Origin of the sequence: Mixta mediterraneensis, assembly GCF_014946725.1 — a bacterium.
Classification (GTDB): domain Bacteria; phylum Pseudomonadota; class Gammaproteobacteria; order Enterobacterales; family Enterobacteriaceae; genus Pantoea; species Pantoea mediterraneensis.
In genome coordinates, this window is sequence record NZ_JACFXY010000006.1 from 167086 (window position 1) to 274607 (window position 107522).

At 52.6% G+C, this 107522-nt stretch carries 106 protein-coding genes and 7 pseudogenes (1 of these 113 running past the window's edge); 41 read left to right on the top strand and 72 right to left on the bottom strand.

The annotated features are described in order from the left end of the window. The 5 genes from H2P46_RS12815 to H2P46_RS12835 form a co-directional block, all read left to right on the top strand. Positions 1 to 282, top strand: partial view of an HD family hydrolase gene (locus H2P46_RS12815; RefSeq protein ID WP_193405530.1) — the 3' portion only. 261 nt of this gene lie to the left of the window's left edge; 282 of the gene's 543 nt are visible here — the last part of the coding sequence; its start codon lies beyond the left edge, outside the window; its stop codon occupies positions 280 to 282. Then, on the top strand, positions 267 to 467 hold the full coding sequence (locus H2P46_RS12820; RefSeq protein WP_193405418.1) for a hypothetical protein: 201 nt from the start codon (positions 267 to 269) through the stop codon (positions 465 to 467). The genes H2P46_RS12815 and H2P46_RS12820 overlap by 16 nt, the downstream gene beginning before the upstream one ends. A gap of 190 nt (positions 468 to 657) precedes the next feature. Continuing rightward, positions 658 to 1227, top strand: a complete 570-nt coding sequence (locus tag H2P46_RS12825) for a 3'-5' exonuclease (protein ID WP_193405419.1) — start codon at positions 658 to 660, stop codon at positions 1225 to 1227. A gap of 43 nt (positions 1228 to 1270) precedes the next feature. Beyond that, positions 1271 to 1516, top strand: a complete 246-nt coding sequence (locus tag H2P46_RS12830; protein WP_193405420.1) for an excisionase — start codon at positions 1271 to 1273, stop codon at positions 1514 to 1516. Continuing rightward, positions 1497 to 2624: a site-specific integrase gene (locus H2P46_RS12835; RefSeq protein WP_193405421.1), complete on the top strand. Its 1128-nt coding sequence runs from the start codon at positions 1497 to 1499 to the stop codon at positions 2622 to 2624. Before H2P46_RS12830 ends, H2P46_RS12835 begins: the two co-directional genes overlap by 20 nt. A 112-nt stretch (positions 2625 to 2736) precedes the next feature. Here the strand turns inward: H2P46_RS12835 and icd are convergent, their stop codons facing one another. After that, positions 2737 to 3987 (bottom strand): NADP-dependent isocitrate dehydrogenase, encoded by a 1251-nt coding sequence (gene icd / locus H2P46_RS12840; protein WP_193405422.1) that lies wholly within the window; start codon positions 3985 to 3987, stop codon positions 2737 to 2739. A gap of 101 nt (positions 3988 to 4088) precedes the next feature. Here icd and rluE point away from each other — a divergent pair, with 101 nt between their 5' ends. The 8 genes and pseudogenes from rluE (at position 4089) to H2P46_RS12880 (ending at position 11960) form a co-directional block, all read left to right on the top strand. After that, entirely contained in the window at positions 4089 to 4757 is a 669-nt protein-coding gene (gene rluE, locus H2P46_RS12845; RefSeq protein WP_193405423.1) for a 23S rRNA pseudouridine(2457) synthase RluE, read from the top strand. A 47-nt stretch (positions 4758 to 4804) separates the two neighbouring features. Next, positions 4805 to 5278, top strand: coding sequence for an NUDIX domain-containing protein (locus tag H2P46_RS12850; protein ID WP_193405424.1), 474 nt, complete (start codon positions 4805 to 4807; stop codon positions 5276 to 5278). Between the two features lie 39 nt (positions 5279 to 5317). Beyond that, a complete protein-coding gene (gene mnmA / locus H2P46_RS12855; RefSeq protein WP_193405425.1) occupies positions 5318 to 6454 on the top strand; it encodes a tRNA 2-thiouridine(34) synthase MnmA in 1137 nt (378 codons plus the stop codon). Positions 6455 to 6487: 33 nt separating this feature from the next. After that, positions 6488 to 7129, top strand: a pseudogene (hflD, locus tag H2P46_RS12860) (high frequency lysogenization protein HflD). Between the two features lie 42 nt (positions 7130 to 7171). Further along, positions 7172 to 8542 carry an adenylosuccinate lyase gene (gene purB / locus H2P46_RS12865; RefSeq protein ID WP_193405426.1) on the top strand — a complete coding sequence of 457 codons (1371 nt, stop codon included), beginning with the start codon at positions 7172 to 7174 and terminating at the stop codon, positions 8540 to 8542. A 105-nt stretch (positions 8543 to 8647) separates the two neighbouring features. Next, positions 8648 to 9316 carry a two-component system response regulator PhoP gene (gene phoP, locus H2P46_RS12870; protein ID WP_193405427.1) on the top strand — a complete coding sequence of 223 codons (669 nt, stop codon included), beginning with the start codon at positions 8648 to 8650 and terminating at the stop codon, positions 9314 to 9316. Positions 9317 to 9318: 2 nt separating this feature from the next. Further along, positions 9319 to 10779: a two-component system sensor histidine kinase PhoQ gene (gene phoQ, locus H2P46_RS12875; RefSeq protein ID WP_193405428.1), complete on the top strand. Its 1461-nt coding sequence runs from the start codon at positions 9319 to 9321 to the stop codon at positions 10777 to 10779. A 56-nt stretch (positions 10780 to 10835) separates the two neighbouring features. After that, a complete protein-coding gene (locus H2P46_RS12880) occupies positions 10836 to 11960 on the top strand; it encodes a ribosomal protein uL16 3-hydroxylase (RefSeq protein ID WP_193405429.1) in 1125 nt (374 codons plus the stop codon). A 50-nt stretch (positions 11961 to 12010) separates the two neighbouring features. Here the strand turns inward: H2P46_RS12880 and pepT are convergent, their stop codons facing one another. Then, positions 12011 to 13240: a peptidase T gene (pepT, locus tag H2P46_RS12885; RefSeq protein WP_193405430.1), complete on the bottom strand. Its 1230-nt coding sequence runs from the start codon at positions 13238 to 13240 to the stop codon at positions 12011 to 12013. Between the two features lie 314 nt (positions 13241 to 13554). On the opposite strand from pepT, the gene potA reads away from it, so the two are divergent. The 4 genes from potA to potD are packed head-to-tail and all read left to right on the top strand — an operon-like array spanning position 13555 to position 17343. Continuing rightward, positions 13555 to 14670 (top strand): spermidine/putrescine ABC transporter ATP-binding protein PotA, encoded by a 1116-nt coding sequence (gene potA, locus H2P46_RS12890; RefSeq protein ID WP_193405431.1) that lies wholly within the window; start codon positions 13555 to 13557, stop codon positions 14668 to 14670. Further along, a complete protein-coding gene (gene potB / locus H2P46_RS12895; RefSeq protein ID WP_193405432.1) occupies positions 14654 to 15514 on the top strand; it encodes a spermidine/putrescine ABC transporter permease PotB in 861 nt (286 codons plus the stop codon). The genes potA and potB overlap by 17 nt, the downstream gene beginning before the upstream one ends. Then, positions 15511 to 16287, top strand: coding sequence for a spermidine/putrescine ABC transporter permease PotC (potC, locus tag H2P46_RS12900; RefSeq protein ID WP_193405433.1), 777 nt, complete (start codon positions 15511 to 15513; stop codon positions 16285 to 16287). Before potB ends, potC begins: the two co-directional genes overlap by 4 nt. Before the next feature lie 12 nt (positions 16288 to 16299). Continuing rightward, positions 16300 to 17343 (top strand): spermidine/putrescine ABC transporter substrate-binding protein PotD, encoded by a 1044-nt coding sequence (potD, locus tag H2P46_RS12905; protein WP_193405531.1) that lies wholly within the window; start codon positions 16300 to 16302, stop codon positions 17341 to 17343. A gap of 31 nt (positions 17344 to 17374) precedes the next feature. Here the strand turns inward: potD and cobB are convergent. From cobB to lolC, 4 genes and pseudogenes are all read right to left on the bottom strand, one after another. Next, positions 17375 to 18208: pseudogene (gene cobB / locus H2P46_RS12910) on the bottom strand (Sir2 family NAD+-dependent deacetylase). Between the two features lie 155 nt (positions 18209 to 18363). Beyond that, positions 18364 to 19608, bottom strand: a complete 1245-nt coding sequence (gene lolE, locus H2P46_RS12915) for a lipoprotein-releasing ABC transporter permease subunit LolE (protein WP_193405434.1) — start codon at positions 19606 to 19608, stop codon at positions 18364 to 18366. Next, positions 19608 to 20312 (bottom strand): lipoprotein-releasing ABC transporter ATP-binding protein LolD, encoded by a 705-nt coding sequence (lolD, locus tag H2P46_RS12920; protein WP_193405435.1) that lies wholly within the window; start codon positions 20310 to 20312, stop codon positions 19608 to 19610. Before lolD ends, lolE begins: the two co-directional genes overlap by 1 nt. Further along, entirely contained in the window at positions 20305 to 21504 is a 1200-nt protein-coding gene (gene lolC, locus H2P46_RS12925; protein WP_193405436.1) for a lipoprotein-releasing ABC transporter permease subunit LolC, read from the bottom strand. The genes lolD and lolC overlap by 8 nt, the downstream gene beginning before the upstream one ends. A 248-nt stretch (positions 21505 to 21752) precedes the next feature. Between lolC and H2P46_RS12930 the strand changes: the two genes are divergently transcribed. Beyond that, on the top strand, positions 21753 to 21962 hold the full coding sequence (locus H2P46_RS12930) for a hypothetical protein (protein ID WP_193405437.1): 210 nt from the start codon (positions 21753 to 21755) through the stop codon (positions 21960 to 21962). 109 nt (positions 21963 to 22071) lie between these two features. Continuing rightward, positions 22072 to 25515: a transcription-repair coupling factor gene (gene mfd / locus H2P46_RS12935; protein WP_193405532.1), complete on the top strand. Its 3444-nt coding sequence runs from the start codon at positions 22072 to 22074 to the stop codon at positions 25513 to 25515. A gap of 88 nt (positions 25516 to 25603) precedes the next feature. Here mfd and H2P46_RS12940 read toward each other — a convergent pair whose 3' ends face one another. The 22 genes and pseudogenes from H2P46_RS12940 to yceD all read right to left on the bottom strand — a co-directional run bounded on the left by H2P46_RS12940 (position 25604) and on the right by yceD (position 44248). Next, positions 25604 to 26146, bottom strand: coding sequence for a glycine zipper 2TM domain-containing protein (locus tag H2P46_RS12940; protein ID WP_193405438.1), 543 nt, complete (start codon positions 26144 to 26146; stop codon positions 25604 to 25606). Between the two features lie 294 nt (positions 26147 to 26440). Continuing rightward, on the bottom strand, positions 26441 to 27745 hold the full coding sequence (locus H2P46_RS12945) for an NAD(P)/FAD-dependent oxidoreductase (protein WP_193405439.1): 1305 nt from the start codon (positions 27743 to 27745) through the stop codon (positions 26441 to 26443). A 211-nt stretch (positions 27746 to 27956) separates the two neighbouring features. After that, positions 27957 to 28497: pseudogene (gene ycfP, locus H2P46_RS12950) on the bottom strand (alpha/beta hydrolase YcfP). Between the two features lie 40 nt (positions 28498 to 28537). After that, positions 28538 to 29581 (bottom strand): beta-N-acetylhexosaminidase, encoded by a 1044-nt coding sequence (nagZ, locus tag H2P46_RS12955; RefSeq protein WP_193405440.1) that lies wholly within the window; start codon positions 29579 to 29581, stop codon positions 28538 to 28540. Between the two features lie 40 nt (positions 29582 to 29621). Beyond that, a pseudogene (thiK, locus tag H2P46_RS12960) lies at positions 29622 to 30404 on the bottom strand (thiamine kinase). A 16-nt stretch (positions 30405 to 30420) separates the two neighbouring features. Continuing rightward, complete coding sequence (gene lpoB, locus H2P46_RS12965) at positions 30421 to 31020, bottom strand: penicillin-binding protein activator LpoB (RefSeq protein ID WP_193405441.1); 600 nt, start codon at positions 31018 to 31020, stop codon at positions 30421 to 30423. Between the two features lie 10 nt (positions 31021 to 31030). Continuing rightward, on the bottom strand, positions 31031 to 31399 hold the full coding sequence (locus H2P46_RS12970) for a YcfL family putative periplasmic lipoprotein (protein WP_193405442.1): 369 nt from the start codon (positions 31397 to 31399) through the stop codon (positions 31031 to 31033). A 21-nt stretch (positions 31400 to 31420) separates the two neighbouring features. Beyond that, positions 31421 to 31771: a purine nucleoside phosphoramidase gene (hinT, locus tag H2P46_RS12975; RefSeq protein ID WP_193405443.1), complete on the bottom strand. Its 351-nt coding sequence runs from the start codon at positions 31769 to 31771 to the stop codon at positions 31421 to 31423. A 288-nt stretch (positions 31772 to 32059) separates the two neighbouring features. Beyond that, entirely contained in the window at positions 32060 to 33463 is a 1404-nt protein-coding gene (gene ptsG, locus H2P46_RS12980) for a PTS glucose transporter subunit IIBC (protein WP_193405444.1), read from the bottom strand. Between the two features lie 283 nt (positions 33464 to 33746). Next, positions 33747 to 34538, bottom strand: coding sequence for a metal-dependent hydrolase (locus H2P46_RS12985; protein WP_193405445.1), 792 nt, complete (start codon positions 34536 to 34538; stop codon positions 33747 to 33749). Between the two features lie 17 nt (positions 34539 to 34555). Continuing rightward, positions 34556 to 35545, bottom strand: coding sequence for a DNA polymerase III subunit delta' (holB, locus tag H2P46_RS12990; protein WP_193405446.1), 990 nt, complete (start codon positions 35543 to 35545; stop codon positions 34556 to 34558). Beyond that, positions 35542 to 36177 carry a dTMP kinase gene (tmk, locus tag H2P46_RS12995; RefSeq protein WP_193405447.1) on the bottom strand — a complete coding sequence of 212 codons (636 nt, stop codon included), beginning with the start codon at positions 36175 to 36177 and terminating at the stop codon, positions 35542 to 35544. Before tmk ends, holB begins: the two co-directional genes overlap by 4 nt. Continuing rightward, positions 36167 to 37186, bottom strand: coding sequence for an endolytic transglycosylase MltG (gene mltG / locus H2P46_RS13000; RefSeq protein ID WP_193405448.1), 1020 nt, complete (start codon positions 37184 to 37186; stop codon positions 36167 to 36169). The genes tmk and mltG overlap by 11 nt, the downstream gene beginning before the upstream one ends. After that, entirely contained in the window at positions 37183 to 37995 is an 813-nt protein-coding gene (gene pabC, locus H2P46_RS13005) for an aminodeoxychorismate lyase (protein ID WP_193405449.1), read from the bottom strand. Before pabC ends, mltG begins: the two co-directional genes overlap by 4 nt. Positions 37996 to 38111: 116 nt before the next feature. Next, positions 38112 to 39353, bottom strand: a complete 1242-nt coding sequence (gene fabF / locus H2P46_RS13010) for a beta-ketoacyl-ACP synthase II (protein WP_193405450.1) — start codon at positions 39351 to 39353, stop codon at positions 38112 to 38114. An 84-nt stretch (positions 39354 to 39437) separates the two neighbouring features. Continuing rightward, complete coding sequence (acpP, locus tag H2P46_RS13015; RefSeq protein WP_193405451.1) at positions 39438 to 39674, bottom strand: acyl carrier protein; 237 nt, start codon at positions 39672 to 39674, stop codon at positions 39438 to 39440. A 153-nt stretch (positions 39675 to 39827) separates the two neighbouring features. Continuing rightward, positions 39828 to 40562: a 3-oxoacyl-ACP reductase FabG gene (gene fabG / locus H2P46_RS13020; RefSeq protein ID WP_193405452.1), complete on the bottom strand. Its 735-nt coding sequence runs from the start codon at positions 40560 to 40562 to the stop codon at positions 39828 to 39830. 10 nt (positions 40563 to 40572) lie between these two features. Then, complete coding sequence (gene fabD, locus H2P46_RS13025; protein WP_193405453.1) at positions 40573 to 41505, bottom strand: ACP S-malonyltransferase; 933 nt, start codon at positions 41503 to 41505, stop codon at positions 40573 to 40575. 17 nt (positions 41506 to 41522) lie between these two features. After that, the gene (locus tag H2P46_RS13030; protein WP_193405454.1) at positions 41523 to 42476 is read right to left on the bottom strand and encodes a beta-ketoacyl-ACP synthase III; all 954 of its coding nucleotides are present in this window, start codon (positions 42474 to 42476) and stop codon (positions 41523 to 41525) included. Continuing rightward, positions 42477 to 43517, bottom strand: coding sequence for a phosphate acyltransferase PlsX (gene plsX / locus H2P46_RS13035; RefSeq protein WP_193405455.1), 1041 nt, complete (start codon positions 43515 to 43517; stop codon positions 42477 to 42479). Between the two features lie 24 nt (positions 43518 to 43541). Next, positions 43542 to 43712, bottom strand: coding sequence for a 50S ribosomal protein L32 (rpmF, locus tag H2P46_RS13040; protein ID WP_193405456.1), 171 nt, complete (start codon positions 43710 to 43712; stop codon positions 43542 to 43544). Between the two features lie 14 nt (positions 43713 to 43726). Further along, complete coding sequence (gene yceD / locus H2P46_RS13045) at positions 43727 to 44248, bottom strand: 23S rRNA accumulation protein YceD (RefSeq protein ID WP_193405457.1); 522 nt, start codon at positions 44246 to 44248, stop codon at positions 43727 to 43729. 140 nt (positions 44249 to 44388) lie between these two features. On the opposite strand from yceD, the gene H2P46_RS13050 reads away from it, so the two are divergent. Then, complete coding sequence (locus tag H2P46_RS13050) at positions 44389 to 44976, top strand: Maf family protein (RefSeq protein ID WP_193405458.1); 588 nt, start codon at positions 44389 to 44391, stop codon at positions 44974 to 44976. 11 nt (positions 44977 to 44987) lie between these two features. On the opposite strand, the gene rluC is transcribed toward H2P46_RS13050, so the two are convergent. After that, positions 44988 to 45944 (bottom strand): 23S rRNA pseudouridine(955/2504/2580) synthase RluC, encoded by a 957-nt coding sequence (rluC, locus tag H2P46_RS13055; RefSeq protein ID WP_193405459.1) that lies wholly within the window; start codon positions 45942 to 45944, stop codon positions 44988 to 44990. Between the two features lie 572 nt (positions 45945 to 46516). Here rluC and rne point away from each other — a divergent pair. Next, positions 46517 to 49873: a ribonuclease E gene (gene rne / locus H2P46_RS13060; RefSeq protein WP_193405460.1), complete on the top strand. Its 3357-nt coding sequence runs from the start codon at positions 46517 to 46519 to the stop codon at positions 49871 to 49873. Between the two features lie 150 nt (positions 49874 to 50023). On the opposite strand, the gene flgL is transcribed toward rne, so the two are convergent. Beyond that, on the bottom strand, positions 50024 to 50989 hold the full coding sequence (gene flgL / locus H2P46_RS13065; protein WP_193405461.1) for a flagellar hook-associated protein FlgL: 966 nt from the start codon (positions 50987 to 50989) through the stop codon (positions 50024 to 50026). A gap of 14 nt (positions 50990 to 51003) precedes the next feature. Continuing rightward, positions 51004 to 52650, bottom strand: coding sequence for a flagellar hook-associated protein FlgK (flgK, locus tag H2P46_RS13070; RefSeq protein ID WP_193405462.1), 1647 nt, complete (start codon positions 52648 to 52650; stop codon positions 51004 to 51006). Here flgK and H2P46_RS22995 point away from each other — a divergent pair. After that, positions 52625 to 52762 (top strand): hypothetical protein, encoded by a 138-nt coding sequence (locus tag H2P46_RS22995; RefSeq protein WP_238939004.1) that lies wholly within the window; start codon positions 52625 to 52627, stop codon positions 52760 to 52762. The genes flgK and H2P46_RS22995 overlap by 26 nt on opposite strands. 15 nt (positions 52763 to 52777) lie before the next feature. On the opposite strand, the gene flgJ is transcribed toward H2P46_RS22995, so the two are convergent. From flgJ to flgB, 9 genes are all read right to left on the bottom strand, one after another. Then, entirely contained in the window at positions 52778 to 53722 is a 945-nt protein-coding gene (gene flgJ, locus H2P46_RS13075; RefSeq protein WP_193405463.1) for a flagellar assembly peptidoglycan hydrolase FlgJ, read from the bottom strand. Continuing rightward, a complete protein-coding gene (locus tag H2P46_RS13080) occupies positions 53722 to 54831 on the bottom strand; it encodes a flagellar basal body P-ring protein FlgI (RefSeq protein ID WP_193405464.1) in 1110 nt (369 codons plus the stop codon). Before H2P46_RS13080 ends, flgJ begins: the two co-directional genes overlap by 1 nt. Before the next feature lie 9 nt (positions 54832 to 54840). Next, complete coding sequence (locus H2P46_RS13085) at positions 54841 to 55551, bottom strand: flagellar basal body L-ring protein FlgH (protein ID WP_193405465.1); 711 nt, start codon at positions 55549 to 55551, stop codon at positions 54841 to 54843. A 64-nt stretch (positions 55552 to 55615) separates the two neighbouring features. Then, complete coding sequence (flgG, locus tag H2P46_RS13090; RefSeq protein ID WP_193405466.1) at positions 55616 to 56398, bottom strand: flagellar basal-body rod protein FlgG; 783 nt, start codon at positions 56396 to 56398, stop codon at positions 55616 to 55618. Positions 56399 to 56415: 17 nt separating this feature from the next. Continuing rightward, positions 56416 to 57174 (bottom strand): flagellar basal body rod protein FlgF, encoded by a 759-nt coding sequence (locus H2P46_RS13095; RefSeq protein WP_193405467.1) that lies wholly within the window; start codon positions 57172 to 57174, stop codon positions 56416 to 56418. Positions 57175 to 57194: 20 nt separating this feature from the next. Beyond that, the gene (gene flgE / locus H2P46_RS13100; RefSeq protein ID WP_193405468.1) at positions 57195 to 58451 is read right to left on the bottom strand and encodes a flagellar hook protein FlgE; all 1257 of its coding nucleotides are present in this window, start codon (positions 58449 to 58451) and stop codon (positions 57195 to 57197) included. A gap of 26 nt (positions 58452 to 58477) precedes the next feature. Next, positions 58478 to 59149: a flagellar hook assembly protein FlgD gene (gene flgD, locus H2P46_RS13105; RefSeq protein ID WP_193405469.1), complete on the bottom strand. Its 672-nt coding sequence runs from the start codon at positions 59147 to 59149 to the stop codon at positions 58478 to 58480. A 12-nt stretch (positions 59150 to 59161) separates the two neighbouring features. After that, entirely contained in the window at positions 59162 to 59566 is a 405-nt protein-coding gene (flgC, locus tag H2P46_RS13110) for a flagellar basal body rod protein FlgC (RefSeq protein WP_193405470.1), read from the bottom strand. Positions 59567 to 59568: 2 nt separating this feature from the next. After that, the gene (gene flgB / locus H2P46_RS13115) at positions 59569 to 59979 is read right to left on the bottom strand and encodes a flagellar basal body rod protein FlgB (protein WP_193405471.1); all 411 of its coding nucleotides are present in this window, start codon (positions 59977 to 59979) and stop codon (positions 59569 to 59571) included. A gap of 154 nt (positions 59980 to 60133) precedes the next feature. On the opposite strand from flgB, the gene flgA reads away from it, so the two are divergent. From flgA to H2P46_RS13130, 3 genes are all read left to right on the top strand, one after another. Then, the gene (flgA, locus tag H2P46_RS13120; protein WP_193405472.1) at positions 60134 to 60793 is read left to right on the top strand and encodes a flagellar basal body P-ring formation chaperone FlgA; all 660 of its coding nucleotides are present in this window, start codon (positions 60134 to 60136) and stop codon (positions 60791 to 60793) included. 102 nt (positions 60794 to 60895) lie between these two features. Then, positions 60896 to 61198: a flagellar biosynthesis anti-sigma factor FlgM gene (gene flgM / locus H2P46_RS13125; RefSeq protein WP_193405473.1), complete on the top strand. Its 303-nt coding sequence runs from the start codon at positions 60896 to 60898 to the stop codon at positions 61196 to 61198. Positions 61199 to 61203: 5 nt separating this feature from the next. Further along, on the top strand, positions 61204 to 61635 hold the full coding sequence (locus H2P46_RS13130) for a flagella synthesis protein FlgN (protein WP_193405474.1): 432 nt from the start codon (positions 61204 to 61206) through the stop codon (positions 61633 to 61635). A 63-nt stretch (positions 61636 to 61698) separates the two neighbouring features. Here H2P46_RS13130 and murJ read toward each other — a convergent pair whose 3' ends face one another. From murJ to rimJ, 3 genes are all read right to left on the bottom strand, one after another. Beyond that, positions 61699 to 63237 (bottom strand): murein biosynthesis integral membrane protein MurJ, encoded by a 1539-nt coding sequence (gene murJ, locus H2P46_RS13135; RefSeq protein WP_193405475.1) that lies wholly within the window; start codon positions 63235 to 63237, stop codon positions 61699 to 61701. Between the two features lie 417 nt (positions 63238 to 63654). Beyond that, the gene (locus H2P46_RS13140; RefSeq protein ID WP_193405476.1) at positions 63655 to 64287 is read right to left on the bottom strand and encodes a YceH family protein; all 633 of its coding nucleotides are present in this window, start codon (positions 64285 to 64287) and stop codon (positions 63655 to 63657) included. 16 nt (positions 64288 to 64303) lie between these two features. Next, positions 64304 to 64894: a ribosomal protein S5-alanine N-acetyltransferase gene (rimJ, locus tag H2P46_RS13145; protein ID WP_193405477.1), complete on the bottom strand. Its 591-nt coding sequence runs from the start codon at positions 64892 to 64894 to the stop codon at positions 64304 to 64306. Positions 64895 to 65170: 276 nt separating this feature from the next. Between rimJ and grxB the strand changes: the two genes are divergently transcribed. The 7 genes from grxB to solA all read left to right on the top strand — a co-directional run bounded on the left by grxB (position 65171) and on the right by solA (position 70132). Then, positions 65171 to 65818 carry a glutaredoxin 2 gene (gene grxB / locus H2P46_RS13150; RefSeq protein WP_193405478.1) on the top strand — a complete coding sequence of 216 codons (648 nt, stop codon included), beginning with the start codon at positions 65171 to 65173 and terminating at the stop codon, positions 65816 to 65818. Positions 65819 to 65934: 116 nt separating this feature from the next. Beyond that, on the top strand, positions 65935 to 66498 hold the full coding sequence (locus H2P46_RS13155; RefSeq protein ID WP_193405479.1) for a lipoprotein: 564 nt from the start codon (positions 65935 to 65937) through the stop codon (positions 66496 to 66498). A 134-nt stretch (positions 66499 to 66632) separates the two neighbouring features. Then, positions 66633 to 67679 (top strand): dihydroorotase, encoded by a 1047-nt coding sequence (gene pyrC / locus H2P46_RS13160; RefSeq protein ID WP_193405480.1) that lies wholly within the window; start codon positions 66633 to 66635, stop codon positions 67677 to 67679. Positions 67680 to 67741: 62 nt separating this feature from the next. Further along, entirely contained in the window at positions 67742 to 67987 is a 246-nt protein-coding gene (gene dinI / locus H2P46_RS13165; RefSeq protein ID WP_193405481.1) for a DNA damage-inducible protein I, read from the top strand. A gap of 146 nt (positions 67988 to 68133) precedes the next feature. Further along, entirely contained in the window at positions 68134 to 68403 is a 270-nt protein-coding gene (locus H2P46_RS13170) for a hypothetical protein (RefSeq protein WP_193405482.1), read from the top strand. A gap of 259 nt (positions 68404 to 68662) precedes the next feature. Beyond that, on the top strand, positions 68663 to 68917 hold the full coding sequence (gene bssS, locus H2P46_RS13175) for a biofilm formation regulator BssS (protein WP_193405483.1): 255 nt from the start codon (positions 68663 to 68665) through the stop codon (positions 68915 to 68917). Between the two features lie 96 nt (positions 68918 to 69013). Continuing rightward, the gene (gene solA, locus H2P46_RS13180) at positions 69014 to 70132 is read left to right on the top strand and encodes an N-methyl-L-tryptophan oxidase (RefSeq protein ID WP_193405484.1); all 1119 of its coding nucleotides are present in this window, start codon (positions 69014 to 69016) and stop codon (positions 70130 to 70132) included. Positions 70133 to 70552: 420 nt separating this feature from the next. Here solA and trhO read toward each other — a convergent pair whose 3' ends face one another. After that, positions 70553 to 71602, bottom strand: coding sequence for an oxygen-dependent tRNA uridine(34) hydroxylase TrhO (gene trhO, locus H2P46_RS13185; RefSeq protein WP_193405485.1), 1050 nt, complete (start codon positions 71600 to 71602; stop codon positions 70553 to 70555). Positions 71603 to 71846: 244 nt separating this feature from the next. On the opposite strand from trhO, the gene H2P46_RS13190 reads away from it, so the two are divergent. The 4 genes from H2P46_RS13190 (at position 71847) to H2P46_RS13205 (ending at position 75638) form a co-directional block, all read left to right on the top strand. Continuing rightward, a complete protein-coding gene (locus H2P46_RS13190; RefSeq protein ID WP_193405486.1) occupies positions 71847 to 72770 on the top strand; it encodes a Kdo(2)-lipid IV(A) acyltransferase in 924 nt (307 codons plus the stop codon). Between the two features lie 564 nt (positions 72771 to 73334). Next, positions 73335 to 73601, top strand: a complete 267-nt coding sequence (locus tag H2P46_RS13195) for a hypothetical protein (RefSeq protein ID WP_193405487.1) — start codon at positions 73335 to 73337, stop codon at positions 73599 to 73601. Between the two features lie 807 nt (positions 73602 to 74408). Next, positions 74409 to 75214, top strand: a protein-coding gene (locus H2P46_RS13200) for an IS5 family transposase (protein WP_193403474.1) whose coding sequence is annotated in 2 segments (ribosomal slippage) — positions 74409 to 74759 and positions 74762 to 75214 — 804 coding nt in all. Because the reading frame shifts where the segments join, the coding sequence is not laid out codon by codon here. A gap of 22 nt (positions 75215 to 75236) precedes the next feature. Next, complete coding sequence (locus tag H2P46_RS13205; RefSeq protein ID WP_193405488.1) at positions 75237 to 75638, top strand: MysB family protein; 402 nt, start codon at positions 75237 to 75239, stop codon at positions 75636 to 75638. On the opposite strand, the gene H2P46_RS13210 is transcribed toward H2P46_RS13205, so the two are convergent. The 3 genes from H2P46_RS13210 to H2P46_RS13220 all read right to left on the bottom strand — a co-directional run bounded on the left by H2P46_RS13210 (position 75629) and on the right by H2P46_RS13220 (position 80100). Then, positions 75629 to 75868 carry a YceK/YidQ family lipoprotein gene (locus H2P46_RS13210; protein WP_193405489.1) on the bottom strand — a complete coding sequence of 80 codons (240 nt, stop codon included), beginning with the start codon at positions 75866 to 75868 and terminating at the stop codon, positions 75629 to 75631. The genes H2P46_RS13205 and H2P46_RS13210 overlap by 10 nt on opposite strands. A gap of 151 nt (positions 75869 to 76019) precedes the next feature. Further along, on the bottom strand, positions 76020 to 78572 hold the full coding sequence (mdoH, locus tag H2P46_RS13215; protein WP_193405490.1) for a glucans biosynthesis glucosyltransferase MdoH: 2553 nt from the start codon (positions 78570 to 78572) through the stop codon (positions 76020 to 76022). Next, entirely contained in the window at positions 78565 to 80100 is a 1536-nt protein-coding gene (locus tag H2P46_RS13220; protein ID WP_193405533.1) for a glucan biosynthesis protein G, read from the bottom strand. The genes mdoH and H2P46_RS13220 overlap by 8 nt, the downstream gene beginning before the upstream one ends. Positions 80101 to 80369: 269 nt before the next feature. Here H2P46_RS13220 and mdoC point away from each other — a divergent pair, with 269 nt between their 5' ends. Then, positions 80370 to 81494 (top strand): glucans biosynthesis protein MdoC, encoded by a 1125-nt coding sequence (gene mdoC / locus H2P46_RS13225; protein WP_193405491.1) that lies wholly within the window; start codon positions 80370 to 80372, stop codon positions 81492 to 81494. Between the two features lie 33 nt (positions 81495 to 81527). Here the strand turns inward: mdoC and H2P46_RS13230 are convergent, their stop codons facing one another. After that, positions 81528 to 82988, bottom strand: a complete 1461-nt coding sequence (locus H2P46_RS13230) for a phospholipase D family protein (protein WP_193405492.1) — start codon at positions 82986 to 82988, stop codon at positions 81528 to 81530. A gap of 156 nt (positions 82989 to 83144) precedes the next feature. On the opposite strand from H2P46_RS13230, the gene H2P46_RS13235 reads away from it, so the two are divergent. Next, positions 83145 to 84308, top strand: coding sequence for a beta-glucosidase (locus H2P46_RS13235; RefSeq protein ID WP_193405493.1), 1164 nt, complete (start codon positions 83145 to 83147; stop codon positions 84306 to 84308). Here H2P46_RS13235 and H2P46_RS13240 read toward each other — a convergent pair. From H2P46_RS13240 to H2P46_RS13355, 24 genes and pseudogenes are all read right to left on the bottom strand, one after another. Further along, positions 84296 to 84475, bottom strand: a complete 180-nt coding sequence (locus H2P46_RS13240) for a hypothetical protein (protein WP_193405494.1) — start codon at positions 84473 to 84475, stop codon at positions 84296 to 84298. The genes H2P46_RS13235 and H2P46_RS13240 overlap by 13 nt on opposite strands. Positions 84476 to 84514: 39 nt before the next feature. After that, on the bottom strand, positions 84515 to 84658 hold the full coding sequence (locus H2P46_RS13245) for a hypothetical protein (RefSeq protein ID WP_193405495.1): 144 nt from the start codon (positions 84656 to 84658) through the stop codon (positions 84515 to 84517). A 126-nt stretch (positions 84659 to 84784) separates the two neighbouring features. Continuing rightward, positions 84785 to 87013, bottom strand: a complete 2229-nt coding sequence (locus H2P46_RS13250) for a TonB-dependent receptor (protein WP_193405496.1) — start codon at positions 87011 to 87013, stop codon at positions 84785 to 84787. A 176-nt stretch (positions 87014 to 87189) separates the two neighbouring features. Then, complete coding sequence (locus H2P46_RS13255) at positions 87190 to 88425, bottom strand: beta-ketoacyl-ACP synthase (protein WP_193405497.1); 1236 nt, start codon at positions 88423 to 88425, stop codon at positions 87190 to 87192. Beyond that, the gene (locus H2P46_RS13260) at positions 88422 to 89153 is read right to left on the bottom strand and encodes a 3-ketoacyl-ACP reductase FabG2 (RefSeq protein ID WP_193405498.1); all 732 of its coding nucleotides are present in this window, start codon (positions 89151 to 89153) and stop codon (positions 88422 to 88424) included. The genes H2P46_RS13255 and H2P46_RS13260 overlap by 4 nt, the downstream gene beginning before the upstream one ends. Further along, positions 89150 to 89626, bottom strand: coding sequence for a hotdog family protein (locus tag H2P46_RS13265; RefSeq protein WP_193405499.1), 477 nt, complete (start codon positions 89624 to 89626; stop codon positions 89150 to 89152). Before H2P46_RS13265 ends, H2P46_RS13260 begins: the two co-directional genes overlap by 4 nt. Continuing rightward, positions 89616 to 90776 (bottom strand): annotated as a pseudogene (locus H2P46_RS13270) (beta-ketoacyl-[acyl-carrier-protein] synthase family protein). Before H2P46_RS13270 ends, H2P46_RS13265 begins: the two are co-directional and overlap by 11 nt. Further along, positions 90773 to 91345 (bottom strand): DUF3261 domain-containing protein, encoded by a 573-nt coding sequence (locus H2P46_RS13275; RefSeq protein ID WP_193405500.1) that lies wholly within the window; start codon positions 91343 to 91345, stop codon positions 90773 to 90775. The pseudogene H2P46_RS13270 and the gene H2P46_RS13275 overlap by 4 nt, the downstream one beginning before the upstream one ends. Beyond that, the gene (locus H2P46_RS13280; RefSeq protein ID WP_193405501.1) at positions 91342 to 93648 is read right to left on the bottom strand and encodes an MMPL family transporter; all 2307 of its coding nucleotides are present in this window, start codon (positions 93646 to 93648) and stop codon (positions 91342 to 91344) included. Before H2P46_RS13280 ends, H2P46_RS13275 begins: the two co-directional genes overlap by 4 nt. Next, positions 93635 to 94243 (bottom strand): outer membrane lipoprotein carrier protein LolA, encoded by a 609-nt coding sequence (locus H2P46_RS13285; protein WP_193405502.1) that lies wholly within the window; start codon positions 94241 to 94243, stop codon positions 93635 to 93637. Before H2P46_RS13285 ends, H2P46_RS13280 begins: the two co-directional genes overlap by 14 nt. Further along, positions 94237 to 94656 carry an acyl-CoA thioesterase gene (locus H2P46_RS13290; RefSeq protein ID WP_193405503.1) on the bottom strand — a complete coding sequence of 140 codons (420 nt, stop codon included), beginning with the start codon at positions 94654 to 94656 and terminating at the stop codon, positions 94237 to 94239. The genes H2P46_RS13285 and H2P46_RS13290 overlap by 7 nt, the downstream gene beginning before the upstream one ends. Continuing rightward, on the bottom strand, positions 94649 to 96358 hold the full coding sequence (locus H2P46_RS13295) for a glycosyltransferase (RefSeq protein ID WP_193405504.1): 1710 nt from the start codon (positions 96356 to 96358) through the stop codon (positions 94649 to 94651). The genes H2P46_RS13290 and H2P46_RS13295 overlap by 8 nt, the downstream gene beginning before the upstream one ends. Beyond that, positions 96352 to 96699 (bottom strand): ApeI family dehydratase, encoded by a 348-nt coding sequence (locus H2P46_RS13300; protein WP_193405505.1) that lies wholly within the window; start codon positions 96697 to 96699, stop codon positions 96352 to 96354. Before H2P46_RS13300 ends, H2P46_RS13295 begins: the two co-directional genes overlap by 7 nt. Continuing rightward, on the bottom strand, positions 96686 to 98008 hold the full coding sequence (locus H2P46_RS13305) for an AMP-binding protein (RefSeq protein ID WP_193405506.1): 1323 nt from the start codon (positions 98006 to 98008) through the stop codon (positions 96686 to 96688). Before H2P46_RS13305 ends, H2P46_RS13300 begins: the two co-directional genes overlap by 14 nt. After that, positions 98005 to 98565: pseudogene (locus H2P46_RS13310) on the bottom strand (COG4648 family protein). The gene H2P46_RS13305 and the pseudogene H2P46_RS13310 overlap by 4 nt, the downstream one beginning before the upstream one ends. Positions 98566 to 98572: 7 nt before the next feature. Further along, the gene (locus H2P46_RS13315; protein WP_193405507.1) at positions 98573 to 98827 is read right to left on the bottom strand and encodes an acyl carrier protein; all 255 of its coding nucleotides are present in this window, start codon (positions 98825 to 98827) and stop codon (positions 98573 to 98575) included. A gap of 17 nt (positions 98828 to 98844) precedes the next feature. After that, positions 98845 to 99114, bottom strand: coding sequence for a phosphopantetheine-binding protein (locus H2P46_RS13320; RefSeq protein ID WP_289776804.1), 270 nt, complete (start codon positions 99112 to 99114; stop codon positions 98845 to 98847). Position 99115: 1 nt separating this feature from the next. Beyond that, the gene (locus tag H2P46_RS13325; RefSeq protein ID WP_193405509.1) at positions 99116 to 99919 is read right to left on the bottom strand and encodes a lysophospholipid acyltransferase family protein; all 804 of its coding nucleotides are present in this window, start codon (positions 99917 to 99919) and stop codon (positions 99116 to 99118) included. Next, positions 99912 to 100643, bottom strand: coding sequence for a beta-ketoacyl synthase chain length factor (locus H2P46_RS13330; protein ID WP_193405510.1), 732 nt, complete (start codon positions 100641 to 100643; stop codon positions 99912 to 99914). The genes H2P46_RS13325 and H2P46_RS13330 overlap by 8 nt, the downstream gene beginning before the upstream one ends. 226 nt (positions 100644 to 100869) lie before the next feature. Further along, positions 100870 to 101256: a hypothetical protein gene (locus H2P46_RS13335; protein ID WP_193405511.1), complete on the bottom strand. Its 387-nt coding sequence runs from the start codon at positions 101254 to 101256 to the stop codon at positions 100870 to 100872. Positions 101257 to 101638: 382 nt separating this feature from the next. Next, a complete protein-coding gene (locus tag H2P46_RS13340; protein ID WP_193405534.1) occupies positions 101639 to 103024 on the bottom strand; it encodes an efflux transporter outer membrane subunit in 1386 nt (461 codons plus the stop codon). After that, positions 103024 to 104118 carry an HlyD family secretion protein gene (locus H2P46_RS13345; protein WP_193405512.1) on the bottom strand — a complete coding sequence of 365 codons (1095 nt, stop codon included), beginning with the start codon at positions 104116 to 104118 and terminating at the stop codon, positions 103024 to 103026. The genes H2P46_RS13340 and H2P46_RS13345 overlap by 1 nt, the downstream gene beginning before the upstream one ends. Beyond that, a complete protein-coding gene (locus H2P46_RS13350) occupies positions 104115 to 105797 on the bottom strand; it encodes an MFS transporter (protein ID WP_193405513.1) in 1683 nt (560 codons plus the stop codon). Before H2P46_RS13350 ends, H2P46_RS13345 begins: the two co-directional genes overlap by 4 nt. A gap of 2 nt (positions 105798 to 105799) precedes the next feature. Beyond that, positions 105800 to 106171 carry a MarR family winged helix-turn-helix transcriptional regulator gene (locus H2P46_RS13355; protein WP_338103644.1) on the bottom strand — a complete coding sequence of 124 codons (372 nt, stop codon included), beginning with the start codon at positions 106169 to 106171 and terminating at the stop codon, positions 105800 to 105802. A gap of 205 nt (positions 106172 to 106376) precedes the next feature. Between H2P46_RS13355 and H2P46_RS13360 the strand changes: the two genes are divergently transcribed. The 3 genes and pseudogenes from H2P46_RS13360 to H2P46_RS23000 all read left to right on the top strand — a co-directional run. Then, positions 106377 to 107225: an AraC family transcriptional regulator gene (locus tag H2P46_RS13360; RefSeq protein ID WP_193405515.1), complete on the top strand. Its 849-nt coding sequence runs from the start codon at positions 106377 to 106379 to the stop codon at positions 107223 to 107225. A gap of 61 nt (positions 107226 to 107286) precedes the next feature. Next, positions 107287 to 107394 (top strand): annotated as a pseudogene (locus H2P46_RS13365) (DUF2000 family protein); the annotation flags it as partial. A 33-nt stretch (positions 107395 to 107427) separates the two neighbouring features. After that, positions 107428 to 107522, top strand: a 95-nt coding sequence (locus H2P46_RS23000; protein WP_238939003.1) for a hypothetical protein, incomplete at its 3' end; no start/stop codon positions are given.

Consider the following 107522-nt stretch of genomic DNA (forward strand, 5'->3'; position numbering starts at 1 on the left):
CCGGACTACCGCCGAATTGAGGCGTTTGTCGAAGAACTGATCCGCTTTAAGTTCAGTCTGCCGCTCACACAATCTGCTGTAGTGAAATATGCCGATCTGACAATGCTGGCTACCGAACGCCGGGATCTGGACATTGACGACGGCACACCATGGCCCATCCTCGAAGGCATCCCCACCAGCGACATTATCCAGATCGTTCCTCTCCGCCCGGGCCAGGCTTACGGACTGTTCATGACCCGATTCAACGAACTGATGGAGCTGCGCACATGCAACAACATATGAAAGTAAAAGAACTGGTCGCCGCGGCACGCATGGCAGCGTCTGACCTTCCACCAGCAGCGGCACAGCTAATGCGTGAAGTCGCCACCAGACTGGATGTGACCTTTGTTGCCCTGAGTGAAGCTCTGGATCAGCGCGTCACTCTTATGGCTGAGAACGAAATTTTACGCGGGGAGAAAACACCGTGATCCGCTGTTTTTTCAAACTTCATAAATGAGTTTTGTTCAAGAAAGAGCTTCACCCATATCAGTCCCTTAACGGGCTGCAGCCAACTATTATTTTCCACTATGGGTGTAATGGCTGCGGCAAGACCAGAACAGAGACCCGTGAAGAGGGGTACTGGCATTCTTTTAAACCATCAGATTTGGAGCACATGTAATGAACCACCTTATGATAGACCTCGAAACCATGGGCAATAAGCCTGCTGCGCCAATTGTCGCAATCGGCGCTGTGTTTTTCGACCCAAAAAGCGGTGAGCTGGGTGCCGAGTTCAATGTGGCCGTCAACCTTGCCAGCGCCATGGATCAGGGGGCTACTCCTGATGGTGACACCATTCTGTGGTGGCTGAAGCAATCAGCGGAGGCTCGCGCCGCTATTTGTACCGACGATACGAGAAGCATTACATTTGCTCTCTCCGAGTTGAGCTCGTTTATCAGCCGTAACTCTGACAACCCGCGTTACCTGAAAGTCTGGGGAAATGGCGCCAACTTCGACAACGTTATTTTACGTTCAGCCTATGAACGCGCCGGCCAAACCTGCCCGTGGCAATTCTGGAACGACAGCGACGTGCGCACCATGGTGCTGCTCGGCAAACAGCTTGGTTTCGATCCCAAGCGCGATATGCCATTTGATGGTGTGGCCCACAACGCACTGGCCGATGCCCGCCACCAGGTGAAATATGTATCGGCAATCTGGCAGCGACTGCTGCCCACTAACACTAAAGAATAAACCTGACAGCCCGGGTGCAGCCGGGCTATATGGAGAAATCACCATGCTTCAGATGATGACTTTAGAAGAATGGGCCGCAGAAAAATACCGGAGTAATCCACCAAGTCTTAATACATTACGACGGTATGCCAAGCAAAGCATGTTCAACCCACCAGCCCGGAAAGAGGGGAAATTCTGGAGGGTAAGAGAAGATGCAGAAATAACCGGAAATATAACTCACCCAGTGATTAAAAAATCAGATCCGCCACTGCTTCAGAGGATATTATCCGATGGCTGCCAGACCACGTAAAAATAATGTAAAGGTACCCAATCTTTACCCATTATACAGCCGTAAAGCGAATAAAATTTACTGGCGATATAAACACCCTATTACGGGAAAATTTCACAGCCTCGGAACAAATGAGGAAGAAGCTATTGCGATAGCGAGTGAAGCAAATACCCGGCTGGCTGAACAGCATACGCGGCAGATATTAGCAATCAGCGACAAGATTGCAGCCAGTAAAGGAAAAGCCATTACCACATCGACATGGCTTGATCGATACTGGAAAATTCAGGATGAAAGACTGGAAAGCGGAGATATAAGACCTAATACCCATAAACAAAAAGCTAAGCCTGTTGCTCTGCTTCGGGAGCGGGTTGGTATGAAGATTATTTCATCAGTGGATGTTCGTGATATTGCGGAGATTCTTGAAGAGTATATTTCAGATGGACAGCCACGAATGGCGCAAGTGGTACGCTCTGTGCTAATCGACGTCTTTAAAGAGGCTCAGCATTTCGGTGAGGTTCCGCCGGGTTATAACCCGGCCCTGGCAACAAAGCAGCCACGGCGCCGTATCACCCGGCAGCGTCTTAATCTGGAAGAATGGCGGAAGATTTTCGATATTGCCGATGCAAACCATCAGTACATGGGGAATGCTATGCTGCTCGCACTCGTCACCGGCCAGCGCCTGGGTGATATATCGAATATGAAATTTAGCGATGTTTGGGATGATCATTTGCACGTGGTTCAGGAAAAAACAGGGAGCAAGATAGCGATCCCCCTTTCCCTGCGCCTGAATGCGATTAACTGGAGCTTACGGGATGTGGTGTCTCGCTGCCGTGATTATGCAGTAAGCCCGTATCTGGTTCACTTCTTCAGGGCTACGTCTCAGGCAGAACGTGGGGCGCAGGTGAAGTCCAACACCATTACGATGAATTTCAGCAAAGCACGCGATAAGGCGGATATTGACTGGGGATCTGGCACGCCGGCCACCTTCCATGAACAACGTTCTCTTGCTGAACGTCTTTACGAGGTGCAGGGGATCGATACTCAAAAGCTGCTCGGGCATAAATCACCAAATCAGACGGCTCGTTACCACGACGATCGGGGTAAAGACTGGACCACTATTGCGCTCTGAATTGAGGGGGGTTTTGATAAATTATTTTGATAAATTTTTGATAACCATTCGAATGCTAATAATAACAACGGGGGCGTTAAGCCCCCGTTAAGATATTTAACAAATATAGAAATTACATATTTTCGATGATCGCGTCACCAAACTCTGAACATTTCAGCAGCTTAGCGCCTTCCATCAGGCGTTCGAAATCGTAAGTCACGGTCTTGTTAGCGATAGCGCCTTCAACACCTTTAACAATCAGGTCAGCCGCTTCGAACCACTCCATGTGACGCAGCATCATTTCTGCAGACAGAATAACCGAACCTGGATTCACTTTATCCTGGCCCGCATATTTAGGCGCGGTGCCATGAGTCGCTTCGAACAGCGCACATTCGTCACCGATGTTTGCACCCGGCGCAATACCGATTCCACCCACCTGCGCCGCCAGGGCGTCAGAAATGTAGTCACCGTTCAGGTTCATACAGGCAATCACATCGTATTCCGCTGGACGCAGCAGGATCTGTTGCAGGAACGCATCCGCAATCACGTCTTTAACGATGATCTCTTTGCCGGTGTTCGGGTTGTTAAATTTCATCCAGGGGCCGCCATCGATCAGCTCACCGCCGAACTCTTCTTTCACTAACTGGTAGCCCCAGTCTTTGAAAGAACCTTCGGTGAATTTCATGATGTTGCCTTTGTGAACCAGCGTCAGTGAATCACGATCGTTGGTGATGGTATATTCAACCGCTGCACGAACCAGGCGCTTAGTGCCCTCTTCTGAACACGGCTTCACGCCAATACCACACTGCTCTGGGAAGCGAATTTTCTTCACGCCCATTTCTTCGCGCAGGAATTTGATCACTTTATCTGCTTCAGCAGAACCGGCTTTCCACTCGATACCCGCGTAGATGTCTTCAGAGTTTTCGCGGAAAATCACCATGTCGGTCTCTTCTGGACGCTTAACCGGACTTGGCGTGCCTTTGTAGTAACGCACCGGACGCAGACACACGTACAGATCAAGTTCCTGGCGCAGAGCAACGTTCAGAGAACGAATACCGCCGCCCACTGGCGTCGTCAGCGGGCCTTTGATGGCAACACGATATTCTTTGATTAAATCGAGGGTTTCTTGCGGCAGCCAGACATCCTGACCGTAAAGTTCAACAGATTTTTCACCGGTGTAAATCTCCATCCAGGAGATTTTTCGCTCGCCGTTGTAGGCCTTTTTCACAGCGGCATCAACCACTTTCAGCATAACAGGTGATACGTCAACACCAATACCATCACCTTCAATGTAAGGAATGACCGGGTTATTCGGGACCACCAGTTTTCCCTGATCCAGAGTGATTTTTTGACCTTCCGCCGGAACAACTACTTTGCTTTCCATTAACCTCTCCTTCGAGCGATTTTTTGTTAATGATTTGTAAGATGCGCGTCAATACTACTTGAATATTTCCGCTACGCCAATCACCGCAATTTCGCGTTATAATGCGCCGATTGTTTCTGACTGCAAAGCCCATGCGAAAAACTTCTCAACGAATTCACCCGGATAAACGATTCAGCCGCCCATCACGCCTTGCGCGGCGTTCCCCTTCGCGCCCCGCTACGCCACGGCGCGTCATACTCTTTAACAAACCTTTTGATGTTCTGCCGCAGTTCACTGATGAAGCCGGACGCCGGACGCTGAAAGATTTTGTCAGCGTCAGCGGGGTTTATGCCGCAGGTCGCCTTGATCGCGACAGCGAAGGTTTACTGATCTTAACCAACGATGGCGCCTTACAAGCCGCGTTAACACAGCCGGGCAAGGGCACCGGAAAAACCTATTTCGTCCAGGTCGAAGGCGAACCGCAGGAAGAGGATCTTCAGCCGCTGCGTGATGGCGTTAATCTGAAAGATGGCCTGACGCGACCAGCAGGTATCGAAAAAGTCACCGAACCCGCCTGGTTATGGCCACGTCAGCCCCCGATTCGTGAGCGCAAAAATATTCCCACGCAATGGCTAAAAATCACTTTATACGAAGGACGAAATCGTCAGGTGCGCCGTATGACGGCGCATATTGGCTTCCCTACGCTGCGCCTGATCCGCTACGCGATGGGGCCTTATACGCTGGATACACTTGCACCCGGAGAATGGCGCGATATTACAGAATCGATCTAAATGTCCAGTGCTTTTTATAACGTCAGGTTAACAATTACGGAGATTCGATGTTTAAACCTCATGTCACTGTCGCGTGTTTAGTCCAGGCCGAAGGCGAATTGTTAGTGGTTGAAGAACGAATCAACGGTCGCGCAACCTGGAATCAGCCGGCTGGTCACCTGGAAGCCAATGAAACGCTTTTAGCCGCTGCACAGCGCGAATTGGTCGAAGAGACCGGCATCAACGCCCCGATGCAGTATTTTCTTGGTGTTCAGCAGTGGATCGCGCCGGATAATACGTCTTTTGTGCGCTTTCTGTTTGGGCTGGACCTGGCTAAGAAGTTGCCAACCGCACCGCAGGACAGCGATATTGATTGCTGCTGGTGGCTACCGCCAGCCCAGATCCTGTCTGCCCCCGTCCTGCGTTCACCCTTAGTCGCGGAAAGCGTACGCTTATGGCAGCAAGGCGCACGTTACCCGTTGCATCTGATCAGCCCGTTTAACTGGCCGTTTCACGAAGGTGCGCGCCACGCCGACGCATGATAGAATACGCCGCCTGTTTTAATGTTATGCGAGCCTGTGATGTCCGACTTTGACCAGAATGACAGCCTGAACAACCGCCAGAAAAAAGTGATCGTCGGTATGTCCGGCGGCGTCGATTCTTCCGTTTCCGCCTGGTTACTGCAACAGCAGGGGTATCAGGTAGAAGGTCTGTTCATGAAGAACTGGGAAGAAGATGACGGCGAAGAATATTGTACCGCCGCGGACGATCTGGCCGACGCTCAGGCAGTATGCGACAAGCTCGGCATCAAGCTACATAAAGTTAACTTTGCTGCGGAATACTGGGATAACGTCTTTGAACACTTTCTCGCAGAGTATAAAGCGGGCCGCACGCCGAACCCGGATATTCTCTGTAATAAAGAAATCAAGTTCAAAGCCTTTCTGGAATTCGCGGCAGAAGATCTCGGGGCAGATTTTATTGCCACGGGCCACTATGTGCGTCGTCAGGACATTGACGGTGAAAGTCATTTGCTGCGCGGCCTCGATGGCAATAAAGATCAAAGCTATTTCCTCTACACCCTTAGCCACCAGCAAATTGCCCAGAGCCTGTTCCCGGTTGGCGAACTGGAAAAGCCGGAAGTGCGACGTATCGCCGGGCAGCTGGATCTGATTACGGCTAAAAAGAAAGATTCCACAGGCATCTGTTTTATCGGCGAGCGCAAATTCCGCGACTTCCTCGCGCGCTATTTGCCTGCACAGCCCGGTGAAATCGAAACTGTAGACGGCCATATCGTTGGTGAACATCAGGGTTTGATGTATCACACGCTGGGCCAGCGCAAAGGCTTAGGCATCGGCGGCATGAAAGAGAGCAAAGACGATCCCTGGTATGTTGTTGATAAAGATGTCGCGCGCAATCGCCTGATTGTGGCCCAGGGCGGCGACCATCCGCGTCTGATGTCGGTGGGCCTGATTACTCAGCAGCTGCATTGGGTCAACCGTCAGCCGATTACCGCCCCGCTGCGCTGCACGGTGAAAACCCGTTACCGCCAGAATGATATTCCCTGTGAAATTATCCCGCACGGCGATGATCGTATTGAAGTCCGTTTCGACGATCCTGTGGCTGCGGTCACGCCGGGCCAGTCTGCGGTGTTCTATCTTGGCGAGGTTTGTCTTGGCGGCGGTATTATCGAAGAACGCCTGCCATGGGCAGTTGCTTAATGTTGGCCTTACGACGCGTACACAGGAGTAACCGTGGCTAAGAACTATCAAGAGATTACGCTGGCGCTGGCCGGTATTTGCCAGGCCGCACATCTGGTGCAGCAGCTTGCGCACCAGGGACACTGCCCCTCCGCACCGCTCAGCGTGTCGCTGCGCAGCGTGCTGGACCTGAACCCGTCCTCCACGCTGGCGGTCTTTGGCAACAACGAAGCCAATTTGCGCCTGGGTCTGGAGACGCTGATGGCGGTACTGAACAGCAGCAGTCGATAGGGAGCAGGAGCAGAATTAATGCGCTATACACTCAGCCTGATGGTGCTTGAACGTAAGCTGAGCGCCAATCGAACGGCAATGGCAACGCTGGCACAGCGCATTGGTCAGCTGGATCGTCAGTTAGCCCATTACGAACTGGAGTCAGATACCATTTTGAGCGCAATGGCAGCTATCTATGTCGATGTGATTAGCCCGCTCGGGCCGCGTATTCAGGTCACCGGTTCACCCTCAGTTTTACAAAATTCACAATTGCAGAACAAAGTGCGCGCCACGCTGCTGGCGGGTATTCGCGCCACTGTGCTTTGGCAGCAGCTCGGCGGTGGCCGTCTGCAGCTGATGTTTTCGCGCCAGCGTCTGCTGCGTGAAGCAAAAACCCTTTTATCCCGGCTGCCACTGACTGACTAAGTCAGCGCGGCATTTTTGTTTAATGATTCAGGAGTTGCACTGATGGAATTATCCTCTCTGACCGCCGTCTCACCTGTCGATGGTCGTTACGGCGATAAAGTCAGCCCGCTGCGTGCGATTTTCAGCGAATACGGTTTGCTGAAATTCCGCGTTGAGGTTGAAGTACGCTGGTTACAAAAACTGGCTGAGACCGCAGAGATCAAGGAAGTTCCTGCATTTGATGCCGACGCAAACGCTTTCCTTGACGCGCTGGTGGCTAATTTCAACGAAACTGACGCCGCACGCATCAAAACTATCGAACGTACTACCAACCACGACGTTAAAGCGGTTGAATATTTCCTGAAGGAAAAAGTGGCAAATGTGCCTGCCCTGCATGCGGTATCGGAATTTATTCACTTTGCCTGTACCTCCGAAGACATTAATAATCTGTCCCACGCTCTGATGCTGGAAACGGCGCGGCGCGAGGTGATTCTGCCTTACTGGCAGCAGCTGATTGATGCAGTGAAAGGTCTGGCGCAGGAATATCGCGACATTCCACTGCTGTCGCGTACTCACGGCCAACCGGCTACGCCTTCAACAATGGGTAAAGAGATGGCAAACGTCGCTTACCGTATGGAGCGTCAGCTGCGTCAGTTGGGCCGCAATGAAGTGCTGGGTAAAATCAACGGTGCCGTTGGCAATTACAATGCTCACCTGGCCGCTTATCCGGACGTGGACTGGCATCAGTTGAGCGAAACCTTTGTGACTTCGCTGGGCATTACCTGGAATCCCTACACCACCCAGATCGAGCCGCACGACTACATCGCAGAAATGTTTGACTGCATCGCACGTTTCAACACTATTCTGATCGATTTTGATCGCGATATTTGGGGCTACGTGGCGCTGAATCATTTCAGACAGAAAACTGTCGCTGGCGAAATTGGTTCATCTACCATGCCGCACAAAGTCAACCCAATCGACTTCGAAAATTCTGAAGGTAACCTGGGCCTGGCTAATGCGGTAATGCAGCATCTGGCAAGCAAACTGCCGGTTTCACGCTGGCAGCGCGACCTGACCGACTCCACCGTATTACGTAACCTTGGCGTGGGTATCGGTTATGCGTTAATCGCTTATCAGGCCACGCTGAAAGGCATCTCTAAACTGGAAGTGAACCGCGATCGTCTGCTTGATGAACTGGATCACAACTGGGAAGTACTGGCTGAGCCTATTCAGACTGTCATGCGCCGCTACGGCATTGAAAAACCGTACGAGAAGCTGAAAGAGCTGACGCGCGGTAAGCGCGTTGATGCTGCCGGTATGCAAGCCTTTATCGACAGCCTGGCCCTGCCAGAAGAAGAAAAAGTCCGTCTGAAGCAGATGACACCCGCCAACTATATTGGCCGTGCTATCCAGATGGTAGACGATCTGAAATAATCTCCTTACCCAGGCCGGTTCACGCCGGTCTGTGTTAACCTGCTGTTTAGTTCACTTCACGTATACTTCTTTCAATTCATTCTGTTCTGCTGGTAAGGAAATTCTATGCGTGTTTTGGTTGTGGAAGATAATGCTCTGCTACGCCATCATCTCGCGGTTCAACTGCGAGAAATGGGCCATCAGGTTGATGCCGCCGAAGACGCCAAAGAGGCCGATTACTTTCTACAGGAGCACTTGCCTGACATCGCCTTAGTCGATCTGGGTTTACCGGATGAAGATGGCATGTCGCTCATTCGCCGCTGGCGTAGTGATGCTGTACGTCAGCCCATTCTGGTGCTCACCGCCCGCGAAGGCTGGCAAGCTAAGGTAGAAGCCCTGGAAGCCGGTGCTGACGATTACGTAACTAAACCCTTTCATATCGAAGAAGTGGCGGCTCGCCTGCAGGCATTAATGCGCCGCAATAGCGGCCACGCTTCTCAGGTTATCGATATGGCCCCGTTTCAGGTTGATCTGTCGCGACGCGAAATCACAATTAACGAACAGCCGGTCAAATTAACTGCGTTTGAATACACCATCGTTGAAACGCTGATTCGCAATGCAGGCAAAGTGGTAAGCAAGGATTCGCTGATGCTGCAGCTTTATCCCGATGCCGAGCTACGCGAAAGTCATACCATTGATGTTTTAATGGGCCGCTTACGCAAAAAAATTCTGGCTTTGCATCCCACTGAAGTGATCGCCACCGTGCGTGGACAAGGCTATCGCTTTGATCTGTAAATATGTACTGGCTTAAACGCTATCGTCCCATTTCGCTGCGCGCCCGCTTTCTGCTGGCGTCCGCCGCCATTGTCCTGTTCCTGTCGCTGTCTTATGGCATGGTGGCGGTGATTGGTTACGTCGTCAGTTTCGACAAAAATACCTATCGCGTGATGCGTGGTGAAAGTAACCTGTTTTTTACCCTTGCCCAATGGAAAGATAACCGGCTGACGATAGCTCAACCTGAACGGATGACGCTTAACTTTCCAACGCTGGTTTTTATCTATGACGAACAGGGCAAACTGCTCTGGCAGCAGCGCGACGTGCCTGAGATCCGTAAAAAAATCCGGCGCGACTGGCTGCTGAAGCCTGATTTTTATGAGATTGATACCAGCAATCGCACCAGTCTGGCGGCGATGGGTAACAATATTTCCGCACAGCGACGACTGGATGCCTGGGACACCGATAGCGACGATACGTTTACCCACTCGGTCGCCGTTAATCGCTACGACGCCACGACGAACCTTCCCGCGTTAACTATCGTGGTGATTGATTCCATTCCCCAGGAGCTGCAACACTCCGATGTGGTCTGGTCCTGGTTCAGCTACGTTTTTGCGGCCAACCTGATTTTAATTATTCCGCTGCTGTGGCTGGCTGCGCACTGGAGCCTGCGTCCCATTGGTCATCTGACCCAGCAGGTACGCGAGCTGGAAACCAGCCTGCGTGAAAATCTGGATGACCATCCTCCGCAGGAATTACAAAGCCTGGTGCGTAACCTTAATCTGTTGTTAACCAACGAGCGCCAGCGCTATACGCGCTATCGCACCACCTTGTCGGATCTCACCCACAGTTTAAAAACGCCGCTGGCGGTGCTGCAAAGTACGTTGCGTTCATTACGCAGTGGTAAAGAACTGACCATTGAGCAAGCCGAACCGGTGATGCTGGAACAGATCAGCCGCATTTCTCAACAGATTGGCTACTATCTGCATCGCGCCAGCATGCAGGCCGATCACAACCCTTTGCAACGCGATTTGCATTCGGTTTCGGGCCTGCTCGACAGTTTATGTTCCGCGCTAAACAAGGTTTATCAGCATAAAGGTGTCGCGATTACCCTTGATATTTCACCCGAACTGACGTTTGTTGGCGACCAAAATGATTTTATGGAAGTGATGGGCAATGTGCTGGATAACGCCTGTAAATATTGTCTGGAATTTATTGAAGTCAGAGCCCATCAAACCGAAAAATCGTTGTATATCTATATTGATGATGACGGCCCCGGCATTCCTGAAAGCAAGCGCGATTTGATCTTCGTTCGCGGTCAACGCGCCGATACGTTACGACCGGGACAGGGGCTTGGCCTGGCGGTGGCGCGAGACATCCTTGAGCAATATGCCGGCAAGATTATTGCTACCAACAGTTCACTGGGCGGTACGCGTATGGAAGTGGTTTTTCAGCGCCAGGAACTCGTACATCGCCGCGAGTAGAAAGGCGCGCGGGCTGTTATACTTGCAGGCATTTACAGCCCTAAGCGGAACCTTATATGGACTATCAGCTCGATCTCAACTGGCCCGATTTTATCCAGCGTTACTGGCAAAAGCGTCCGGTGGTATTAAAGCGTGGCTTCAAAAACTTTATCGATCCCATTTCTCCTGATGAGCTGGCTGGCCTGGCCATGGAAAATGAAGTCGATAGCCGATTGGTAAGCCATCAGGATGGCAAATGGCAGGTTAGCCACGGCCCGTTTGAAAGTTACGATCATCTGGGCGAAAGCAACTGGTCATTGCTGGTGCAGGCGGTAAATAACTGGCACGAACCTTCAGCTGCGTTAATGCGCCCGTTCCGCTTTCTGCCTGACTGGCGCATCGACGACTTAATGGTTTCGTTTGCCGTGCCGGGCGGTGGCGTTGGCCCGCATCTCGATCAGTACGATGTTTTTATTATTCAGGGTACCGGCCGTCGTCGCTGGCGTGTTGGTGAAAAAATACCCATGAAGCAGCACTGTCCGCATCCTGATCTGCTTCAGGTCGAGCCGTTTGATGCCATTATTGATGAAGAGATGGAACCGGGCGATATTCTGTATATTCCACCTGGGTTCCCACACGAAGGCTATTCACTGGAAAATGCCATCAACTATTCCGTTGGCTTCCGGGCGCCCAGCGGCCGGGAACTGATCAGCAGTTTTGCGGATTACGCGCTGGCTAATGAATTAGGCAGTTACCGTTTTACCGACCCGGACGTGCCATCACGCGATTGCCCTGCACAGATCCTGCCACAGGAGCTTGAAGGGATACGCCAGGTGATGCTGGATGTTATTAACCAGCCGACGCATTTTGCCCATTGGTTTGGTGAATTTATCTCTCAATCGCGTCATGAACTGGATGTCGCGCCGCCGGAACCCCCTTATCAGCCGGATGAAATTTACGATGCGCTGCAACAGGGCGATGTGCTTTCTCGCCTCGGTGGTCTGCGTGTGTTAACGATTGGCGATGCGGTATACGTGAATGGCGAGCGTATCGAGTGTTCACACCCGGACGTCCTGACGGTGCTGGCGCATCATCAGGAGATTACGCTGGAGGAGCTGGGCGACGCGCTGGACGATCCGTCGGTACTGGCACAGATCGCCGCGCTGGTGAACGCCGGTTACTGGTATTTCAGCGGCGAATAATAACGTGTTTGTGCGCACCGGACTCAACTGAAGCGGTGCGCACAGTTCAGTTAGTTCTGCTTCTGGCCTGCCAGCTCAGCCAGACGCACAATCACCTCAACCGACTGCGCCATGATATTCAGAGATGCGAACTCATGCTTGCCGTGGTAATTATATCCGCCGGTAAACAGGTTCGGGCAGGGCAATCCTTTCCAGGACAGCGCTGAACCGTCGGTGCCGCCGCGAATCGGTTTGACATTTGGCTCAATACCACAATCGCGCATCGCCTGTAATGCCAGATCAATAATATGTGGGAAGGGCTCAACCTTTTCACGCATATTGCGATAGCTATTATTCATGTCTACCTTCACCGAACAGTCTGGATGCAGACCCTGGCTTATCTGCTGTGCAATCTGTTTCAGCGTCTGCTTACGCTGCTCAAAGCTTTCCGTATCAAAGTCCCGAATGATATAGAGCAATTCAGCGTGTTCTACGGTGCCTTTCATCTGATGCAGATGGTAGAAACCTTCGTAGCCCTCTGTGTGTTGCGGTTTCTCTTTGGCGGGCACTGCCATATGGAATTGCGTCGCTAATTCCAGTGCATTTACCATGACGCCTTTCGCCGTGCCGGGATGCACGTTATTGCCCACAATTTTTACCGTCGCTGAGGCCGCGTTGAAATTCTCAAATTCAAATTCGCCTATATCGCTGCCATCCACGGTATACGCCCAGTCAGCGGCAAAACCTTCCACATCGAAGTGTGACGTGCCGCGACCAATCTCCTCGTCGGGCGTAAAGGCAACGCGAAGCGCGCCGTGTGGAATATCCTCTTTCGCCAGACGCGCCATCGCCGTCATAATTTCCGCAATGCCAGCTTTATCATCTGCCCCGAGTAAGGTTTTGCCGTCAGTGGTAATCAGCGTGTGGCCGATGAGCTTATGCAGAACCGGAAACATCACCGGTGACAAAATTTCATTGCCATTACCAAGCGCAATATCGCCGCCGCGATAGTTTTCAATGATCTGGGGATTCACATTTTTCGCGGTGAAATCCGGCGAAGTATCCATATGTGAGATAAAACCAATCACCGGCGTGGGCCAGTCAACATTGGCGGGAAGCGTGCCCATAACACAGCAGTGATCGCTCAATGTGACGTCAATAAAACCCAGCGCCAATAACTCTTCCTGTAACTGACGTGCCAGTGTCCACTGGCCTTCACTGCTCGGCACCTGACGCGCCTGCGGTTTTGCCTGGGTTTCCACTGCCACGTAACGTAAAAAGCGCTCAAGTAACTGTTCCATTTGCCATCCTTAAAAAATTGCCATCAGTTATTATTCACTGACTGCCCAGACGCCTGATTGCGTCAAATCATTAACGAACAGGTTAGCGCTGTCTGAGCGGTTTCGGAAAGACGGGACAGGTAAAATCGCCAATAAAAATTTATTTATTGTGGCGAGCCAGGCAATAGCGTCACATAACAGGTTTTTATCGCGTTCATTTATAGGCAAAACATGGAATTAGCCTGTTTTTCAGGTATCATCCGCCCTTTCTTGCTGGCTGGTCGTATTAAACGACTATGCTGTAACCTATCGACCTATGACAGACTGAGACTAAAATGACGCAAACATGCGCGCACCAGGCGCTGGTTACGCTTTCTGGCATCAGTAAAGCTTTCGATGGCAAAACCATCATCAATGACTTTAACCTGACCATTTATCATGGTGAGTTTATTACCCTGCTCGGCCCGTCTGGCTGCGGTAAAACCACCATTTTGCGTCTGATCGCGGGTCTCGAACAGACCGACAGCGGCCATATCACTTTAGACAACCACGACATCACTGACACACCCGCAGAACATCGTCACGTTAATACGGTATTTCAGAGCTATGCGCTGTTTCCGCATATGTCGGTGTTTGAGAACGTTGCCTTTGGTCTGCGTATGCAGAAAACACCTGATGCTGAGATCACCACACGCGTCAATGAAGCGCTGGCGATGGTGCAGCTGGATGCGTTTGCCGAACGCCGTCCTCATCAGCTTTCAGGCGGCCAGCAGCAGCGCGTTGCCATTGCCCGTGCCGTGGTTAATCGTCCTAAAGTATTGCTGCTGGATGAATCGTTATCGGCACTGGATTACAAGCTACGCAGGCAGATGCAAAACGAGTTGAAAGCGCTGCAACGCAAACTCGGCATTATCTTTATTTTCGTCACTCACGATCAGGAAGAGGCGTTGACCATGTCCGATCGTATTGTGGTGATGCGCGAGCGCAAAATCGAACAAGATGGCACACCACGCGAAATTTACGAAGAGCCCAAAAATCTGTTTGTTGCCCGCTTTATTGGCGAAATTAATGTTTTCGACGCCGAAGTGCTTGCCAGCGATAAGGCCCCTGTGGTGCGTGCGCGGGTAGAAAGTCGCGAATGCGATATTTATTGTCCTTTTCCGGTAAGTGCGGGCGACAGGCTGCACGTCATGTTGCGTCCGGAGGATCTGCGCGTCGAAGAGATCCATGACGACAGCGTGATTGAAGGATTAACCGGCTACGTTCGCGAACGTAACTACAAAGGCATGACGCTGGAATCGACCGTTGAACTGGAAAACGGTAAGCTGGTCACGGTTAGCGAATTTTTTAACGAAGACGATCCCGATTTTGACCATTCGCTGAACCAAAAAATGGCGGTGAACTGGGTCGCAAGCTGGGAGGTGGTACTGCCTCATGAAGCTGATGCGTAACCGTTTCCAAAAAAGCGCCATCGCGCTCATTGTCAGTTGGCTGACGCTATTCGTCTTTCTGCCCAACCTGATGATTTTTGTCACCAGTTTTCTGACCCGTGATGATGCGCATTTTGTCAGCATGGTATTTACTTTCAGTAATTACACCCGCCTGCTCGATCCGCTCTACGCTGAAGTATTACTGCATTCACTGAATATGGCGTTTATCGCTACCGCCTGCTGTTTGCTGCTGGGGTATCCTTTCGCCTGGTGTCTGACTAAGCTGCCTGCGCGCCTGCGTTCACTGCTGCTGTTTCTGTTAATTGTGCCTTTCTGGACCAATTCATTAATTCGCATTTACGGCCTGAAAATATTTCTCAGCACTCGCGGCTGGCTCAATGATTTTCTGCTCTGGACTGGAGTTATCGATAAACCTTTTCGCATCATGTTCACCTCAGAAGCGGTGATCCTGGGCCTGGTCTATATCCTGCTGCCGTTTATGGTGCTGCCGCTCTACTCCAGCCTGGAAAAACTCGACAAAGCTTATCTGGAAGCAGCACGCGATCTTGGCGCCAGCAAGCTGCAAGCCTTTTTCCGCATTATTCTACCGTTGACTATGCCAGGCATCGTGGCGGGCTGCCTGTTGGTGATGATCCCGGCGATGGGCCTGTTTTACGTCGCTGATTTAATGGGCGGCGCAAAGAACCTGCTTATCGGTAACGTGATCAAAAGTCAGTTTCTGAATATTCGCGACTGGCCGTTCGGCGCTGCCACCAGCATTGTGATGACGATATTAATGGGCTTAATGCTGCTGATTTACTGGCGCGCCGCGCGCCTGCTGAATAAAAAGGTGGAATTAGAATGATGGCTCGCTGGTTACGCGGCGGTTTTATGGCCGTCATTTATGCCTGGCTCTATATTCCTATCGTGATCTTGATCGTTAATTCATTTAACGCATCGCGCTTTGGCATCAACTGGCAGGGTATAACCACGCAGTGGTACAGCCTGTTGTTTCGCAACGACAGCCTGATTCAGGCTGCACAGCATTCATTGATTATGGGCGTGCTCTCTGCCAGCTGCGCTACGCTTATCGGCTCGCTGACTGCGGTGGCGCTTTATCGCTATCGCTTCCGTGGTAAGCCCTTTGTCAGTGGCATGCTATTTGTGGTGATGATGTCACCCGATATTGTCATGGCAATTTCACTGCTGGTGCTGTTCATGCTCCTCGGCATTTCGCTCGGCTTCTGGTCACTGCTGTTTTCTCATATCACTTTCTGTCTGCCGTTTGTGGTGATCACCGTTTATTCGCGCCTCAAGGGCTTTGATGTGCGTATGCTCGAGGCCGCCAAAGATTTGGGCGCCAGCGAAACCACCATTTTACGTAAAATCTTACTGCCGCTGGCCATGCCAGCGGTGGCTGCGGGCTGGCTGTTAAGTTTTACCCTGTCGATGGATGACGTCGTGGTATCGTCATTTGTCACCGGTCCGACTTTCGAAATTTTGCTGTTAAAAATTTATTCAATGGTCAAAGTGGGCGTCTCACCCGAGGTGAATGCGCTCGCCACGATTTTGATGCTGCTCTCTTTGTTATTAGTGGCTGGTAGCCAGTGGTTGCTTCGTGACAAAACCAAAACCTAAAGGGGAATAATGATGATGAAATGGTCTCATTGGCTGGCGGCTGGAGCGCTGGCATTGAGCATGCAGGGCGCACACGCGGACGACAGCAAAACGCTCTATTTCTACAACTGGACCGAATATGTCCCGCCAGGGCTGCTGGAGCAGTTCACCAAAGAGACCGGCATCAAGGTGATTTACTCCACCTATGAATCTAATGAAAGCATGTACGCCAAGCTAAAAACCTGGAAAGACGGGGCATATGATTTAGTGGTGCCTTCAACCTATTTCGTTGCCAAAATGCGCAATGAAGGCATGCTGCAAAAGATCGACAAATCACAGCTAAGTAATTTTAAAAACCTCGATCCTGACCTGCTGAATAAGCCGTTTGATCCGAATAATGATTACTCCATTCCCTACATCTGGGGCGCAACAGCGATCGGGATCAACACGGATGAACTCGATCCCAAGAGCGTTACCCGCTGGGCCGACCTGTGGAATCCTGAGTACCGGCAAAGTCTGCTGCTGACCGACGACGCGCGTGGAGTCTTTCAGATGGCGCTGCGCAAGTTGGGCTACTCGGGCAATACGCGCGATCCACAACAGATTGAAGCGGCTTACGAAGAGTTGAAAAAGCTGATGCCAAACGTACTGGCTTTTAACTCAGACAACCCAGGCAATCCTTATATGGAAGGTGAAGTGAATCTGGGGATGATCTGGAATGGATCGGCTTACATTGCACGTCAGGCAGGCACACCGCTGCAGGTTATCTGGCCGAAGGAAGGCGGCATTTTCTGGATGGACAATCTGGCTATTCCGGCAAATGCTAAAAATAAAGAGGGCGCGCTGAAGCTGATTAACTTCCTGTTGCGCCCGGATGTAGCGGCAAAAGTTGCTGAAACGATTGGGTATCCAACACCGAATCTTGAAGCGAAAAAATTGCTGCCAAAAGCGGTGGCGGACGATCCCTCTCTTTATCCTTCAGCCGACGTGATTAAAAACGGCGAATGGCAAAACGATGTGGGTGATGCCAGCGTGCTGTACGAAACGCTTTTCCAGAAACTGAAAGCCGGACGTTAACCGGTACGGGCGGCCAACATGCCGCCCTGCTTTATTTGTATAAACCGCGCAGTAAGGTGTGCACAAACGCCGGCACCACTTCGCTGGCAAAGCCGTAATGGCTTTCGGCAAATTAATTGCCGACCTGGCTTGGCTCCAGGTTCAGTTCCACCGTATGCGCTCCCTGCAATTTAGCTTCATGCACGAACCCCGCCGCCGGATAAACATGGCCTGATGTGCCAATTGCAATAAATACATCAGCGTTTTCCAGCGCCTGATAAATTTCCTCCATGCCGATGGGCATTTCACCAAACCACACCACATGTGGGCGGAGTGCTGAAGGAAACTGACAGCAGGTACAGCGATCGTCACTGGTGACATCGCCGGTCCACTCAATCACCTGACCGCTGGTTGCACAGCGCACCTTCAGCAATTCACCGTGCATATGCAGCACGCGTGTATTGCCCGCGCGCTCATGCAGATTGTCGATGTTTTGTGTTACCAGCAAAAAGTTGTCGCCGAGCACCTGCTCAAGCTCGGCTAATGCCAGATGCGCGGCATTAGGCTGAATTTCTGGCTGCTGCAATTGGTGGCGGCGTGCGTTATAGAAGCGCTGTACCTGCGCGGGATCGCGCGCAAAGCCTTCCGGTGTGGCAACATCTTCCACCCGGTGTTCTTCCCATAATCCGTCAGCGGCGCGAAAGGTGCGGATGCCTGATTCGGCAGAAATGCCCGCACCGGTCAGTACCACCACATGCGGCAGCGGGTGTGCAACCAGTTCAGCCTGACGATCGCGCTCAAAAATACGCTGGCGAAAGCGCTGATGCACTTTTCGCCGGGTCTTTTTCAGCCGGGCGAGTCGTAAGCGTCGACGTGGTGTGCGCATAAAGGCTCCTTGTGCAGCGGCTTCGGCGAGCCGCTATAAACAAATTTTTAGGCTAGCAGCCTGATAATAATGGTTGCGCATGACAGCACCATGCTACAAAAGCCGAAAATACGCGGCGCGCAGACGCATCCTGGCGCACCGCGTGATTCAGGCCATTATTGTCCACTCAGGACCCGCGCCGGAGCGATGCGGCTGGCGCGCCTTGCCGGATACCAACTTGCCACCAGGCTTAACAGGATGGCGGTGATAAGCACCGAAAAGACGTCAAACCAATGCAGTTCTGACGGCAAAAAATCGATAAAATAGATGTCGCCCTCCAGCAAATGATGTCCGGTAATATTTTCCAGCCCACGCACCAGCGTAGTCAGATTTAGCGCCACCAGTACGCCAACCACCACACCGCTGACGCTGCCGAGCAACCCTGCCAGCAAGCCGTACCAGATAAAAATGGCACGAATCAGACGATCTTTGGCGCCCAGAGTCCGCAACACCGCAATATCGCTGCTCTTGTCTTTCACGGCCATTACCAGCGTCGAAACGATGTTGAAACAGGCCACGCCAATCACCAGCACCATCGCCAGATACATAATGGCGCGGATCATCTGGATGTCGCGATACATATAGCCGTAAGTGCCAATCCAGCTTTTGATATAGACATAAGCGTGCGTCGCTTCACCCGCATCCCGCACCAGCTTGACGGCTTTAAAGGGATCGTCCATCTTCAGCGCAATGCCAGAAACATTTTCGCCCATATCCAGATAGTTTTGCGCATCGGCGAGCGGCACCAGCGCCAGGCTGTGATCCAGCATACCACTGAGTTGCAGAATACCGCTGACCTGTAAGCGCACGCGCTTCGGCTGCAGCAGTTTATTATCACCGTCATTATTCGGGATCATGATGGTGATCCAGTCGCCCTGCCTGACGTTCAGCGATCGCGCAATACCGCCGCCCAGAATAATTTGCTGTTTGCCCGCGGCAAACGTTGACCATTTATTGTCTGCGACAAAACGTGGCAGCGCGCTCAGGCGCGGCTCCTGGGCTGGATCCACGCCTTTAACCTGTAACGCCTGCAATTTTGCGCCGTTTTCAATCAACCCGGTAAAATTGACGTAAGGCGCGGCAGCGGCAATACCCGGCACCTTTTCGATGGGGGCAATCATTGATTGCCAGTGCTGAAACGGCTGCTTAACCGCTTCGATTTCACCGTGTGGCACCACCGCAAGAATGCGGTTATTGAGTTCGCGCTCAAACCCGTTCATTGCGCTCAGGCCGATAATCAATACCGCCACGCCCAGCGCAATACCAAAAGTAGAGATCACCGAAATCAGCGAAACCATGCCGCCACGACGCCGGCCACGGCTAAAGCGCAGCCCCAACAGCAGCGATAAGGAAGACCCCATTACACCGCTCCTGCAAAGGTCAGTTGGTCGCTCAACTGCCCATCACGCATTCTCATCTGGCGCGTCATGCGCTTAGCCAGCAGCAGATCATGCGTCACCACTAAAAATGCCGTGCCCTGGCGCACATTCAGTTCACCTAACAGCTCAAAGATGGCATCGGCATTACGCGCATCAAGGTTGCCGGTGGGTTCATCGCCCATAACCAGGCGCGGCTTATTCACCAGCGCACGGGCAATGGCGACGCGCTGGCGTTCCCCGCCAGATAATTCGGAAGGGCGATGCGTAGCCCGATGTTCAAGCCCGACGGCTTGCAGTATCTCACGCGCCCGATCCTGCGCTTCCGCTTTGCCGCTTTTACCAATTAGCAGCGGCATGGCGACGTTTTCCAGCGCGCTAAAGTCCGGCAATAAATGGTGGAACTGATAAATAAAGCCCAGCTCGCGATTGCGCAATTCGGCCTTCGCCGATGAGGACATGGCGTTTAGTGATTTCCCATCAAAGACCACATCGCCTGAAGTAGGCGCATCCAGTCCGCCCAGCAGATGCAGCAAAGTACTTTTACCGGAACCGGAACTGCCGACAATCGCCATCAATTCGCCCGGTTGCAGGCTAAAAGCCACATTGCGCAGCACCTCCGTCTGCACGCTGCCTTCCTGATAGCGCTTACACAGATCGCGACACTGCAACAAAGGAGAGTTACTCATAACGTAAAGCCTCGGCGGGTTGAACGGCGGCAGCGCGCCACGAAGGATAAAGCGTAGAAAGCAGTGCGACGACCATTGCGCTGAAGGCAATAGCCACCACTTGCCACAGATTAATATCAACCGGCAATGCTGCACCATCAAGGAACAGGCCAATCACCGGCATCAGGTTATTCAGCTGGCTGGCGAGCAACACGCCAAGCAGCGTTCCCAACAGCGTCCCGATTATCCCGGCACTGGCTCCCTGCACCATGAAGACTGCGACAATTTGACGCCGGGTTAAGCCCTGCGTTTGCAGTATCGCCACTTCGCCCTGCTTCTCCATGATCAGCAACCCCAGCGAAGTGATGATATTAAACGCGGCGACGGCGATGATCAGGCTCAGCAGCAAGCCCATCATATTTTTTTCCATGCGCACCGCCTGGAACAGGTCCCCTTTGCGCTCGCGCCAGTCTTTCCATACCATGCCGTCCGGCAACGTTTGCTGGCTAAGGCTGTCAACGTCCAGAGGCTTATCCAGCCAGAGTCGCCAGCCGGTGACATTTCCCGCCGGGTAGCGCATCACACGCGACGCGTCCTGTTGATTGACCAAAATTTGGTAGCCATCGACTTCGCTGTTTGCGGCATACGTCCCGGCAACGGTAAACAAACGCTGGCTCGGCACCCGCCCCATCGGTGTAAACTGGCTCACCGACGGCACCATCAAACGCAGTCGGTCGCCACGCTTCACGCCCAGCTGGTTTGCCAGTTGTTCACCGAGAATGACGTTGTACTGGCCCGATTGCAGTACGCGTTGCTGGGTATTAACCAGATACGGGGTCAGGGGATCGTTTTCATCTGGCATAATACCCAACATTACACCAACAGAAACGCTGTGCGCGCTCTGTAACACCACATCTGCAGTGGTCAGCGACGCAACGCGGTTAACGCCTTGTAGTTTGAGGCTGGAAGCGGGCTGTTGCTGTGGATTGATACTGCCCTTTTCGCTGGTGACCAGCGCCTGAGGCATCAGCCCAAGGATGTTGCCTTCCAGCTCGCGTTCAAAGCCGTTCATCACGGATAGCACCGTGACCAGCGCCAACACCCCTAACGTGATGCCAATGGTTGACAGCCAGGAAACAAAGCGACCGAAGCGATCCGATGCTTGCCCGCGCATGTAGCGCAGACCGATAAATAGCGCGACAGGTTGATACATGGAATCCAATGTGCAGTTGCCTGAAAATAAGTAGTGGGATGATAAAGGAGCCGCCTGCTTTATGAAACCTCTAACTCGCTGAGTGTGCAGCAAAGTTACGTCAGAATGCGTCAATGACAGCACCCATTCACAGAAATGCGATAAAAAGAGGCGGTTAATCGTACGATTATCCGTCAACCACGGCGCTAAACTACACTTAATCAGACGACAAGAGGTTAAATATTACACAGACGTAAGAGGTAGCGACCATGTTCAAATTTCCCAAAGGCAGTATTGTCAAACACAAATCAGGGGAGATCAGAGGCGAAGTCGTTAACGTCTTTGAACAGGGAGAAGCACCCACCGGCTACTACGTGAAGTGGGACGACGGCAATCACAGTTATCACCTTGAGCGTGACCTGTGCTGGGCCAACGTTGACCGCCCGCGTATGCACTACACACAGCAAGCTATAAAATAACGCCCGTCCAGTGGCGAAGCGGCAGTAAAATTCTGCCGCAGAGGTGATCCCCAGGGCGTAATATGAAATGATTACGCCCTGGCAAAAAATGGAGAAACCTCGAGATCCCATGTCCGAACAGACTCGCTATACCCTGCCCGTAAAATCCGGCGATACCCGCCAGCTCGGTCAGCTGATCGGTGCCGCGCACGCCGTCGAATGTGCCAGCATCGCCGAGCGCCATACCGGTCCGGTGTTAATGATTACGCCTGACACACAAACCGCCTTACGCTTGCTGGACGAAATCCGACAGTTTACCGATCTACCGGTTAGCCATCTCGCCGACTGGGAAACGCTGCCTTACGACAGCTTCTCGCCACATCAGGACATTATCTCCGCCCGCCTTTCAACGTTATATCAATTGCCCACGATGCAGCGCGGTATGCTGATTTTGCCGGTCAATACGCTGATGCAGCGTGTATGTCCGCACAGCTTCCTGCATGGTCATGCATTGGTAATGAAGCAGGGGCAAAAACTGTCGCGCGATCGCCTGCGCGATCAGCTGGAGCAGGCTGGCTATCGTCATGTCGATCAGGTGATGGAGCACGGTGAATACGCCACGCGTGGCGCATTACTTGATCTGTTTCCAATGGGCAGTGAACAACCTTATCGCATCGACTTTTTCGATGATGAAATTGACAGCCTGCGTCTTTTTGACGTTGACAGCCAACGAACGCTGGAAGCCGTGCCAGAAATCAATCTGCTGCCCGCTCACGAATTTCCCAGCGACAAAGCCGCCATTGAACTTTTTCGCAGCCGCTGGCGCGAGCTGTTTGAAGTGCGGCGTGAAGCGGAGCACATCTATCAACAGGTCAGCAAAGGCACCTTGCCCGCCGGTATTGAATACTGGCAACCGCTGTTTTTTGACCAGCCGCTGCCAGCCTTATTTAGCTATTTACCCGGCAATACGCTGCTGGTGAATTGTGGCGATCTGGAAGGCAGCGCTACACGGTTTTGGCAAGATGCCAATGCACGCTATGAAAACCGACGTGTCGATCCCATGCGGCCCTTAATTGAACCGGTTACGCTGTGGCTACGCCCGGATGCACTGATGGGTGAGCTGAAAAGCTGGCCGCGCGTGCAAATGTCCCACGATACGCTGCCTGAAAAAGCGGCGAATACCAACCTCGGCTATCAGCCATTGCCTGATCTGACTGTACAGGCACAGGCCAAAGCGCCGCTTGACCACCTGCGTCAGTTCCTTGAACAATTCGCCGGTGCGGTGACCTTCTCGGTAGAAAGTGAAGGACGTCGTGAAAGCCTGCAAGAGCTGCTGGCGCGTATTAAGTTGCGTCCACAACCGGCGCACAGGCTTGATGAAGCCCGTGCTGCGCGTTTTACGCTGATGATTGGTGCCAGCGAGCGCGGCTTTATTGATACCCAGGGCAACCGCGCCCTGATTTGCGAAAGTGATCTGCTTGGTGAACGCGTCAGTCGCCGTCGTCAGGATACCCGCCGGACTATTAATCCCGACATCCTGATTCGTAACCTGGCGGAGTTGCACCCCGGTCAGCCTGTGGTGCATCTGGAGCACGGTGTCGGTCGTTATATCGGCCTGACGACGCTTGCGGCGGGGGGTATCCAGGCTGAATATCTGATGCTCTCCTACGCTAATGACGCCAAATTATATGTGCCGGTATCATCGTTACATCTGATCAGCCGCTATGCTGGCGGCGCGGATGAAAATGCGCCGTTGCATAAGCTGGGCAGCGATGCCTGGTCACGTGCGCGGCAGAAAGCGGCAGAAAAAGTGCGCGATGTGGCAGCGGAGTTGCTGGATATTTATGCCCAGCGCGCCGCCAAAACCGGCTTCGCCTTTAAGCACGATCGCGAACAATATCAACTGTTCTGCGAAGGCTTCCCGTTCGATACCACGCCCGATCAGGCGCAAGCCATTAATGCGGTATTGAGCGATATGTGTCAGCCGCTGGCGATGGATCGTCTGGTTTGTGGCGACGTTGGCTTTGGCAAAACCGAAGTGGCGATGCGTGCCGCTTTTTTAGCGGTTGAGAACAACAAACAGGTCGCGGTACTGGTGCCAACTACCCTGCTGGCACAGCAGCATTATGATAACTTCCGCGATCGCTTTGCTAACTGGCCGGTACGCATTGAGATGCTGTCGCGCTTCCGTACCGCTAAAGAGCAAACGCAGGTGTTGGAACAGGCCAGCGAAGGCAAAATCGATATTCTGATCGGTACGCATAAATTGCTGATGAGCGATTTAAAGTGGCGCGATCTGGGACTGCTGATTGTGGATGAAGAACACCGATTTGGCGTTCGTCATAAAGAGCGGATTAAGGCAATGCGGGCCGATGTTGATATTCTGACGCTTACCGCCACGCCGATCCCACGCACGCTGAATATGGCGATGAGCGGTATGCGCGATCTGTCGATCATCGCTACCCCACCCGCGCGTCGTCTGGCGGTCAAAACGTTTGTGCGCGAGTTTGATAATCTGGTGATCCGTGAAGCCATTCTGCGTGAAGTGCTACGTGGTGGCCAGGTTTATTACCTGTACAATGACGTCGAGAATATCGAGAAAGCCGCACAGCGCCTGGCAGAACTGGTGCCGGAAGCCCGCATCGCCATTGGTCATGGCCAAATGCGCGAGCGCGATCTGGAACGGGTGATGAATGATTTCCACCATCAACGCTTTAATGTGCTGGTGTGTACCACCATTATTGAAACCGGTATCGATATCCCGACCGCAAACACCATTATCATCGAACGCGCTGACCATTTTGGTCTGGCGCAGCTGCATCAGTTACGGGGTCGCGTGGGTCGTTCACATCATCAGGCGTATGCCTGGTTGCTGACGCCGCATCCCAAAGCGATGACCAGTGATGCGCAAAAGCGTCTTGAAGCAATTGCGTCGCTGGAAGATTTAGGCGCTGGCTTTGCACTGGCAACGCACGATCTTGAAATTCGTGGTGCCGGCGAGTTGCTGGGGGAAGAACAGAGCGGACAGATGGAAACCCTGGGTTTCTCGCTGTATATGGAGCTGTTAGAGAACGCGGTGGATGCGTTAAAAGCCGGTCGCGAGCCATCGCTTGAGGACCTGACCAACAATCAAACCGAAGTAGAGTTGCGTATGCCTGCCCTGCTGCCGGAAGATTTTATTCCCGATGTGAATACACGCTTATCGCTATACAAGCGGATCGCCAGCGCCGGTAACGAAACTGAATTGCAGGAATTAAAAGTCGAGATGATTGATCGCTTTGGCCTGTTGCCGGATCCAGCACGCAACCTGCTGGATATTGCTGCATTACGGTTGCAAGCACAGGCCCTGGGGGTGCGTAAAATCGAAGCCAGCGATAAAGGCGGCTTCTTTGATTTTGCGCCGCAGAACAGCGTTGATCCGGCCTGGCTGATTGGCCTGCTACAGAAAGATCCCAAACAGTGGAAGCTGGATGGTCCAGCACGCCTGCGCTTTACCCGTGAACTGACGGAGCGTAAGGTTCGCATGGAATGGGTGCAGGGATTTGTCGCACAACTGGCAGAAAATCGGGTGTAAAAAAACAGATAAAAAAGCGCATCTTCCCTGATGCGCTTTCTGGTTTTTGTCTGCTGTGTGGCCGCTAACGCGGCAAAGCTTTGCCCGGTTAAGCCTGATCGCTGTTAAGGATAAGCTGACCATTGCGGTCGAGTGGAATACGCGTGCCAGGATCATTTTCCGTGCGGATTTTGCCCTGTTGGTTGCCTATTTTATAGGTCACATCGTATCCCAACATTTTTTCTTGTTTGTCGTAAACGGTTTTGCAGCGCTGCTCCGTCGTCGTGTATGTATCACGGTTTTGCATCCCGGCCTGGACCTGATTACCCGCGTACCCCCCAGCACCCGCGCCTGCCACAGTCGCAACATCTTTGCCGCGCCCGCCGCCAAACTGATGACCCAGCACGCCACCCGCCACGGCGCCTAATACTGAACCCGCGATACGGTTGTCATCCTGCACGGCACGGCGATGGGTCAGCGTGACGTTGCGGCATTCCTGACGCGGCTGTTTGATACTTTCTTTAATCGGGGTAGCTGACAGTACCTGTGCGTATTGCGGCCCGCGGTCAAACACGTTCATGCCCGCCACGGCGGCAACGCCCAGTGCCGCTGCCACACCAACACCGATACCCGCTAACATTGACTTATTCACAGGACGTTCCTCCTGAAAGTGTTACCGCGCATTCCTGCCGCTGTTACATCCTCAACAGTTGGGGCCTAACCCGGCGTGCGCGACCCGCCGTGTTTGTTGAAAGAAGTTTTACAGATGGACCGAAATTGCAACATCAGATAAATGGAGGAAATCTGAACGACAGCCGTCAGGGCCAGCTTTTAGGAGAGTTCTGAGCGACACGGGAAGGCGCTGACTTCCCTTCTCAGTACGACTCTTTTTTCGCTGAAAATCAACAAGACAGAAGGATAAAAGGCGGAAACCCGCCTTATCAGATTAATGCAGTTTGAGGCGTGGACGGATGACGCGGTTGATGCTGCCCACCAGCATCATCAGACCGGTTTTGAAATATCCATGGAGCGCAATCTGGTGCATACGATACAGAGAGATGTAAACGAAACGCGCAATGCGCCCTTCTACCATCATCGAGCCACGCATCAGATTACCCATCAGACTGCCAACCGTACTGAAGCGCGACAGTGACACCAGCGAACCATGATCTTTATACACATACGCTTTCAATGGTTTGCCACTGCGCTGCGCCAGAATATTTTCCATCGCGCGTGAGGCCATCTGGTGCGCCGACTGTGCCCGAGGCGGCACAAAACCGCCTGAAGGCAGTGCGCAGGAGGCGCAATCACCGATGGCGTAAATATCATCATCCAGCGTGGTTTGCAGCGTCTCTTTGACCACCAGCTGATTAATGCGGTTAGTGTCAAGTCCGCCAATTCCTTTCATAAAGTCAGGCGCTTTGATACCTGCGGCCCACACCATTAAATCGGCTTCAATATACTCGCCGCCTTTGGTATGCAGACCTTTTTTATCCGCGCTGGTTACCATCGTTTGCGTAAGTACGCGCACGCCCAGTTTGGTCAGTTCCTGTTGCGCCGCCGACGAAATACGCGGTGGCAAGGCCGGCAGAATACGTTCACCCGCTTCAACTAACGTAACGTTCAGCGCTTCACTGCCCAGACCTTTATAACCGTAACTATGCAGCTGTTTTACCGCATTATGCAGCTCCGCAGAAAGCTCAACGCCGGTCGCCCCCCCGCCAACGATCGCGATATTCACCTTTTCAGTCTGCCCTTCACTGGCGGAGAACTTCAGGAAAAGATTAAGCATTTCGTTGTGGAAACGACGCGCCTGATGCGGATTATCAAGGAAGATACAGTGATCTTTAACGCCCGGTGTGCCGAAATCATTGGAGGTGCTGCCCAGCGCCATTACCAGCGTGTCGTAGGCAAGCTCGCGCTGTGGCACCAGCACTTCGCCATGCGCATCCAGCACTTCCGCCAGTGAAATAACTTTCTTCTCGCGATTAATGTCAGTCAAGGATCCAAGCTGGAACTGAAAACCATGGTTGCGCGCATGAGCCAGATAACTCAGCGCATCAATACCTTCATCCATTGAGCCGGTTGCGACTTCATGTAGCAGCGGTTTCCACAAATGGCTGTGGTTGCGGTCAACCAAAATAATCTCAGCTCTCTTTTTACGGCCCAGTTTATGGCCTAACTGTGTCGCCATTTCCAGGCCACCGGCACCGCCTCCGACAATAACGATTTTCTGAATAGATGTAGTCAACAAGAACCCCCTCAAATTGTGAACCAACAGTTAATCAATAGTTAAATTAAACCTTAATAAACATAGGGTTGGCGAAGTTAAAATCGCGATCTGAGGGCAGAATAGCATGGTGTGAAGTGTTGGGCATAAGAAAATTGATTGACATCAAATTTCTTAGCGCAAACTCAGAATATCACCCATGAAAACAGGCACCTTTTAGATGCTTGTAGAATTAACGTACTGTTTTGAAAGCTTTTATCGCTGAAGATATGGCGCAATATTCCTGAATTTATGCCCTTCCTTATCGTCCCATATGATTTCATAAAAAGGGTGAAGTCGCTGGGCACTCCGCTGACTGTCGAGAACGTCATCCTGACGCGACAAAATGGCCAAACAGTAATGGCGGTTTCTCTCGCGAAAGTCACTCACACATTTAGTCGCGATGTCTTTATACTCTTCAGGCCGGTCTGTTTTCCTGTCATATTTTCAAATGGAAACAGGTTGGGATTAAAAATCACCTAGCGAATACCGCATAAAAACCCAATGCGTTCCGGCCAGTAACCTCCAGGGCCCACGCCGCAAATCAGTGAGCTACGGTCATCACATAGCGCCAGCATTTTGTCGGTTTCTTTCAGCAGAAATTGCACATCATGTCTGGGATGGCGGGTACTGTAGCTAATCAGCCTAACGTCAGGGTCGATGAATTGCAGTTGCAGCACTTTTTCATGGTTGCCCGGACTCGTAGAATCAAAACCGTGTAGATAGATAATCATGATTTTCCTCAACGATGACTACGCCGGGCAGCCCGTTCAGTTATGACCGCGACGCTTTATGAGCCAGCCAGCGCGCCTGTAACGCACTTAGCTGTTGAGCGTTACTTTTCCAACGCGAACTCGCTTGCAAACTTTGGCGGCTGAAGGTTCCCTGATGGTACAGCTGCGAAACACGTTCAGCCCCGATGATGGTCAGACTATCCAGCACGCTAATTGCCTCCTGACGCTGATTACACACCAGGATCATATCGCAACCGGCAGCGAGCGACTGCTGCGCGCGTTCGGCATAGCTTCCCATCACGGCAGCCCCTTCCATCGATAAATCGTCCGAGAAAATGACCCCCGTAAAACCCAGCTCTTTGCGCAATACGGTTTTCAGCCAATAGGGTGAACCACTGGCGGGTAACGCGTCGATTTCAGTATAGATAACGTGGGCAGGCATAATGGCATCCAGCGCCTGAGCGGCAATCAGGGTGCGGAAAATCGCCATATCGTGCTGGCGCAGCGTCGCTTCATCGCGCGGATCGCGCGGTGTCTCTTTATGCGAGTCAGCGCTCACCGCGCCATGCCCTGGAAAATGCTTACCGGTGGTTTTCATGCCTGCTTCATGCATTCCGTCGATAAAGCGGCGCGCAACGGCCAGCGCAATGTCCGGATCGGCATGGAAAGATCGATCACCAATTGCCGCGCTGATATGGCCAATATCCAGTACCGGCGCGAAGCTAATATCAATATCCATGGCGATCATCTCGGCTGCCATTTGCCAGCCTGCCTGCTGTGCCAGTTCACCTGCTGTATGCCTGTCATGCAGCGCAGCGAAGGACTGCATCGCGGGCAAGCTGGTGAAGCCATCACGGAAACGCTGCACGCGGCCGCCTTCCTGATCAACCGCGACCACCAGACGCGTATGTGAGGCCGCACGGATTTGCCGCACCAGCTCCGCAAGTTGCGCCGGATCGTGATAATTGCGGGCAAACAATATCACCCCTCCAACTAAAGGGTGTTTGAGTATTTCGCGCTCTTCCGCATCTAACTCGTAACCTTCAACGTCCAGCATCAGCGGGCCGGGTAAATGTGTTGTCATGACCAAAATCCTGTGACTTTATGCAGCCTGCATAAAGTAATTAAACCTGTTCCCAGCTCTGTTGAGCCAACTGTTGCAAGGCTTTTTCGCCGCTCTGCTCGGCGCGTAACTGATACCAACTGGCCATTAATAAACGTAGCCACGGCTGCCAGCGTTGTACCTGGCGCTGCAATGACGAAAACGATAATTGTGCGGCCTGCGCGTAATGCGCTAACCAGCGCTGCTGATGGGCCGGATCGGCGACGCAGACTGTCGCCAGCTCCAGCGCCACATCGCCATCCGCTGCATATTCCCAGTCGATAAGGTGCAAGCCATCCTCTGACATGACGATATTACCTGCGTGAACATCCATATGTAACGGTGCTAACCGCAGCGGCAGCGGTTCACCAATCCGTGATAAATGCTAAAGTTCTCGTAGCCACTTCAGGTTCCGGTGGCGGCAACGCTGCCAGTATTGCCATAACAGCGGCAACAGCGTGAGCCGATAGCCGGTTAGCGGCTGCCGATGCAGAAAGCACAGCAAACTGATGATGCGTGGCAGTTGCTGGGTAAACGCCTCAGCAGACAGCACCTTGCCTGGTTGCCACGGCAACAAGAGCCCCTGTCGATACCCAGCCAAAGGCGCGGGTGTTAATCGCGCCGCGTGCAGTTTCTTCAAAATGCGGTATTCACGCTGACGATCAACAAACGGGATGGCGGGATGCGGCGCAGGACGCGCAATAAATCTGCCCCGCTCACTCTCAATAGCCTGACTTTGTCCGGTCAAACCGGCAAGCGGCGTCAGGCTGGCAAGCGCGCTTTCGCCGAGGCTGCGCGCAATCATCCGCTGCATCGCTAAGTTAATTCTGTGCCGTCCCGGTGCCTGACCAGACAATTTCGCCAGTCTGCACCAGCATCAATTGCATTTGCAGCGTGGGGGTTTTCACGTCGCCCTGAGCGTTGCTGTACAGCACATATTGTGCGTTCAGATAACGCGCCAGGCCAATCGCTTTACTGCGCGAATTGAGGCTGTCATCGGCCGGCAAACCCAGAGTCTGTTTCGCTTGCGTAATTTGATCGGCGGAAACCAGCGTATATTTCCCATTGTTTTTCAATGCGTTTTGCAGCGCATCGGTGGCTTTTTCACTTTGCAGCGCGCCGTTGGTACTGTTTTTGATGCGGTCTACCAGCAGCACGTTACCTGCATCGGTGTTGGCGTTAGTGGCCTGTAGCATCTGTGCCACCAGCGGCTGCACGCTGGCATCCCAGTTAATGGTTTTCAGCTTCGGCGGCTGCGGAATCGGCTCCGGCTGAGGAACGGGTTCCGGTTGTGGAACGGGTTTGGTGGGTTCAACCGGCTGTGTGGGTTCAACCGGTGCGGGCGGTTGCTGTTTCAGCACACAACCCGAAAGAATGAGTGCCATCAACAGCACTCCAGTACGATTTACACTGCGAATCACGTAACAGTCCTCAGAGATAAAGATAGAGACGAACCTTACTGGCGGTCAGGTTACCGAGTTGGGACGTGACAGCAACGCTGCCCAGCGGCGGAACCGCAACAGTTTGTGGCGGTTCACGCGGCGTGATTTCCAGTCCTTTATCGTCATACCAATAATAACGATAGTGTACAACTACCGGCGTTTCGCGTTGGTTGTAGAGCATGCTACTGGCCCGTTTCTGCCCATCCTCTTCATCCAGCGCAGGCTCATCGGTGATAATACCTGCCGACAGCACCGATGATTCCATTACCAGCGATTGCGAAGTGTTGATCATCGGCTTGTCGCTGCGACAGCCCGCCAGGCTGAGCAACAACAGCAGACCGATTAGCCATTGGCGCATGACATATTCCTGTTCCAGCGATCAGTTAGACAGCATCGGACCAAGCGGTGCGCCACCCAGCAGATGCATATGTATATGATAAACCTCCTGTCCGCCGTGCTGATTGCAGTTAACAATCAGACGATAACCGTTTTCATCAATTCCTTCTGCCCGGGCGATTTTGGCCGCAGCGGTAAACATGCGCCCCAACGCTTGTTCATGCGCTTCAATGACATCATTAGCCGTGGGGATAAACACATTAGGAACGATAAGAATATGGGTAGGTGCTTTAGGAGAAATATCGCGGAACGCAGTAACCAGGTCATCCTGATAAACCACATCTGCGGGGATTTCGCGACGGATAATTTTACTGAAAATCGTTTCTTCAGCCATGATGCAATTCCTTTAGCCTGAGTCTCAATCAATCAGTATGCGGGACAAATTTGTTTTCTTTCAACCTCAGGACCACTTTTCTTAGATTAATTGCTTGCCTTTAGAGCAGATTTTCGGTCCAGCTTCCAGCTTGTGTTAACGGCCGTCATTTTATTGCATGACGCCTCATAAAAAATGAAGCGGCGTTTTATAAATAAAAAGCGACAGCGGCCGCCCCAGCCATCTACGTTTTCGGCTGGGGCCATACAACCCACGATAAACCCCGCTCCGATGGGGCTGTCAGGGTTCTTAGCTGTTGCGGAGATAGTCATCCATATCGGTTTTCAGATTATCGGATTTAGTGCCGAAGATAGCCTGCACACCAGAACCTGCAATCACTACGCCGCGCGCGCCGAGACTTTTTAATTCCGTCTGGTTCACTTTCGCCACGTCCGTCACGCTAACACGTAAACGGGTAATACACGCATCAAGATTGGTGATGTTCCCTTTACCACCAAATGCCGTGACCAGTTTACCCGCCATTTCGCTGTCCGTAGCGGAAGATTGCTCATTCGCTGTCTCTTCGCGGCCAGGCGTTTTTAGATTCAGCTTAACGATCAATACGCGAAATACGGTGTAGTAAATCAAACCGTAGATAATCCCAATAACCGGGAACAACCAGATTTTGCTGCTGTTGCCGCTCAGTACGATAAAGTCGATCAGACCGTGGGAAAAGCTTGTGCCGTCACGCATACCCAGCAGGATACAAACCGGAAATGCCAGTCCCGCCAGAATAGCGTGAATGCCATACAGAATCGGCGCCACGAACATGAATGAGAACTCGATCGGCTCGGTGATGCCGGTCAGGAACGAGGTCAGCGCGGCGGAGATCATGATGCCGCCCACTTTGGCACGATTTTCCGGTTTGGCTGAATGCCAAATCGCAATGGCTGCCGCTGGCAAACCATACATTTTGAACAGGAAGCCGCCAGACAGCTTACCTGCCGTCGGGTCACCCGCCATATAACGCGGAATGTCGCCATGGAATACCTGACCCGCCGCGTTGGTAAATTCACCAATTTGCATCTGGAAAGGCACGTTCCAGATATGGTGCAAACCAAATGGCACCAGTGAACGTTCAACTACGCCGTAAATACCAAAGGCCACTACCGGGTTCTGGTATGCCGCCCATTGCGAGAAGGTCTGAATTGCAGCGCCTACCGGCGGCCAGATAAAGGACAGCACTACGCCCAGCACGATGGCCGTTAAACCGGAGATTATCGGTACAAAACGTTTACCGGCGAAGAAACCCAGATATTCTGGCAGTTTAATACGGTAAAAACGGTTGAACATATATGCGGCGATTGAACCAGCGATGATGCCGCCTAATACGCCAGTATCTGCAAGATGTTTGGCTGCTATTTCTGTCGCAGGTAAATGCAGGACCAGCGGAGCGACCACCGCCAGGGTTTTTACCATAATGCCATAGGCGACCACGGCTGCTAACGCCGCAACGCCGATAGCAAAAATCAGCGGCATATTGGCGAACACCGATCCACCCGCTTCTGCCATCACATGCGAAACAACGACCGGTAGCCAGCTGAAATTCGCCGAACCGACACCTAGTAAAATACCGGCAATCGGCAGAACCGATACCGGAAGCATGAGCGATTTACCGACCTTTTGAAGGTTGGCAAAAGCATTTTTGAACATAGCGTAAAGCTCCTGAGTATAAGTGCATGTCGCGCGGTGCGCGTGGTAAAGAGAAGGATTCTTTACCCGTCGGCGGTATCCGCCTTGTTATTTATTACGAAACGTAAAATAAACCAGCAATGCGTACTTTGATAGTTCTCACGCTTCCGGAAAGGGGAGCGGTGACTTAGGCACTTCTGACTGATTTGCGTGGGATTATAAGTGAAAAAAAGCTGGCCTTGTCATCATATTCAAGGCCAGCATGGCTACTCTGCGATTAACAGCAGAATTTGAAATAAACTATTCAGAAACCTAAGCGATTCAGTGGAAGATGAAACAGGTCGGAAAAGTTTTTCGTGGTGGTTTCCGCCAGCGTTTCAATATCCACACCTTTCAATACCGCAAGATAATCCGCTACGTCACGGGTATAAGCAGGCTGATTCTCTTTGCCACGAAACGGCACCGGGGCAAGGTACGGCGAATCCGTCTCGACCAGCATGCGATCAAGGGGCACATAGCGCGCCGCTTCGCGTAGTTGTTCAGCGTTACGAAAGGTCACGATACCGGAAAAGGAGATATAGAATCCCATATCCAGTAACTTTGCCGCCGTGGCTTGATCTTCAGTAAAGCAGTGTAATACACCGCCACAGCGCTCAACATGCTCTTCACGCAGAATCGCTAAGGTGTCATCCCGGGCATCACGCGTATGAACGATAACGGGTTTGTTCAGCGTAATACCGGTGCGGATGTGTTCGCGAAATGAACGCTGCTGCTGTGCTTTAGTTTCTTGCTGGTAATAATAATCCAACCCGGTTTCGCCTAATGCCACCACACGCGGATCGGCAGCCAGACGACGAAACTCGTCAACGTCGTAAGCTTCTTCCTGATTCAGTGGGTGTACGCCACAGGAAAGTGCAATGTTTTCACGATCGCCAACCAGCTCTTTGAGTGTATAAAAGCCAGGTAATGTCGTGGCGATGGCCAGCATAAACTTCACGTCCCGCGCCGCGGCTTTAGCGATCACCTCATCCAGGTCGCGATGATTTTTTTCATAATCCAGGCCATCAAGATGGCAGTGGGAATCCACAATAAACATATTTTTTCTCTTTCGGTTTAGCCGACCAACGCAGGCTTAAGTTTATCAGCCCAACTCAGTAAACGATCGGTTAACAATAATTCGCGGTTAACCGCGGCTACATGTAACAGCTGCTCCCGGCATTGCATCCAGTCGTGGGCGCTGGCATTTAGCGCACTGGCAGAAAAATGTTGCGCTAACAGTGCAACCACATCCTGGTGGTCAACATTGCTTAACCATTGCGTTGCGCCTTGCTGCCATTTCATTGCGTCTAACAATAATGACAGCAACCACCCAATGCGTGCGGCCGCATCGTCGGCATTCAGTATTGGCAGTAATTGCAACATATCTTGTTGCAGCGCGCCGGGTAGCGTCTCGAATAATTTTTGACGTGCCTGCAAACTGGCTGGCTCAAGTAAAGTCAACGCGGCTGCAGGCGCCCCCGCGCTCAGACGTAGCACGGCTAATAATAAATCGTCGCCTTGCGCTGTCTGCTTTTTCAACCATTGTAAACTTTGACGTTCATCTGGCGGCGTCAAATGTAAGGTCATACAGCGGCTGCGTAAGGTGGCCAGTAAGCGCGAAGGTTCACGACTTGTCAGAAAGAACCAGCTATTTGCAGGCGGCTCTTCCAGTGTTTTCAGTAAGGCGTTGGCTGCGGCTTCGCTTAATTGCGCGGCATCAGGCAGCCAGACAACTTTGGCGCCTCCCTGCTGACCAAAATGATAAATTTTTTCGATTACCTGCCGTACGGCATCGATGCCCAGCGTGCTTTTACCTTTTTCTGCTTCCAGCCGATACCAGTCGGGATGCGTATTGGCCTGCATCAGCTGGCATCCATGACAATGACCACAGCTTTTTAAACCGTCCCGCTGCTGGCACATCAGCCAGCGGCTGAGCCCCCAGACCAGCGCGTCGTCTCCCAGCCCACTCATCGCCTGAATTAACAGTGCATGATGACCGCGCCCGTCCTGGTGCTGGGTAATGATCTGACGATAGGGCTGACTGAGCCACGGATACCAGTTCATACTGACTTTTCCGCCAGCCAGGCGGACAACACGGCTTTTAGTGACGCTGTCACATTAGCGAGTGGTTGTGTGGCGTCCACTGTAAGAATATTCGCGTCTTCAGCCGCTAACGTCAGGTAGCGTTCGCGCGTGCGTTCAAAGAATCGCAGCGATTCTTGTTCGATGCGATCCAGCTCTCCACGGGAGCGGGCTCGTTGCAAACCGATTTGCGGCGTAACGTCTAAATATAAGGTGAGATCGGGGCGAAAATCTCCCAGTACGGCATCACGCAAGGTACGCAACAGTTGCGTATCCAGACCGCGGCCACCACCTTGATAAGCCTGTGAAGAGAGGTCGTGACGATCGCCAATTACCCAGGCCCCACGCGTTAATGCAGGCTTTATAATGGTTTCAACCAGCTGCACGCGGGCTGCATAGAGCATCAGGAGTTCTGCTTTATCCGTGACTTGTTCACCTTCAATACCTTGCTTAACCAACACACGCAGCTGCTCCGCCAGTGGGGTTCCGCCCGGCTCGCGAGTAAAGACAATATCTGTGATGCCCCTTTCACGCAGCGTTTCGACAATGGCGTTGCGTGCGGTGGTCTTGCCTGCGCCTTCAAGCCCTTCGATGACGATAAATTTACTTTTCATTTTTTTCCTTCAGCGCTAACCGGTAAGCCTGAACGGCGCGATTATGACTCGCGAGGTTGGTGGTGAAAGTATGTCCACCTTTGCCATCTGCAACAAAGTACAGATAATTGGATTTTTCGGGATGCGCCGCAGCCTCTAATGAGGCTTTGCCTGGCATCGCAATCGGACCCGGCGGCAAACCGCTAATAATATAGGTATTGTAATCGGTCGGCGTTTCGAGATCTTTACGCGTCAGCGTACCCGTATAATTATCACCCATACCATAAATGACTGTGGGATCGGTTTGCAGTCGCATGCCGATGCGTAAGCGATTAATGAATACCGATGCTACGCGGGCGCGTTCTTCGCTGACGCCGGTCTCTTTTTCAATCATTGAGGCCATAGTGACTAAAGCCTGTTCGTTCTTATAAGGCAGATTATCTGCCCGCTCTTTCCAGACTGCATCAACCGTTGTGCTCATCCGCTGATGGGCTCGTTCAAGCAACGTTATATCGGCCGTGTTTGCGGTATATAAATACGTATCCGGGAAGAAACTGCCTTCCAGCTGGTTCGGTTCAAGCTTGAGGCTGGCGGCGACGGTGGCGAATTGATCGTCTTTTAACGTGTGCCTGATATAAGGCGCCTTGCGTAACTCACTCAGCCACTCTTTGAGCCGCTGGCCTTCAACGAATCGTAAAGGGAATTGCGCTTCTTTACCGCTTGCCAGCAATTGCAGCAAGCTGCGCACAGTCATGCCCTGCTCCAGACGATAAGTGCCTGCTTTGAAGGACGCCAGCTCCGGCTCAACTTTAAGCAACGGGCCAAACCAGATACTGCGAGGAATAAGATGCTGACTTTCAAGTTGTGCTTCCAGCACGACGCGTCCAGTTCCCGCAGGGAGCGTGTAGATGGTTTCCTGATTTATGATTAAAGGGGCCGACGCGAGTTCTTTTATCTGCCAGTAACTGAAGGCAGCGGCGAGGCCCAAAATCGCCACTGTTCCGACGAAAAATTTTTTACTTCGGCTCATTTTGCTTCCAATTTTTTACAGCTCATCTGCAACTGATTAAACAATTTCCGCCCGGTAAAGTTCACCGAATCGATCTGTCGAACCGGTAAAACCGGCATCAGTGCGTTACATATAACCACTTCATCGGCAGCGAATATTTCTGCGGGTTCGCTTTGTACCACCTGACAGGCCAAACCTGCTGCCTCCAGCTGCATCATCAGGTAGCGACGCATAATTCCATTAACGCCTGACATTGATAAATCTGGCGTTAATATGGTGTCACCTTTGCGCCAGAACAGATTGGCTGCACAGCATTCTACCACCTGACCTTGCGTGTCGAGTACCAGCGCCTCATCTGCATCAGTCTGAGCAAGATGGGCGCGGATCATGACCTGCTCAAGTCGATTCAGGTGTTTAAGTCCGGCAAACTGTGCGTTTCGCGCTAAACGAATCGGGCTGGTAGCAAGCATTACACCCTGCTGTTGTAAGCGAAGATAGTGCTGGGGCCATGGCGATAGCGAGATAATCCGTGTGGATTCGCCGCAACCGGTACGGCTATAGCCTCGTCCACCAGTGCCAGCGGTAATCACCACTTTTAGTACCGCTTGTTGCTGATTTTGTGCAGCCCTGCGCATCTCTTTTTCGAGCAATGACCAGTCAACCTCAGGAAGCCATAGCTGCTCACACGTGTCCTTTAAGCGCTGCAAATGTTGTTCGATTAACAGAATTTTCCCGTTTTGTACGGCTGCCGTGGTAAAACAGCCATCACCAAACTGCACAGCGCGATCGTTGGCAGAAAGCTGATTTTGTTCAATACCATTAATCCACATTTATCGACCTGCTGCATTGCTGCTCTGAATTAATCCCTGGATGTGATGATTAATGCCAGAACGTGTTTAATATAAAAAAGGCCCGCATTGCGGGCCTTTTAAGCAAATCACATCGGTTATACTTTACGGAAAATCAGCGAACCGTTAGTGCCACCAAAACCGAAGGAGTTACACAACGTGTATTCCAGGCCACTCACCTGTCGTGCGGTATGCGGGATGAAATCGAGATCACAGCCTTCATCCGGACTATCAAGGTTGATGGTCGGGGGGACAGCCTGGTCGCGTAATGCCAGAATCGAATAAATCGACTCAACGGCGCCTGCGGCTCCCAGCAAATGACCTGTCATTGACTTAGTTGAGCTAACCATCACCGTTTTGGCTGCATCGCCAAACACTGATTTCACGGCCTGCGCTTCCGCTTTGTCACCCGCTGGCGTAGACGTGCCATGGGCGTTAACGTAGCCGATTTGCGCTGGGGAAAGCTGCGCATCACGCAGTGCATTCACCATAGCTGCTGCTGCACCGGCGCCATCTTCTGGCGGTGAAGTCATGTGATAAGCATCACTGCTCATACCAAAACCAACCACTTCCGCATAAATTTTTGCGCCACGCTTCTTCGCGTGCTCATACTCTTCCAGAACAACGATGCCAGCACCGTCGCCCAGCACGAACCCGTCACGATCTTTATCCCATGGGCGGCTAGCCGCTTGTGGATTTTCGTTATGGGTAGAGAGCGCACGCGCCGCGCCAAATCCACCAACACCCAAAGGAGTACTGGCCTTTTCAGCACCGCCAGCCAGCATAACGTCAGCATCGTTATACGCGATAATACGCGCAGCATGACCGATATTATGCACGCCAGAAGTACATGCCGTCGCGATAGAGATGCTAGGACCTTTCAGGCCATACATGATGGTTAAATGTCCTGCCACCATGTTTACGATGGTTGAAGGCACAAAGAACGGGCTGATTTTACGCGGGCCGCCGTTGACCAGTGAAGTGTGGTTATCTTCAATTAACCCCAGGCCACCGATACCGGAACCAATTGCCGCCCCAACACGACCTGCATTTTCATCGGTTATGACTAAACCGCTGTCATGCATGGCCTGAATGCCAGCAACAACGCCATATTGGATGAACTCATCCATCTTGCGCTGATCTTTGCGCGCGATGAAATCATCACAATTGAAATTTCTCACTAAGCCTGCAAAGCGTGTTGCGTAGGCACTAGTATCAAAATGATCGATCAGGTTAATGCCGCTCTGACCGGCAAGGAGAGCACTCCAGGTAGACTCTACGGTATTGCCGACAGGAGACAACATGCCAAGACCGGTCACAACTACACGACGCTTAGACACGTTCGTCCTCCAGGGAGGGGAAATAAGAACTATGTGGGACAAACATAATACTCAGGCGGTCGAATGACCGCCTGACGGTATTCATTAGCCTTTATGGCTATTGATATAATCGATCGCTGCCTGAACGGTAGTGATTTTCTCAGCTTCTTCGTCTGGAATTTCAGTATCAAACTCTTCTTCCAGAGCCATTACCAGCTCAACGGTATCAAGAGAATCAGCACCCAGGTCTTCTACGAAAGATGCAGAGTGGGTCACTTCTTCCTCTTTCACACCCAGCTGCTCACCAATGATTTTCTTAACGCGTTGTTCGATATCGCTCATACTATTTAATTTCCTATCAAAACTCGCTTTCGCGATGGTTTTCGTAGTGTATAAAATGTTGAAAAAGATGCAACAAAATCCCGGCTGGTCAAACCACGATTTTACGCTATTTTGCGGTTTTTACCGCAAATAATGCAAATGATTTCGTGATTATCACACCATGTACATACCGCCGTTGACGTGCAGCGTCTCACCCGTGATGTACGCAGCTTCGTCAGAGGCTAAAAATGCAACAGCATTGGCGATTTCTTGCGCTTCGCCTAAGCGACCCGCGGGTACTTCCGCCAAAATGCCAGAACGTTGATCTTCATTCAGCGCCCGCGTCATGTCCGTTTCGATAAAGCCCGGTGCCACGACGTTGACTGTAATGCCACGTGACGCGATTTCGCGCGCCAGTGATTTGCTAAAGCCAATCAAACCCGCTTTGGCTGCCGCGTAGTTTGCCTGGCCCGCGTTACCCATGGTTCCAACAACAGAACCGATGGTGATGATACGCCCCACGCGTTTTTTCATCATGGCACGCAAAACCGCCTTAGAAAGACGGAAGACGGAAGAGAGGTTAGTATCAAGAATATCCTGCCACTCATCGTCTTTCATGCGCATCAGCAGATTATCACGCGTAATGCCTGCATTATTGACTAAAATGTCCACTTCGCCAAATTCAGCGCGAATTTTCTCTAAAACGCTATCGATCGATGCGGCGTCTGTCACGTTCAGCATCAAACCTTTACCGTTGTTACCCAGGTAAGCGCTAATAGCATCGGCGCCGCTTTGGCTGGTTGCGGTTCCCACAACTTTGGCACCCCGTGCCGCCAGTGTTTCCGCAATTGAACGACCAATGCCGCGACTCGCGCCGGTGACCAGCGCAACTTTACCTTCAAAACTCATATTATCCCTCTTATTCCTGTTCCAGAGCCGCTTTTAACGAAGCAGGATCGTTAACAGCGGCTGCGGTCAGGCTATCAACAATACGTTTAGTCAAACCGGTCAGTACTTTACCTGGACCCATTTCCAGCAATTGCGTAACGCCTTGAGCCGCCATTGCCTCAACGCTTTCCGTCCAGCGTACCGGGCTATAAAGCTGGCGCACTAATGCATGGCGGATCGCAGCGGTATCCGATTCAGCTTTAACATCAACGTTGTTAATGACTGGTACAGCAGGTGCACTGAACGTCAATTTTTCCAGCGCAACGGCCAGCTTGTCAGCGGCAGGCTTCATCAACGCGCAATGAGAAGGCACACTGACCGGTAACGGCAACGCGCGCTTCGCGCCTGCAGCTTTACAAGCCGCGCCAGCACGTTCGACAGCGTCTTTATTACCCGCAATAACCACCTGTCCCGGCGAGTTAAAGTTGACCGGCGAGACCACCTGACCTTGCGCACTTTCTTCGCATGCTTTACGAATAGACGCATCATCCAGCCCAATGATGGCTTGCATCGCCCCGGTTCCTTCCGGCACCGCTTCCTGCATCAGTTTGCCGCGCAGCTCAACCAGTTTGATAGCATCAGCAAACGTCAACACGCCGGCACAAACCAGCGCAGAATATTCGCCCAGGCTGTGGCCTGCCATCAGAACGGGTTGTTCACCGCCCTGCTGCTGCCATACGCGATAGATTGCTACGGATGATGCCAACAACGCTGGCTGGGTTTGCCAGGTTTTATTCAGTGCTTCAGCCGGACCCTGGCTGACCAGCTGCCACAGGTCGTAACCCAGCGCGTCAGACGCCTCGCGGAAAGTCTCTTCTACCTGCGGATAAGCCGCGGCCAGCTCGGTCAACATGCCCACGGCCTGCGAACCCTGGCCTGGGAAAACAAAAGCAAATTGCGTCATTTCCAAATTCCTTTCAATCAAAAGCGAACCAGCGCTGAACCCCAGGTGAAACCACCGCCAAAAGCCTCCAGCAGAATCAATTGTCCGCGTTTGATACGGCCATCGCGTACGGCTTCATCTAATGCGCCAGGCACAGAAGCCGCTGAGGTATTACCGTGGCGATCCAAGGTTACAACCACTTTATCCATGGTCATGCCCAGTTTTTTTGCCGTTGCGCTAATAATGCGAAGATTTGCCTGATGGGGCACCAGCCAGTCGAGCATTTCGCGATCGAGATTATTGGCCTGCAGCGTTTCGTCAACGATATGCGCCAGCTCAGTCACGGCGACTTTAAAGACTTCGTTGCCCGCCATGGTAAGGTAAGCGGGCTGATCCTGCTGCGCCCGATCCTGATAAGGTAGCGTCAGCAACTGGGCATAACGCCCATCTGCGTGCAGATGCGTCGAAATGATGCCTTGTTCTTCGCTCTGACCAAGCACCACCGCGCCCGCACCATCGCCAAACAGGATAATAGTGCCACGATCGTTAGGATCCAGCGTACGTGCAAGAACGTCGGCACCAATGACCAGCGCATGCTTAACCGCACCATTTTTAATGTACTGATCGGCAACGCTTAAAGCGTAAGTGAAACCCGCACAAGCCGCCGCAAGGTCAAAGGCTGCACAATCTTTAATGTCCAGCATTTGCTGAATCATACAGGCTGAACTGGGGAAAGCATGACTGGATGAGGTAGTAGCAACAATAATCAGTCCCACGTCACTGGCGTCGATACCGGCCATTTCAAGCGCGCGCTGCGCGGCTTGTGAACCCATGGTTGCGACGGTTTCATCCGGCGCGGCAATGCGGCGTTCACGGATACCGGTACGGGTAACAATCCACTCGTCCGAAGTCTCTACCATTTTTTCCAGATCGGCATTTGTGCGGACCTGGCTGGGCAAATAACTGCCCGTACCGATAATTTTGGTAAACATCTAGGCTTTGTCACTCCTGGCTAATACAGCGTCAAGGCGCGCGGCAATTCGTTCAGGAACTTGCCGCCGCACCGCCTGCTCTGCCTGTTCTATCGCCACAGCGAACGCGCATTGATTGGCTGCGCCATGGCTTTTGATCACTGTTCCGCGCAATCCTAACAGACAAGCGCCATTGTACTGGTCGGGGTTGAGATGGCCAAAGCGCCTCGCCAGACGTTTTTGTACCCAACGTCCCAGCAATTTCAACCACCATGACCGTTTTTTACCTTCCCCTGATGATTTCAGCAGCGAAAGGAACATTCTTACCACGCCTTCCATCGTCTTCAACGTCACGTTGCCAACGAAACCATCACACACCAGCACATCCGTTTTGCCGGTAAGCAGATCGTTACCTTCAAGGTAACCAATATAGTTGATGTATGGAGATTCTCTCAGGGTTGCGGCTGCTTCGCGAATACTTTCAAGCCCCTTGGTCTCTTCCTGACCAATATTGAGAAGCGCCACGCGCGGTTTTACAATGCCAAGCACCTCTTCCGCCATGACTGCGCCCATCACCGCAAACTGCACCAGCATTACGCTGTCCGAATTAATATTGGCACCTAAATCTAATATCACCGTTTTGCCCTGCTGCTGGTGGGGCAGCACAGACATTAACGCGGGTCGCTCAATACCATCCAGCGGCTTCAACAGCATTTTTGATAACCCCATCAAAGCACCGGTATTACCGGCACTGATGCAGGCTTGTGCCCGTCCCTCTTTTACCAGCTCCAGCGCAACACGCATCGAACTGCCGCGACTGTTACGGATGGCTTGAGCGGGTCGTGCATCACTTGCAATAACCGATTCGGCAGGGATAACCTGCAAACGCCCCAGTAAAGAGGAATCCGCTTTGGCAAGCAATGGCGTGAAGGTGTCGGGATTTCCGACCAGAAGAAGATGTAGTTGCGAATGAGAGGCCAGTGCCTGCAATGCTGCAGGCACTGTCACGCAAGGACCGAAGTCCCCGCCCATGGCATCAATCGCCAGGGTCAAACGTGTCAAGGTATGCCTTGCTAAGCGCAAGTCTTATTTAACGGTAACCTTGCGACCGCGGTAGTAACCATCCGCAGTGATATGGTGACGCAGATGAGTTTCGCCGGAAACTTTATCTACTGACAGAGTGGTGGTGGTCAGCGCATCGTGCGAACGACGCATGCCACGCTTAGAACGGGTGGGTTTATTCTGTTGTACGGCCATGGACCTTACTCCTATTACTTACGCTTTAAACTGGCTAATACGGCAAATGGGTTTGGTTTTTCCGCCTCTGCAGGCAATTTACCAAAGACCATGTCCGCCTCGGACACTTCACAGTGTTCAGAATCATGCACCGGAACGACAGGCAGCGCGAGGATCACTTCATCCTCAATAACCGCCAACAGGTCAATTTCACCGTATTCGTTGACATCGACCGGTTCGTACGCTTCCGGCAACGCTTCGGCCTGCTCTTCAGAAGAGACAGGACTAAAGCAATAGCTTACGTGGACATGGTGCGGAAACACCTGATTGCAGCGCTGGCAGCGTAACGTCACTTGAACATCAGCCGTACCTGTCAGCACAGCCAGACGTTGGCTGTCAACCGCAAACGACATGGAGCAATCTACATCACTGTCCACACTAACGACCGACTCGGCCACGCGCTCCACCTGTTCAGGCGTGTACACACCTTGATAATCAAGGCGTTTTTGAGCGGTGCGGACAGGGTCCAGCGTTAGGGGTAATTTTACCTTTTGCATAGGGCGCGCATATTAACTTTGTAATGTCATAGAGTCAAAGAAAAAGGCCGTTTAACAGCATCTTTCAACCACTATTCGCATCCAGTGCGGCGCACAGTTTAAAATGACTGTCACCAATTCGCTATCAATATTGAAAAAAAATGACGGCATCGATTCTTTTAGCTTCAACCTCGCCATATCGTCGGGCGTTATTAACGAAATTCGGCCTGCCTTTTATTACTGATTCACCGCAGGTTGATGAGACCGCTTTCCCGGATGAAACGGCAGAAAGGCTGGTTACGCGCCTTGCCGTTGCTAAAGCGCAGGCACAAGCTGAAAAATATCCAGAGCACTGGATTATCGGATCCGATCAGGTTTGTGTATTAGAGGGGAAAATTACCGGCAAGCCGCATATGATTGAAAATGCCCAGGCGCAATTGCGTGCCGCCAGCGGCAACAGCGTTACTTTTTATACCGGGTTAGCGCTTTATCATCACAGCAGCCGCTATTTAAGGCAATGTTGTGAGCCGTTTACCGTGCATTTTCGTCATTTAAGCGATGATGAAATTGCAAACTATATAGAGAAAGAACAGCCATTTGAGTGTGCAGGCAGTTTTAAAAGTGAAGGGCTGGGAATTTGCTTATTTGACAGATTAGAGGGCCGCGATCCCAATACACTGATTGGGTTACCGTTGATTGCGCTTAACGGTATGTTGCGAGAAGTCGGCCTCAACCCGTTAGCAGGTTGAGGCGCAGCGCGTCAGCTTTTTTGCTGGCGCAACTTCTGTAAGCAACGTTTCAGTCCCTCGTCTAACGGCGCTTCCATTCGCATCATCTCTCCGGTGCCAGGATGGGTAAACGTCAATGCCGCAGCGTGCAAAAACAGACGTTTTAAACCGGTCGGTGCAAGCTGGTCATCAAAGTTTCGTTCACCGTAACGGTCGTCAAAAGCGATGGGATGTCCGGCATGCAGCGTATGGACGCGAATCTGGTGCGTTCGTCCGGTGACCGGGCTTGCTTTCACCAGGGTGGCAAATGCAAAACGCTCTTCTACCTTAAACCGTGTTTCCGATGGCTTTCCCTCTGCGCTGACACGCACGACACGCTCGCCGCTCTGCAAAATATTCTTCAGCAGCGGAGCCTGTACGACTTTAAGATGTGAAGGCCAGTTGCCGCGCACCAGCGCCAAATAATCCTTTTGCATCCCCTTTTCACGCAATTGCTCATGTAAAGAGCGCAACGCCGAGCGTTTCTTGGCGACCAATAAAATACCGGAGGTATCACGATCAAGACGGTGGACCAGTTCAAGGAAACGGGCCTCCGGGCGCAAGGCGCGTAAGCCTTCAATGACACCAAAATTCAGGCCACTGCCACCATGCACGGCCGTGCCTGAAGGTTTATTCAACACCAAAAGATAATCATCTTCATACAAAATGGCATCGGCTAAAGACGCCACTTTCGCCAGCTTAGGCGAAACGGCCTCATCATCTCGTTCCGCCACCCGTACCGGCTGAATACGAACTTCATCGCCCTCTTCCAGTTTATATTCCGGTTTGATGCGTTTTTTATTTACCCGCACCTCGCCTTTACGCACGATGCGATAAATCATGCTTTTTGGCACACCCTTCAGTTGCGTGCGTAAAAAGTTATCGATTCGTTGACCGGCATTTTCAGCCGTGATGGCGACAAGCTGTACGCCAGGATTCTCTGTTTTCATGGCGGCGATTCTAAATAGTGTCCTTAGATAGCGCCACACCTTTTTCTGTGCTTAACTCTTTGCGTATTGCTGACTTAAGCGACACGGACGCTGACTTTTTCTACGATACGTCCTGTCACCCACTCTATTAGCGCGGTAAATGTAAAGAAACTTTCCCAGGCGATTAAAGTCGCCTTGCTATATGAAGGTTAGCAATGGAATAATGCTTAAGTTTCTTACCTGAACCGTTTCCGGACAGGAAAAAGCGAAATTAGTTATTTTACCGGATTGAGCAAACACGCAGCAATGGCGTAAGACGTAATGCAAAATCAGGTACTTAGCGGGCTGCGGGTTGCGGCCTGGACAGCAGTTTGGGATGCACGGGTTTTCAAATTCTCTCTGGCATTTCCACTATCTGGTGCTGTTTTTCCTTATGAAAAACAGGCCACCGACGTTATTTGCGCCCCTCGCGCGGTCGATAACCGTGAGGTTGACGACATTGCACTAAGTCACGGGGCCATCGGTTGATACTCGTCCAGGGTAACTATGCCCGCAGCTTTAATCACTCATGAAAGAATAACGAGTAAGTCACGATGAAAAGAATGTTAATTAACGCAACTCAGCAGGAGGAGTTGCGCGTTGCCCTGGTTGACGGACAACGTCTGTACGATCTGGATATTGAAAGTCCAGGCCACGAACAGAAAAAAGCCAACATCTACAAAGGTAAAATCACCCGCATTGAACCCAGTCTCGAAGCTGCGTTTGTCGATTACGGCGCAGAACGTCACGGTTTCCTCCCTCTGAAAGAAATTTCCCGCGAAAACTTTCCAGCCAATTACAACGCGCATGGCCGTCCAAACATCAAGGACGTATTACGTGAAGGCCAGGAAGTCATTGTTCAGATCGATAAAGAAGAGCGTGGCAATAAAGGCGCAGCGCTGACCACCTTTATCTCTCTGGCAGGTAGCTATCTGGTGCTGATGCCGAATAATCCTCGCGCGGGTGGCATTTCACGTCGTATCGAAGGTGATGACCGTACCGAGCTAAAAGAAGCGTTATCCGCTCTGGAATTACCGGAAGGGATGGGGTTGATCGTTCGTACGGCGGGCGTAGGCAAATCCGCCGAATCACTGCAGTGGGATCTCAGCTTCCGCCTCAAACACTGGGAAGCGATCAAGAAAGCCGCTGAAAGTCGTCCTGCTCCGTTTCTGATTCATCAGGAAAGCAATGTGATTGTGCGCGCTTTCCGTGATTATCTCCGCCAGGACATTGGCGAGATCCTCATCGACAATCCTAAAGTTCTGGAACTGGCGCGACAGCACATCGCTGCTCTCGGTCGCCCCGACTTCAGCAGCAAAATCAAACTGTACACCGGTGAGATTCCGCTGTTCAGCCATTATCAAATCGAGTCGCAGATTGAGTCCGCCTTCCAGCGCGAAGTCCGCCTGCCATCAGGGGGCTCAATTGTCATTGACAGCACCGAAGCGTTGACTGCGATTGATATTAACTCCGCCCGTGCCACTCGCGGTGGCGACATCGAAGAAACGGCGTTTAATACCAACCTGGAAGCGGCGGATGAAATTGCGCGTCAGTTACGTCTGCGTGACCTCGGTGGGCTGATAGTTATCGACTTTATTGATATGACACCGGTTCGCCATCAGCGCGCGGTAGAAAATCGTCTGCGTGAGGCGGTTCGCCAGGGTCGCGCACGTATTCAGATTAGCCATATTTCGCGCTTCGGCCTGCTGGAAATGTCCCGTCAGCGTCTGAGTCCGTCGCTTGGCGAATCCAGTCATCACGTGTGCCCACGCTGTAGCGGCACCGGCACCATCCGTGATAACGAGTCGCTGTCATTGTCTATTCTGCGTCTGATTGAAGAAGAAGCCCTGAAAGACAACACTAAAGAAGTCCACGCGATTGTGCCGGTTCAGGTCGCTTCTTACCTGCTGAACGAAAAACGTGAAGCCGTCAATGCGATCGAGAAACGCCAGGGCGGTGTCCGCGCGGTAATCGTGCCAGATGACCGCATGGAGACGCCGCACTATTCGGTGTTACGCGTGCGTAACGGTGAAGAAACGCAAACCCTCAGCTATCACCTGCCAAAACTGCATGAAGCAGAAATGGCGATGCCGTCTGAAGAAGAGCATGCGGAACGTCGTCGTCCTGAGCAGCCTGCGCTGGCCGCTTTTGTAATGCCTGATGCCCCACCGGCGCCTGTCGAAGTTGCCCCTGAAGCACCAAAAGCTGAAGCGAAACCGGCGGCAAAACCTACCCCGAAAACCACAGCGAACGCAGCAGCCAGCACCGGTTTCCTGGGTCGTCTGTTTGGTGGACTGAAGAAGCTGTTTGCAGGTGAAGAAGCACCGACCGCTGCCCCTGTCGCTGCCCAGACCGAGCCGAAAAAGCCTCAGGAAGAAGAAAGTGAGAACCAGCGTGGCGAGCGTCGTAACAATCGTCGCAACAATAATCGCCGCGAGCGGACGCCGCGTAACGGTGATAATGCGCAAGCCCGTGATAACCGTGGACCACGCGAAAATCGCGAACCGCGTGAAAATCGTGAGCCGCGTGATACCACTGGTGAAAATCGCCGCAACAAGCGTCAACCGACACAGAACGAGACACGCGATGATCGTAACACTGTACTGAGCGATGAAGCTCGCCAGCAGCGTGACGAGCAGCAGCAACAGCGTCGTGAGCAACGTGCTGAGCGCCAGCGTCGTCGTCAGGAAGAGAAGCGAGCCCAGCAGGAGGCGAGCAAAGCGGCTGAGACCGTACCCGTTAACGTGGTTGAAACGCCGGAAGTGCAGGAAGATGAGCGCGTACAGGTTATGCCGCGTCGTAAGCAGCGCCAACTGTCACAGAAAATACGTGTAGACGATGCGAACCAGCCGCCGCAGGAACAGATCGACGTGACTGCTAAGCCAGAAGAAGCGCGTCAGGCGCAGCCGGTTATTGAAATGCCACAGGCTGTTGCGACGCCGGTTGAAGAGCAGCAGGACGAGAATGAAGGTCGTGACAGCGCCAATATGCCACGCCGCTCACGTCGCTCGCCACGTCATCTGCGCGTCAGTGGACAACGTCGCCGTCGCTATCGTGATGAGCGTTATCCAACACAGTCTGCTATGCCGTTAACATCTGCTGCAGCTTCACCAGAAATGGCGTCAGGTAAAGTTTGGGTGCGCTATCCGGTTAGCCAGGCAAATGAAGAGCTGGCAACGCAGGACGCATTAAATGAAGCGCCGGATTACAGCCGTCAGGAAACCGCGGCAGCTGTCGCCCTGCCTACTGCTGCTGTTGAAACCCCTGTTGCGCAGGAAACATCCGTGCATCAGGCTGAACCTGTAGCTGAAACGCCGGTCACTATCGTAAATACCGATGACACAACGGCGATTGAAGCTCCTGTGAACGAAGAGCCATCAGTGATTCCAGCCGCAGCAGAAGCCAAAGCAGAGGCCATCGCTGAGCAGGCTGAACCCGCTGCGCCGGTCACTGATGAACCCGCCGTTCAACAGGATCAAGCTATGGTTCAGCCAACAGCCGACGTGTCTGAGCCTGCTATTGAGAAACCTGTTGAGATCGCTGCACCGGTTAACGAGCAGCCAACTGAAGTTGCAGCGCAGTCTGCAATTGAAGTGAGCCCGGAAACGGAAGCACAGGTCGAAGAAGTGCTGAACGCGCCAGTTGCAGCGGAAACGGCGGTTATGCCAGTCAGCGAACCACATGCTCCCGTTGCCGCGCGTGACATCGCACCGCAAGCCGTGCCAGACGATGGCACTCGCTGGAAGCATTTTGCCTCCGCGACGATGACCAAAGCACCGGCACCAGCCTGGCAGCCAGAGCCGGTTCGTCATAGCGACTGGACACGTTCTCCGTACCAGTTTGACGGTAAAGGCTCTGCTGGCGGTCACAGCGCAACGCATCAGGCAACGGCACCTGCGACTAAGCCATAAGCATCTGCGCTGCTACTGTCTCACCCCGGTCTTGTACCGGGGTTTTTTATTTCTGCTAAAAGCAGACAAAAAAATTCCACCTGCTCTTGTGAAGAAGGTGGAAGAAACTGAGCACACCCGGTTTAAGTCTGCTCAAATTTGCGGGTCAGTTTAAGCATTCAGCTTGAATAGCGATAACTGGGACATATCCGTAAAGGTTTTATATGCTGCCTGCAGCGCGGTTTGCTGCATGGTATAGCTGGAAATGGTTTCAGCGTAATCAACATCCACCATACTACTCATTTGGGTACTGTAAATCAGGTCCCGATCGTCGCCCTGGGCATCCAACGTATCAAGTTCAGACAGCTGCGAGCCAATGCTGGAGCGCACGCTTAATACATTGTTCAGAGAATTACTCAGGCCACGGTTGGTTTTATCCATTGCATCCTGGAAGGCCTGTTTAGTCGTCTCATCGGCATTTTCCTGTGGGGTTTTCAGCGCAGCAATTGCACTGTCCAGCATGGCGAACAGGTTAGTTTCACTGGCGCTGCCATCTGGTTCTGCCGTGGCGTTGCCGGTAATTGCCATAAAAATGCCATCGCCCGTATGGCCAACTGTCATAGTACGGCTGCTGTCAACTTTTTGCGTGATCGCGTCGGTACCGCCCACATAAGACACGCCCGTGCTCGCATCATCAACAAACGGTGCGCTGTCTGTTTTATAACCGGCAAAGATATAGCGTCCATTACCATCCTGGCTGTTCGCCTGATTAAGTAATTGTGCACGGATGCCCTCTAACTGAGTGGCTATCGAACCCCGGTCATCGTCACTCAGCGTACCGGTTGAGCCGTTAACAATCAGCGTTTGGGCATCCTGGATACTGCTGGTTACGCCACTCAGGACGTTTTCTTCCAGCGACAACCCCTGACTGGCGAAAACGCGTGCCTGAGCATACTGACTGCTTTGCGCCTGAGCCTGCGAGAGCACCACCGCACGTGAAGCCGCAATCGGATCATCAGACGGGTTAGTGACCCGGCGACCACTGGCAAGCTGCGCGCCAACTTTCAGCCAGGAAGATTGCGAATCGGTAATCCCGCGAACCTGCTGGTTAAAGATCATATTTGTACTAATACGCATACTGTCCTCCGTCCTTAGCGGATGCTCATCAAGGCATCAAAAATGGCGCTGGCGGTTTGCAGTACTTGCGCATTCGCCATGTAATATTGCTGATATTTAGTCAGGTTGGCGTACTCTTCATCAAGGTTAACGCCGGAAACGGATTGCTGGCGATCGGTCAGCTGATTTACCACGCTTTCCTGCGTGGTGCTGGCCGTTTCCAGAGAGCTGGTTTTGTTGCCTACGGTGCTGACAATGCTGGCATACGCCTGCGATAGCGTCGCGTTACCGTTCACCAGATTCGCATCCTGCAGATCCAGCAGCTTTTGCGCGTTGCGGTTGTCGCTTTCGCCGCCGGTCGCAGCGGCAGCGGCAATCTGTGATTCATCGGTAATGGCCACCGACATGCCACCAATCACATTCTGCACGGGCTTCACCAGAAAACTGTCTTTGGCCGCAGGCGTGCCGTCAACGGTCAATTGCAGGCCATCAAAACTCAGCGTGGTATTACCTTCGTCGTCGGTATCCTGGGTGATACTGACCTTCACATTGTCGGAGGTGCGTGTCGCGGTCCAGTTGCTGCCGTCATAGCTTACGGTGTAATTCGCCGCTTTCAGTGCGCTACTGTCGGTCCACGTTGCCGTCACGGTCGCGCCTGGCTGGCTATTTTTACTGTTGCTGAGTACCGACGGGCTGCCAATGTTGAAGAAATCGCCCCCCTGATCGCCGTTGCTGTCGTAGCCTTCTTTGTGCACTGCGTTAAAACTGGTGGTAAAAGCTGCGGCGAGCTGACCCAGCTGGTTCTGCACCAGGTCCAAATTCTGCGAGCGGAAAGCCAGCACTCCTCCTAACGAGCCAGTGGTGAGCAGCTTTTCCGGGATCTCAACATTCCCGGCCATGTTATCGACATAGCCCACGGTAGTACGCGTTGGATCGCTACTGGAGCTCATCGCCACCAGCGTATTTGTTTTGCTGCCATTGACCAGCGTCAGGCCATTAGCCATCGACACCACATAGCCGCCATCCTGCTGTGAAACGGTTACGCCGACAACATCGTTCAGGTCATTAACCAACTGATCGCGCTGATCGAGCAGGTTATTCGGTGCATCGCCGTTGCTGGTTGTCAGTTTGGCGATTTGTTTATTCAGATCGGCAATCTGCGAAGTGTAGGTATTAATTTGATCAACGCTGGACGCTACGTCAGTGTTGACGCTGTTTTGCATATTGGTCAGATATTGCGAATAAGACTGGAACTGGTTCACCAGGCCCTGTGCATCGCTCAGCATGGACTGGCGTGCCGAAGGATCGTCCGCGTTACTGACTACGTTTTGCAGGTTAGTAAAAAAACTCTGAATAGAATCGGAAAGGCTGGTGGTCGATGTGGACAGAAGATCGTCAATATTCGAAATTTGGCTGTATTGGCTATTTACCGCACTATAAGACGCGCTGGAACCACGTAGCTGCGCGGTGATAAAAGTATCATACTCGCGCTGTACGCCGGTAACATTCACCCCATTTCCGTAATAGCTGCTGCCCTGTAACGTACTGTTGGCCTGCGCCAGAATAGTGGTCTGCCGTGAATAACCCGCGACGGTGTAATTAGTAATGTTATTACTGGTGGTACTTAATGCAGCCTGTGCGGCACTCAATCCGCTCATGGCAGAGTTAATTATGCTGGACATTTCGGTTCCTTACATTTCCCGTCCGTTAACCGGGCTGGCAGTCATCAATATGGGTGCCAGCATGCGGAAACGCTCCCTGGCTTATGATGATATTATCGGCGTGCTTAAGTGAAACTTGAGGCAAAAATCAGAACAAATCATTTAAATTCTGGCTATACGCCTTCACCACTTTTTCGCCCATGCTTTTGAATTGCTGGATCATTCCTACTAATTTTTGTGCATATTTCGGATCGGTAGCATAACCAGCAGCCTGTAGCGCCTGCGCACCCTGTTCTGCACTTTGCGCGTTGGCAACAGCGGCATAACGTGGGTTATTAGCGATCAGTTTGACGTAATCGGTTAACGCTTCGAAATAGGAGCTATAGACGCGGAAACTGGCGCGCACTTTCTTCGCCTCTCCCCCTTCATATTCCGTGGTCATAATATCGGTGGTTTCGCCTTTCCAGTCGCCGCTGGCTTTGATACCAAATACGTTGTAACTCGGTTTGCCATCACGGGTGAGAATTTGACGCTGGCCCCAGCCCGACTCCAGCGCTGCCTGCGCCAGAATAAGGTGATGAGGAATACCGCTTTGCTGGCTGGCAGCCTGCGCGGGTTGTGCCAGCTGGGCGATAAACTCACTGCTGTCGCTGGGCAAATGAGCGGGCGACACCGGCAGGCGCGGCATCGCCTTACGCACGATTTGCTCCAGCTGCTGCGCTGGCGCAACGGTACTCAGAATAAAGCTGTTGTCCAGCTTCATCGGCACGGTTCCGGCGCGTTCGTCCGGTGCTTTGGCGGGTTGCATTTGTTTGACAATGGTCTCCGCCAGTCCAAGCCCGCGTTTACCTATCTCCTGCCCCAGTTGCTGATCGTAAAGCGAGGTATAAAGCCGGGTCTGGTCATTACTTAACAGGCCATCCTGCGGCAACGCTTCACGCATGCTTTTTAGCATCATCTGTACGAACATGCCCTCAACCTGACGAGCAACCTGCAGGGCTTTGCCTTTGGGATCACTGCTCGCCTGGCGCTTCAGTTCGTTTAATGAGCGGCTGTCGTAAGCCGCGTTCATCAGCATTGGGGTATCAGCCATTAGATAATTTCCAGTTTGGCGCGCAGACAACCGGCGCTCTGCATCGATTGCAAAATTGACATCAGCTCGATAGGCGAGGCACCCAGCGCATTCAGTGCGCGCACCACACTGTTCAGACTGGCGCTGGCGCTGACGCGTTGCAACGCGCCGCCGCTCTGACGCAGATCGATCTGCGTTTGCGGCGTAACCACCGTTTGACCACCCGCAAAAGGTGTGTCCGGCTGGCTGACGTTTTGCTGCTGGTTCACCGTTACCGACAGATTGCCCTGCGCTACCGCACAGGTATCCAGCGTCACTTCGCGGTTCATGACCACAGAACCAGTACGTGAGTTGATAATGACTTTGGCGTCTTCGATGGGGATTGCCACATCGATATTTTGAATCTCAGCCAGCAGACGCACCTGCGCACCGTTGTTTGGTGATACACGTACCTGTACGGTACGTGCATCCAGCGGTTGCGCTGCGCCATAACCGCCGCGCGTGTTGATCGCATCAGCAATGCGCTGTGCCATGGAAAAATCTTCACTATTCAGCTGCAGGTTGATGGTGTTCTGAGAACCAAAATTGCTCTGCAGTTCTCGTTCCACCGTGGCTCCGCCGGTAATGCGTCCGCCGTTCAGCTGATTAACCTGAACGCTGCTGCCGCCCGCCGCGGCACCCGCGCCGCCAACCAGAATGTTGCCCTGCGCCAGTGCATAAACCTGGTTATCAACGCCTTTCATGGGCGTCATCAGCAGCGTGCCGCCGCGCAAACTCTTGGCATTCCCCAGCGATGACACCACCACATCCAGCGTCTGCCCCTGACGCGCAAAAGCAGGCAACTTTGCCGTTACCATCACCGCCGCAACGTTTTTCAACTGCATATTGGTGCCGGTTGGTACGGTAATGCCCAGCTGCGAAAGCATGTTATTCACCGTTTGCGTAGTGAATGGGGTTTGCGTGGTCTGGTCACCTGTGCCATCAAGACCCACCACCAAACCGTAACCCAGCAGCTGGTTGTCACGAACGCCCTGTACTGTGGTCAGATCGCGGATACGATCGGCCTGAGCCAGCAGGCTTACACCCAGCAACAGGCACAGACCGAAACGCAGAAGCGTTAACTTTTTCATCGTAACCTCTTACATCGGCGAGATATTTAAGAAGAAGCGTTGCAGCCAACCCATAGTCTGCGCTTCATTGATATACCCGTTACCGACGTACTCAATACGTGCATCGGCGACCGCCGTTGACAACACTGCGTTACTGGCGCTGATCGTGCGTGGATTCACTACGCCCGAGAAGCGAATAAACTCGGTGCCCTGATTAATGGCGATCTGTTTTTCACCCACTACATGGAGGTTGCCGTTTGATAACACCTGATCCACAGTGACGGTAATCGTGCCGGTAAAGGTGTTATTCGCTGATGCGCCACCTTTCCCTGCGAAATCATTTTTACCTTCCATTCCAAGGTTCGCTTTTTCTCCACTGGCCCCCACCAGACCCGTCAGTGCGGTTGGCACGGTGCTTAAGCCAAAGCTGTTGCTGCCGTCACGGCTGGCATTGGCAGAGGAACTTTTACTGGCACTAACATTTTCCTGCAACGTAATGGTTAAGGTATCGCCAATGTTACGCGGGCGACGATCCTCAAACAGCGGCTGGTAGCCATAGTTGAGTGGTGCAACACCCTGGAAAATGGAGCCGTTGACCACTGGCGGCGCCGACGGCAGCGGCTGAGCTGTGGTCGCTCCTTCTACCAGCGGTGTGCGCGGCACTAACGCACAACCGTTAACAGTCAGCAGCAGCGTGGCTACTAACCAATGTCCAGGCTTGAGAATCTGTTGCTTCGCCACGGAATTACGACCTTATCTCTGTCTGTTCTTCAGGCCAGCCCGACGCTGGCCCTTACCACCAGCGTTACAGCTGAGTTAATTTCTGCAGCATCTGATCAGACGTACTGATTGCTTTGCTGTTGATCTCATACGCGCGCTGCGTCTGGATCATCGTGACGAGTTCTTCCGCCACATTGACGTTCGACGTTTCCACATAGCCTTGATACAGAAGTCCCGCGCCATTCTGACCCGGCGTGCTGTCGGTAGGCGCACCTGACGCCTGCGTTTCCTGGTACAGGTTCTCACCTACGCTGTCGAGACCAGCATCGTTCATAAAGGTGCTCAGCGTTAACTGCCCCACCTGTGTCGCCTGGGTTTGTCCCTGCTGCGTTACGCTTACCACGCCATCGCGTGCAACAGTGATGCTTGTCGCGTTAGCAGGAATAGTGATGCCAGGCTGCACCGGGAAACCGGAGTTCGTCACTAACTGACCATTCTGATCCACCTGAAACGAACCATCGCGGGTATACGCCGAGGTGCCGTCTGGCATCTGAATCTGGAAATAACCCTGACCGTTGATGGCGATGTCTTTTGAGTTGTCGGTCTGCGACAGGTTACCCTGGGTATGCAGGCGTTCAGTGGTCACCGGGCGCACACCCGTACCAATCTGTAACCCGGACGGTAGTGTGGTCTGCTCAGACGACTGCGTGCCCGGTTGGCGCATGGTTTGGTACATCAGATCTTCAAATACAGCACGTGAGCGCTTAAAACCGTTGGTACTGACGTTTGCCAGGTTATTGGCAATCACGTCCATGTTCATTTGCTGCGCATCAAGACCGGTTTTGGCGATCCATAAAGAACGAATCATGTTGTTATCCTCGCGCCTTAGCTGCTCATGTTCAGCAGCTGATTGGCTTTTTGCTCGTTTTCATCAACGTTTGCGATCACTTTCATCTGCATCTCAAAACGTCGGGCGTTGGCGATCATGTCGACCATGGTTTCCACCGGTTTAACGTTGCTACCTTCGAGCACACCCGGCATTACCTGCATGGTGGCGTCGGCCTGCAATGCCGCGCCGCGTGTTGCCTGCGTCGCTGGCGTTGGACGGAACATGCCGTCGTCACCACGCTGCATCTCTTGCCCGCTGGCTTTCACCAGCTTCAGACGGCCAAGCTGCACCGTGGCGTTTGGCGCATCACCCGCATTTAACGCGGTGATGGAACCGTCAGCAGCAATAGTCATTTCCGCGCCCTGTGGAATGGCGATCGGACCGCCATCGCCCATCACGGGATTGCCCTGAATCGTTAACGTTCCGTTCGGGCTGATTTGCATATTGCCGTTGCGGGTATACGCTTCGCTGCCATCAGCGGTACGCACCGCCAGCCAGCCATCTTGCTGAACCGCCACGTCCAGCGGACGCTCGGTATAATCCATTGCGCCCTGGCTCATATCCGCCCCTGGCGTCGAAACCGTAACCAGAGTGCGGGTTGGCAACGACCAGCCGTTGACTGGCACGGCGCGCAACGCGTTGAGCTGGGCACGAAACCCCGGCGTTGAGGCGTTGGCAAGGTTGCTGGCAGTAACGGCTTGCTGATTCAGCGTTTGGCTGGCAGCCCCCATTGCGGTATATATTGCGTGATCCATAAAGCAATCCCGTTAGCGCATTAACGTAAGTTAACCAGCGTGTTAAGAATCTGGTCCTGAGTTTTGATGGTCTGGGCGTTCGCCTGGTAGTTACGCTGCGCCACGATCATATTTACCAGTTCCTGACTCATATCAACGTTGGAGGCTTCCAGCGCACCTGCCGTCAGGGAACCGTAAGTGCCGGTATTAGCCAGACCTATCGCCGCCTGCCCTGAGGAGTTGGTTGCAGACCAGACGTTATCGCCTGCTGACTGCAGCCCTTCCGGGTTAGAGAAGCTCGCCAGTACGATTTGACCCAGCAACTGGGTTTCCTGATTGGAGTAAGTCCCCGTAATCGTGCCATCATCGTTAATCGCGTAACTGGTCAGATCGCCAGGGGCATAACCATCCTGGGTAGGATTACCAAAGGTGGTGGAACCCGTATTTTGCTGCGCACTACCCAGCATATTCAGCGTGATCGCTTGATTAGCTGCAGCACCGTTAGCGCCCGTCAGGTTAATGGTCAACCCAACTGTGCCATCTGTCGTGCTGGTGTCATCGCTGCCGTCGGCCTTCAGTCGGGTAATACCGGTCAGTTGGCCGTTGGTATCAAATTTCATTCTGAAATCACCAGCGGCCTCGCCAGTGGAGGAATCTATCGCATGGACGGTCCAGCTATTGGCGGTGGAGTCTTTGACGTAGTACATGTCGAGGGTATGATCGTTACCCTGAGAGTCGTACACCGTCATGGTGCTTTTTGCGTTGTAGCTATCGACATCACCGGCAGAGAAAACAGGCACATCTGACGTGGAATCAGTCGAGTTCAGGTTCGCCACCTGGCTTGCTGTGGTCGTGGCACGCGCGGCCATCTGCGTCGTGGGGATAGTGATCGCCACGGGATTAGCACCGGTTTGAATCGTCGGTGGTACACCGCTGGCTGGATACCCCGTCACAGTCAGCCCCTGGGTATTGACCAGGTTACGATTTTCATCGAGCGTAAACTGACCATTACGTGAGTAATACACCGCACCGCTGGTATCCGTCATACGGAAGAAACCGTTACCGCTCAGCGCCACGTCCAGACCACGACTGGTCGTAGTTGTGGTGCCATCATTGAAGTTCTGGATCACCGCGGCCACTTTAGTACCGAGGCCCACATTGGAGCCGGCGAACATATCGGCAAACGCAATGGTGCTGGACTTAAAGCCCGCCGTTGCGGCGTTAGCAATGTTGTTACCGATGACATCGAGGTTACTTGAGGCAGCGCCAAGACCGCTTACCGCTTGGGAAAATGACATGTTTGCTTCTCCTGCTTACAGGTTGATCAGAGAATCTGACGTACTTCGTCAAGGGTGACGGAGCCCATGGTGCCGAGATCCAGTTTTGTGGTGTCGTCCGTCGTAATTACCCCATTGACGTAGGCGTAGTTAAGCGGTTGTGCCACCAGTTGGGTGCTGCCATTGCTGGCGGCAATCGAAACCGTATATTTGCCATCTGGTGCCGTTGAACCATCGGCCAATGTGCCATCCCACGAGAAGGTGTGAACGCCCGCGCTGAGCGCCCCGAGGTCAACGGTGCTGACCGTATTACCACTGGCATCTTTGATCGTGGCGCTGGCCGCGGTTGAGGCGGTGGTCAGTGACACACCAAACGGTGTCGTTGTGCCGCTGCCGACCAGCACCTGTGAGCCATCAACCATCACGCCATGACCAATTAAGGTTGAGGTTTGCAGCGACTGGTTGGCATTAATCTGACCGGATATTGAACCCAGCGTGGTGTTAAGTTTCTCAATACCGCTCAGGGTGTTGATCTGTGCCAGCTGCGTGGTGAGCTGACTGTTATCCATCGGATTGGTGGGATCCTGATTTTGTAACTGCGTCACCAGCATGGTCAAAAACTGATTTTGTAAGTCTTGCGCGCTGTTGCCGCTGCTGCTGCTGGATGAGCTAAGGACGCTGGGGTCCAGTGACTCATTAACGCCTACTGAGATAGCCATTTTTATTCTCCGTTATTGACCGATCGTCAGGGTTTTCATCATCATTGATTTCACGGTGTTCAGCACTTCAACGTTGGCCTGATAACTGCGTGACGCTGACATGGTGTTGACGGTCTCAGAAACCACGTCCACGTTAGGCATCTTCACGTAGCCTTTCTCATCGGCCATCGGATTGCCTGGGTCATAAACCAGTTTTGCCGGTGAGGGGTCGTTAATCACCTGCGCCACTTTTACCCCGCCCGTTGCAGCACCTGGTGCGGCATCCGTTTGAAATACTACCTGTTTTGCCACGTATGGCTGGCCGTCAGGGCCAGTCACGCTATCGGCATTGGCCAGGTTACTGGCGCTAACGTTTAATCGCTGTGATTGCGCGGTCATGGCTGATCCGGCAATGTCAAAAATGTTCAGCAAGGCCATAATTATTGCCCTTGTAACACGCTCATCATGCTTTTGATCTGGCTGCTGATAAGGGTGAGATCGGTTTGATATTTCAGGCTATTATCCGCGAACTGAGTACGCTCGCGGTCCATATCGACGGTATTGCCGTCGGCAGCAGGCTGATCGGGAATGCGATACAGCAAATCCATTGATGACGCAGCGTGAGTCTGTGCTTCAATGTGTCGCGCCGAGGTAACGTTGAGTGACAGGCCTGTCGTAGCCCGCCCATTCTTCATCGCCTTGTTCAGCTCGCTGGCGAAGTCAATATCACGGGCCTGGTAACCCGGCGTATCGGCGTTAGCAATGTTTGACGCCAGGATCTCCTGACGCTGGGCACGCAGGTTGAGGGCTTCAGTACCGAATTGCAGTGCCGCATCCAGTTTGTCGAGCATGCTTCCTCCGCGAATGAGAATTCCGAGCTGGCAGCTTAATAGGAAAAAAGCAAGGGCGATCGTCTGAATAACGCCCCAAATCGTCGCTATTTTTGCTCTTGACGTTTTTTTTCTCCGCGTAAACTCGTTGCCATTATCAGTAAGGAGCAGCACCATGCGTGGATACCCCATTCTGTTGGCCAGCCTGCTGGTCATGATCGCGCTGCCTTCCAGCGCCGCCGATCTTAGTGCACAACTGAATCAATTTTTTAAAGCACGCGATCCGCAACATGCCGCAGGCATTAATGTGCTGGTGCGTACACCGAAAACGCAATGGCCTGAATGCGATGCGCCGCGATTCTCTCTGCCGGGCAATAGCCGCTTGTGGGGCAACATGAGCGTGGCCGCTAATTGCGATCAAAATCGCCGTTATATTCAGGTACAGGTACAGGTAAGTGGTCAGTATCTGGTGGCGAAACGCCAGCTGGTACGCGGCACCAGCGTAAAGCAAAATGACTTCAGGATGCAGAGTGGACGGCTGGATACGCTACCGGCCCGCACGCTGTTCAATAGCGATTCGGTGGCGGATGCGGTCGTTCTGCGTGATATTCAACCCGGCCAGCCGGTGAGTTTGTCGATGCTGCGCCAGCCGTGGCGCGTGAAAGCCGGACAAAATGTGACGGTCATTGCCAGCGGCGAAGGCTTTGATGCCAGCAGCGAAGGCAAGGCGTTAAACAATGCTACCCGCGCGCAATGGGTTCGTGTGCGCATGGCCAATGGTCAGATTGTTAGCGGCCGGGTGAGCGATGATGGGAATGTTCTGATAACACTATAAAGCGTTAAAGAAGCCTGTTGTTCTGCCGATAGAAGAATCAACAAAGCGATTACGCTATTCTGATTCAGGTGGCAGACCCCCTGATCGTACAGGAGCTTGAATATGAGCATCGACAGAACACAACCGCTGAAGCCCGTTAGCACCGTCCAGACGCGTGACACTAACGAGCAGAACAGCACGAAAGTGCGTCAGTATGTGACCACTACGGCAACCACGCCAGGTTCCGCGCAGGTCAGCCTGAGCAGCGCCCAGTCACAGCTGATGCAGCCAGGCAGCCAGGACATCAATGTCCAGCGCGTAGAACAACTGAAAACCGCCATCCGTAATGGCGAACTGAAAATGGATACCGGCAAGATAGCGGATGCACTAATTGCCGACACCAGGGCATATTTAGAGGGTAACTAATCCCCATGAACACATTGTTGACCACATTAGATAAGATGCAGGAAGTCCTGTCTTCGCTAGCCAGTTTGCTCAACGAAGAACAGCACCAGCTATCGGCTGGCCAAATCAACAGCAATCTGTTGCAGCGCATAACGGAAGATAAGAGTGCGCTGCTCTCGACGCTGAATTATCTGGATGAAATGCGTCGCGCCGCAGAACCTCACCTGCAGATTCAGGCACCTTATGATGGTCAGAGTGACATGTCACATCGCTGGCAGCATATTCAGCAATACACCCGCCGCTTGCAGGATAGTAACGTCCACAACGGCCTGCTGTTACAGCATCAAATGCGTTTTACCCAGGATGCGCTTGAGGTGTTAAAGCCGCATCAGACCCAGGCATTTTACGGTCCGGATGGCCGGGGTAAAGGTCAGTCAACGCTGAGTCGTAAAATTTAATTCAGACGTTTTTACTTTGCTTTGCCTGTAAAAAATCCCGCGCATCACGCGGGGTTTTTCTGCTTAAACGGAGGTTCGCCGGGCATAATCACGCAGGCGGAAGCCGAGTAAACCAAGCATCAGAAAATATACGCCTCCCCCCACCGCACACACGGCCGCCAGCCGAAGCAAACGCCACAGCATCGTGCCTTGCTCCCACATCGGCATTACCAGCAACATGCCATACAGCGCCGCCGCCATGACCATAACGGCTAAAACCAGCCGTAAAAGAAAGGTTCCCCAGCCGGGTTGTGGTCGGAATATATCCTTTTTACGCAGCTGCCAGTAAAGCAGCACAGCGTTTAAACAGGCCGCCAGGCCAATGGACAATGACAGGCCTGCGTGCTTCAGCGGCCCAATAAATGTCAGGTTCATGAGCTGGGTCATGATTAAGGTAAAGATAGCGATTCTCACCGGCGTTTTAATGTCCTGACGTGAATAGAAACCCGGCGCCAGCACTTTCACTACAATCAGCCCCATCAAACCTACCGAGTAGGCGATCAGTGCGCGTTGCGTCATTAACGCATCAAAGGCGGTAAATTTGCCGTACTGAAACAGTGCAATGGTTAGCGGGCCAGACAACATACCTAACGCCACCGCGCAGGGTAGCGCCAGCAGGAAGCACAGACGTAATCCCCAGTCCATCAAACGTGAATATTCATCATGGTTGCCGCTGGAAAAACTCTTTGCCAGTGATGGCAGTAAAATGGTGCCCAGCGCCACACCCAGCACGCCGGAAGGAAACTCCATCAGACGGTCAGCGTAATACATCCACGATACTGAACCAGAAACCAGAAATGAGGCGAAGATGGTATTGATGATCAGCGACACCTGACTGACCGAAACGCCTAAAATCGCCGGTCCCATCTGACGCATGACGCGCCAGACGCCTGCATCTTTTAAATTGATGCGCGGCAGCACCAGCATGCCAATTTTTTTCAGGTGCGGAAGCTGATACCCCAGTTGTAATACGCCTCCCACCACCACTGCCCACGCCAGCGCCATGACCGGTGGATGAAAGTGCGGCGCGGCAAATAGCGCAAAACCGATCATGCTGATATTGAGCAGCGTTGGGGCAAAGGCCGGCACAGAAAAGCGGTTCCAGGTATTGAGCACCGCGCCTGTCAGCGAGGCAAGCGAGATGAGCAGGATATAAGGAAAGGTTACGCGCAGCAGCGAGCTGGTCAGGGCAAATTTATCCGCGGTGTCGGCGAAACCTGGCGCGGTCACTAAGATCACCCACGGTGCCACAATCATGCCTGCCACGGTCACGACGGCTAAAACCAGCGTCAGCAGACCAGAAACATAGGCGAAAAAAAACCGGGCTGCCTCATCCCCCTGTTTGCTTTTGTATTCAGCCAGAATCGGCACGAAGGCCTGAGAGAATGCGCCTTCGGCAAAAATACGGCGCAAGAGGTTAGGTAATTTAAACGCAACGAAAAAGGCATCGGTTGCCATTCCGGCACCAAATACGCGCGCCACAATGGCATCACGAGCAAAACCCAACACGCGGGAAAACAGCGTCATGGAACTGACCGCTGCCAGCGATTTCAACAAATTCATAATTAGCGGCGCATCCTGAAAAGAATCGGCAAAATGAGTGAGTTAGCGCAGGCATCCGTTGATGCCCGGCGATAGTCTACTGGCCTGGCGAGGAATCACCAACTCTGAGTGTTACAAGGGATTATTTACGTTCAGATTCGCGTCATCACTTTATCATCACGGGCTGCGCCAGCAGGGCGTGTTCCCCACTCGCTTCAGGCATCGTCTGATTTTATCCCCCGCTAATAAAGCGCGGTGCCGCTCCGCTAAAATCATGCGGCGCTAAAAGACATTGCCAGACAGGCGGCCGCAAATCATTCAGCCTTTCGTCTGTTGGGAGAGAAGCCCGATCCACGTCCAGCCCCATCAGTGCTCGCCCCGGCAGACGGATTTACCCGATCCCCGCTTAATGGTTCTTTGCCAGTGCCCAACCTCTTCTTACTGTTCCTGTTGCAGCAACTGCGCTAACTGCGCCTGCAAGGCATTGACGCGTTGCTCCAGCGTGGCGACGCGTGCGGCTAAATCATTATCGGTTTCTGTGTCAGGCTGAGCTTCTGTCATTTCACCACCAAACAGATGCATAAAACGATTTTCGCGCTTGCCGGGCTCGCGTGACAAACGCAGCACCATCGCGCCCTCTTCGTGCTCAGTTAACCGTTCCAGCGTGTGTTCTACCTCGGAAACATCAGCAAACTCGTGCAGGCGACCACTACGGGTACGCAATTCCCCAGGCGTTTGTGCACCACGCAGAAACAGTAAGGTCAAAATCGCGACTTCAGCGCTGTTTAATTGCAGCTTACCAAAGGCTGAATTACAGAAGCGCTGTTCATATTTCGCAACGCGCTGACCAAAGCCGTTATTCGAGGTGACCAGATGCTTTTTTACCAGTTGATCGAGCTGTTCCTGCACCTCGCCCTCGGAGAGATTCATCACCGGCTCGCGGTTAGACTTTTGATTACAGGCGGTAACGACACCATTCAGAGAAAGAGGATACTGTTCTGGCGTCGTTACCTGTTTCTCCATCAGGCAACCCAACACGCGCAGCGCTGGCGCGGATAAAGCCATCTTCATATATAATTCCTCATTATTATCCACGCCGATCTGGCGTCCATTCCTTGCTGGTTAGCGCCGTCAGCACATGGTCTTGCCAACGCCCGTCAATCAATAAATAGTCTTTGGCATACCCCTCTTTTTCAAAGCCCAGGCGAGCCAGTAAATTGCCGCTACGCTGATTGTGCGGCATGTAATTGGCCATAATGCGATGAATATTTTGTTGACGCTGCATATAGCGAATGGCGGCCTGCAATGCTTCAAACATGAAACCCTGCCCTTGCCATTTCTCGCCAAGCGAATAGCCAAGATAGCAGGCATGAAATGAACCGCGCAGCACGTTGCTGAAATTCGCCACGCCACGGACTTCCGTTTCATCAACATCCATCAAAATAAAATAGAAGGCCGAACCTTGTTTGTGCATATCGGTAATAAGCCCAAGACGGGCTTGCCAGCCCGAAGGGTAGCAATGACTTTCATCACGTACCGGTTCCCACGGCTTGAGAAAGGTGCGGTTTTCCGCGTAATAATCCGCTAACCGCCACGCGTCGCGTTCGTGTATCAGACGTACCACCAACCGATCGGTGGCCAATCGCACCTTTGGCGCGGCAGAACGATAGCTAAACATCTGGACTCCTGAAAGACGTGGCTGAAAAGGATAAGCATTTAACATTTCACTTCACTATAACCGCCGCCTGGGCTGCGGTAAAACGTTACGACTGATCCAGCCACAAACACCTTGATTTAACACCGTAAACGCGGTCTGGAGCTGCTGTTCGTGTTGGGGTAGCAATCCCCCATCGCAGGCAGCCGGGTTTGCCCCCTACGCTAATCTCTTCCATACTTCCCGCAAGTCCGAAAACAGAGCGAATCACTTTCGCTCCGTTAAACAAAGGAGATCGGGATGAAGCTATATATCTATGACCATTGCCCTTTCTGCGTCAAAGCACGCATGATTTTCGGCCTGAAAAATATCCCCGTTGAACTCGTTGTGATGCTTAACGATGACGAAACGACGCCAGGTAAACTGGTTGGCCAGAAAATGGCGCCGATCCTGCAAAAACAAGATGGAAGCGCGATGCCGGAGAGTATGGATATTGTGCGCTTTATTGATAAACAGGATGGCGAACCGTTGATCACTGGCAAAACAAACCCAGCAATTAGTGACTGGCTTCGTCATATTAATGGCTATGTGAATAAACTGCTGTTACCACGCATTGCTGAAGCGCCTTTTGCTGAGTTCGCAACGCCGGAAGCGCGTGAATATTTCCGCGCTAAAAAACAGGCCAGTACAGGCGACTTTGAAGAGCTTAAGCGCCATGCCCCAGGCTTTATCAAAAATGTCAGTGATGATTTACGCCAGCTGGACAAGCTGATTGTTAAACCCAATGCGGTTAATGGTGAATTATCGGACGATGATATTAATCTGTTCCCGCTGTTGCGCTCCCTGACGCTGGTCAGCGGTATTGAATGGCCCAGCCGTGTCGCCGATTACCGCGATAATATGGCTAAACAAACCCAGGTTAATCTGCTCTCTTCTATTGCCCGCTAAATCTAACCTGATGAGAAGCGTGACAGCGTTTCTCATCCCTTCCCTGGTGACACTCGCTCTGCATTCAGGCACGCTATGCGCTGCTTTCGCGCACTGATAATCTGGATGAGGATGGCATGAAGAAGGTCGTTTCGGGGCTTATCGCTCTGTTTTTAGCCGTAATGTTGAGCGGCTGTAATCAACTTACGCAGTACACTATTAGCGAGCAGGAAATTAACCAGGCGCTACAAAAGCACAATAACTACGCAAAAGATGTCGGCGTTGCCGGACTGATTAATGCGCATATTGTTCTGAACAACCTCAGCAGCCAAATCGGCCGTGAAGAACCGGGGAAAATCACGCTATCGGGTGAGGCAAAAATTAATGTGAGTTCGCTTTTTGGACCGCAGCAGGCCAATATGCAGCTGAAAATGAAAGCGCAACCGTATTTCGATCAACAACAAGGCGCAATCTACCTGCGCGATCTTGAAATTGTAGACGCGCAGGTGCAACCGGAAAAAATGGCATCCGTCATGAAAACCCTGACACCGTATCTGAACCAGTCGCTGAAAAGCTATTTCGATCAGAAACCCGCTTATATACTGAGTGAAGACCGTAGCAAAGCTGAGTCGCTGGCGAAAAAATTTGCCAAAGGACTTGAAGTAAAACCTGGCCAGCTCATTATTCCCTTCACCCATTAATCATTACACCGCGCCGCCTGGCGCGGTTTTCTTTTCTTCTGCGCAAAAACCAGGTGCAAACGGTTGCCCGAAACCTTATGCTTAGACCCCGGCCTAAACGTGCCTTTCGTTTCCTTTCTGCCGGAGCCTCATTGATGACTGCACAACCTCAGCAACTTACCATCCGCCGTCCAGACGACTGGCATATCCATCTGCGTGATGACGAGATGCTCAACACCGTCTTGCCCTATACCAGCGCGGTAAATGCTCGTGCCATCGTGATGCCAAATCTGGTGCCGCCAGTCACCAGCGTGGCGGCAGCGGAAGCTTATCGCGACCGCATTCTGGCGGCATTACCCGCCGATCATGTTTTTACCCCTTTAATGACCTGCTATTTAACCGATTCGCTGGACCCGGATGAGATCGAGCGCGGTTTTACCGCAGGTTTATTCACCGCTGCCAAACTGTATCCAGCGCATGCCACCACCAACTCCAGTCACGGCGTGAGGAATATCGCCTCAATCGCCAGCGTGCTGGAGCGTATGCAGAAACTGGCTATGCCGCTGCTGGTCCATGGCGAAGTAACCGATGCGCATATTGATATTTTTGATCGCGAAGCGCGCTTTATCGAAACGGTAATGGAGCCGCTGCGTAAGCAATTCCCTGAATTAAAAGTGGTAATGGAACACATCACCACTAAAGAGGCGGCGGAATATGTCGAAGCGGCTAATGAAAAGCTTGGCGCAACCCTTACACCTCAGCATTTGATGTTCAACCGCAATCACATGCTGGTAGGCGGTATTCGTCCACATCTTTATTGCCTACCGATTTTAAAGCGCAACGTGCATCAGAATGCCCTGCGTAAAGTCGTTGCCAGCGGTCATCCACGCTTTTTCCTTGGTACTGACACCGCGCCACATTTACAGCATTTAAAAGAAGCCAGCTGCGGTTGTGCCGGTGTATTTAATGCTCCGACATCACTGTCTGCTTACGCCACCGTTTTTGAAGAACTGGATGCCTTGCAGCATTTTGAAGCTTTTTGTTCTGAGAATGGACCACGCTTTTATGGCCTGCCGCTTAATGAAGGCACCCTTACACTGGTACGTGAGCCGTGGACAGTAGAAACTAAAAACGAAATGGGCGCACATACCCTGATTCCTTTCCTGGCCGGTGAAACGTTAAACTGGCGCGTTAAAGTGTAATATCGCTTGCCTCCAGAGAGTTGTTACTGTAAATATACACAGTATATTTTCTGGGGGATTTTATGCGTATCGAAATTACCGTTGCCAGAACCCAACCTTTTCCTCCTGGCGCACTGGATGCCCTGAGCCAGGAGCTTGCACGCCGCATTGATGAGCAACTCCCTGATGCCGTTCATTACATCAAGGTGCGTTATGCCTCTACCAGTCAACTTAGCGTATTAGGTGGCGGCAAAGAGACACGTGACCAAATCAGCGATATTTTGCAGCAAACCTGGGAAAGTGCTGATGACTGGTTTATGACCGATTAACCGCCACTGTGCTGTTTTTCGCCGGGCTTCGCCGCCCGGTTTTTTTCTGTTTTTCCGCTCTCGCCATAACCCCTTCCTGCAACTAGACTCTGATTGATCAATCCCCTATCCTTGCGCTCGTCATGCTTAACAGGAGGTGCGACAACATGAATACTGAAAAACCGGAAGAGGCGATGACGTTTGGTGAGCTGTTGACGCTCATTGGCGAGCAGCAACGTCGCCTGACCGTGCTGGAAAATGCTTTCTCCAGCCTGATTTTCTGCCTGGACGATCGCGCCAGTCAGCTACTGGTGCATAATCTGTCACTGGAAGCGCAAAATCAAAATCATGATGAACAACTGCAGCAGCACTTTGCCCGACTGGTGGAAACGTTACAAAAACGCAACGGTGGGACAACACCTGAAACGCTGGCTTAATGACAGCCTTATGTCATTTTGCAATTTATAAAACAGCCGCTTTGACATTTTAATTTATGCTTTAAAATGCCTGTTTCATCAGGCATTTTATTTTTCTCTTTCATGCTTTTTTAAAGTAATTGTCCGAGTCACCGGCGCTTCACGCAATTTTTAGTCAGTAAAAGGCTATTTTACTGTTATAATTGTTCCGCTACTGGAATAAAAAAGCCGCATTGAACCTCATCAAGCACTTCGTTTAACGAGTAATAAGGAGGTTATAATGGACAGAAATAAAGATGTGATTCAGACCCATTCACTGGTGGGTTGGGACATCAGTACCGTTGACAGCTACGATGCCATGATGATCCGCCTGCACTCGCTCTCATCGCAAGAGCAAAAAGAAGAAGAAGCAGACGTTGGTCCTACTTACTGGCTGACAACGGATGTGGCAAGGCAGTTCATTTCTATCCTTGAAGCGGGCATCGCCAAGATAGAATCTGCCGAGCAGGTAGAACGACTCCTTAAGAAACATTAATTCCTGCCACATCAAGAGGCGCCCCACGGGGTGCCTTTTTCGTTTCTGTTTCTGGTATGCTTTTGATCGTGTGACCTTTTCAGGAGTTTCGTCTCAATGATTTATGATCTTATTGTGGTAGGTAGCGGCTCTATTGGCGCAGCGGCAGGATTTTACGCAACGCAAGCCGGCTTGTCGGTATTGATGATCGACAGCAGCCATCCACCGCACAACCAGGGCACGCATCACGGCGATAGTCGCTTGATTCGCCACGCGTATGGTGAAGGCGAGCGCTATGTGCCGCTGGTCCTGCGGGCGCAAACGCTTTGGGACGAGCTGGAACAGCAGGCAGGTGAACGCATTATGCACCGGAGCGGTGTACTTAACCTGGCCCCTCTGCAATCGGATTTTATTAATAACGTGATCGAGAGCGCCAAAACCTGGCAACTGAATGTTCAGGTGATGCAGGCTGATGAAGTGCGTAAACGCTGGCCGCAGTTAAACGTACCCGATGGGTATCTCGGCGTGTTTGAACCTCAATCAGGTTATTTAAAATGCGAGCAAGCGGTGCGTAGCTATATTCATCTGGCTGAACAAGCGGGCTGCGCGCAATTGTTTAATTGTCCGGTTAGCGAGATAGGTTATGACGGTGATTTACAGCAGGTCACAACGCTGGACGGCACGTTCCGTTCACGCAAAATATTAATCAGCGTAGGGACATGGGTAAGCACACTGATCCTAGGTTTACCGGTGACGCCAACACGTAAAGTTTTCGCCTGGTATCAGGCTGATGGGCGTTACAGTGAAAACAATCAGTTTCCCGGCTTTACCGTTGAGATGGAAAACGGTAGCCAGTTCTACGGTTTTCCTGCCGATAATAATGCATTAAAAGTCGGACGCCACGATGGCGGGCAGCCAATGCAACAACCGAGCGATCGCAAACCTTTCGGCAGCGTAGCGGCGGATGGCAGCGAAGCATTTGGTTTCTTACGTCAGTTTTTGCCGGGCGTTGGCGTTTGCCTGCACGGTGAAGCCTGTAGTTATGATTTCAGTCCCGATGAAGATTTTATTATTGATACCTTACTCGGCGATCAGAATCGCTTAGTGATAACCGGTTTAAGCGGGCACGGTTTTAAATTTGCCAGCGTTTTAGGTGAATTAGCCGCTGAATTTGCCCAGAATAAGCCCTTCTCATTTGATCTCACGCCCTTTTCACTGTCGCGTTTTTCTTCGTAACCCGCAGGCGGCCTTAATATTACGGTCGCCGTTTGACATTAACTGACGCATTTAAACATCCCACTTTGCTTTTTTTGGGCTGCCTTCGTCCGTAACGTTAATTTTTATTCTGGTTTATTTATCGCTCAGTTAATTACGCCAGCGTTGCTCAATAACATGCCGCAAAATAGGCTTAATAATTTATAAATTTTACCTTAAATGGTGACTCTCGGCAGCTAACGCTGGAAGTGAATCTGTTGGGTAAAGGCAAAGATATCTGGGGCGTTTAGAGTGTGAAGCAGAAGGCAAAGTGGCGTAGAGAGTTTTCAATATTAGCCAGAATCTGGACCCAGCCTCACAAAAATTTCAGCTATTGACCGGGGTTGAAGACGCACCTCGGGAAAAAATGACCGCCTGAAGTGGGCCTCCAGGCGGCCTGGATTATTCCTTAAACGGCGCTGGAATGGTCATGTTCAGCAGTCCACGCGACTTATTGAACACTTTATTGCCATTTTCACGACCGGCGCGACGTGCGCGCTGCTCTTCAGGCGAGAGTTTCGCTTCTTCCTGACATAGCGGGCTACAGCAGTTTTCATACTTTACTGCACAGGCCGGACACTGAATAAACAGCAAATGGCAGCCGTCGTTTACGCAATTCACATGCGTATCACAGGATGCTCCACATTGATGACAATGTGACAGCACATCATCTGAAATGCGCTCTCCCATGCGTTCGTCAAAAACAAAATTCTTACCTTTGAAACGTACCGGTAAGCCTTGCTCACGTGCACGGCGGGCATATTCGATGATACCGCCTTCGATATGATAAACATCTTCGAAGCCGTTATGACGCATCCACGCACTTGCCTTTTCACAGCGAATACCGCCGGTGCAGTACATGACAATTTTCTTATCTTTTTGATCCTGCAACATATCAATAGCCATCGGCAACTGATCGCGGAAGGTGTCAGCAGGCACTTCCATCGCGTTGTCAAAATGTCCGACTTCATATTCGTAGTGGTTACGCATATCGACAAATACGGCGTCAGGATCGTCCAGCATGGCGTTCACATCAGCCGCTTTTAAGTAGCTGCCGACGTTGCTGGCATCGAAAGTAGGATCTTCAATACCATCCGCTACAATACGGTCACGTACTTTCAGTCGCAGCACCCAAAAAGATTTGCCATCGTCGTCCAGCGCCACGTTCATACGCAGGTTATTCAAGGCAGCGTCAAAACCGTAAAGGAATGACTTCATCTTTTCATACAGGCTGGCAGGCACGCTGATCTGTGCATTAATCCCTTCATGGGCAACATAAACGCGACCAAAAACGTTAAGTCCGGTTAACCCCTGATAAAGCGCATCACGAAAGGCTTTCGGATCGGCGATATGGAAGTACTTATAGAAAGAGACAGTGGTGCGCGGTTCGGTTTCAGCCAACATACGCGCCTTCAGCTCTTTATTGGAAACAAGGTTGTGTAACACTGGCATGGTGTTCGTTCCTGTCATCAATAGAAGAAATTTAGCGCGCACATGATACCTGAAATCATCAGGATGCAAAGAGCATACGGAAAATTGATCTCAATTCATGACAAATGTGTGTTTCGTCTGCAATGCTTAGCAGCGTGCTACAACTGCTTGTAATATTTCAGCCCAAGGCAAAAACTGGCACAATAGGAAAAATCAACGAGATAACGGCACCATAAGGTGCGTGACGCAGGATAATGACATCCACATGACCCAATTGCCTCAATTTTCGCGTGAACTTCTTCATCCCCGCTACTGGTTAACCTGGCTGGGGGTTATTTTTCTTTATATTTTAGTGCTACTTCCTTATCCGCTTCTCTATGTTTTAGGTTGTGGGATTGGTCGTATTGGCATGCGATTTATGAAGCGTCGCGTCAATATTGCACGGCGAAATCTGGAACTCTGCTTCCCGCAGATGCCCGTAAACGATCGTGAAGCGATGGTAAAGCATAATTTTGAATCGGTTGGAATGGGATTAATCGAAACCGGGATGGCGTGGTTTTGGCCAGACTGGCGTATCAACAAATGGCATAAGCCGTCTGGGCTTGAGCACATCCAGCAGGCACGCGACACGCATCGTGGCGTGCTGTTAATTGGTATGCACTTTCTGACATTAGAAATTGGTGCCCGTATGTTTGGCATTCATAATCCCGGCATTGGGGTTTATCGTCCAAATGACAATAAGCTTATTGACTGGTTACAGGTACATGGCCGCATGCGTTCAAATAAAAGTATGCTGGATCGAAAAGATCTCAAGGGCATGATTCGGGCCCTGAAAGGCGGTGATATTCTCTGGTACGCACCAGACCATGACTATGGTCCACGTAGCAGCGTGTTCGTACCTTTTTTTGCTGTTGAGAATGCCGCGACTACGGTGGGTACACATATGTTGATACGCACCAGTAAACCTGCGGTGATCCCTTTTGTTCCGCGCCGTTTGCCCGAAGGACGAGGTTATGAATTAATGATTCTACCGGATGTCAGCGAACAATTTTCCCTTGAAAGTGATGCTGATACCGCAATGCATATGAATAAAATAGTAGAAGAAGGCGTTTTATTAGCGCCAGAGCAATATATGTGGCTGCATCGTCGTTTCAAAACCAGACCGGAAAACGAACCGCCGCGTTATTAACGGCTAACAGATAAGGAAGGGGAAATGACACCCCTTCCGTCTCATAAAACCGGTCCACTATTTTCCCTGGTTTCTTCTTTTCTATTGTTGCTTTATACAGGCCAGTATTAACTGAAGTCTGACGCAGAGAACAAGGGAAAATAGTTTATATTTACTCATCGATAATGCAGGCAGTTTCAAACCCGGTTAATGATCTCTAAACTATTTTTAACCAGAAACCGCCATCGCCCAGTTTATACGCTTCTTATGCATTAGAAATTAATGCATCTCATTTTCTTTAAATGGATCTGATTTTCTTTTTTCCAGGCATATTCCTATTTAATGATGTTTAATTCTTTGCTAACGCTTATCAGTGTAAAAAAATTAACTTATTTTACAAGGCATTGTCTTAAACAGAAGAACACATATTACTTTTTCATTTATTTTATTGATTTTATATATTCTTATGGAATTTGAATAACCCATTATTTACCGGTAGTTTCAACCGTGACAGTTAGCTAATTAACTGCGTGCCTAAAAAAATTAAAAAGGTTACCCACAGCAAATATCTTGCAGGAATATAATATGAATAAAGGTATCTACTATTACGTGACAATCAGCCCGGTTCAGGAAGGCTATCACTATTTACATCGGAAAGAGTGCGAGCGCATGCCAGACAAGGAAGAGGTAGTTTTCATTGGCACTCTGTATAATTTGAATCAGGCGTTATCGATCGCCAGAATAAACTTCAAAAAGGTTAAACCTTGTATAAAATGCTGCATTCGCTATTCAGCGCCATTAATTCACGAATCCGTGCGCCCGGTATTACATTTTCCACAAAAAATGCAGTGAAGCTACACTCGGCGGGAATGACTGATTTTCTCGCCGCTTAGCTTATTCGCTTCCCGACACCACTCTGCCTTTTCTGATGTTATTGAACAGTCCACCCGCTAAAGGAATGAACGCATTTCCACCCGACTCTACCGGGAATATGCCCGCATAAGTTATCAGGTGATATTCTCTAAAAATCCCGATAAAGATGAAGGGCTAAAAAGAGAATTACTTTAGCTGCGTGTCATTAAAGCCATAACAGACCGGATGCTGTGACGTCAGAGACGTCAGAGACGTCAGAATTATCTTCCCAGTACTGTTTTTTATAAATCGCCTCAACCCTGCTTTCAGGAAACATACAACATTGATAATCGTCAGGCCTGAAAAACAAAATGCTAACCCCCACCTGAATAATTTTTTGATATTTAAATCATCTAAAAAATAATAAATCATGTCTTCATCAGGGATTCTCTCATTTATTTAAAGCGGGTTAAGATATTCCTTATTTTCTTTGGTGGTTTCTGGCTCTTATTCTCACCAGACATCCGTCCGCCAGGCACAGGGCAGGCCCTGTAACGCCCTGGAATAGCGTGCAATATTCACAGACATCGCTTTCACAGCCGCTTTAACGGTCTCTTTGATAGCATCCAGATCTTTAGCGATACCGTAAGTCGCTGATTCATCTGTACAAAAATGAATTAAATTTTTTCATTGCCTTCGGTTTACCATTCTTATTATTCGACTATCCTTGCTAATTAAACATGACTAAGAACCTATCCCAAAAGGAATTGTCAGATCGTAAATAATGGCAATTTTTGAGGGCGAAGTATGGCGGGCAACAAGTGGCAGATCAGCGATGAACTCTGGGAGAAAATGGCTCCACTTCTCCCGGAACATAAAACCCACCATCCGCTGGGCACGCATCGTAGACGTGTTGATAATCGTGCCGCAATGAACGCCATTTTCTTTGTGCTCAGAACCGGTTGCCAATGGAATGCCCTGAATGCCACGGATATTTGCTCATCCAGCTCAGCCCACCGCCGCTTTCAGGAATGGCGGGATGCTGGAGTATTTGAACGCTTCTGGCAAAACGGGCTGCTTGCCTGCGAGAAGCGGGATGCCATTGACTGGTCATGGTTGTCGATGGATGGCTGCATGACAAAATCGCCCCTTGCAGGCTCAAAAAAACAGGTCGCAACCCGACTGACAGGGGGAAGCAGGGAGTAAAGCGGAGCCTGATGACCGACGGGAACGGGCTTCCGCTCTCGCTGGCTGTCGCAGGGGCAAATACCCACGACATAAAACTGGTTGAAGATACGCTGGACGCGCTACAGACCGGCAGGCCGGGTCGCAGGCTGCATCTGTGTATGGACAAAGGCTATGAGGCTGAATGGGTGGAAATTTGTTTGAAAGCTCGTCGTTATGAACCTCATATCCAGTCGGGGAAAGAGGAGTCTGAGGCAATTAAAAACAGCGAGTTCAGGGCTCATCGTTGGGTTGTGGAAAGAACGCATAGCTGGATGAATCGCTTTCGCCGCATACTGACGCGATGGGAGAAGAAAGTCGAAAACTACGAGGCGATGCTGCATTTTGCTTGCAGCATCATTGTCTGGAATAAAATCCTTTTGGGATAGGTTCTAAGCAAGGAGAAAAGGTATGTCATTATATTCAACGCTGGAAGAAGCCATTGAGGCAGCACGTGAAGAATATCTCGCCAGTCACCCTGAAGTTGACGAAGCGGATGCCTCGGTAAGCCAGTTTGGCCTGCAGAAATACGTCATGCAGGACGGCGATATTATGTGGCAGGCTGAATTCTTTGAAGAAGAAGGTGAAGCTGGCGAGTGCCTGCCATTTCGCAGCGGTGAAGCGGCGCAAGCCATCTTTGAGGGTGACTTCGACGAAATCGAATTACGTCAGGAATGGTTGGCAGAAAATACGCTACATGAGTGGGACGAAGGTGAATTTCAACTGGAACCGCCGCTGGACGCCGAAGAAGGCGAAGCAGCGGCAGAAGAGTGGGAAGACGATAATAGCGATTCGGATCGCAGCTACTTATAAGGCCCGTGACTGGCATCGACAGGCAACAATAATGTATCCAGTACCAGCGACAGCGGCAGGTCGATAATGGTCAATACACGCCAGGCGCTGTCGCGCATATCCCACTGTACGCCGGGATAATATTGGTTACCGTGTCCCTGACCGGGCACGGTACGACTAATAATGCTGCCGCAACCGCTTAGCAATACGATCGATACGGTTAACGCACTTAAATTTAAGAAATGATTCACAACCTTTACTCACAATGGACTGACGTTATTTTAGCCAGCCGCGAACAGAAGTTACACCCGGTTTTTCACTGTATAATGTAAAGTTCACGTTAACTTGTCGTCTTTTCAAATTTCAGACAAAAAAAAGCGGCATCTCTGCCGCTTGTTTTATTTAACCGTTTTGTAGCAACGCCTGCGGATTCAGTTTCAGCTTTTGATAGCTTTCAACCCACTGATGATACTTCTCACTGTTTTCCCACAAACGCGTATGGACGCGTGCCAGCACAACGGGATCGCTAATCAGCTGCAAGCGCTGCTCACGATTCAGTTTTTCTGGCGCATCGCTTAACGCATGCTCAACGCGGCGATCGCGGGCATGTTCCAGCAGCTGGCTTTGCTTATGACGGGACGTTGCCAGCGCTGTTGCCAGCGCGTTAAATGCCGGATGGAACAGCGCATGCATAAAGCCATTTTCCAGCACGCGTTCACGGTTGAGTTTCAGATACAAATCAGTATCCAGCAGCTCTTTCGGCGGTTCGTATTCTTCTGGAATCAGGAATAATTTGGCATTTTTACTCTTAATACCCAGCGTTGCACGACTCGACATCACCGAGACAAACGGCGACAGAATCAGTGAGAACACGATCGGTGACAGCCACCACAGGAAGTTGAGATCCAGCCAGCCCATGCCTGCTGCCCAGACAATCCCCAACGCCATCTGTGAACCGTGACGTTTGAAGGCTTCGCTCCACGGCGTAGCATCGTCATCACGCTGCGGTGAATTCCATACTACCTCCCAGCCGAGAAAAGCGCTGACCACAAACACGGTGTGGAACAGCATACGGACGGGTGCCAGCAGCACCGAGAACAGCATTTCCAGCAACAGTGACAGGAACAGGCGGAATGCGCCACCGTAAGGTTTTGCGCCTTTGCACCAAATCAATACCACGCTCAGTAACTTCGGCAGGAATAACAGCACCAGCGTAGTCGAGAACAGCGCAATCGCCAGTTCAGGACGCCATTGCGGCCACACCGGGAAGAGTTGCCGTGGTTGCAGGAAGTAGGTTGGCTCCATCAGCGTATGCACCACCTGCAAGGCGGTAGACAGCGCCAGGAACAAGAACCACAGCGGTGCAGACAGATAAGACATCACCCCGGTCAGGAAGACCGCACGGTGAACCGGATGCATCCCTTTCACCAGAAACAGACGGAAATTCATCAGGTTTCCGTGGCACCAACGGCGGTCACGCTTCAGTTCATCTAACAGGTTTGGCGGCAATTCTTCATAAGAACCCGGCAGGTCGTAAGCAATCCACACCCCCCATCCGGCACGGCGCATCAGCGCTGCTTCAACGAAGTCATGCGACAAAATCGACCCGGCAAACGAACCTTCTCCCGGTAACGGGGCTAACGCGCAATGTTCGATAAATGGCTTCACGCGAATGATGGCGTTGTGGCCCCAGTAGTGCGATTCGCCCAACTGCCAGAAGTGCAAACCGGCGGTAAACAGCGGACCGTAGACCCGGGTAGCAAACTGTTGGCAGCGCGCATAGAGCGTGTCCATACCTGATGCTTTTGGCGACGACTGGATAATACCGGCGTTAGGGTTCGCATCCATCATACGTACCAGACCGGTAAGACATTCGCCGCTCATAACGCTGTCGGCGTCCAGCACCACCATATAGCTGTAGTTGCTGCCCCAGCGGCGACAAAAGTCGTCAATATTACCGCTTTTACGTTTCACGCGACGGCGACGGCGGCGATAGAAAATTTTTCCGGCGCCCCCAACATCACGTACCAGCTCCATCCAGGCTTTCTGCTCAGCAATGGCAATATCGGCATCGTAGCTGTCACTCAGAATGTAAACATCAAAGTGCTCGGCGTTGCCGGTGCGAACGACCGATTCCCAGGTCGCCCGCAAACCGGCGAATACGCGCTCAACATCCTCGTTACAGATAGGCATGATCAGCGCAGTACGATGTTCAGGGTTGAGCGGCTCATCGCCTACCGTTGAGTAGGAAATACTGTATTTGTCGCGCCCAATCAGCAGCTGCAAGAAGCCCATTAAGGCAGTCCAGAAACCGGCAGAAACCCAACAGAACAAGATGGCGAACAGGAAGAGAATGCCCGTTTGCAGCACGTAAGGCAGAATCTGCATTACCGATTGCTGCCAGTTCTGGTTGATCATTTCCATCGGATCAAGCAGCGTCCAGCCCTGATACGGCAGAATGGTTTTCATGTACCAGGTGGCGACAACAGTCTGGAAGATAGTCAGAATCAGCAAGGTGTAGCGACGCATCGAACCGACATGACGCCACTTCTCTTCCGCGCGTTGCTCATCGGCATTCGCATAGCGCGGCACGGATTTTTGTCCACGCAACGAAGACCAGGCACGAACCAGCGGGTTTGTACGCCAGGCTTCGGGAAACATCAGCGAGCGCGTTACTTTCGGCATTGCCTTCAGTGTGGTGCGATCGAGATAATCTTTGCCAAGCTGCTGACCATCGGCGAGTGACTCTGGCCAGGCCATTTGCACGCGCGACGAAACGGATTTCAGCGGCGCATCATCGGGACGATCGCTGGCAGCCACATCCTGGCCCAGTGATTCGTGTATGAAGTGAAACGCGCCGGCATTTTGCAGCGACGCGCTTAAACGGGCTTTTCCTGCCGCATCCAGCGGCAGGGATTCCACATAATTTTGAGATGTAAAAGTCAATTTATTCATTGGCAGGTAGCTGATAGCTCCAGGTTTCCGTCAATGTTTTGTCGCCGCTAACCAGCGCCGCACGCATTTCGGTTGGCTGCTTGTTATCTTTCACACGCAGACGCAACACCAGACGCCAGCCTTTCGTGACCGGGTTGTAGCGCACGCTCTGTTCAACGACATCCGCGTTTTTTCCCACACTGACCTGCGGCGCAACCTGGCTGTTTTCCGGCATCTGACTCATCGTTTTACCCACGAAATCGATCGTAAAAGCGATACTGCCATCCGGTTGACGCACCAGGTTAGACTGCTTCACATCGCCCGCTGAACGCAGGGTATCTTTTACCCATGCCGTGTCGTTGGAATGCAGCTGACTTTCGTCACGCGTGAAGTGCAACCGGTATTTAAAGTTCATCTCTTTGCCCGGATCCGGCAGATGTTCTGGGGTCCAGAAGGCCACGATATTGTCGTTGGTTTCATCCGCAGTAGGGATTTCAACCAGTTCCACCCGGCCTTTACCCCAGTCGCCTAACGGCTCAACCCAGCCGCTTGGACGCAGATCGTAACGATCGTCAAGATCCTGATAAGCGCTGAAGTCACGGCTACGTTGCAGCAGACCGAAACCTTTCGGGCTTTCAATAGTGTAAGTACTCACCGCCAGATGACGCGGATTATTCAGCGGTCGCCAAATCCATTCGCCGTTGCCGTTATGGATGGACAGGCCATCCGAGTCGTGCAGCGAAGGGCGGAAATTATTGACGGGCGAGGGCTGATTCGTCCCAAACAGGAACATACTGGTCAGCGGCGCGATGCCGAGTTTGCCTACTTTATCGCGCAGATAAACCTTCGACTGCACGTCAACGGTGGACTCTTTGCCCGGATGGATCACAAAGCGATAAGCACCCGCTGCACGAGGCGAATCCAGCAAGGCATAAATCACTAACTGCTTATCCTGCGGCTTTGGACGTTCAATCCAGAACGACTTAAAGCGTGGAAACTCTTCGCCGGAAGGCAGCGCGGTATCGATCGCCAGACCGCGCGCCGACAAACCATAAACCTGACCCGCACCAATAACGCGGAAATAGCTGGCGCCGAGAAAACTGCTGATCTCGTCATCTTTCCCTGGGGTATTCAAAGGATAGAGAACTTTAAAACCGGCAAAACCCAGGTTTTTAACCGAGTCGGCATCATGTTTCACATTACCGAAATTAAAATAATCGGGCCTGTATTTGATTTCGCGCACCGAGCTGGCGGTGACTTCATTAATTTGCACCGGCGTATCGAAATACATACCCTGGTGATAAAATTCCAGCTTGAACGGCGTACGCAATTTACCCCAATACGCTTTGTCGTGGTTAAACTGGATCTGCTGATAATCAGCAAATTTCATTTCACGAAATTGAGAGGGTAAATTGCTTTTAGGCGCTTCGAAGCTTTTCCCTGCTAACGCTTTGGCTTGTTTGGCCACATCATCGATGCTAAACGCCCAGCTGTTATTGGCGTATAACGCCAGCAGAACTGCAGCACCTATCCAGCGTACTTTCATCAGTCCTGCTTTATTTTTCTCTTTAGTCAGCACATCTCCCCCTTTCGTGTGCTTAAATCAAACCCGTTTATCTTAAAGGATTATTCGGTTTTCCGACAGCTTATGCGAAAGAATGTTCCCTGCGTTCATCAGCCCGACAGATGCTTTTAGGACAATTAAACGATACAGATTTGACTGATAGTATACCTTGTTTAACGCAGGTAGAATTTCACTCCGGCATACTCCGGTTTCAGGGCGAAACCGGCCGCAACGTACTAACGAACTGGAACTTTATGAGTACAGTAAAACCTGAACGTGAATATTTTCTCGACTCTATTCGGGCATATTTGATGTTATTGGGGGTGCCATTTCACGTTTCCCTGATTTACTCCACACAAAAATGGGCAGTAAATAGTACCGAAGCTTCATTATGGCTGACGCTGTTGAATGATTTTATTCACGCCTTCCGGATGCAGGTATTTTTTGTTATCTCTGGCTATTTCTCCTACATGCTCTATTTGCGCTATCAGCCGCAGCGTTTTTTGAAAGTGCGGCTGGAGCGTGTCGGTATCCCGTTGCTGACAGCCATTCCACTGATCACCCTACCGCAATTTTTCATGCTAAAAGCGTGGGCGCCCAAACTCGCCAACTGGGAGCATTTTTCTCCCTATGAGAAATTTAATAACCTGATGTGGGAACTGATCTCTCACCTTTGGTTTTTGTTGGTATTAGTGGTGCTGACCACGCTGGGTATGCTCACTTTTCGCTGGCTACGCGATCAAAAACGCCTTATTGATTATCAACGTGTCGGCTGGGGTACGCTGACGCTGGCGGTCATGGCCTGGGCCTTGCTGTGGTGTGTGTTCCGCCGCGTAATCTTTATGTTCCAGCCTGGCTGGTTAATGGATGGTTTGTTCAGCATTGTGGTCATGCAAACGCTGTTTTATCTGCCCTTCTTCATGCTGGGCGCGCTGACATGGAAGCATCAGACGCTAAAGCAATTATTTGTGCGTTTTAATCCGGTGATGTGCTTTGGCGCGATTGCGGTGTTTGTTCTTTACTGCGTCAATCAACGGATGAGCAGTGGTGAAGGGTGGTTATATGAGCTGGATGCGCTGATCTCTACCCTGATGGGGTTGTGCATGCTCAACGTCTGCTTCTGCTTCGGCCACAAGCTGCTGAACTCGCATTCGCCGCGTATTATGTATCTGGTTAATGCCTCGCTGTTTATCTATCTGGTTCACCATCCATTAACACTCCTGTATGGGATTTACGTTACCCCGCATATTCACAATGACACGCTGGGCTTTTTCATTGGTCTGCTGATGGTGTTTGGTCTGGCTTTTCTGCTGTATGAGATCCACCAGCGCATTCCACTGCTGCGCTTTCTGTTTTCCGGCAAACCGCAAAACAAGTAACAAAAAAGCGATCCCGCAGTGGATCGCTTTTTCTTATAACAGGCACTCAATGGGCAAGCGCCACACCAGTCGCACCTGCAATCGTTGCCACCACGAACAGCCCGGTTCATGTTTATGCACCACTTCCTGCGGCTCGCCAGGATATTCCAGCCAGTTTACCCTGCCCCATTTGTCCAGCCGTAATGTCCAGGCACGATCGCGCATGGATTGGCTAAAACGCTGATGCGTTTGCTTCGCCAGCGCTTCGCTTTCAATCACCAGACCCATTTCAGTATTAAGCTCCGCTGAGCGCGGATCAAAATTAAACGAGCCAATGAACAACATTCGTTGATCAACCGAAAACGTCTTGGCGTGCAAACTTGAGCCGGAGTTACCCGTCAAACCCCGATCATGCGGCGCATCCTGCAAAGCCGCCTGCGGCTTTAGCTCATACAACGCAATGCCGTGACGCAGCAGTTTTTTCCGCCATTTGGCGTAACCGGCATGCACAATTGATACGTCATTCGCTGCCAGTGAATTGGTCAGGATGGCAATTTTCACCCCTTTACGTTTCAGCGTCAGCAGCTGTGCGACGCCCGCACGGGTTGGCACAAAATAGGCCGAAATGATGTCGAACTGGCGTTGTGGCGTGCCAATCACCTCCAGCATGCGCTGCGGCAGCAGGCTTTTGCGCCTGGCTTTACCCAACCCTTTCCGTGGATCGTCACTCAGCAAGCGCGTTTTCGCCCAGGTTAATTCCAGTTTGCCTCGTTCAAGTTGACTGACAAAATCCGAGGTATCCAGCCGCTGAAGATAAATCTGCACCGCTTCGCTGTGACGCCACGCGTCCGGCAAGCGCACCGCGCTTTTGTCATCGTCCGTTTCCTCCAGCACCTTTTTCAGCGGCGAGACTGGCTTGCTGTTCCAATAGTCTGCAAAATCTTTCGCGACCTCCTCAACGACCGGCCCGACGGCCATCACATCCAAATCTGCAAACAGAGGTTCGTTGCCAGTACCGAAATATTCATCGCCCACATTACGTCCGCCAACCAGCGTCGTGATGCCATCAACTGTGAAGCTTTTATTATGCATGCGGCGGTTAAGGCGGGCGAAATCAGTCAGATAACCCAGCGCACGCAAGGTGCGAAAAGAGAACGGATTAAAAAGCCGCACGGTGATGTTGGGATGACGATCGAGCTGCGCCGGGGTCTCATCCAGGCCCGGCGTATTGTTGTCATCCAGCAGCAAACGTACCTGCACGCCGCGTTCGGCGGCATCCAGCAATGCGCTAAACAGTAACCGGCCCGACATATCGTTTTGCCAGATGTAATACTGAATATCGAGTGAGCGTTCAGCCTTTTCAATCAACGTATAGAGGGCAGCGAAGGCCTCCAGCCCGTCACTGAGCGGATAAATGCCGCTGAATTCGGCATATTGCGCGTTCCGTGTCACAAGCCGCTGTTCCAGCCAGGTAAGGTGTGAACGGGACGGATGTAAGTCAAAAGCTTCGGTCATGACGATTCACTGGATGATTCAGTTAATTTTATTATTCACCGGCCCGGGTTGACACGCTATGCGAGCGTTCCGACTTTGCTCAGCGGTCCGGCGAAATTTTTGGTCTAGACTTAGCCGAACCATCTGTGAACGGCAATCGCCTGACAGGAGAGGAAAATGTCTCAACAATCCGTTACCGATGCCCCGCAGCGCTACCATCCCCGGTTATTTCGCAGTTTCTTTCAGGGCAGTTTTCCCTGCTCTACCGCCTGTCGCACGCCAGGAAAACGGTTGGATATGGTGATCTCCAGCGGCCACGACATGTTGTTGGATAAAGATTATGCCGCACTGGTTGAACAACATATTTTAACCGCTCGTGATGGCGCACGCTGGCATTTGATCGAGAAAACGGCCAATAAGTATGACTGGGAGACATTTCTGCCCATGATTACCGCGGCGCGGCGCCACAATCTTGAGATCATCTGGGAGCTGGCGCACTTTGGCTATCCTCAGCACCTTAATATCTGGAAAGCAGAATTCGTTGAGCATTTCGAACGCTTCGCGCGCGCAATGGCGCAACTGATGTATGATCAAGGCGTTGTGCGCCCGTTCTTCACCCCGATTAATCAAATCTCATTTTGGTCGTGGGCCGGAGCCGATGTGGCCTGGTTTAATCCGCATGTGGCAAACCGCGGCAAAGAGCTTAAGCGGCAGCTGGTACGGGCATCGCTGGCGGCGATCCATGCTATTCGCGAGGTCTATCCCGACGCCCGCTTTGTCTTGACCGATCCGCTGGTGCAGATCGCCACCCATCCTGATAACCCGGACAGCAAGCCCTATGCCGATGCCCAGCATCAGGCGCAGTTCGAAGCCTGGGACATGCTTGCAGGCCGGCTCGATAAAGAGCTAGGCGGCAGCGAAGACTGCCTCGATATTCCTGGCTTGAATTACTACCCTGACAATCACTGGTTTTTCCCCGATCGGCCAATGGAAGTCGGACACCCGTCGCGTGTGCCGCTGCATACACTGTTAGCGCAATGCTGGCAGCGTTATCAACGTCCCATGTTACTGGCGGAAACCGGCGCGGAAGGTAATATGTGCGCGCCCTGGCTGCAAGAAGTCAGTGAAAATATCGCGGTCGCGCTGGAAAACGGCATCGCCATTGAAGGCGTGTCGCTTTATCCGGTGGTGGAGTGTCCCGCCTGGGCGGACGACCGACGTTCGCCGGGTCCCCTGCTGGGCTTAGGCGATCCTAATGGCAATCGCACCCTGCACGAAGCGCTGGCGCTGGTGTTGCGTAGTCAACAAATCAAATATCAAAAGCGCGATCAGGAGTGCTGAGACGGTGGCGTTTCGGATTGTGGATAGCAGGATTGCACGTCAAGAGAAGGATCGGTGGGATGGCGAACGTCAGTAAGCCAGGTCATAGTAAACAGAAATGTGACGCCAATCAGACATGCGGCCAGCAGGCCAATAATTGCAACCAGTTTGTCATCTCTGGATTCCATCGCCCTCTCCTGTTGATGTCCTTTTCATGGCTGACTCTTTTAGCCCATCCAGAGCGTCACCATCAGGACGAAGATTATAAGCGTAACCGACGTCACTGCAAGCACCACAATGGCGAACTGTGCATCGTCTAACGTCTGGCGCAAAGGCTCGTCGTGTTTATCGGGTGGTAAAGGTGCTGACATGAATTCTCTACAAAATGGGATAAGTCCGTTAAGGCACAGCGCGCTACAGTGTAGATGAATCGGGCAGATTGTTCAGAAATATTCGCAACCCAAAAAACGGGGCGCGTAATGCGCCAAGGCACAGGATTAGAAGTCGTAAGTAACGCCGACTTTTAGAGTGCGACCTTCGCCCTGGTAAAGGTAGGTGCCCGTACCGTCTATGTTTGACCAGTACTTCTCATTGGTCACGTTATCCACGCCAACACGCCATACCATATCGTTCTGGTTAATTTTAGTACGGTAGCGTACGCCAAGATCGAGAGTAGTAAAGCTGTCGATCTTTTTCGTATTCGCCGAATCTGCCCACTGCGAACCGGAGTGGTTCAACAGGGCGGTTGCAGTCAGACCTTCCAGTTGCTTAATGTCGTACTCGGCGCTTAACACATAGTTGTAACGTGGAACGCCGATCGCATCTTTACCGTCGTAAGCACCGTCTTCGGTTTTGGTCATATTTGGGTCGATCCAGGTCGCGCTACCGTTCAATCGGAAGCCCAACACCGGCTCGCCAAACACGTTCAGCTCGATACCGCGGTTACGCTGCTCGCCGCTCATGCTGTAATAGTTGTTACTGTCGAGGATGCCCGCCGGTTTCTTGATTTCAAACAGAGCCAGTGACCCACCCACACGGTCGAAATCCGCTTTAATGCCCACTTCGTTCTGTCTGGAGTGTGCGATACCGGTGGTTGCACCATAGTTAGTTGCGGTGTTCGGCGCAGCATCCCCTGGTTGCAGTGATTCCGTATGGTTGGCATACAGCGAAATGGACTGCCACGGCTTATAAACAATGCCGTAAGTCGGCATCCAGCGGCTGTCGGTATAACGCGTAGAAACGTCTTCCGCCCCGGTCGCATTACTGTAGTTACGTACTACCACTTTCTGATGACGTGCACCCACGGTCAGCAGCACGCTATCATCTAGTACGCCCAGCGTATCGCTCAGCAGATAGCCCTGCGTACGGGTACGACCCGACGTCAGTGGATCGCTATAGTGACCGCCGCTCAGGTTGTTGGTCGGATTAGGCAGATTGCTGGTGTTATAAATATTGGTGTTTTCGGCATTGTCCCCGTATGCCATGCGCCAGGCGGTGTTATTACGCGAGGTCACTGCCGAATAGCCGAAGTTGACCTTATGCGAAACAAAACCCGTATCGAAGCTACCGCGAATACCGGCCAGTCCACTGAAATTATTGATAATGCGATTGGTATCGAGGCGGCCAATGGTCGCATCGCCATTAGCATCAGTCAGGCTTGGCGAGGCATAATCACCCAGCTCATGGGAGTGCTGCCCTCCCACTCCGCCATAAACGGTCCAGTAGTTATTCAGGTCATACTCAGCTTTCGCCATGCCATATTTGGTTTCGATATTGCTGAAAACCCAGTTCTGGCTGTAGTTATGACTGTTTGAAGGAACCGAAGGAATAAAATCAACCCCGCTGACATTCACGCCAAGACGTGCGTCATGGAAAGTCTTTTTCTGATAGCCAAGATCCAGCGACGTGCGCAGCCGGTCGCCACGGTAGTCCAGGCCGATTGCTACTGCGGTGGTGCGCTTCTTCTCACCATCAACGCCGGTTTCACCTTCACGATGTACTGCATTCAGTCGAACGCCAAACTGATTGTTATCACCAAAGCGACGACCAATATCTGCGCTGGTGCCAATCTGCGAATCAGACGTGTAATCTACGCCAATACGCGTCAATGGCACATCATCAGCATGTTTCGGCTCAAGGTTAATCATCCCGCCGACGCCAGTCGTTGCCGCACCATTCAGCAAACCGTTCGCACCTTTAAAAATTTCGACACGGTCAATCAGTGATGCATCCATCACCTGTCGCGGCACGATACCCGACAGCCCGCCGAAGGTCATATCATCGCCATCTAAATCGAACCCACGGATGCGATAAGTCTCCGCAAAGTTACCGTAACCCTGCACGTTCTGTACGCCCGCATCGTTCTTCACTACGTCGGCAATGGTGTGTGCCTGCTGATCCTGAATCATTTTCGAGGTAAAACCGATGATGTTGAACGGCACATCCATCGCTTTTTGCTCGCCGAGCATACCGAGACGACCACCATGAGCAACTTGCCCATCAAGATAAGCTGGCACCAAATCATTGCCGCCAGGTTTAAAGTCGTCTTCCGGTGTCGCGACGACGGTCATGGTCTGGTCGCTTTGCTTAGCCGCCGCGGCATCGCTGGCAGCACGGGGGGTGGCTGGCGTGGTGGTCGTGGCCGCCATCGCTGGCAAACAACCGGCACTGACGAAAATCGCGAGCAGTGTCGGTTTAAATCCTGGCGTCGAAAGGAATTGGCGCATTGTCGTTCCCTAATGGTAAATATACTGAGAATCATTATTATTGCGGTTTGCGATTATGCGCAGCATAAAGCTTAATGCAAGAAAAATCGCACGCTAAAGTGCAGAATTTACAGTTTGCTCAGGCAAATACAGGAAGGACAGTAAAAGAGGATGCGCTGCCGCAGCAGCGCGATAAATCAGGCGTCGCGCCAGCGTTTGAAGATCAGCGAGGTATTAATGCCACCAAAGGCAAAATTATTGCTCTGGATATAGTCGGTTTCCAGTAGGCGTGGCTCGCCAATAATATAGTCCAGTTCGCCGCACGCCTGAGCGGGTTGCGTAAGGTTCAGCGTTGGTGCAAACCAGCCTTCGCGCATCATCTGGATACTTATCCAGGCTTCCAGTGCGCCGCAAGCCCCCAGCGTATGGCCGAAATAGGATTTCAGCGATGAAACCGGCGTCTGCGTGCCAAATACCGCGGCGGTTGCCAGGCTTTCCGCAATATCTCCCCGATCGGTTGCCGTGCCGTGCGCATTGACGTAGCCAATGTGTGAGGCCGTCAGCCCGGCGCTTTCCAGCGCACGCTCAATGCAAATTTGCATGGTTTCGCGCTGCGGTTGCGTGATATGTGCCGCATCACAGTTCGTATGAAACCCTACCAGTTCGGCATAAATGGTTGCCCCCCGCGCCTGCGCATGTTCCAGCGATTCAAGAATCAAACTGCCGGCGCCTTCGCCAATCACCAGCCCATCACGGTTGTGGTCGAAAGGCGCGGGCGTGGTGTGAGGCGCATCGTTGCGCTGGCTGGTGGCAAACAGCGTATCGAATACCGCGGCTTCGGACGGACACAACTCTTCTGCACCGCCCGCCACCATCACCGTCTGATAACCGTGACGAATCGCTTCCCACGCATAGCCAATTGCCTGGCTGCCCGACGTACAGGCGCTGGAGGTGGGGATCACGCGGCCACGTAAGCCAAAAAACAGACCAGCATTCACCGCGGTGGTATGCGGCATCATCTGCACATAAGTCGTGCCGGTGATGTTATTGGTGTGCTTTTCGGTCAGCATGGTGGCGAACTCGCTTACCGGCCCGGTGCTGCCCGTAGAGGAGCCGTAGGCGATACCGGTTTCGCCATTCGTCAGCACCGGATGATCGATCAAACCGGCCTGCTCTAATGCCAGCTCCGTAGCGCGGGTAGCCAGCAACGAAACGCGTCCCATGGCGCGAATGCGTTTGCGCGTATAGTGAGCGGGCAACGTGAAGTCATCAATCGGCGCCCCCAGTAGCGTGTGCAGCCCCGCATAAACCTGCCATTCCGGCATAACGCGCACGGCATTTTTACCGGCACGAATGCGATTAGCTATCTGCTGCCATTGCTCACCAAAAGCGGTCACGCCGCCCATCCCCGTGACCACTACGCGCTGAATCACAGCATGCCTCCATTAATCGAAATGACCTGACGCGTGACATAACCTGCAATATCAGACATTAAATAGCTGGCTAGCCCTGCCACTTCCTCTGCCGCGCCCATGCGCTTCATTGGGATAATCTTGAGTGCCTCTTCAATTACCTGCGGCTCCAGCCCATCCATGCCGGTATCGATCAGGCCTGGGGCGATGCAGTTAACGGTGATTTTGCGCTTCGCCAGTTCTATTGCCAGCGCTTTGGTGGCCCCTATAATGCCCGCCTTTGCCGCGCTGTAATTCACCTGGCCGCGATTACCCATCATGCCGGATACCGATGACAGCGTAATAATACGGCCGCCACGCCGCAGGCTAATCATCGGCATCACACAGGGATGGATCACATTATAAAAGCTGTCGAGATTGGTATGAATAACGTCGTCCCATTCCGATTCGGTCAAGGCCGGAAATGCGCCGTCACGCGTAATACCTGCATTGCTGATTACACCGTAATAAGCCCCATGCTGCGCCATATCAGTCTCTAAGGCGTTGCGTGTGGCGGCGCGACTGGCAACGTCAAAGCCCAGCACGCGTCCGCGACCGTGGTTTTCCACTATTTGCTGCAAGGTTTGCTCTGCACCTGCGCGATCGCGGTTGTAATGCACCACCAGTTCAAACCCGTCCTGTGCCAGACGTAGCGCGATAGCGCGGCCAATACCTTTACTCGCACCCGTTACCAATACGGAACCTGTCATGGCTGATTTCCTTGTGACATCAGTTGCTGTAATTCTTCTTTATTCGGTTGGTAAGTGTTCAGACGTCCACTGGCCAGCAGCCGCTCGCCATGATAAATCTCACCTTCAAAGCTGCCCATGCGATCATCGCGCATCAGCAGCCGCATCGTAATATCCAGCGTGGCGTTCGCCGGAAAAGTAGATTGCGTTGCCCGCCAACCGCGCCCGCCCAGCAACATGCCAGGCAGAATAAGCGTGCTACCGGCCCGCTTTGCCTGCCAGCCAGACCAAACGCCAACGGTTTGGGCCATGATTTCAACGCCAAACCACGCAGGCAGTTCGCCTTGTGTGGTAAGAAACGGCGCCAGACATCCCTCTTTTGCGGTAGAAACCTGGCAATGCACGCTGTCGTCATTAACTGCAATCACCCGTTCGACCAGCACCATCGGCGTTTTATGCGGCAGAAAATCTGCTGCACATCTATTAATGGTCATCACAACGCCCCAGAATCAAACAGCTATTATTGTCGCCGAAAGCGAACGAGTTCGAGGCAATCACCGGACGGCGCAGCGGCTGTGACTGCAACAGCAGGCCGCATTCCGGCAAACGCTTGTCATAGGTCGTGTCAGAAAAATCTTGCGCAGGCAGTGCTAAATTTTCGCTGAGAAGTAACGCGCTGAGCGCCGCCTCGCATACGCCCGCTGCGCCGAGCATATGCCCGGTAAGATGTTTCGTCGAACTACAGGGCACAGTGCAGCCAAACAGACGATGAATAACCGCCGCCTCCATTTGATCATTCAGGGGGGTGGCGGTGCCATGCAGGTTGATGTAACCGATATCCTGCGGCGTTAACCCCGCCTGTTGCAGCGCCATGCGCATCGCCTTCTCCGCACCCTCGCCTTGCGGGTGGGGAGCAGACATATGCCAGGCATCGGACGATTCCCCCACGCCCAGCAGCGCCAGCCGCTGCGGTTCACGCGTAAGCAGCATGAGCGCGCCACCTTCACCAATGGAAATGCCGTCACGTTCGCGGCTAAAGGGCGCACAACGACGTTCCGAAAGCGACTCCAGGCTGGCGAACCCGTTGACCGGCATGCGGCTCAGCGAATCCGCGCCGCCAACCAGCGCGACGTCCGCTAAGCCTGCGGCAATTAAGCGCTCCCCGCTGATTAATGCGCGGGCGCTGGAGGAGCAGGCGGTAGAAATAGTGTAGGCTGGGCCGTTGAGTTGCAGGTATTGCGCCAGAAAACGCGACGGATCGCCCAGCTCCTGCATACGGTAATCATAATGTTGCCCATCGCCGCGGATCTGCGCCTCTCCTTCGGCAATGCCGGAGGTGCTGGTCCCCATCACGACCGCGATGCGATCGGTGCCATATCTTTTGATCGCCGCATCCAGCGCGGGTCGAACCTGTTCCAGCGCCGCCAGCAGCAACCGGTTATTACGGGTATCATGCGCGGCCAGCGCGGGCGGTAGTGCAGGCAGCGCCCCTTAGACGGCGCCAAGCCAGCAGGTTTTGCCTGATGTCAGCCAGCCTTTACGTTCGCGCATGCCGGGTGCAAGACCGTTGCGCAGGTTAGCGGCAACCTGCTGATTATTGTTACCAAGTGCGTTCAGCATGCCGATCGCGGAGATATAAATCATGATGCGTCCAGATGTTGAATGTGAATCCGATAACCAAACGCATGCTGCTGAATGCTGATCGGCTCACGCTGACCGTTACGTTGCAGGTAATCGATTTCGGTTATTACCCGGTGATCAGCATCTTTCAGCACGCGCTTCAGCCTTGTGTCTTGCAGCGTCCAGCCCGGCGGCAACTGCTTTTGCCATACCGCAAGCGGCCAGTGGCTCAACATAATATCGGCCAGAACCTGGCTGGCTGGCGGCATATGCGGCAGCGGCATCATCTGTTGCGTATGTATCCCACTGGCGTCGTAGCTGACGCGAAACAGACGTATACCCACCGAGGATAAGCCCGCCAGCTCAATTTTTTGCGCATCCGCGCTCAGCAGCACCAGTAATGACTGGCTTTGCCCCTTGACCTGACCGGTTAACAGCTGCTGCTGTTGAAACGCGGGGGTGATGCCCGGCGGTGGCAGCGTTATCTGCACACCCGGTTTCAGCCAGGCGGTAGGTTGCGTGTCGTCTGGCGCGTGGCTGGCACAGGCGCTCAGAAGAAGCAGACTGAGCATCATTATGGCGATACGAATCATCCTTTTTTCCTCGATTTGGCAGGCCGCATCGCCAGCGGCGACAGCAGAAAGGCGCTAAAGATGCCGCTGCACAGCACTGTGCCAAAGCTGGCGATGGCGCTAGTGCTGCTGAACACCAGCATACCCAGCGTTAATAGTGTGGTTATCATCGCCATGGAGACAGCCAGCAATGAGGTCAGCGGCGTACCCTGGGGATTGCTGAAAAACAAGGTGTAGTTGATACCAATGCCGAGCACCAGAATCAATGCCAGCAGCGCAAACAGATTCAGTGATGCGCCCAACCAGCCCAGGGTTGCCAGCGCGGTAGCCAGCGACAGCAACGACGGTAGCACACTACACAGACCCGCTTTCAGCCCCAAACGCAGCACATAACTCAGGGCGATAAATGCTAACGCCAGCGCCAGTAAACCGCTCAGCAGAGAACGCCAGAAGCTAAAAAGCGTATCGTAACTGGCTTTGCGATCAACCCAACTCACGCCTGGATGTTTTTGCGCCAGGGCCGTTAACGCCGCGCTGTCTTTTATCCCGCTGGCTGGCACCAGCACGCCACTGCGTCCATCGGGTGGGCTCAACCACAGCAGCCGCCAGCCTTCGCTCAACGGGCTGGCCAGCCACATAGCCGGCGTGACTGGCATCGGTTGCAGGCTGGGTGTCGGCAAGGTGATTCCCGCCTGTTGCAGCCGCGCCATGATGTGCGGCACCGCCTGGTGTAATGTTTGCACGTCCTGCTGCTGCTGTTGCAGTGAGCGCAGCGGCAGTAACCGGTAAGTTTGTAACTGGCCTTGCTGCTGTGCCTGTTTTAAATCGGGTGCCAGCTGCGCCAGACGTTGCAGCGTCTGTTGAGCATTCTCGCCCCACACCACAAACCAGGTTTGATCGGCGCGTTGCCCGGTCAGCGCCGCCAGTTGGCGATCCTGCTGAAGCAGATGCCCTGGCGCACTTTGCAGATGGGCAATATCATCATCAACCCTGAGTTGGATAATGCCGCTCAGCGCGTAGATCGCCATTGCCAGCGGCAGGCCGATGCGCAGGGCTTTGCGTCGACGCCAGGCCGCCAGCCAGCGTGCGAGTTGCACCATCAGCGGCACCGGGCGAACCGGCAAACCGCGTACCAGCCAGGGATAGAGGAAAATAACTGTTAAACAGGAGGCGGTTAATCCGCTGGCAGCAAACACCGCCAACTGGCGCAAACCGGGAAACGGCGCCAGCAACATCAATAACCAGGCAATGGCGGTAGTGGCTAATGCCAGCAGCAGCGTGCCGCGCACCTTACGCAGGCTTTGCCATGGTGTGACATGCTCGCCATGCACCATACGTTCGGTCAGGTAATAGAGCGCGTAGTCAGCGGAAATGCCGACAATGCTCAGGCTCATCACCAGCGTCATCAGATGCAGTTCACCAAAAAACAGCAGCGTCATCACCGTACCGGCTATCGCGCCAGTCGCGACTGAAGCGATACTCAACAGCAGCGGCCGCAGAGATCGAAACACCAGCAGTACCAGTAATAGCACCCCGCCTAACGTTATACTGCCGAGCGTTTCGACATCATGCTGTGCACGCTGGCTGGCATCATCGCTGAATAACACCGTGCCACGCGTCAGCAACTGCGCCTGCGGCCAGCGGCTTTTCAGCGCTTTTTCCCGCTGTTGTAGCTGCGTGACTAACTGATGGCTTTGCTGAATGCTAAAGGCGTTATTTGCCAGCTCGCCATGCAGGAAATACCAGCGTTGGCCGTTTTTATCCAGCGTGGTGAGCCAGCCGTTATGCAGCATCATACGGTCAGCATTTTGCTGTAGCGCCAGCTGCGAACCACGTACCAGCATCAGCGGATCGTTTTGCCACTCTTTGCTGCCTACGCCCGCGAAGGCAGAAAATAGCTGGCCCAGCAGCCAATCCGCCTGTGCATTACCATCGTTTTGCAGCCGGGCGCGCGTGGCATCGTCAATCAGGCCGTTACGATGTTGCCAGGCAAAGCGGCCCCACTCTTGCTGCTGACTGTCGTCCATCTTGCCTTGTACCTGCTTTAACGCAGGCAAAGCGCGCAGCTGTGCAAGCCACGCGTTAGCGACGCGCGGATCGTCGGTTTTTCCCGACGACACCAGCCACACCATTTGGCGATCCAGGCGCTGCATGAAACCTTGCTGCAACTCTGCGGGCGCCGCACCAAGGTTTTGCTGCGGCAACAGCGCTAATACGCTGCTATTGAGATGGCTGCGTGGCAGCAACAGCGCCAGCGCGCTCGCCAGCACCAGGCAAATGGCTAACCATAATAGTGCGAAAAGTTTATCGTTACGGCCCGGCAAAACGCGTGCGCTCCTCATCACTTAGCTGCGGCGGCTGGATACGCGTATTGCTGAGTTGAATCTGGGTTTTATCGCCCTGCTTATCATCCAGATTGATCTGTTCGAGAAACTCGCTTCCGGCAAGATCGATACGGTTGAAGATTTTATTGAGCGGTGCGGCTTTGGGGATCAGACCCAGCGTCCAGCGGTTGTTGCCTTTATCCTGAAAGTCGAGGGTAAAATTTTCTTTCAGTACTTTTTCATCGGCCTGAAACAGCGCACGCAGCAGATGATTGAACTGGAACATCTGTGGATTACTGTCTGAGGTCACGATTTGCGGCGGCTGGTTGTTCAGCGTTTGCACCATACGTTTATCATCTAACAGCAACGTCATAACAAACGGCGTGCTTTGATGCCACCAAAGCCCCTGCTGCTGGGCAATAAGCAGATTGCCATGCGACACCAGCGGCTGCTTCATGCCAGAAATGGTGCGCGTCTGGACAAAGTTTGCGCGGATCACCGGTTGGCTGGCGAAACGCTGTTGCAACTGCGCAAGCGTAACCGCACTGGCGGCGCTGGTCCACAGCAGCAAACCGGTAAAAATAATTTTTAGCATCCTTTCACCCCTAAACGTTCCAGCAAAATGTCCGGCGAAACAAAACACAACGCTTCCGTTTCCTGCTCTACCGCGACCTGCACCGTATGGGCTTTAGTGGTGATTTTTCCGGCGGCGTTACGGATCTGATAATCAATACGTAAGCGGTTTTCATACTCGCTGATAGCGGCGCTGACGAAGACAGTTTCTTCACAGCGCAGCGGCTGGCGATATTTAACATGCGCATCCACCACCGGCCAGATATAACCGCTGGCAGTCATTTCGCTATAGCTATAATGGATGCTGCGTAACAGCGCTTCCCGGGCGACTTCGAAAAAACGAAAATAGTTGCCATGCCATACCACGCCCATCGGATCGCAGTCATGAAAGGACACCGTTAGCGCAACCTCAATGGCAGGCAAACAATCAGGCATTATCGGACTCCTTATGGCGTTCCCGTTCATCGGGCAACGTCCAGAAATCGAAAAAATTAAACCAGTCGAGCGGAGCCAGCAGCGCATAATACGCCAGCCGCTGCGCATAATGATCGACTGCTGTTTGCAGCGCCTGCTGCCGCTGACCACGTGGCAGCAGGAGCGGATCGGCGAAGGGTTCGCAGTAAACCTGTAATTTGCCTTGCTGACGTAAGGCAAACATCAGCAGCACCGGACAGCGCAACGCCGCTGCCAGGACAAAAGGACCTTGCGGGAACGGTGCCGGACGGCCTAAAAATTCGCTCCATACCACGCGACGTTCGCCGCCGCGCTGGCGATTTATCGCTGTGCGATCGCCAACGATGGCCACCCATTCACCGGCATCCAGTTTTTGCTGCAACAAAATGGCGGTCTCCGGGCCGATGTCGCTGACCGGGATCAGGTTCACGCCCGCCTCGGGCGCGATAGTTTCCAGTACCGCACGAAAACGCTGCGCATTGTCGGTAAACACCAGCGCATTAATGACCAGCCCGTTAACCTGCTTTGCCATGGCGCGGCAAGCTTCAATATCGCCCAGATGCGAGGCGAGGATCAGTTTGCCCCGCCCGGCCGGTGCTCGAATTACCGCCTCTGCACCTGCCGCAAACTCAATATCACGCCCCCAACGCAGATCACCACGCCAGCTGGCGACTTTATCCAGCATCGCTTCGGCAAAACGCAGAAAATGACGATAGCTGTTAAGCGGCGCAGGCAGCCGAATGCGTTGCTGTGCCGCCTGCGTTTTTACCTGAGCCAGCCACTGTTGCGAGGCCTGGCGTGCGCGTCGCCCGGTTAACCAGTAAATCGCCACCACCGGCCATAACAGCAGCATAAACGGCAAGCGGCCACCATAGCGATAGATCGCCAGCATAAAGCGCAGGCCCAGCTGACCGCGTCGTTCCGGCTCGCCGGACCAGTGCTTTTGCTGACGACGCATCGCTAATAAATGCGGAATACGTGGCAACATGCCAAAAAATAAGCGCGTGTGCATCCAGGAAATGCGCAAGTTGTCATGCAGAGCGTCGAAGTGGGAAATACCGGTTTCAGGATAAGTAACGCGCGTGCTGAGAAAGCGGGCTGGCGTACCTTGCCAGTAAAGCCGCACCATAATTTCGGTATCAAAATCCATACGCAGCCCAACTGGACGCTGGTTGCACAACATCAGCGTTGCCTGCAACGGATAGACACGAAAACCACACATGCTGTCTTTGATCGAAAATGACAGGGTTTCGATCCACACCCAAAAATGGGTGATGTAGCGCCCATACAAGCGTGATTTAGGGATTGAGTCGTCGTAAAGCGGCTGGCCAGAGATCAGACAGTCAGGATAGCGCTGCGCTTCTGCCAGCATGGCCGGGCAATCTTCAATCTGGTGCTGTCCGTCGGCATCGAGCTGAATCGCATGGGTAAAGCCCTGCGCCGCCGCCGCCCGCAAACCCTGTATTACCGCCGCTCCTTTACCCTGATTTTTTGCCAGGCGCAATACGGTGGTTTGTGTAGCCTGCAGACTGTCAAGTTGCCGCTGTGTGGCGGCGTCGCTGCCGTCATCAACAATGATCACCGCCAGATTGAAAGGTGCCAGACGCGCCAGTACTGATGCCATCATCGCGCCGTGGTTGTAACAGGGGATCACCACGCAGGGTGAAAAATTTGACGTTAACACAGCTGAATTTTTCCGCTGCTGGCGCTGACAGCGTCACCATCACGCAGCAGGCTGTAGCGAAAACCGAGGCGAGATGTGCTTGCATTCCAGTCGATAACCAGTTGCAGTAACGAATCCGGCGGAACCGGCTGCTGAAATTTGATGTTTTCCACCGCAGAAAACTGTTTACCAGCCGCTAACAGCGGCACGCCGTAATGCATCACCCAGTTAAGTTGAGCGACGCCAGGCAGAATAGGCAGAGCAGGAAAATGGCCCTGAAACCAGAACAGATCGGCCGTGACGTGCAGCATAAGCGTCACCGTGTTGTGCTGTATCTGGCGGCTGCGTTCAACCGGTAACATGGAAAAGCTCCTCAATTTGCGGCCAGGCGCGCTTGCTTTGGCTGGTAACGGGAATGGTCTCAACTACGCGCCAATAGCGTGGCAGCGCCACCGGCTCCAGGCTCGGTTGCAAATGCTGTCGCCAGCATTTTTTTTGCTGGTGCAATTGTTGATCGTCAAGCGGCGTATCTAGCACCAGTACCACCCCAATCGCCTGACGTCCGTGACGCGTCACTGCCAGCGCGGCGGCATCTGTGACGCCCGGTAGCGCCAGTAGACGACGCTCTATATCGCTCAGGGAAATGCGTTTATCTTCGATTTTTACTGACCTGTCATGACGGCCCGCTAACTGGAAGTGGCCTTCTGCATCGACCCGCAAACGATCGTCGAGTCGCCAGCCCTCCTGATTTTCAATCAAGGCGGAATAAACCTGCCACCGATCCGTCTCGACCTGCTGCAACCTGACGCCGGGAAAACGCTGCCAGGCTGCCTCATCGACAATACGCTGACGCCAGGCAATGACGCCGGTTTCCGTGCTGCCGTAAATTTCATTCACCGGGCAGTTCATTGCCTGATGCGATCGTTGCGCGTCTTGCCAGGCCAGCGTCCCACCCGCGGAAACAATCAGCGCGCAATCTGAGGTGGTGAGCGAATGATCAAGGCGGCGTAAAAATGCCGGACTGCTGATCAAGGCATGACGACCCTGTTGCCACTGTTCTGCCAGCTGTTCGCTGTAAAATACCTGCTGCGCCGCAAACGGACGGCCCAGCGCCATGGGCAACATAATGCGAAAGGTTAAGCCATAAAGATGTTGATGGCTGACCGACGCGATAATGCGACAATCCGCGAGCTGCTCACCCCATAACGCCGTCAGCCAACGCGATTCCTGTTCCAGTACCGCCAGCGATTTTACCACCCGACGCGGCGCGCCAGTTGAACCTGACGTAAACAGCACCAGCGTCGCATCTGTAGGCAAGGCCGGTAATTTGCCTTCGGCTTCCTCGCCCTTCCATTTCAGTAGCGGCAACTGAATATCCAGTGGCAGATCGCTGATCACGCCATCCAGCTCGTCACGCATCTCGTTCAGTTGCGCCGCGCGACAGTGGCCAGGGATCACCGGGACTTTTCCAGCGTACCAGGCTGCCAGTAACGTGACGCAGAAATGATAACTGTCGTCAAAGCATAATGCCCATTGCGTGCCGGGCAAGGTTTGCAGTGTCCGACTCAGCGCCAGCACCTGACGACGCATCGTGTTCAGCAACAGTGATTGCTCGCCTCGCCAGGCGACTTCGCATTGCTCGCCGTTTAGCCAGTCGGCAACAGGTTTCATACTTTGCGCCTTATGTGCTGACGTACCAGCCACTCGCCGCTCATCAATACGCCCATCAACAGATAACTGATGCAGCCGTTCCACAGCGTCCATAACTTGAGGTTTCCCCGCAAACAGGTGAACAACGCCATACCACCGTTTAAGATAAAAAACAGGCACCAGAGCTGGGTTACGCGTCGCGTATAGTGCACAGCCTGTAGCGGTAACGCGGGTTCACGCAGGCGCGCAAGCCGTTCCACCAACGGCATACGACTCCACAGCGATGCGCCAAATATCAGCAGCATCGCCAGATTGACCGCCACCGGATACCACAGTAACAAATGCTAACTGCGCAACGTCAGGCTGCTGATACATAACAGCGTGCCGAGCAGTGCCAGCCATCCCATTACATGACTGAACGGTGTTTTTTGCCGACGCAACGTTAACCAGCGCAGGCCAAACAGTGCCGCAAGTAACCAGAACAGCGCATGCCAGTGCGGCTGCGTCAGTGCCAGCCAGACCAGAAACGGCCAGGCCAGCAGCGTAAGCAAACTGAGCAAGCGCAACGCGGTATGCATGATGAAATCAGGCGTCTTCGCGCATCAGCTGTTCCACCGCATCGACCACATCCTGCACGGTGCGCACTGAGCGGAAGGTTTCCGGTTTAATTTTTCGGCCAGTACGCTTTTGCAAATGCACCACCATGTCCACGGCATCAATGCTGTCGAGTTCAAGATCCTCATAAAGACGAGCATCAGGGCGAATATCGTCAGCGTTAATTTCAAACAGGCTGGTCAGCAGCGAAGCGACTTCCTGATAAATTTCATCTTTGTTCATCATGATTTATTTCTCTGCGATCAGGCGCGTTGTTGGTTCACGAACGCCGCTAAAGAGGCAACGGAGAAGAAATGTGCCCGCAGGGTCTCGCTCTCAGCAGACAGCGCCACGCCGTAGCGATTTTTCACCGCCAGCCCGAGCTCCAGCGCATCAATTGAATCCAGTCCCAGGCCTTCGCCAAACAACGGGGCATCTGTTTCGATGTCATCCAGGCTGACATCTTCCAGATTCAGCGTGTCGATGATCATCTGTTTAATATCGTTAATTAATACGTCCATACCGTTTTCCACATTACAGCTTATCCTGGGGAACCAACGCCTGTTGTAAATGGCGGGTCAGACGGCGCGCAGCCAACGGTTGCGCATCCTGGTGGCTTTCACAGAACGACGTACTGTCGATCCGCGAATGTACGCGCACGGTAAACAGAGGCTTTACCGGCGGGATTTGATACCAGCGGCTCTGCTTGTCAAGCATACGCTGGGTACAGCTAATATGAACCACGCGCAGATCGCAGCCCGCGCGCACCGCGATATTCGCGGCGCCGCGTTGCAGCTTCAGCGCTTCGCCGTAGCGGGTGCGTGTTCCTTCCGGGAAGATGAGGATTGTTTCGCCGCGCGCCAGCCGCTGCTGGCTGTCCGGCAGCAGCGTATCCGCTTCACTGTTAATCAGGTAATCGGCGGCACGAATCACGCCACGCAGAAAGAAATTTTTTTGCAAATCCGCTTTAACCAGACAATCCATTTCCGGCAGCACTGATGCGATCATCACATAATCGATCAGGGAGGGGTGATTAGCGACAATTAAGCAGCCGCGATCGCCTCGTAGCTGTTCTGCGCCTTCAATACGGTAATCGTAAACGCCAACGAAGCGACAGAAACGCAGAAAGCAGCGAAAGCTCCTGGCAATGCTGCGGCGGGCAATCTGGCGGCGGCGATAGGTGTCGCGCTGCACCAGTAGCAACAGATTAAACCAGGTGAGTGACAGCAACAGGCCGCCGACGCTGAACAGCGTAAAGCTGATGGCGGTCATAAATAATCGCCAGTAATAGTTGAAGCCAGGCCGGCCATGACGCAGCGACAGAGAAGAATCAGCCATATGCATTCTCCCAATGCCAGTTGAGGCGTTCGCCCACGACGGTAAACGTTTTGCGTGGTGCCAGCAGATTATGCAGAAAAACGAGGCTTTGTGGCGGCGTTGGCTGTAGGCCAGGCTCGGTTTTCGCGGACGTCGTGCATTGCAACGGGTCGCCTGCCGCAAGCAGCAACGCCACTGCATAGGGCACGTTCCAGCCTGTTTCGGGCAGCCAGGGTAAATAATAGTCAGGAACGGTGCCGTCAAAGTCAACCAGCATCACCTGCCGATAACCGGCCTGTAGCAGCGCGCTGACTTCGAGTAGGCCCTGCTGGAAAGTATCGCTACCGGCACAAATCGAGGTGGAAACCAGTGGCTGCTTTGCTGCAATGGTCAGGCTGCCAACGGCAGAGTTGTGCACTGACATCGCGAAATCAGTCGGCGACAGCGTCTGTTGTTCAGCTAATGTGGTGAGAATGCGCAGATTACGCGCCAGCTCGCCATGGCGGCTGGTAAAGACCACCGCATCGACCCGCTGACGCGCCAGTAACGCCAGGCCAGCATCTACCGCTGCACGGCTACCGGCGCTCAGACGGCGTGCAGTCATCATTGGCAGGTATTGCGGCTTAGCAATCTGTTGTGAGCTGTCAATCACTGCAGGCTGTTGCGCCCAGCGTTGCCAGGCCTCACGTTCGGCTAACCCCGGTGCCAGAGCCTGCCAGTCAATTAGCGAATAAGCGAGTTTCATAGCAGTGTTTTTTTATAAGCTTGTTGGAATCGCCGTCCGTGGGGCGTCAACGATCTTCCCGATACAAGCAAAGGCTCATCCCTGAAAATATCTGCCCGTCTCTGACGCGGACGCTATTGGTTTAACCCGCGATACGGCAAGAACCGGTCATTGGGTTGGCTGGCAGACAGATGAATTATTTTATTATCGTGTATTCCGCCGCCTGATTTAGGCGGCGGAATAGCCGTTATTTAATGCTCTGTGCCGCCAGACGCAGTTGAATATCCTGATCCAGATTATTAACCCAGCGATTGTAATTGCTGTGGATTTTTCCACCTTTGGCTTTCAGATTTTCACTGCTCAGGTACTGAATGCTGTAGCTCTGCGGGTTGTAGCTGACACGAATATTGGCGGTGTACCCACGCTGAGCCAGCCGACCATTGATAATGCCTGGCGCTACCGGCGTCATTATCCATTTACGACCAATACCGGCCTCAATGATGGCCGTTTTCATTTGATTGTCGGTGTAGCGTTGTGGCAGCGTTTGATGCACATTGTGAATCGGCGCGGTGCGTGCGCAACCGGTTAATAATGTGGCGGTAAGAGCCAGTACCAAAACTGATTTATTATTCATGGCTTTCTCTTTTATTCCCCTGTCATTTCAGGCTGTTAAAATCGCAACTCGCCTTGCGCAACTGTTAATAATAGTGCGCTTCTCCGTTCAGATTCTGTGAAACCGGCGCATAATAACATCTTTTGTAAAGACACGTCAGCTGAAATATGAAAAGGGAATGACGGATGGTGCGTGGTTAAAGGCCGGTATGCAGCCTTATTTTTACGTTTAGGTCAGGTATCGACAGGCGTCTGATCCCTTGGTTCATAACAGAAAAAACTGGCTCGGCCGCAAATTCATCCTCTGTCTGTGCGGATCGATCTCGTTATCACTCGCCTCATCCCTGAGACGCGTCTGCGTTTCAGATCAGACTTTTCTTCCCATTACGCAGGAATAGCGTCTGTTATAGGTTTTTTGAATTGTTCTGCCAGCCGCCGCCCAGGGCGCGATAAAGATCGATTTGCGCCAGTAGCAGATTATTTTTCACCGTTACCAGGTTGAGCTGGGTACTGAATAGGGTGCGCTGTGCATCAAGTTCATCCAGATAGGAAGCATAACCGTTTTGATAACGATTGCTGGCAATGCGCAGCGCTTCAGCCACGTATTTTTCCTGTTTTTGCAATTCTTCCAGTTGCGCTTCACCCTGACGAATAGCGTCCATTGCATCATTCACTTCTGAAAATGCACTACGTACCACTTTTTCATAACTGTAAAGCGCCTGGTTGCGCGTTGCCATTGAGACGTCAACCTGTGCGGTGAGCGCCTCGCGATTAAGAAGCGGCGCCAGCACGCTGCCGCCAATGCTCCACAGGCGGAACGGATTCTCCACCAGCTGATGCAAGACCGAACTTTGCAGGGTTCCGGTCGCGGTTAAATTGAGGTTCGGCAGCAGGTTGGCTTTTGAAGAAGCCAGGCTGGCGTCAGCAGCCAGTAGCTGACGTTGTGCCTGCACAATATCGGGCCGTCGGTTAAGCAACTGTGAGGGCAGCAGGCTCGGCATTTGCTGCGGGGAGATCTGATTAAATTCAGGTCGACGCGCAATCTCACGCGGATTCATTCCCACCAGAATACTGAGCGCATTCTCCTGCTGAGCAATTTGATGCTGTAACTGTGGCATCTGGGCTTTTGCCGTCTGATATTCCGATGCCGCCTGCATCCATTCCAGCCGCGAGGTGTAACCCGTTTCATACTGACGTTGCGCCAGTTTCAGCGAGTTGCTACGCGTTTGCATCGTTGCCTCGGTGACGCGCAATTGCTGGTCCAGTGCGCACAGCGTGAGATAACCCGAGGCCACCGAGCTGGCAATCGTTAATTCCGCGGCGGAAGCCGCCGCACGTTGTGCATCCAGCGTGGCCTGCGACGCGGCAATGCTGCTGCTGCGTGCTCCCCACAAATCCACGTCGTAGTTGGCCTGCAATAATCCCTGGAATACGGCCGTTTCATACGGTTGACCGGTCACCGATGACATTACGCGTTCACGCGTTGCGGCTACACCCGCGCTAAGGGTCGGAAAGTTATCACCCTGGGCCGCACGCAGCTGGGCGCGATATTGATCAACGCGCGATCGGGCAATCAGAATATCGGGATTATTGCGCAACGCCTGCGCCACCAGCCGGTTAAGGTTGTCATCGCCAAAAGCGCGCCACCATTCGGCTTCAACGGCAGCCGAAGGGCCAACCTGATCGCGCCACGCTGGCGGGATCAGCAGCGAAGATGGCGCTTTTTCGACGTTGGTTGCACATCCCGTTAACGCCATCGCCAGCAGACTGACCAGCAAGCTGCGACGCATCATGGCGCCGCCTCGTCTTTGACTGGCGCGTCGGTATCGATGCTGACTTCCACTGACATGCCAGGGCGCAGCTCATGCATATCTTTCGAATCAATACGAATGCGTACCGGAATGCGTTGGGCGATTTTCACAAAGTTACCGGTCGCGTTGTCCGGCGAGATGGCGCTGAACTCTGATCCGGCGGCCGGAGAAATGTATTCGACGCGGCCATCAAAATGTTTACCGTCGAGCGCATCTACGCGAATACTGACAGGCAAGCCGGGCCGGATGCGTGCCAGCTGCGTCTCTTTCATATTGGCGATGATCCATTTATTGTTGGGCACCACCGAAGTAAGACGCGTTCCGGCAGTGACGTAGGTGCCTTTGCGTACCGATAACTGACCGAGCTGCCCCTCATCTGGCGCGATAATGCGCGTATTAGCCAGATCGATGTTGGCCAGTTCCAGCGCTGCTCTGACACTGGCGACATCGCCTTCCAGCGAGGCGCGATTGACGATCACCGTTTGCAGGTTCTGCTGCGCGACCGCAATTTGCGCGTCGGCCTGACGCACCTGCGCCTGTGCCTGCGCATTGGCGGCGCGTGCGGCGTCACGCTCACGCACAGAAAGCGATCCGTCGGCAGTGAGGTTTTCGACACGTTTCAGGTCAAAGCCGCTTTTCAGCGCCTGCGCTTTGGCATTTTCCAGGGCAGCCTTGTTGCTTTGAATGGTAGCCTCAGCGCTGCGGCGCTGCTGTTGGTTATTGTTCAGCGCGGCCTGTTTCATCGCCAGCTGTGCCTGCGCCTGATGCACACGCTGACGATAAATGCGATCATCAATCGTCATCAGCAGCTGGCCTTTTTTCACTGGCTGCAGATCGATGACATTAACCGATGTCAGATAACCACTGACCTGCGGGCTGATAAATGTCACCTGTCCCCGTACGTAGGCGTTCTCAGTACTTTGCACCGAGCTGGTAAACGGCCAGAGTTGCCACGCATAGAGGATAACCAGCACCCCCAGCACGACAATACCGCCTCCGGCGGCAATAGAAAGAATGCGGCGACGGTTTGCACGATCGCGCTCTGCAGCCTGAAGTTCATCCTGCTGACTCATTGTTGCTCCGTTCGTTCTTGTAAGGCAGCGAGCTGCTGCTCACGCATATTATGTTTTGCCTGACGCCAGTCGAGATAACGACGGCGGGTTAAACGCCACAGCACCCACATCAAGGTCATTAAGGCCAGCGCTGCCGTTAATAAATAGGTGTCGTTATAAGCCAGCACGTTTGACTGCAGTGTTGCCACGCTCTGTAGCTGACTGCTGCTTTGCGCACTGCGCAATACGCTGTCGCCCACCAGACTGTTATAGAGCGCATTATATTGATTAAGACGTTCTGTGACATTCGGATCGAGCAGTGACAGTCTGTCAGCTAACAGGCTGGAGTGATATTTTTCGCGCCATACCTGGAAAGTCCCAAGAATTGCTGAACCAATCAGACCGCCAAGATTTTGACTCATGCCAAACAGCACCACAAAGCTAACCAGGTTTTTCGGCTGAGTCACCACGCTGCCAATACCGATTAACAACGCCGGAGCAAGGAAAAAGGCGCTGCCAAAACCCAGCAGGAACTGACTGAAGTACATATTGTTGCCACGCGTCAGCGGGCTGGATTGTGCATCCATCAGGGAGGCGATGATCATCACCACCAGCGACGTCACGATTGGCCAGTTAAGTTGCGTTGGTTTGATTGTCAGCGCACTGGCGATAATGCCAACGATGACCCCAGCAATAATCGCCAGCGCCAGACCGCGCATCTGATCGTTAAGTAAGCCGAGTTGCTGAAGAAAACCGATGGCGCCCGTGTTTTGTTCGGCTAACACAATACGCATCATAATCATCACGATACCCAGCCGCACCATCGTGCCGCTACTGAGCCAGCGGGTGTTGATTAACGGATTACGCCGGTTGTGTTCAATGACGATGGCGGTGACGATGAGCGTTAACGCAATGGCAGTGCAGACTCCCAGCCACGGTGTGGTAAACCACCATTCAATGCGACCCAGCGATAATACGCCGCACAGCAATGCCATGCCCGGCGCCAGCAGGATGAAGGTGACAAAATCCATTTTCTCGAAGGCTTTGATGCGATCGCCGGGCGGCAACTTCAACATCAGTACGCAGCCCAGCGCAATCATTGCCAGACCCAGTTCAAATAAGTAAAGCCCGCGCCATTCTTCCAGTTGCAGAAGTTCGCTGGAGAACAGACGCGCCAGTGGGATGGCCAGCTGCGACGCGGTCAGCCCGATCACCAGCGCTTTCAGGCGGTGTCTGGCAGGCCACGCCTGGATCTGGTAATAGATGCCCAGCGAGCTCAGCGCCGCGCCCACCATGCCATGAGCGGTGCGTACAATGATCGCTGAGTTGAGATCGTTGGCAAAAAGATGGAAGAACGCCACCAGCACATACAGTAACAAAAACGCTTCGGTGAACGTTCGCAGGCCAAACTGTTGGCGAAATTTCACCAGCAGCAGGTTAATGGAGATATTCCCCATCACATATACCGCCGGCAACCAGGCAATTTCGTTTGAATAAGCGGCAAAGGTGCCTTGCAGGTTGGTAAGATTGGCGGTAACCAGTGCGTTACTTAGCGCACCGGTAAGTGAAATCAATAAGCCAATCAGGCCGAAGGCGATACGTTTGGGTGTCGAATGCAGCGGCGTTGACGGCGACCCCGGCAGCATGGGTTTTTCATGCGGCAGCCATTCACGCGCGGTATAGGGGTTGCGCCGGGCCACGATTACATGGTTCCCAGACGTGTCAGCAATTGTTGTAATACACGTTCCGTCACCGCTAACGCTTGCGGATCAATGTCAGACAGCAGCGAGGCACGCAGCATATCGGCCTGCGCTTTGACTTCCGCAGAAGCCTGGTTTCCTTTTTCAGTCAACACCAAATGCCGCTTACGACGATCTTCAGATGGCTGTACGCGCGACAGTAATGCCTGTTTCACCAGTCGATCAACCAGCGGTACTATACTGGCATCTTCCAGGCCCAGTAATTGCGCCAGCTCAGTCTGTGACAGAGGGTTAGGGTCGCTGGCAATGATGCCGATTGCCATCCAGCTGCTCATGCTTAAACCACTGTCTTTTAAATGACGATCAACAGCGATACGCCAGGCATGCGCGGTGAGATAAAGTAAACGGGTAAACGTTTGGTTATGCTGCGTAAAAAAATAGCACTCTAATGGTTAGGTATCTAATTAAATAATGGCGTTATTATACGCAAAGCTAAACGCTGATGAAAAGAACGGGTCCTGTTAAAAGTGAATGAATCACGACAGAATGTCCAGAGGCTGCCAATCTGGTGAGAGTAAGATGAAACAGACTACGCAAAACTGGCTTGATCTGCGCCATGACAAGCCGAGCGGAATAGAGAGCCTGCGTGCGCATTTTACCGGCCATGCTTATGATCCACACTGGCATGACAGCTATTTAATTGGCGTCACCGAGCAAGGCGTGCAGCAGTTTCACTCACGACGTCAGCAGCATCAAAGCCGGCCTGGCACGGTATTCATGTTAGAGCCAGAAGAACTGCATGATGGCGACGCCATTAATGCCCAGGGCTTTACTTATCGCATGCTGTATCTTTCGCCGCAGCAGGTTAAACAACGATTAGCGCCCCTGACTGAGTCTGGCGTACAGCAGCATGAACTCGGTTTCGCGGCCACCCTGCGCGATGATAAGCAATTAGCTTACGCGGTATGGCATGCCTTTGAAGCGCTGTGGCATGACCATCCTGAGATGATTAAAGACGCGGCGCTGGATCGCCTGTTTTTACAACTGGGTCAACATCCGCTGTGGCGTAATCGCAACTATATGATTGATAAGGATGTCTTGCTGGCGCAACGGGCTCGTGACTGGCTGATAGCACATCATACAGAAAACCCAGGATTGCAGACTATGGCGCAGGCGCTGAATATTGATCGCTTTCGTTTATCGCGTCTGTTTCAGACACACTGGGGTTTGCCGCCGCATGCCTGGCTGGTGCAATGGCGGCTCTGCCAGGCGCGACGCCAGCTTGCCGCAGGTTGTGCACCGGTTAATGTCGCGGCTGAACTCGGCTTTGCTGATCAAAGTCATTTGGGTCGCTGGTTCAAGCGCGCCTGCCATCTCACCCCTGCCCGCTATCAACTGGCTTGCACAAATCTTCCAGACTCTGATTAAGCAGAAGGTCATAATGCGCTTTTTGCGTCAGGAGAAAACTACGCAAGATCTTCGTTGTGCCATGATTTTGAATGCCAGTTTGCCGCCGGGTAAAGCCACTAATGCCGCCGCTGTCATTGCGTTAACGCTGGGTCAGCGTCATCCTGCGCTGGTGGGCGCAGCCTTAGAAGGGCTTTGTTGAATAAATCGAACTTTTGCTGAGTTGAAGGATCAGATCACGCATCCTCCCGACAACACAGACCGTTCCGTGGCAAAGCAAAAGTTCAAAATCACCAACTGGCCCACCTACAACAAAGC

What these genes read in the sequence shown, in the direction of transcription:
- H2P46_RS12820 (WP_193405418.1), top strand. Translation starts at nt 267, where the DNA reads ATGCAACAACATATGAAAGTAAAAGAACTGGTCGCCGCGGCACGCATG.
- H2P46_RS12825 (WP_193405419.1), top strand. Translation starts at nt 658, where the DNA reads ATGAACCACCTTATGATAGACCTCGAAACCATGGGCAATAAGCCTGCT.
- H2P46_RS12830 (WP_193405420.1), top strand. Translation starts at nt 1,271, where the DNA reads ATGCTTCAGATGATGACTTTAGAAGAATGGGCCGCAGAAAAATACCGG.
- H2P46_RS12835 (WP_193405421.1), top strand. Translation starts at nt 1,497, where the DNA reads ATGGCTGCCAGACCACGTAAAAATAATGTAAAGGTACCCAATCTTTAC.
- icd (WP_193405422.1), bottom strand. Translation starts at nt 3,987, where the DNA reads ATGGAAAGCAAAGTAGTTGTTCCGGCGGAAGGTCAAAAAATCACTCTG.
- rluE (WP_193405423.1), top strand. Translation starts at nt 4,089, where the DNA reads ATGCGCCGATTGTTTCTGACTGCAAAGCCCATGCGAAAAACTTCTCAA.
- H2P46_RS12850 (WP_193405424.1), top strand. Translation starts at nt 4,805, where the DNA reads ATGTTTAAACCTCATGTCACTGTCGCGTGTTTAGTCCAGGCCGAAGGC.
- mnmA (WP_193405425.1), top strand. Translation starts at nt 5,318, where the DNA reads ATGTCCGACTTTGACCAGAATGACAGCCTGAACAACCGCCAGAAAAAA.
- purB (WP_193405426.1), top strand. Translation starts at nt 7,172, where the DNA reads ATGGAATTATCCTCTCTGACCGCCGTCTCACCTGTCGATGGTCGTTAC.
- phoP (WP_193405427.1), top strand. Translation starts at nt 8,648, where the DNA reads ATGCGTGTTTTGGTTGTGGAAGATAATGCTCTGCTACGCCATCATCTC.
- phoQ (WP_193405428.1), top strand. Translation starts at nt 9,319, where the DNA reads ATGTACTGGCTTAAACGCTATCGTCCCATTTCGCTGCGCGCCCGCTTT.
- H2P46_RS12880 (WP_193405429.1), top strand. Translation starts at nt 10,836, where the DNA reads ATGGACTATCAGCTCGATCTCAACTGGCCCGATTTTATCCAGCGTTAC.
- pepT (WP_193405430.1), bottom strand. Translation starts at nt 13,240, where the DNA reads ATGGAACAGTTACTTGAGCGCTTTTTACGTTACGTGGCAGTGGAAACC.
- potA (WP_193405431.1), top strand. Translation starts at nt 13,555, where the DNA reads ATGACGCAAACATGCGCGCACCAGGCGCTGGTTACGCTTTCTGGCATC.
- potB (WP_193405432.1), top strand. Translation starts at nt 14,654, where the DNA reads ATGAAGCTGATGCGTAACCGTTTCCAAAAAAGCGCCATCGCGCTCATT.
- potC (WP_193405433.1), top strand. Translation starts at nt 15,511, where the DNA reads ATGATGGCTCGCTGGTTACGCGGCGGTTTTATGGCCGTCATTTATGCC.
- potD (WP_193405531.1), top strand. Translation starts at nt 16,300, where the DNA reads ATGATGAAATGGTCTCATTGGCTGGCGGCTGGAGCGCTGGCATTGAGC.
- lolE (WP_193405434.1), bottom strand. Translation starts at nt 19,608, where the DNA reads ATGGGGTCTTCCTTATCGCTGCTGTTGGGGCTGCGCTTTAGCCGTGGC.
- lolD (WP_193405435.1), bottom strand. Translation starts at nt 20,312, where the DNA reads ATGAGTAACTCTCCTTTGTTGCAGTGTCGCGATCTGTGTAAGCGCTAT.
- lolC (WP_193405436.1), bottom strand. Translation starts at nt 21,504, where the DNA reads ATGTATCAACCTGTCGCGCTATTTATCGGTCTGCGCTACATGCGCGGG.
- H2P46_RS12930 (WP_193405437.1), top strand. Translation starts at nt 21,753, where the DNA reads ATGTTCAAATTTCCCAAAGGCAGTATTGTCAAACACAAATCAGGGGAG.
- mfd (WP_193405532.1), top strand. Translation starts at nt 22,072, where the DNA reads ATGTCCGAACAGACTCGCTATACCCTGCCCGTAAAATCCGGCGATACC.
- nagZ (WP_193405440.1), bottom strand. Translation starts at nt 29,581, where the DNA reads ATGACAACACATTTACCCGGCCCGCTGATGCTGGACGTTGAAGGTTAC.
- H2P46_RS12970 (WP_193405442.1), bottom strand. Translation starts at nt 31,399, where the DNA reads ATGCGCCAATGGCTAATCGGTCTGCTGTTGTTGCTCAGCCTGGCGGGC.
- hinT (WP_193405443.1), bottom strand. Translation starts at nt 31,771, where the DNA reads ATGGCTGAAGAAACGATTTTCAGTAAAATTATCCGTCGCGAAATCCCC.
- ptsG (WP_193405444.1), bottom strand. Translation starts at nt 33,463, where the DNA reads ATGTTCAAAAATGCTTTTGCCAACCTTCAAAAGGTCGGTAAATCGCTC.
- H2P46_RS12985 (WP_193405445.1), bottom strand. Translation starts at nt 34,538, where the DNA reads ATGTTTATTGTGGATTCCCACTGCCATCTTGATGGCCTGGATTATGAA.
- holB (WP_193405446.1), bottom strand. Translation starts at nt 35,545, where the DNA reads ATGAACTGGTATCCGTGGCTCAGTCAGCCCTATCGTCAGATCATTACC.
- tmk (WP_193405447.1), bottom strand. Translation starts at nt 36,177, where the DNA reads ATGAAAAGTAAATTTATCGTCATCGAAGGGCTTGAAGGCGCAGGCAAG.
- mltG (WP_193405448.1), bottom strand. Translation starts at nt 37,186, where the DNA reads ATGAGCCGAAGTAAAAAATTTTTCGTCGGAACAGTGGCGATTTTGGGC.
- pabC (WP_193405449.1), bottom strand. Translation starts at nt 37,995, where the DNA reads ATGTGGATTAATGGTATTGAACAAAATCAGCTTTCTGCCAACGATCGC.
- acpP (WP_193405451.1), bottom strand. Translation starts at nt 39,674, where the DNA reads ATGAGCGATATCGAACAACGCGTTAAGAAAATCATTGGTGAGCAGCTG.
- fabG (WP_193405452.1), bottom strand. Translation starts at nt 40,562, where the DNA reads ATGAGTTTTGAAGGTAAAGTTGCGCTGGTCACCGGCGCGAGTCGCGGC.
- fabD (WP_193405453.1), bottom strand. Translation starts at nt 41,505, where the DNA reads ATGACGCAATTTGCTTTTGTTTTCCCAGGCCAGGGTTCGCAGGCCGTG.
- H2P46_RS13030 (WP_193405454.1), bottom strand. Translation starts at nt 42,476, where the DNA reads ATGTTTACCAAAATTATCGGTACGGGCAGTTATTTGCCCAGCCAGGTC.
- rpmF (WP_193405456.1), bottom strand. Translation starts at nt 43,712, where the DNA reads ATGGCCGTACAACAGAATAAACCCACCCGTTCTAAGCGTGGCATGCGT.
- yceD (WP_193405457.1), bottom strand. Translation starts at nt 44,248, where the DNA reads ATGCAAAAGGTAAAATTACCCCTAACGCTGGACCCTGTCCGCACCGCT.
- H2P46_RS13050 (WP_193405458.1), top strand. Translation starts at nt 44,389, where the DNA reads ATGACGGCATCGATTCTTTTAGCTTCAACCTCGCCATATCGTCGGGCG.
- rluC (WP_193405459.1), bottom strand. Translation starts at nt 45,944, where the DNA reads ATGAAAACAGAGAATCCTGGCGTACAGCTTGTCGCCATCACGGCTGAA.
- rne (WP_193405460.1), top strand. Translation starts at nt 46,517, where the DNA reads ATGAAAAGAATGTTAATTAACGCAACTCAGCAGGAGGAGTTGCGCGTT.
- flgL (WP_193405461.1), bottom strand. Translation starts at nt 50,989, where the DNA reads ATGCGTATTAGTACAAATATGATCTTTAACCAGCAGGTTCGCGGGATT.
- H2P46_RS22995 (WP_238939004.1), top strand. Translation starts at nt 52,625, where the DNA reads ATGGCAGAGTTAATTATGCTGGACATTTCGGTTCCTTACATTTCCCGT.
- flgK (WP_193405462.1), bottom strand. Translation starts at nt 52,650, where the DNA reads ATGTCCAGCATAATTAACTCTGCCATGAGCGGATTGAGTGCCGCACAG.
- flgJ (WP_193405463.1), bottom strand. Translation starts at nt 53,722, where the DNA reads ATGGCTGATACCCCAATGCTGATGAACGCGGCTTACGACAGCCGCTCA.
- H2P46_RS13080 (WP_193405464.1), bottom strand. Translation starts at nt 54,831, where the DNA reads ATGAAAAAGTTAACGCTTCTGCGTTTCGGTCTGTGCCTGTTGCTGGGT.
- flgG (WP_193405466.1), bottom strand. Translation starts at nt 56,398, where the DNA reads ATGATTCGTTCTTTATGGATCGCCAAAACCGGTCTTGATGCGCAGCAA.
- H2P46_RS13095 (WP_193405467.1), bottom strand. Translation starts at nt 57,174, where the DNA reads ATGGATCACGCAATATATACCGCAATGGGGGCTGCCAGCCAAACGCTG.
- flgE (WP_193405468.1), bottom strand. Translation starts at nt 58,451, where the DNA reads ATGTCATTTTCCCAAGCGGTAAGCGGTCTTGGCGCTGCCTCAAGTAAC.
- flgD (WP_193405469.1), bottom strand. Translation starts at nt 59,149, where the DNA reads ATGGCTATCTCAGTAGGCGTTAATGAGTCACTGGACCCCAGCGTCCTT.
- flgC (WP_193405470.1), bottom strand. Translation starts at nt 59,566, where the DNA reads ATGGCCTTGCTGAACATTTTTGACATTGCCGGATCAGCCATGACCGCG.
- flgB (WP_193405471.1), bottom strand. Translation starts at nt 59,979, where the DNA reads ATGCTCGACAAACTGGATGCGGCACTGCAATTCGGTACTGAAGCCCTC.
- flgA (WP_193405472.1), top strand. Translation starts at nt 60,134, where the DNA reads ATGCGTGGATACCCCATTCTGTTGGCCAGCCTGCTGGTCATGATCGCG.
- flgM (WP_193405473.1), top strand. Translation starts at nt 60,896, where the DNA reads ATGAGCATCGACAGAACACAACCGCTGAAGCCCGTTAGCACCGTCCAG.
- H2P46_RS13130 (WP_193405474.1), top strand. Translation starts at nt 61,204, where the DNA reads ATGAACACATTGTTGACCACATTAGATAAGATGCAGGAAGTCCTGTCT.
- murJ (WP_193405475.1), bottom strand. Translation starts at nt 63,237, where the DNA reads ATGAATTTGTTGAAATCGCTGGCAGCGGTCAGTTCCATGACGCTGTTT.
- H2P46_RS13140 (WP_193405476.1), bottom strand. Translation starts at nt 64,287, where the DNA reads ATGAAGATGGCTTTATCCGCGCCAGCGCTGCGCGTGTTGGGTTGCCTG.
- rimJ (WP_193405477.1), bottom strand. Translation starts at nt 64,894, where the DNA reads ATGTTTAGCTATCGTTCTGCCGCGCCAAAGGTGCGATTGGCCACCGAT.
- grxB (WP_193405478.1), top strand. Translation starts at nt 65,171, where the DNA reads ATGAAGCTATATATCTATGACCATTGCCCTTTCTGCGTCAAAGCACGC.
- H2P46_RS13155 (WP_193405479.1), top strand. Translation starts at nt 65,935, where the DNA reads ATGAAGAAGGTCGTTTCGGGGCTTATCGCTCTGTTTTTAGCCGTAATG.
- pyrC (WP_193405480.1), top strand. Translation starts at nt 66,633, where the DNA reads ATGACTGCACAACCTCAGCAACTTACCATCCGCCGTCCAGACGACTGG.
- dinI (WP_193405481.1), top strand. Translation starts at nt 67,742, where the DNA reads ATGCGTATCGAAATTACCGTTGCCAGAACCCAACCTTTTCCTCCTGGC.
- H2P46_RS13170 (WP_193405482.1), top strand. Translation starts at nt 68,134, where the DNA reads ATGAATACTGAAAAACCGGAAGAGGCGATGACGTTTGGTGAGCTGTTG.
- bssS (WP_193405483.1), top strand. Translation starts at nt 68,663, where the DNA reads ATGGACAGAAATAAAGATGTGATTCAGACCCATTCACTGGTGGGTTGG.
- solA (WP_193405484.1), top strand. Translation starts at nt 69,014, where the DNA reads ATGATTTATGATCTTATTGTGGTAGGTAGCGGCTCTATTGGCGCAGCG.
- trhO (WP_193405485.1), bottom strand. Translation starts at nt 71,602, where the DNA reads ATGCCAGTGTTACACAACCTTGTTTCCAATAAAGAGCTGAAGGCGCGT.
- H2P46_RS13190 (WP_193405486.1), top strand. Translation starts at nt 71,847, where the DNA reads ATGACCCAATTGCCTCAATTTTCGCGTGAACTTCTTCATCCCCGCTAC.
- H2P46_RS13195 (WP_193405487.1), top strand. Translation starts at nt 73,335, where the DNA reads ATGAATAAAGGTATCTACTATTACGTGACAATCAGCCCGGTTCAGGAA.
- H2P46_RS13205 (WP_193405488.1), top strand. Translation starts at nt 75,237, where the DNA reads ATGTCATTATATTCAACGCTGGAAGAAGCCATTGAGGCAGCACGTGAA.
- mdoH (WP_193405490.1), bottom strand. Translation starts at nt 78,572, where the DNA reads ATGAATAAATTGACTTTTACATCTCAAAATTATGTGGAATCCCTGCCG.
- mdoC (WP_193405491.1), top strand. Translation starts at nt 80,370, where the DNA reads ATGAGTACAGTAAAACCTGAACGTGAATATTTTCTCGACTCTATTCGG.
- H2P46_RS13230 (WP_193405492.1), bottom strand. Translation starts at nt 82,988, where the DNA reads ATGACCGAAGCTTTTGACTTACATCCGTCCCGTTCACACCTTACCTGG.
- H2P46_RS13235 (WP_193405493.1), top strand. Translation starts at nt 83,145, where the DNA reads ATGTCTCAACAATCCGTTACCGATGCCCCGCAGCGCTACCATCCCCGG.
- H2P46_RS13240 (WP_193405494.1), bottom strand. Translation starts at nt 84,475, where the DNA reads ATGGAATCCAGAGATGACAAACTGGTTGCAATTATTGGCCTGCTGGCC.
- H2P46_RS13245 (WP_193405495.1), bottom strand. Translation starts at nt 84,658, where the DNA reads ATGTCAGCACCTTTACCACCCGATAAACACGACGAGCCTTTGCGCCAG.
- H2P46_RS13250 (WP_193405496.1), bottom strand. Translation starts at nt 87,013, where the DNA reads ATGCGCCAATTCCTTTCGACGCCAGGATTTAAACCGACACTGCTCGCG.
- H2P46_RS13260 (WP_193405498.1), bottom strand. Translation starts at nt 89,153, where the DNA reads ATGACAGGTTCCGTATTGGTAACGGGTGCGAGTAAAGGTATTGGCCGC.
- H2P46_RS13265 (WP_193405499.1), bottom strand. Translation starts at nt 89,626, where the DNA reads ATGACCATTAATAGATGTGCAGCAGATTTTCTGCCGCATAAAACGCCG.
- H2P46_RS13275 (WP_193405500.1), bottom strand. Translation starts at nt 91,345, where the DNA reads ATGATTCGTATCGCCATAATGATGCTCAGTCTGCTTCTTCTGAGCGCC.
- H2P46_RS13285 (WP_193405502.1), bottom strand. Translation starts at nt 94,243, where the DNA reads ATGCTAAAAATTATTTTTACCGGTTTGCTGCTGTGGACCAGCGCCGCC.
- H2P46_RS13290 (WP_193405503.1), bottom strand. Translation starts at nt 94,656, where the DNA reads ATGCCTGATTGTTTGCCTGCCATTGAGGTTGCGCTAACGGTGTCCTTT.
- H2P46_RS13300 (WP_193405505.1), bottom strand. Translation starts at nt 96,699, where the DNA reads ATGTTACCGGTTGAACGCAGCCGCCAGATACAGCACAACACGGTGACG.
- H2P46_RS13305 (WP_193405506.1), bottom strand. Translation starts at nt 98,008, where the DNA reads ATGAAACCTGTTGCCGACTGGCTAAACGGCGAGCAATGCGAAGTCGCC.
- H2P46_RS13315 (WP_193405507.1), bottom strand. Translation starts at nt 98,827, where the DNA reads ATGATGAACAAAGATGAAATTTATCAGGAAGTCGCTTCGCTGCTGACC.
- H2P46_RS13325 (WP_193405509.1), bottom strand. Translation starts at nt 99,919, where the DNA reads ATGGCTGATTCTTCTCTGTCGCTGCGTCATGGCCGGCCTGGCTTCAAC.
- H2P46_RS13330 (WP_193405510.1), bottom strand. Translation starts at nt 100,643, where the DNA reads ATGAAACTCGCTTATTCGCTAATTGACTGGCAGGCTCTGGCACCGGGG.
- H2P46_RS13335 (WP_193405511.1), bottom strand. Translation starts at nt 101,256, where the DNA reads ATGAATAATAAATCAGTTTTGGTACTGGCTCTTACCGCCACATTATTA.
- H2P46_RS13340 (WP_193405534.1), bottom strand. Translation starts at nt 103,024, where the DNA reads ATGCGTCGCAGCTTGCTGGTCAGTCTGCTGGCGATGGCGTTAACGGGA.
- H2P46_RS13345 (WP_193405512.1), bottom strand. Translation starts at nt 104,118, where the DNA reads ATGAGTCAGCAGGATGAACTTCAGGCTGCAGAGCGCGATCGTGCAAAC.
- H2P46_RS13360 (WP_193405515.1), top strand. Translation starts at nt 106,377, where the DNA reads ATGAAACAGACTACGCAAAACTGGCTTGATCTGCGCCATGACAAGCCG.